Annotated in this window: 89 protein-coding genes (2 of these 89 cut by a window edge); 55 read left to right on the plus strand and 34 right to left on the minus strand. The window is 62.9% G+C overall.

Annotation, left to right across the window (positions count from 1 at the left end; genetic code table 11):
• The 3 genes from M5B42_RS16350 to M5B42_RS16360 all read left to right on the plus strand — a co-directional run.
• Positions 1 to 21,389, plus strand: partial view of a non-ribosomal peptide synthase/polyketide synthase gene (locus M5B42_RS16350; RefSeq protein ID WP_248746420.1) — the 3' portion only. 9,613 nt of this gene lie to the left of the window's left edge; the window shows 21,389 of its 31,002 coding nt (coding positions 9,614-31,002); the start codon falls outside the window, past its left edge; the stop codon is at positions 21,387 to 21,389.
• 64 nt (positions 21,390 to 21,453) lie between these two features.
• A complete protein-coding gene (gene macA / locus M5B42_RS16355) occupies positions 21,454 to 22,611 on the plus strand; it encodes a macrolide transporter subunit MacA (protein WP_103498129.1) in 1,158 nt (385 codons plus the stop codon).
• Positions 22,612 to 22,613: 2 nt separating this feature from the next.
• A complete protein-coding gene (locus M5B42_RS16360; protein WP_248746421.1) occupies positions 22,614 to 24,575 on the plus strand; it encodes a MacB family efflux pump subunit in 1,962 nt (653 codons plus the stop codon).
• Positions 24,576 to 24,693: 118 nt separating this feature from the next.
• Here M5B42_RS16360 and M5B42_RS16365 read toward each other — a convergent pair whose 3' ends face one another.
• Positions 24,694 to 26,028: a diaminobutyrate--2-oxoglutarate transaminase family protein gene (locus M5B42_RS16365; protein WP_103498127.1), complete on the minus strand. Its 1,335-nt coding sequence runs from the start codon at positions 26,026 to 26,028 to the stop codon at positions 24,694 to 24,696.
• A gap of 277 nt (positions 26,029 to 26,305) precedes the next feature.
• On the opposite strand from M5B42_RS16365, the gene M5B42_RS16370 reads away from it, so the two are divergent.
• From M5B42_RS16370 to M5B42_RS16380, 3 genes are read left to right on the plus strand one after another with little or no spacing between them, the layout of a single operon-like run.
• Positions 26,306 to 27,736 carry an efflux transporter outer membrane subunit gene (locus tag M5B42_RS16370; RefSeq protein WP_248746422.1) on the plus strand — a complete coding sequence of 477 codons (1,431 nt, stop codon included), beginning with the start codon at positions 26,306 to 26,308 and terminating at the stop codon, positions 27,734 to 27,736.
• A complete protein-coding gene (locus M5B42_RS16375; RefSeq protein ID WP_177100500.1) occupies positions 27,733 to 28,836 on the plus strand; it encodes an efflux RND transporter periplasmic adaptor subunit in 1,104 nt (367 codons plus the stop codon). The genes M5B42_RS16370 and M5B42_RS16375 overlap by 4 nt, the downstream gene beginning before the upstream one ends.
• Entirely contained in the window at positions 28,833 to 31,865 is a 3,033-nt protein-coding gene (locus M5B42_RS16380) for an efflux RND transporter permease subunit (RefSeq protein ID WP_248746423.1), read from the plus strand. The genes M5B42_RS16375 and M5B42_RS16380 overlap by 4 nt, the downstream gene beginning before the upstream one ends.
• A gap of 47 nt (positions 31,866 to 31,912) precedes the next feature.
• Here M5B42_RS16380 and M5B42_RS16385 read toward each other — a convergent pair whose 3' ends face one another.
• Together M5B42_RS16385 and M5B42_RS16390 are read right to left on the minus strand one after the other, a co-directional pair.
• A complete protein-coding gene (locus tag M5B42_RS16385) occupies positions 31,913 to 32,737 on the minus strand; it encodes a helix-turn-helix transcriptional regulator (RefSeq protein WP_248746424.1) in 825 nt (274 codons plus the stop codon).
• A 72-nt stretch (positions 32,738 to 32,809) separates the two neighbouring features.
• Positions 32,810 to 33,571 (minus strand): acyl-homoserine-lactone synthase, encoded by a 762-nt coding sequence (locus M5B42_RS16390; protein ID WP_248746425.1) that lies wholly within the window; start codon positions 33,569 to 33,571, stop codon positions 32,810 to 32,812.
• Positions 33,572 to 33,946: 375 nt separating this feature from the next.
• On the opposite strand from M5B42_RS16390, the gene M5B42_RS16395 reads away from it, so the two are divergent.
• Positions 33,947 to 34,546, plus strand: coding sequence for a threonine transporter RhtB (locus M5B42_RS16395; protein ID WP_103498121.1), 600 nt, complete (start codon positions 33,947 to 33,949; stop codon positions 34,544 to 34,546).
• 75 nt (positions 34,547 to 34,621) lie between these two features.
• Here M5B42_RS16395 and M5B42_RS16400 read toward each other — a convergent pair whose 3' ends face one another.
• Complete coding sequence (locus tag M5B42_RS16400; protein ID WP_177100490.1) at positions 34,622 to 35,353, minus strand: LuxR family transcriptional regulator; 732 nt, start codon at positions 35,351 to 35,353, stop codon at positions 34,622 to 34,624.
• A 387-nt stretch (positions 35,354 to 35,740) separates the two neighbouring features.
• On the opposite strand from M5B42_RS16400, the gene M5B42_RS16405 reads away from it, so the two are divergent.
• The 9 genes from M5B42_RS16405 to M5B42_RS16445 all read left to right on the plus strand — a co-directional run bounded on the left by M5B42_RS16405 (position 35,741) and on the right by M5B42_RS16445 (position 43,520).
• Positions 35,741 to 36,508 carry a hypothetical protein gene (locus tag M5B42_RS16405; protein ID WP_177100488.1) on the plus strand — a complete coding sequence of 256 codons (768 nt, stop codon included), beginning with the start codon at positions 35,741 to 35,743 and terminating at the stop codon, positions 36,506 to 36,508.
• A gap of 28 nt (positions 36,509 to 36,536) precedes the next feature.
• The gene (locus tag M5B42_RS16410) at positions 36,537 to 36,986 is read left to right on the plus strand and encodes a hypothetical protein (protein WP_177100486.1); all 450 of its coding nucleotides are present in this window, start codon (positions 36,537 to 36,539) and stop codon (positions 36,984 to 36,986) included.
• Positions 36,987 to 37,117: 131 nt separating this feature from the next.
• Positions 37,118 to 37,783 carry a response regulator gene (locus tag M5B42_RS16415; RefSeq protein WP_177100484.1) on the plus strand — a complete coding sequence of 222 codons (666 nt, stop codon included), beginning with the start codon at positions 37,118 to 37,120 and terminating at the stop codon, positions 37,781 to 37,783.
• Entirely contained in the window at positions 37,759 to 39,117 is a 1,359-nt protein-coding gene (locus tag M5B42_RS16420) for an ATP-binding protein (protein ID WP_248746426.1), read from the plus strand. The genes M5B42_RS16415 and M5B42_RS16420 overlap by 25 nt, the downstream gene beginning before the upstream one ends.
• A 172-nt stretch (positions 39,118 to 39,289) precedes the next feature.
• Positions 39,290 to 40,327 carry an isopenicillin N synthase family oxygenase gene (locus M5B42_RS16425; protein ID WP_177100468.1) on the plus strand — a complete coding sequence of 346 codons (1,038 nt, stop codon included), beginning with the start codon at positions 39,290 to 39,292 and terminating at the stop codon, positions 40,325 to 40,327.
• A gap of 29 nt (positions 40,328 to 40,356) precedes the next feature.
• Entirely contained in the window at positions 40,357 to 41,172 is an 816-nt protein-coding gene (locus M5B42_RS16430; protein WP_248746427.1) for a MetQ/NlpA family ABC transporter substrate-binding protein, read from the plus strand.
• Entirely contained in the window at positions 41,169 to 41,987 is an 819-nt protein-coding gene (locus M5B42_RS16435) for an ATP-binding cassette domain-containing protein (protein ID WP_248746428.1), read from the plus strand. Before M5B42_RS16430 ends, M5B42_RS16435 begins: the two co-directional genes overlap by 4 nt.
• Positions 41,984 to 42,655, plus strand: coding sequence for a methionine ABC transporter permease (locus M5B42_RS16440; protein ID WP_248746429.1), 672 nt, complete (start codon positions 41,984 to 41,986; stop codon positions 42,653 to 42,655). Before M5B42_RS16435 ends, M5B42_RS16440 begins: the two co-directional genes overlap by 4 nt.
• 358 nt (positions 42,656 to 43,013) lie before the next feature.
• Positions 43,014 to 43,520, plus strand: coding sequence for a hypothetical protein (locus tag M5B42_RS16445; RefSeq protein ID WP_248746430.1), 507 nt, complete (start codon positions 43,014 to 43,016; stop codon positions 43,518 to 43,520).
• Between the two features lie 68 nt (positions 43,521 to 43,588).
• Here M5B42_RS16445 and M5B42_RS16450 read toward each other — a convergent pair whose 3' ends face one another.
• The 3 genes from M5B42_RS16450 to M5B42_RS16460 form a co-directional block, all read right to left on the minus strand.
• Positions 43,589 to 44,170 carry an XRE family transcriptional regulator gene (locus M5B42_RS16450; protein ID WP_248746553.1) on the minus strand — a complete coding sequence of 194 codons (582 nt, stop codon included), beginning with the start codon at positions 44,168 to 44,170 and terminating at the stop codon, positions 43,589 to 43,591.
• A 62-nt stretch (positions 44,171 to 44,232) separates the two neighbouring features.
• Positions 44,233 to 44,394, minus strand: coding sequence for a hypothetical protein (locus tag M5B42_RS16455; protein WP_248746431.1), 162 nt, complete (start codon positions 44,392 to 44,394; stop codon positions 44,233 to 44,235).
• A 170-nt stretch (positions 44,395 to 44,564) separates the two neighbouring features.
• Complete coding sequence (locus M5B42_RS16460; RefSeq protein ID WP_248746432.1) at positions 44,565 to 45,308, minus strand: GntR family transcriptional regulator; 744 nt, start codon at positions 45,306 to 45,308, stop codon at positions 44,565 to 44,567.
• A gap of 141 nt (positions 45,309 to 45,449) precedes the next feature.
• Here M5B42_RS16460 and M5B42_RS16465 point away from each other — a divergent pair, with 141 nt between their 5' ends.
• The 5 genes from M5B42_RS16465 (at position 45,450) to M5B42_RS16485 (ending at position 51,203) form a co-directional block, all read left to right on the plus strand.
• On the plus strand, positions 45,450 to 46,298 hold the full coding sequence (locus M5B42_RS16465; RefSeq protein ID WP_152738656.1) for an ABC transporter ATP-binding protein: 849 nt from the start codon (positions 45,450 to 45,452) through the stop codon (positions 46,296 to 46,298).
• Entirely contained in the window at positions 46,295 to 47,296 is a 1,002-nt protein-coding gene (locus tag M5B42_RS16470) for an ABC transporter substrate-binding protein (protein WP_152738659.1), read from the plus strand. The genes M5B42_RS16465 and M5B42_RS16470 overlap by 4 nt, the downstream gene beginning before the upstream one ends.
• Positions 47,297 to 47,304: 8 nt before the next feature.
• Positions 47,305 to 48,054 (plus strand): ABC transporter permease, encoded by a 750-nt coding sequence (locus tag M5B42_RS16475; RefSeq protein WP_103498108.1) that lies wholly within the window; start codon positions 47,305 to 47,307, stop codon positions 48,052 to 48,054.
• Between the two features lie 49 nt (positions 48,055 to 48,103).
• Positions 48,104 to 50,473: a hypothetical protein gene (locus M5B42_RS16480; protein ID WP_248746433.1), complete on the plus strand. Its 2,370-nt coding sequence runs from the start codon at positions 48,104 to 48,106 to the stop codon at positions 50,471 to 50,473.
• A 400-nt stretch (positions 50,474 to 50,873) separates the two neighbouring features.
• Positions 50,874 to 51,203 (plus strand): DHCW motif cupin fold protein, encoded by a 330-nt coding sequence (locus tag M5B42_RS16485; RefSeq protein WP_177100461.1) that lies wholly within the window; start codon positions 50,874 to 50,876, stop codon positions 51,201 to 51,203.
• 154 nt (positions 51,204 to 51,357) lie between these two features.
• Here M5B42_RS16485 and dapF read toward each other — a convergent pair whose 3' ends face one another.
• The 4 genes from dapF to M5B42_RS16505 form a co-directional block, all read right to left on the minus strand.
• Positions 51,358 to 52,173: a diaminopimelate epimerase gene (gene dapF / locus M5B42_RS16490; RefSeq protein ID WP_248746434.1), complete on the minus strand. Its 816-nt coding sequence runs from the start codon at positions 52,171 to 52,173 to the stop codon at positions 51,358 to 51,360.
• 20 nt (positions 52,174 to 52,193) lie between these two features.
• On the minus strand, positions 52,194 to 52,643 hold the full coding sequence (locus tag M5B42_RS16495) for a hypothetical protein (RefSeq protein WP_152738669.1): 450 nt from the start codon (positions 52,641 to 52,643) through the stop codon (positions 52,194 to 52,196).
• 210 nt (positions 52,644 to 52,853) lie between these two features.
• On the minus strand, positions 52,854 to 53,921 hold the full coding sequence (locus tag M5B42_RS16500; RefSeq protein ID WP_177100459.1) for an NAD(P)-dependent alcohol dehydrogenase: 1,068 nt from the start codon (positions 53,919 to 53,921) through the stop codon (positions 52,854 to 52,856).
• 134 nt (positions 53,922 to 54,055) lie between these two features.
• On the minus strand, positions 54,056 to 54,721 hold the full coding sequence (locus tag M5B42_RS16505; RefSeq protein WP_152738675.1) for an O-methyltransferase: 666 nt from the start codon (positions 54,719 to 54,721) through the stop codon (positions 54,056 to 54,058).
• Positions 54,722 to 54,802: 81 nt separating this feature from the next.
• Between M5B42_RS16505 and M5B42_RS16510 the strand changes: the two genes are divergently transcribed.
• Positions 54,803 to 55,435: a TetR family transcriptional regulator gene (locus M5B42_RS16510; protein ID WP_248746435.1), complete on the plus strand. Its 633-nt coding sequence runs from the start codon at positions 54,803 to 54,805 to the stop codon at positions 55,433 to 55,435.
• Between the two features lie 14 nt (positions 55,436 to 55,449).
• Here M5B42_RS16510 and M5B42_RS16515 read toward each other — a convergent pair whose 3' ends face one another.
• Positions 55,450 to 56,982 carry an MFS transporter gene (locus M5B42_RS16515; RefSeq protein ID WP_248746436.1) on the minus strand — a complete coding sequence of 511 codons (1,533 nt, stop codon included), beginning with the start codon at positions 56,980 to 56,982 and terminating at the stop codon, positions 55,450 to 55,452.
• 180 nt (positions 56,983 to 57,162) lie between these two features.
• Here M5B42_RS16515 and M5B42_RS16520 point away from each other — a divergent pair, with 180 nt between their 5' ends.
• Complete coding sequence (locus tag M5B42_RS16520) at positions 57,163 to 58,140, plus strand: LysR family transcriptional regulator (protein ID WP_177100451.1); 978 nt, start codon at positions 57,163 to 57,165, stop codon at positions 58,138 to 58,140.
• A 9-nt stretch (positions 58,141 to 58,149) separates the two neighbouring features.
• Here M5B42_RS16520 and M5B42_RS16525 read toward each other — a convergent pair whose 3' ends face one another.
• Positions 58,150 to 58,563, minus strand: a complete 414-nt coding sequence (locus tag M5B42_RS16525; protein ID WP_248746437.1) for a MarR family transcriptional regulator — start codon at positions 58,561 to 58,563, stop codon at positions 58,150 to 58,152.
• 350 nt (positions 58,564 to 58,913) lie between these two features.
• Between M5B42_RS16525 and M5B42_RS16530 the strand changes: the two genes are divergently transcribed.
• The 5 genes from M5B42_RS16530 to M5B42_RS16550 all read left to right on the plus strand — a co-directional run bounded on the left by M5B42_RS16530 (position 58,914) and on the right by M5B42_RS16550 (position 65,973).
• Positions 58,914 to 62,102: an efflux RND transporter permease subunit gene (locus M5B42_RS16530; protein ID WP_248746438.1), complete on the plus strand. Its 3,189-nt coding sequence runs from the start codon at positions 58,914 to 58,916 to the stop codon at positions 62,100 to 62,102.
• 1 nt (position 62,103) lies between these two features.
• Positions 62,104 to 63,276 carry an efflux RND transporter periplasmic adaptor subunit gene (locus M5B42_RS16535; protein ID WP_248746439.1) on the plus strand — a complete coding sequence of 391 codons (1,173 nt, stop codon included), beginning with the start codon at positions 62,104 to 62,106 and terminating at the stop codon, positions 63,274 to 63,276.
• Positions 63,269 to 64,756: an efflux transporter outer membrane subunit gene (locus M5B42_RS16540; RefSeq protein WP_248746440.1), complete on the plus strand. Its 1,488-nt coding sequence runs from the start codon at positions 63,269 to 63,271 to the stop codon at positions 64,754 to 64,756. Before M5B42_RS16535 ends, M5B42_RS16540 begins: the two co-directional genes overlap by 8 nt.
• Before the next feature lie 20 nt (positions 64,757 to 64,776).
• Entirely contained in the window at positions 64,777 to 65,655 is an 879-nt protein-coding gene (gene yghU, locus M5B42_RS16545; RefSeq protein ID WP_152738693.1) for a glutathione-dependent disulfide-bond oxidoreductase, read from the plus strand.
• Between the two features lie 132 nt (positions 65,656 to 65,787).
• Positions 65,788 to 65,973: a ribbon-helix-helix protein, CopG family gene (locus M5B42_RS16550; protein WP_103496126.1), complete on the plus strand. Its 186-nt coding sequence runs from the start codon at positions 65,788 to 65,790 to the stop codon at positions 65,971 to 65,973.
• Positions 65,974 to 66,003: 30 nt separating this feature from the next.
• On the opposite strand, the gene M5B42_RS16555 is transcribed toward M5B42_RS16550, so the two are convergent.
• From M5B42_RS16555 to M5B42_RS16565, 3 genes are all read right to left on the minus strand, one after another.
• Complete coding sequence (locus tag M5B42_RS16555; protein WP_248746441.1) at positions 66,004 to 67,650, minus strand: SulP family inorganic anion transporter; 1,647 nt, start codon at positions 67,648 to 67,650, stop codon at positions 66,004 to 66,006.
• A gap of 116 nt (positions 67,651 to 67,766) precedes the next feature.
• A complete protein-coding gene (locus M5B42_RS16560; RefSeq protein WP_248746442.1) occupies positions 67,767 to 68,033 on the minus strand; it encodes a hypothetical protein in 267 nt (88 codons plus the stop codon).
• Between the two features lie 5 nt (positions 68,034 to 68,038).
• Positions 68,039 to 68,836, minus strand: a complete 798-nt coding sequence (locus M5B42_RS16565) for a thioredoxin family protein (RefSeq protein WP_248746443.1) — start codon at positions 68,834 to 68,836, stop codon at positions 68,039 to 68,041.
• A 122-nt stretch (positions 68,837 to 68,958) separates the two neighbouring features.
• Here M5B42_RS16565 and M5B42_RS16570 point away from each other — a divergent pair, with 122 nt between their 5' ends.
• From M5B42_RS16570 to M5B42_RS16580, 3 genes are all read left to right on the plus strand, one after another.
• Entirely contained in the window at positions 68,959 to 70,179 is a 1,221-nt protein-coding gene (locus M5B42_RS16570; RefSeq protein ID WP_248746444.1) for a helix-turn-helix domain-containing protein, read from the plus strand.
• 9 nt (positions 70,180 to 70,188) lie between these two features.
• Positions 70,189 to 70,821 (plus strand): PQQ-binding-like beta-propeller repeat protein, encoded by a 633-nt coding sequence (locus M5B42_RS16575; protein ID WP_248746445.1) that lies wholly within the window; start codon positions 70,189 to 70,191, stop codon positions 70,819 to 70,821.
• Between the two features lie 258 nt (positions 70,822 to 71,079).
• Positions 71,080 to 72,276 carry an MFS transporter gene (locus M5B42_RS16580; protein ID WP_248746446.1) on the plus strand — a complete coding sequence of 399 codons (1,197 nt, stop codon included), beginning with the start codon at positions 71,080 to 71,082 and terminating at the stop codon, positions 72,274 to 72,276.
• A 4-nt stretch (positions 72,277 to 72,280) separates the two neighbouring features.
• Here the strand turns inward: M5B42_RS16580 and M5B42_RS16585 are convergent, their stop codons facing one another.
• Positions 72,281 to 73,048, minus strand: a complete 768-nt coding sequence (locus tag M5B42_RS16585) for a DeoR/GlpR family DNA-binding transcription regulator (protein ID WP_248746447.1) — start codon at positions 73,046 to 73,048, stop codon at positions 72,281 to 72,283.
• A 262-nt stretch (positions 73,049 to 73,310) separates the two neighbouring features.
• Here M5B42_RS16585 and M5B42_RS16590 point away from each other — a divergent pair, with 262 nt between their 5' ends.
• The 4 genes from M5B42_RS16590 (at position 73,311) to M5B42_RS16605 (ending at position 78,552) form a co-directional block, all read left to right on the plus strand.
• A complete protein-coding gene (locus M5B42_RS16590) occupies positions 73,311 to 74,591 on the plus strand; it encodes an HAD family hydrolase (RefSeq protein ID WP_248746448.1) in 1,281 nt (426 codons plus the stop codon).
• A gap of 243 nt (positions 74,592 to 74,834) precedes the next feature.
• On the plus strand, positions 74,835 to 75,548 hold the full coding sequence (locus tag M5B42_RS16595; RefSeq protein WP_248746449.1) for a hypothetical protein: 714 nt from the start codon (positions 74,835 to 74,837) through the stop codon (positions 75,546 to 75,548).
• A 92-nt stretch (positions 75,549 to 75,640) separates the two neighbouring features.
• Entirely contained in the window at positions 75,641 to 77,263 is a 1,623-nt protein-coding gene (locus M5B42_RS16600) for a methyl-accepting chemotaxis protein (RefSeq protein WP_248746450.1), read from the plus strand.
• Positions 77,264 to 77,316: 53 nt separating this feature from the next.
• On the plus strand, positions 77,317 to 78,552 hold the full coding sequence (locus tag M5B42_RS16605; protein ID WP_248746451.1) for an HD-GYP domain-containing protein: 1,236 nt from the start codon (positions 77,317 to 77,319) through the stop codon (positions 78,550 to 78,552).
• Between the two features lie 3 nt (positions 78,553 to 78,555).
• Here the strand turns inward: M5B42_RS16605 and M5B42_RS16610 are convergent, their stop codons facing one another.
• Entirely contained in the window at positions 78,556 to 79,452 is an 897-nt protein-coding gene (locus M5B42_RS16610; RefSeq protein ID WP_152738726.1) for a LysR family transcriptional regulator, read from the minus strand.
• Between the two features lie 204 nt (positions 79,453 to 79,656).
• Here M5B42_RS16610 and M5B42_RS16615 point away from each other — a divergent pair, with 204 nt between their 5' ends.
• A complete protein-coding gene (locus M5B42_RS16615; RefSeq protein ID WP_248746452.1) occupies positions 79,657 to 79,863 on the plus strand; it encodes a co-regulatory protein PtrA N-terminal domain-containing protein in 207 nt (68 codons plus the stop codon).
• A gap of 180 nt (positions 79,864 to 80,043) precedes the next feature.
• Here the strand turns inward: M5B42_RS16615 and tal are convergent, their stop codons facing one another.
• Together tal and M5B42_RS16625 are read right to left on the minus strand one after the other, a co-directional pair.
• Positions 80,044 to 80,964: a transaldolase gene (gene tal, locus M5B42_RS16620; RefSeq protein ID WP_103496114.1), complete on the minus strand. Its 921-nt coding sequence runs from the start codon at positions 80,962 to 80,964 to the stop codon at positions 80,044 to 80,046.
• Positions 80,965 to 81,096: 132 nt separating this feature from the next.
• Positions 81,097 to 81,990, minus strand: coding sequence for a LysR family transcriptional regulator (locus tag M5B42_RS16625; RefSeq protein WP_248746453.1), 894 nt, complete (start codon positions 81,988 to 81,990; stop codon positions 81,097 to 81,099).
• A gap of 147 nt (positions 81,991 to 82,137) precedes the next feature.
• On the opposite strand from M5B42_RS16625, the gene M5B42_RS16630 reads away from it, so the two are divergent.
• From M5B42_RS16630 to dctM, 8 genes are all read left to right on the plus strand, one after another.
• Positions 82,138 to 82,965: a MaoC family dehydratase N-terminal domain-containing protein gene (locus M5B42_RS16630; RefSeq protein ID WP_248746454.1), complete on the plus strand. Its 828-nt coding sequence runs from the start codon at positions 82,138 to 82,140 to the stop codon at positions 82,963 to 82,965.
• 21 nt (positions 82,966 to 82,986) lie between these two features.
• On the plus strand, positions 82,987 to 84,150 hold the full coding sequence (locus tag M5B42_RS16635; protein ID WP_248746455.1) for an acyl-CoA dehydrogenase family protein: 1,164 nt from the start codon (positions 82,987 to 82,989) through the stop codon (positions 84,148 to 84,150).
• Between the two features lie 10 nt (positions 84,151 to 84,160).
• Positions 84,161 to 85,510 carry an MmgE/PrpD family protein gene (locus tag M5B42_RS16640; RefSeq protein WP_248746456.1) on the plus strand — a complete coding sequence of 450 codons (1,350 nt, stop codon included), beginning with the start codon at positions 84,161 to 84,163 and terminating at the stop codon, positions 85,508 to 85,510.
• A complete protein-coding gene (locus M5B42_RS16645; protein WP_103499833.1) occupies positions 85,510 to 86,724 on the plus strand; it encodes a CaiB/BaiF CoA-transferase family protein in 1,215 nt (404 codons plus the stop codon). The genes M5B42_RS16640 and M5B42_RS16645 overlap by 1 nt, the downstream gene beginning before the upstream one ends.
• 187 nt (positions 86,725 to 86,911) lie before the next feature.
• Positions 86,912 to 87,724: a CoA ester lyase gene (locus tag M5B42_RS16650; RefSeq protein WP_248746457.1), complete on the plus strand. Its 813-nt coding sequence runs from the start codon at positions 86,912 to 86,914 to the stop codon at positions 87,722 to 87,724.
• Between the two features lie 193 nt (positions 87,725 to 87,917).
• The gene (locus M5B42_RS16655; protein ID WP_248746458.1) at positions 87,918 to 88,904 is read left to right on the plus strand and encodes a TRAP transporter substrate-binding protein; all 987 of its coding nucleotides are present in this window, start codon (positions 87,918 to 87,920) and stop codon (positions 88,902 to 88,904) included.
• Positions 88,905 to 88,936: 32 nt separating this feature from the next.
• The gene (locus M5B42_RS16660; RefSeq protein WP_103499830.1) at positions 88,937 to 89,575 is read left to right on the plus strand and encodes a TRAP transporter small permease; all 639 of its coding nucleotides are present in this window, start codon (positions 88,937 to 88,939) and stop codon (positions 89,573 to 89,575) included.
• The gene (dctM, locus tag M5B42_RS16665) at positions 89,575 to 90,858 is read left to right on the plus strand and encodes a C4-dicarboxylate TRAP transporter large permease protein DctM (RefSeq protein WP_100941087.1); all 1,284 of its coding nucleotides are present in this window, start codon (positions 89,575 to 89,577) and stop codon (positions 90,856 to 90,858) included. The genes M5B42_RS16660 and dctM overlap by 1 nt, the downstream gene beginning before the upstream one ends.
• Before the next feature lie 349 nt (positions 90,859 to 91,207).
• On the opposite strand, the gene M5B42_RS16670 is transcribed toward dctM, so the two are convergent.
• Complete coding sequence (locus M5B42_RS16670) at positions 91,208 to 91,534, minus strand: hypothetical protein (RefSeq protein ID WP_152738744.1); 327 nt, start codon at positions 91,532 to 91,534, stop codon at positions 91,208 to 91,210.
• Between the two features lie 153 nt (positions 91,535 to 91,687).
• On the opposite strand from M5B42_RS16670, the gene M5B42_RS16675 reads away from it, so the two are divergent.
• From M5B42_RS16675 to M5B42_RS16685, 3 genes are read left to right on the plus strand one after another with little or no spacing between them, the layout of a single operon-like run.
• A complete protein-coding gene (locus M5B42_RS16675; protein ID WP_248746459.1) occupies positions 91,688 to 92,413 on the plus strand; it encodes a TonB-dependent outer membrane receptor in 726 nt (241 codons plus the stop codon).
• A 5-nt stretch (positions 92,414 to 92,418) separates the two neighbouring features.
• The gene (locus tag M5B42_RS16680) at positions 92,419 to 92,967 is read left to right on the plus strand and encodes a sigma-70 family RNA polymerase sigma factor (protein WP_100941089.1); all 549 of its coding nucleotides are present in this window, start codon (positions 92,419 to 92,421) and stop codon (positions 92,965 to 92,967) included.
• A 49-nt stretch (positions 92,968 to 93,016) separates the two neighbouring features.
• Entirely contained in the window at positions 93,017 to 93,952 is a 936-nt protein-coding gene (locus M5B42_RS16685; RefSeq protein ID WP_248746460.1) for a FecR domain-containing protein, read from the plus strand.
• Between the two features lie 179 nt (positions 93,953 to 94,131).
• Here M5B42_RS16685 and M5B42_RS16690 read toward each other — a convergent pair whose 3' ends face one another.
• Positions 94,132 to 94,743: a prepilin-type N-terminal cleavage/methylation domain-containing protein gene (locus M5B42_RS16690; RefSeq protein WP_248746461.1), complete on the minus strand. Its 612-nt coding sequence runs from the start codon at positions 94,741 to 94,743 to the stop codon at positions 94,132 to 94,134.
• Positions 94,740 to 95,192 (minus strand): GspH/FimT family pseudopilin, encoded by a 453-nt coding sequence (locus M5B42_RS16695; protein WP_103497942.1) that lies wholly within the window; start codon positions 95,190 to 95,192, stop codon positions 94,740 to 94,742. The genes M5B42_RS16690 and M5B42_RS16695 overlap by 4 nt, the downstream gene beginning before the upstream one ends.
• A 234-nt stretch (positions 95,193 to 95,426) precedes the next feature.
• Here M5B42_RS16695 and M5B42_RS16700 point away from each other — a divergent pair, with 234 nt between their 5' ends.
• Complete coding sequence (locus M5B42_RS16700) at positions 95,427 to 95,858, plus strand: general secretion pathway protein GspC (protein ID WP_248746462.1); 432 nt, start codon at positions 95,427 to 95,429, stop codon at positions 95,856 to 95,858.
• On the opposite strand, the gene gspI is transcribed toward M5B42_RS16700, so the two are convergent.
• From gspI to hutH, 10 genes are all read right to left on the minus strand, one after another.
• Positions 95,818 to 96,234, minus strand: a complete 417-nt coding sequence (gspI, locus tag M5B42_RS16705; protein ID WP_248746463.1) for a type II secretion system minor pseudopilin GspI — start codon at positions 96,232 to 96,234, stop codon at positions 95,818 to 95,820. The genes M5B42_RS16700 and gspI overlap by 41 nt on opposite strands.
• A gap of 129 nt (positions 96,235 to 96,363) precedes the next feature.
• Positions 96,364 to 97,101, minus strand: a complete 738-nt coding sequence (hutC, locus tag M5B42_RS16710; protein ID WP_100941096.1) for a histidine utilization repressor — start codon at positions 97,099 to 97,101, stop codon at positions 96,364 to 96,366.
• 3 nt (positions 97,102 to 97,104) lie between these two features.
• Positions 97,105 to 98,238, minus strand: coding sequence for a histidinol-phosphate transaminase (gene hisC / locus M5B42_RS16715; RefSeq protein WP_248746464.1), 1,134 nt, complete (start codon positions 98,236 to 98,238; stop codon positions 97,105 to 97,107).
• The gene (locus tag M5B42_RS16720; RefSeq protein WP_103497938.1) at positions 98,235 to 99,074 is read right to left on the minus strand and encodes an amino acid ABC transporter ATP-binding protein; all 840 of its coding nucleotides are present in this window, start codon (positions 99,072 to 99,074) and stop codon (positions 98,235 to 98,237) included. The genes hisC and M5B42_RS16720 overlap by 4 nt, the downstream gene beginning before the upstream one ends.
• Before the next feature lie 50 nt (positions 99,075 to 99,124).
• Positions 99,125 to 99,796, minus strand: a complete 672-nt coding sequence (locus M5B42_RS16725) for an amino acid ABC transporter permease (protein ID WP_103497937.1) — start codon at positions 99,794 to 99,796, stop codon at positions 99,125 to 99,127.
• Entirely contained in the window at positions 99,793 to 100,452 is a 660-nt protein-coding gene (locus M5B42_RS16730) for an amino acid ABC transporter permease (RefSeq protein ID WP_248746465.1), read from the minus strand. The genes M5B42_RS16725 and M5B42_RS16730 overlap by 4 nt, the downstream gene beginning before the upstream one ends.
• A gap of 73 nt (positions 100,453 to 100,525) precedes the next feature.
• Positions 100,526 to 101,362, minus strand: coding sequence for a transporter substrate-binding domain-containing protein (locus tag M5B42_RS16735; protein ID WP_177098910.1), 837 nt, complete (start codon positions 101,360 to 101,362; stop codon positions 100,526 to 100,528).
• 101 nt (positions 101,363 to 101,463) lie between these two features.
• Positions 101,464 to 102,840 (minus strand): FAD-binding oxidoreductase, encoded by a 1,377-nt coding sequence (locus M5B42_RS16740; RefSeq protein ID WP_248746466.1) that lies wholly within the window; start codon positions 102,838 to 102,840, stop codon positions 101,464 to 101,466.
• Positions 102,837 to 104,042, minus strand: a complete 1,206-nt coding sequence (locus tag M5B42_RS16745; RefSeq protein WP_248746467.1) for an alpha-hydroxy acid oxidase — start codon at positions 104,040 to 104,042, stop codon at positions 102,837 to 102,839. The genes M5B42_RS16740 and M5B42_RS16745 overlap by 4 nt, the downstream gene beginning before the upstream one ends.
• Before the next feature lie 58 nt (positions 104,043 to 104,100).
• The gene (gene hutH / locus M5B42_RS16750; protein WP_248746468.1) at positions 104,101 to 105,630 is read right to left on the minus strand and encodes a histidine ammonia-lyase; all 1,530 of its coding nucleotides are present in this window, start codon (positions 105,628 to 105,630) and stop codon (positions 104,101 to 104,103) included.
• A gap of 521 nt (positions 105,631 to 106,151) precedes the next feature.
• On the opposite strand from hutH, the gene gspG reads away from it, so the two are divergent.
• From gspG to gspF, 7 genes are read left to right on the plus strand one after another with little or no spacing between them, the layout of a single operon-like run.
• Entirely contained in the window at positions 106,152 to 106,598 is a 447-nt protein-coding gene (gspG, locus tag M5B42_RS16755; protein WP_103497932.1) for a type II secretion system major pseudopilin GspG, read from the plus strand.
• Positions 106,599 to 106,606: 8 nt separating this feature from the next.
• Positions 106,607 to 107,590, plus strand: a complete 984-nt coding sequence (gene gspK / locus M5B42_RS16760) for a type II secretion system minor pseudopilin GspK (protein ID WP_248746469.1) — start codon at positions 106,607 to 106,609, stop codon at positions 107,588 to 107,590.
• Positions 107,587 to 108,744: a type II secretion system protein GspL gene (gene gspL / locus M5B42_RS16765; RefSeq protein ID WP_248746470.1), complete on the plus strand. Its 1,158-nt coding sequence runs from the start codon at positions 107,587 to 107,589 to the stop codon at positions 108,742 to 108,744. Before gspK ends, gspL begins: the two co-directional genes overlap by 4 nt.
• Positions 108,737 to 109,279: a type II secretion system protein GspM gene (gene gspM, locus M5B42_RS16770; protein ID WP_248746471.1), complete on the plus strand. Its 543-nt coding sequence runs from the start codon at positions 108,737 to 108,739 to the stop codon at positions 109,277 to 109,279. Before gspL ends, gspM begins: the two co-directional genes overlap by 8 nt.
• Entirely contained in the window at positions 109,276 to 111,681 is a 2,406-nt protein-coding gene (gene gspD, locus M5B42_RS16775) for a type II secretion system secretin GspD (protein ID WP_248746472.1), read from the plus strand. The genes gspM and gspD overlap by 4 nt, the downstream gene beginning before the upstream one ends.
• Positions 111,678 to 113,096, plus strand: coding sequence for a type II secretion system ATPase GspE (gene gspE, locus M5B42_RS16780; RefSeq protein WP_248746473.1), 1,419 nt, complete (start codon positions 111,678 to 111,680; stop codon positions 113,094 to 113,096). Before gspD ends, gspE begins: the two co-directional genes overlap by 4 nt.
• Positions 113,096 to 114,307, plus strand: coding sequence for a type II secretion system inner membrane protein GspF (gene gspF, locus M5B42_RS16785; protein WP_103499064.1), 1,212 nt, complete (start codon positions 113,096 to 113,098; stop codon positions 114,305 to 114,307). Before gspE ends, gspF begins: the two co-directional genes overlap by 1 nt.
• A 144-nt stretch (positions 114,308 to 114,451) precedes the next feature.
• On the opposite strand, the gene M5B42_RS16790 is transcribed toward gspF, so the two are convergent.
• Positions 114,452 to 115,343, minus strand: the end of a protein-coding gene (locus M5B42_RS16790) for an efflux RND transporter permease subunit (protein WP_248746474.1). It continues 2,201 nt past the right edge of the window; the window shows 892 of its 3,093 coding nt (coding positions 2,202-3,093); its start codon lies beyond the right edge, outside the window; it ends in the stop codon at positions 114,452 to 114,454.

The raw sequence follows: 115,343 nt of genomic DNA on the forward strand, positions 1-115,343 counted from the left end.
CGCTGACCGCCAACGGCAAGATCGACCGTCGGGCACTGCCGGCGCCGGATCTGACGGCCCTGGTCAGCCGTGGCTACGAAGCGCCCCAGGGCGATATCGAAATCACCCTGGCGCGGCTCTGGGCCGATGTGCTCAAGGTCGAGCGCGTCGGTCGGCATGACCATTTCTTCGAGCTCGGCGGCCACTCGCTGCTGGCGGTCAACCTGATCGGGCGCATGCGCCAGGTCGGCCTGGCGGCGGATGTCCGCGTGCTGTTCGGCCAACCGACCCTGGCCTCCCTGGCGGCGTCGGTGGGCGCGGTCAGCGACCTGGCGGTTCCGGCCAACGGGATTGCCGCGGACTGCCGGCGCATCACCCCCGACATGCTGCCGCTGATCAGCCTGGACCAGGCCACCCTCGACCGCGTCGTGGCCACGGTGCCCGGTGGTGCGGCGAACGTGCAGGATATCTACCCGCTGGCACCGTTGCAGGAAGGCATTCTCTACCACCACCTGAGCGCCGAGCAGGGCGACCCCTATGTGCTGCAATCGCAGTTCGCCTTTGACAGCCGCGCCCGCCTGAACGATTTCGCCCAGGCGCTGCAAGCGGTTATCGACCGGCATGACATCCTGCGCACCTCCATGCACTGGGAAAGCCTCGACGAGCCGTTGCAGGTGGTCTGGCGCCATGCCGAGTTGAGCATCGAGGAGGTCCATCTGGATCCCCGTGTCGGCGATATCGCCGAGCAGTTGCAGGGGCTTTTCGACCCACGCCAGGTACGCCTGGATGTCCGCCAGGCACCGATGCTGCGCCTGGTCTTCGCCCTGGATACGGCCAACCAGCGCTGGCTGGCGACCTTGCTGTTCCATCATATGGTCCTCGACCACACCGCGCTGGACCAGGTGAAGCAGGAAATGCAGGCCTGGCTGCTGGGCCAGACCGATCAACTGGGCGTCTCCGTGCCCTATCGCAACTATGTCGCCCAGGCTCGCCTGGGGGTCAGCGAGCAGGCCCACGAGGCGTTCTTCAAGGACATGCTCGGCGATATCGACGAGCCGACACTGCCGTTCGGCCTGCAGGATGTGCAGGGCGATGGCCATGCCATCGAACAGGCCCACCTGGCCCTGGACGCCGGTTTGAGCCAGCGCCTGCGGGTCCAGGCCCGTCAGTTCGGGGTCAGTGCCGCGAGCCTGGTGCACCTGGCGTTTGCCCAGGTCCTGGGTCGGGTCAGCGGGCGTGAGCAGGTGGTGTTCGGTACCGTGCTGTTCGGCCGGATGCAGGCCGGCGAGGGCTCCGAACGGGCCCTGGGGATGTTTATCAATACCTTGCCGCTGCGGGTTGACCTGGGTGAGCGGGAAGTCCGTGACGGGGTCAAGGCGACCCATGCGCGGCTGACCGCCTTGCTCGGGCATGAGCACGCCTCCCTGGCTTTGGCCCAGCGTTGCAGCGGCGTGGTTGCACCGGCCCCGTTGTTCAGCGCATTGCTCAACTATCGCCACAGCAGCACGGGGGTGACCGAGCAAGGCCAGAGCGCCTGGCAAGGCATGCAGGCCCTGGCGGGCGAAGAACGGACCAACTATCCGTTGACCGTCAACGTCGATGATCTGGGCGACGGCTTCTACTTCACCACGCTGGTGGCCGCGACCATTGGCGCGCAACGTGTTTGCGGTTACTTGCAGACGGCCTTGGACGGGTTGGTCCAGGCCCTGGAACAGGCGCCACAGACGCCGTTGCACGCAGTGTCGATATTGCCGCCGGCCGAGCGTGAGCAGTTGCTCGAAGACTGGAATCAGTCCGGCCAGGACTATGCCGCCGAGGCATTGATTCATCGGCAGTTCGAAGCCCGTGCCGAAGAACGGCCGGAGGCCGTGGCGCTGGTGTACCAGGATGAAAGCCTGAGCTACGGCGAACTCAACGCCCGCGCCAACCAGGTTGCCCATCGCCTGCTGGCCCTGGGCGTGCGGCCGAATGATCGGGTGGCGATCTGCGTCGAACGTGGCCCGGCGATGATTATCGGCTTGCTCGGGATCCTCAAGTCCGGCGCCGGTTATGTCCCGCTGGACCCGGCCTATCCCCGCGAACGCCTGGCCTACACCCTTGGCGACAGCGCCCCGGTGGCGTTGCTTAGCCAACACTCGGTGCAGGAAGCCTTGTCGACGGTACAGGTGCCCGTTATCAATCTCGACGATGCGGATCTGCAGGACGAATCCGTGCGCAATCCGCAGGTGCCAGGGCTGACGGCCGCGCATCTGGCCTATGTGATCTACACCTCCGGTTCCACGGGCCTGCCCAAGGGCGTGATGGTTGAACATCGCAACGTTGCGCGGCTGTTCTCGGCCACCGAAGAGTGGTTCGGCTTCAATGAGCAGGATGTCTGGGCACTGTTCCACTCGTTCGCCTTCGACTTCTCGGTCTGGGAAATCTGGGGCGCGCTGCTGCATGGCGGCCGTTTGCTGATCGTGCCGCAACTGGTCAGCCGTTCGCCTGAAGATTGCTACGCGCTACTGTGCAGCGCTGGAGTCACGGTACTCAACCAGACCCCGAGCGCCTTCCGCCAACTGATCGCTGCCCAGGGTGAAAACGGCCGGCCACACTCGTTGCGCCAGGTGATTTTCGGCGGCGAGGGGCTGGATACGGCACTGCTCAAGCCCTGGTACGCCCGGGACCTGAACGCCGCTACACAGCTGGTGAACATGTACGGCATCACCGAAACCACGGTGCACGTGACCTATTACCCGTTGCAGGCCGAAGACGCCCAGCGCCTGGGCGCCAGCCCGATCGGCAAGCGCATTCCCGACTTGCAGCTGTATGTCCTCGATGACCGTCGCGAGCCAGTACCGGTGGGCGTGGTCGGCGAGCTGTATGTCGGTGGTGCCGGGGTTGCCCGGGGCTACCTGAACCGTGCCGAACTGAGTGCCGAGCGTTTCCTCGACAACCCGTTCAGCCGCGAGGTGAATGCGCGCATGTACCGCACCGGCGACCTGGGTCGCTGGCTGGCCGACGGCAGCCTGGAATACCTCGGTCGTAACGACGAGCAGGTGAAGATTCGCGGTTTCCGCATCGAACTGGGCGAGATCGAAGCGCAGCTTGGTGCCTGCGAGGGCGTGCGGGATGCGCTGGTGCTGGTGCGCGAAGACGAACCCGGCGACAAACGCCTGGTGGCTTATGTCATCGGCGCTGCGGGGGTTGAGCTGGACGCCGCGCAACTGCGCGAGCAACTGCGCCAGTCCCTGGCCGAATACATGCTGCCAAGCGCCTTTGTCAGCCTGGAAAGCTTCCCGCTGACCGCCAACGGCAAACTCGACCGCAAGGCCCTGCCGGCCCCGGATCGCTCGGCGGTGGCCAGCCGTGGCTACGAGGCCCCTGAAGGTGACACCGAGATCGCCATTGCGCGGATCTGGCAGGAGCTGTTGCAACTGGATCAGGTCGGTCGCCATGACCACTTCTTCGAACTGGGCGGCCACTCGCTGCTGGCGGTGAAACTGATCGAGCGCATGCGCCAGGTCAACCTCAGTGCCGATGTCCGTGTGCTGTTCGGCCAGCCGACCCTGTCCGCCCTGGCGGCCGCGGTGGGTGGCAAGCACGAGGTCGAAGTCCCGGCCAACCTCATCCCCGAAGGTTGTGAACACATCACCCCGGACATGCTGCCGCTGGTGTCCCTGAGCCAGGACGATATCGACCGCGTGGTCGCCGGCGTGCCCGGTGGCCTGGCCAATGTGCAGGATATCTACGCCCTGGCGCCGTTGCAGGAGGGGATTCTGTATCACCACCTGGCCGCGGCCCAAGGTGACCCGTACCTGCAATATGCGATGTTCGCCTTCGACAGTCTCGAACGTCTGCACAGTTTCGCCCGGGCCCTGCAAGGCGTGGTGGCGCGACACGATATCCTGCGGACCTCGGTATTCTGGGAAAGCCTCGATGCGCCGGTGCAAGTGGTCTGGCGCGAAGCGACCCTGGGTCTTGAACAGCTTGAGCTGGACCCGGCGAACGGTGAAGTGGTCGAACAACTGCGTGAACGCCTCGATCCACGCCATGCCCGCCTGGATATTCGCCAGGCGCCGATGATGCGCATCGGTTATGCCCAGGACCCGGCGAATAACCGCTGGGTCGGCATGCTGCTGTTCCATCACCTGGTGGACGACGCCACCTCGCTGCGCATTCTCTGCGGCGAAATCGAGGCGCATATGCTCGACCGCCAGGCCGAGCTGCCGCCGTCCGTGCCGTATCGCAACTACGTGGCCCAGGCCTGGCTGGGTGTCAGCCGCGAGGAACACGAAGCCTTCTTCCGCGACATGCTCGGCGATATCGAGGAACCGACGCTGCCGTTCGGCCTGCAGGATGTGCAGGGTGACGGTCATGCGATCGAGGAAGTGCGGCAACGTGTGGACGACGACCTGAGCCGTCGCCTGCGCTTGCAGGCCCGTCAGCTCGGGGTCAGTGCCGCGAGCCTCTATCACCTGGCCTGGGGTCGTGTACTGGGCGTGGTGTCGGACAAGGACGATGTGGTCTTCGGCACCGTCTTGCTCGGTCGCCTGCAAGGCGGCGCCGGGGCCGATCGGGCCCTGGGCATGTTCATCAATACCTTGCCGCTGCGGGTGGCCCTGGGAGAGCAGGGCGTGCGCAGTGGTCTGAAGGCCACCCATACCCGACTCAGCGGGCTGCTGGTCCATGAACACGCGTCGCTGGTACTGGCGCAACGCTGCAGCGGCGTGTCCGCTTCGACGCCGCTGTTCAGTTCATTGCTCAACTATCGGCAGATCGGCGATACCAACGTGACCGACCAGGCGTTGGCCGCCTGGGAAGGTATCCAGGCGCTGGACGGCGAAGAACGCACCAACTACCCGCTGACCTTGTCGGTGGACGATCTGGGTGAAGGTTTCAACCTGACCGTCATGGCCGAAGGGCAGATCGGTGCCGAGCGGGTCTGCGGTTATATGCACTGCGCCCTGGAAAACCTGGTGCAGGCCCTGGAACAGGCGCCGGACACGGCCCTGGGCGCGATCAATATCCTGCCGCCGGGCGAACGCCAGCAATTGCTGGAAAGCTGGAACACTCCTCATGCGCTGTACGCCGATGACGCCTTGATCCACCGCACCTTCGAAGCCTGGGTGGTGGCGCAACCGGAAGCCGTGGCCCTGCAGTATGAAGGGCGCACACTGACCTACGCTGAACTGAACGCCCGCGCCAACCAGGTCGCCCATCATTTGCTGACCCTGGGCGTGCGTCCGGATGACCGGGTGGCGATCTGTGTCGAACGCGGCCTGGAGATGATTGTCGGGCTGTTGGGTATCCTCAAGGCGGGTGCCGGCTACGTGCCGATCGACCCGGCCTATCCGGCCGAGCGTATCGCCTACCAGTTGCAGGACAGTGCTCCCGTGGCGGTATTGGCCGATGCCGCCGGCCTGGCCCTGCTGGGCACCTTCGACGGCCCACGGGTCGATCTGCGCAGCCCGGCGCTGCAGGCCCAGTCGAGCAGCAATCCACGGGTGAGCGGGCTCAGCCCGCATCACCTGGCCTATGTGATCTACACCTCCGGTTCCACCGGCCTGCCCAAGGGCGTGATGGTCGAGCACCGCAACGTCGCGCGCTTGTTCTCGGCGACCCAGAGCTGGTTCGAGTTCAGTGAGCAGGATGTCTGGGCCTTGTTCCACTCGTTCGCCTTCGACTTCTCGGTCTGGGAAATCTGGGGCGCGCTGCTGCACGGCGGGCGTTTGCTGGTGGTGCCACAACTGGTCAGCCGTTCACCAGAAGACTGCTACGCACTGCTGTGCAACGCCGGGGTAACGGTGCTCAACCAGACCCCGAGCGCCTTCCGCCAGTTGCTCAACGCCCAGGGCGAGAGCGATCTGCGCCATTCCCTGCGCCAGGTGATTTTCGGTGGCGAAGCCCTGGAAACCGGGATGCTCAAGCCGTGGTACGCCCGGGTTGCCAACGCCGGCACGCAATTGGTGAACATGTACGGCATCACCGAAACCACGGTGCATGTGACTTACTGCCCATTGGCGGCGGCGGATGCGCAGCGGGCGGGCGTCAGCCCTATCGGCGTACGGATTCCCGATTTGCAATTGTATGTGCTCGACAGCCGTCGCGAGCCGGTGCCGGTAGGCGTGGTCGGCGAGCTGTATGTCGGCGGTGCCGGGGTGGCCCGGGGGTATCTGAACCGTGCCGAACTGACCGCCGAGCGTTTCCTGGCGAACCCGTTCAGCAAGGAGCCCCTGGCGCGCTTGTACAAGACCGGCGACCTGGGTCGCTGGATGGCCGATGGCAGCCTCGATTACCTGGGCCGCAATGACGACCAGGTGAAGATCCGTGGTTTCCGTATCGAACTGGGTGAAATCGAAGCGGCGCTGGCTGCTTGCGAAGGCGTCCGCGAGGCGGTGGTGCTGGCCCGTGAAGACGAGCCGGGGGATAAACGCCTGGTGGCCTATGTGATCGCCGCGCCGGGCCAGGAGGTGGTTGCCGCCGAGTTGCGTGGGCAGCTGTTGCTGTCCCTGGCGGACTATATGGTGCCAAGTGCCTTCGTAGCCCTGGAAGCCTTCCCGCTGACCACCAACGGCAAGCTGAATCGCAAGGCCTTGCCGGCACCGGATGCGCAAGCCCTGGTGCGCCGTGACTACGCGGCGCCTGAAGGTGCAGTGGAAATCGCCATCGCGCAGATCTGGCAATCCTTGCTGCAACTGGAGCAGGTCGGTCGCCATGACCACTTCTTTGAACTGGGCGGGCATTCGCTGCTGGCGGTGAAACTGATCGAGCGCATGCGCCAGGTCGGCCTGGCCGCCGATGTGCGGGTGCTGTTCAGCCAGCCGACCCTGGCGGCCCTGGCCGCGGCGGTGGGCGGGCATCAGGAGGTGCGGATACCGGACAACCTGATTGCCCCTGGCTGTGAGCGTATTACCCCGGACATGCTGCCCCTGGCCGATCTGGATCAGGCGGCCATCGACCGCATCGTCGCCAGCGTTCCGGGCGGTGTGGCCAATGTGCAGGATATCTACGCCCTGGCGCCGTTGCAGGAAGGGATTCTTTATCACCACCTGGCAGCCCATGAGGGTGACCCCTATGTCCTGCAGGTGCTGTTCGCCTTCGACAATCGCGAGCGCCTGGGTGGTTTCGCCGAGGCCTTGCAGAGCGTGGTCGATCGCCATGACATCCTGCGTACCAGCGTGGTCTGGGAGGGATTGGACCAGCCGGTGCAGGTGGTCTGGCGCACCGCGCAACTGGGTGTGGAAGAGGTGGCGGTCGATCCGGCGGCGGGTGACGTACTGGAACAACTGCACGAGCGTTTCGACCCGCGCCATTACCGTCTGGACATTGGCCAGGCGCCGCTGATGCGCATCGCCTACGCACCGGACATGGCCAACCAGCGTTGGGTCGGGATGTTGTTGTTCCATCACATGGCCCTGGACCATACCGCGCTGGAAGTGGTGGTGCAGGAAATGCAGGCCAGCCTGCAAGGCCTGGGCGGGCAATTGCCGGCGCCGGTGCCGTACCGCAACCATGTGGCCCAGGCCCGCCTGGGCGTCAGCCAACAGGAACATGAAGGGTTTTTTCGCGAGATGCTCGGCGATATCGACGAGCCGACGCTGCCTTATGGCATCCAGGATGTACAAGGCGACGGCAGTGGTGTCGACGAAATCCGCCAGGTGCTTGACAGCGGTTTGAGCCAGCGCCTGCGCAGCAGCGCGCGGCAACTGGGGGTCAGTGCCGCGAGCCTGGTGCACCTGGCCTGGGCCCAGGTGGTGGGCCGGGTCTCGGGTCGTGAGGAAGTGGTCTTCGGCACCGTGCTGATGGGCCGCATGCAAGGCGGCGAGGGCACCGACCGGGCCCTGGGGATGTTTATCAATACCCTGCCGCTGCGCCTGAGCGTCGGCGCCCAGGGTGCATTGGCCGGAGTCAAGGCGACCCACGGGCGGCTGTCGACCCTGCTCGGCCACGAGCATGCCTCGTTGTCCCTGGCCCAGCGTTGCAGTGGCGTGCCGAGTTCGTTGCCGCTGTTCAGCACGCTGCTGAACTACCGTCACAGTGCCAGCGGTATGGCTTCGTCCGAAGCGCTGTCGGCCTGGCAGGGTATCCAGACCCTGAGCATGGAAGAGCGCACCAACTATCCGTTGTGCCTGAACGTCGATGACCTGGGCGATGACTTCATGCTCACCACCCAGGCCGTCGGGCAGATCGGTGCCGCGCGGGTCGGCGGTTATATGCAGGCGGCCCTGGCCAGTCTGGTGGAAGCACTGGAACACAAGCCGCAGGCGGCATTGAACAGCCTGTCGATCCTCCCGGACGATGAGCGTGAGCTGTTGCTGGTGGGCTTCAACGATACTGCGCTGGATTATCCGCAGGCGCAGACCGTGCATGGGTTGTTCGAGGAGCAGGTGGCGCGTACGCCGGATGCTTTGGCGGTGGTGCATGGCGGGAAGCGCCTGAGCTATCGCGAGCTTAACGAACAGGCCAACCGTTTGGCCCATGCGTTGCGCAAGCAGGGTGTGCAGCCGGATTCGCGGGTCGGGATCTGCGTTGAACGTGGGGTCGAGATGGTCGTCGGCTTGCTGGCGATCCTCAAGGCGGGTGGCGGTTATGTACCGCTGGACCCGGCTTATCCGGCGGAACGGATTGCCTATATGTTGCAGGACAGTGCCCCGGCGGCGGTGCTGGCCCACTCGGCTACCCATGAGCTGTTGGCGGGTATTTCGGTGCCGGTCATCAATCTCGACCAGGGCACCTGGCAGGACGAATCCGTCCGGAATCCGCAGGTGCCGGGGCTGACTTCGGCGCACCTGGCTTACCTGATCTACACCTCGGGTTCGACCGGCCTGCCTAAAGGCGTGATGATCGAACATCGCAACACCGTGAACTTCCTGACCTGGGCTCACGTCGCTTTTGACGGCTCGGCGCTGAACAAGACCTTGTTCGCCACTTCGCTGAACTTCGACCTGGCGGTCTACGAATGCTTTGCGCCCCTGACTTCGGGCGGTAGCATCGAGGTGGTGAAAAACGTCCTGGAACTGCAACAGGGCGAACACGACATTGGCCTGATCAACACCGTGCCATCGGCCCTCAAGGCCTTGTTGGAAGTCGGTGGCGTGCCGGAATCAGTGCACACGATCAACGTCGCCGGCGAAGCCCTCAAGCGCAGCCTGGTGGAAACCCTGTTCCAACAGACCGGCGTCCAACGCCTGTGCAACCTCTACGGTCCCTCGGAAACCACCACCTACTCAAGCTGGGTAGCGATGAATCGCGAAGACGGCTTCGCCCCGCATATCGGCAAACCGGTGGGCAACACCCAGTTCTACCTGCTGGATGAGCATCAGCAACCGGTCCCGCTGGGTGTTCCGGGCGAGATCTATATCGGTGGTGCCGGCGTGGCCCGGGGTTACCTGAACCGCGACGACCTGACTGCCGAGCGTTTCCTCCTGGACCCGTTCAGTCAGGCCCCGGCGGCACGGATGTACCGCACCGGCGACCTCGGTCGTTACCTGGCGGATGGCAATATCGAATACCTGGGCCGTAACGACGACCAGGTGAAGATCCGTGGTTTCCGTATCGAGCTGGGCGAGATCGACGCCCGTCTGGCCAAACACCCGGCCGTCCATGAAGCCGTGGTCATGGCCCGTGAAGACGTGCCGGGCGACAAGCGCCTGGTGGCCTATTACACCCTGGCCGCCGAGCACACTTCGGTGGATATCGACAGTCTGCGCCTGCACCTGCAGGAGCAGTTGCCGGAGTACATGGTCCCGGCGGCCTACGTGCAGCTCGAAGCACTGCCACTGACCCCGAATGGCAAGCTGGACCGCAAGGCCCTGCCGGCGCCGGATCTGCAAGCGGTGATCAGCCGTGGCTACGAAGCCCCCGAAGGCGATATCGAAATCGCCCTGGCGCAACTCTGGCAAGAACTGCTGGGCCTGCCCCAGGTCGGCCGGCATGACCAGTTCTTTGAACTGGGTGGCCACTCATTGCTGGCGATGCGTCTGATTTCGCAGGTCCGCCAGCGACTGGGGGTTGAGGTGGGCCTGGCGCAACTCTTTGCCCATCCCGAACTGATGGCCCTGGCCCAGGTGATCGCCCAGGCCGGGCGCAGCACGCTGCCGGAGATCGTGCCGGTGGCGCGTGACCAGGCCTGGCCGTTGTCCTTTGCCCAGCAGCGTCTGTGGTTCCTCGCGCAGATGGAAGGCGCCAGCGCGGCCTACCATATGCCCGCCGGCCTCAGTCTGCGTGGCACCCTTGACCGCGTGGCCCTGCAACGGGCGCTGGAGCGCATCGTCGCGCGCCACGAAGGCTTGCGCACCACCTTTATCCTGGGCGATGACGAACAACCGTTGCAACGGATCGCCTCGGCGGATGCCGGCTTCAGCCTGCAGTTGCACGATTTGCAGGGGCTGGCGGCGGCCGAGGAGAAACTCCAGGTCCTGGCCAGCGAGGAGGCCGTGCAAGCCTTCGATCTGGAACAGGGGCCGTTGATTCGTGGCCGTCTGATCCGTATGGCCGAGGACCACCATGTCCTGTTGCTGACCATGCACCATATCGTCTCCGATGGCTGGTCGATTGCCGTACTGACCCGTGAACTGGCCGCGTTGTACGAAGCGTTCAGCCAGGGCCGGGACGACCCATTGGCGCCGTTGGCACTGCATTACCTCGACTACGCCGTCTGGCAGCGTCGCTGGCTCAGTGGCGAGCTGTTGCAAAAGCAGTGCGGTTATTGGCAGCAAGCCCTGGCAGAGGCCCCTGCGTTGTTGATGTTGCCTACCGATCGGGTACGTCCGGCACAGCAGGACTATGCCGGTGCCGCGCTGCCGGTGGCCTTCGACGAAAACCTGACCCGTGGCCTAAAGGCCCTCGGCCAGCGTCACGGCACCACCTTGTACATGACCGTCATGAGCGCCTGGGCGGCGCTGTTGGGCCGTCTGGCCGGGCAGGACGATGTGGTGATCGGTTCGCCGGTGGCCAACCGCATGCGCAGTGAAGTCGAAGGGCTGATCGGCCTGTTCGTCAATACCCTGGCGATCCGTGTCGACCTCGGCGAGCAGCCGACGACCGAGTCCCTGTTGGCGCGGGTCAAGACCGCTACCCTCGGCGCCCAGGCGCATCAGGACTTGCCGTTCGAACAAGTGGTGGAAGTGATCAAACCGGTGCGCAGCCTGTCCCATAGCCCGGTTTTCCAGGCGATGCTGACCTGGCAGGACATGGGCGGCGGCGACTTCGCCCTCGGTGATCTGCAACTCGAAGGCCTGGGCGCGAGCCATACCCTGGCCAAGTTCGATATCTCGCTGGACCTGGGCGAGGCCCAAGGCCGTCTGCTCGGTTCGCTGGAATACGCCACGGCGCTGTTCGACGAAGGCACCATGGTTCGTTACCTCGGCTACTTCCAGCGCCTGCTGGAAGCCATGGTTGCCGACGACAGCCAGGTGCTGGAACGCGTGCCGTTGCTCGATGCCAGCGAACGTGAGCATTTGCTGCTGGGCCTCAATGCGACCGAAGTACCTTATCCGCAGGACAGCACGATTCATCAGCTGTTTGAAGATCAGGTCCGGGCGCAACCCGAGGCCATCGCGGTGGCGTTCCAGGCGCAGCGCCTGAGCTATGGCGAACTGAACCGCCAGGCCAACCGACTGGCTCATCATCTGATCGGCCTGGGCATTGGCCCGGACGATCGGGTGGCGATCTGTGTCGAGCGCGGTGTGGAGATGATGGTCGGCTTGTTGGGTGTGCTCAAAGCGGGTGCGGCCTATGTACCGCTGGATCCGGCTTATCCGGCCGAGCGCCTGGCCTATATGATCGAGGACAGTACGCCGTCGGCCTTGCTGACCCAGCATGCATTGCAGAGCCATTTACCCGTACTGGCCGTGCCGCTGGTGCTGCTCGACGACGATCAGCGCCAGGGCTTCAGCGAGCGTGACGACAACCCCGTGGTGCCAGCCCTTGGCTCGCGCAACCTGGCTTACGTGATCTACACCTCCGGTTCCACCGGCAATCCGAAAGGGGTGATGATCGAACACCGTGGCCTGGTCAACTACAGCGTCGACGCCGCCCGCCTGTTCGGCCTGACTGCGACAGACACCGTGCTGCAACAGAACACCCTGAACTTCGACCTGTCGGTGGAGGAAATCTTCCCGGCACTGCTGGCCGGGGCCACCCTGGCGCCAAGCCGCGAGATCTTCGGCAGCGAGGGCTCGGAGAATCACGGTATTCGCCCGACCTTCCTGCATATGACCGCCGCTCACTGGCACACCCTGGCCGCCGAATGGCACAGCCAGCCGCAAGTTGCCGCGCAACGTCTGGAAGGCGTGCGCTTGATCAACGTCACCGGCGACGCCCTGTCGGCACAAAAGCTCAAGCTCTGGGATGAAGTCCGCCCGGCACATACCCGCTTGATCAATACCTACGGTCCGACCGAGGCAACGGTGTCCTGCACCGCCGCTTATGTCACCCACGATGCGGTGGCCGGTAGCGAAGGCAGTGGCAACGCGACCATCGGCAAGCCGATGGCCAACACCCGTATCTATCTGCTCGATGCCCATCAGCAACCGGTACCCTACGGCGTGGCCGGTGAAATCTTTATCGGTGGCGACGGTGTGGCCCGGGGTTACCTGAACCTCGAACAGGTCAACGCCGAGCGATTCCTCGTTGATCCGTTCAGCACCAGCCCTGATGCCCGGATGTACAAAACGGGCGACTTGGCCCGCTATATGGCCGACGGTCGTATCGAGTACCTGGGCCGCAATGACTTCCAGGTCAAGGTCCGTGGTTTCCGGATCGAACTGGGGGAAATCGAGGCACGCCTCGGTGGTTGCACCGGGGTCAAGGAAGCGGCGGTGATTGCTCGCGAAGACCGTCCGGGAGAAAAACGCCTGGTGGCCTATGTAGTCGCCAAGCCTGAAGCGAACCTGGATGTTGCCGGTTTGCGTGCGGAACTGGCACCGCAGCTTGCCGAGTACATGCTGCCAAGTGCCTTCGTGATCCTCGACGCCTTGCCGTTGACACCGAACCGCAAGCTCGACCGCAAGGCCTTGCCGGCCCCAGCGGACGATGCCTTTGCCAGCCGCGAGCATGTCGCCCCGCAAGGCGCCACCGAGACGGCCCTGGCGCAGATCTGGCAGAGCCTGCTGAATCTGCAACAGGTGGGGCGTCACGACCACTTCTTCGACCTCGGTGGGCACTCGCTGCTGGCCATGCGCTTGATTTCCCAGGTGCGCCAGCGCCTGGGCGTCGAGCTGAGCCTGGCGGATATCTTCGCCCAGCCGGAACTGGCGGCATTGGCCCAAGTGCTGGCGCAAGCCGCCGGCAGCAGCCAGCCGCCGATCGTGCCGGTATCCCGTGACCAGGCCTTGCCATTGTCGTTTGCCCAGCAGCGCCTGTGGTTCCTGGCGCAACTGGATGGCGGTAGTTCGGCTTACCACATTCCAGCCGGGCTGCGTTTGCGTGGTGCCCTGGATCGTATCGCCCTCAAACGGGCGCTGGATCGTATCGTTGCCCGTCACGAATCACTGCGTACCACCTTTGTGCAACTGCAGGGGCATGACGCGGAACAACGTATCGCCCCGGCCGACATCGGCTTCAACCTGCAATTGCACGTACTGGCTGGCCAGGCAGAGGCGGAAGAAGAGCTGCTGTCCATCGCCGCCGAAGAGGCTCGCGAGAGCTTCGACCTGCTGCGTGGACCGCTGGTGCGCGGGCGTCTGGTGCGCATGGCCGATGATGACCATGTGCTGCTGGTAACCTTGCACCACATCATCTCCGACGGCTGGTCCGCCGGGGTGCTGACCCGCGAACTGGGCGTGCTCTACGAAGCCTTCCGCCAGGGGGCGGAGGATCCGTTGCCGGCCTTGCCGGTGCAGTACGCCGACTATGCGGTTTGGCAGCGCAACTGGCTGAGCGGTGAAGTGCTGCAACAGCAAGGACAATACTGGCAACAGGCCCTGACCGGTGCCCCGGTCCTGCTGGCACTGCCAAGCGACCGGCCGCGTCCGGCGCAGCAGGACTACAGCGGGCATCTGTTGGGCCTGGCCCTCGATGCCGACTTGACCCGTGGTCTCAAGGCGTTGAGCCAGCGGCAGGGCACCACCTTGTTTATGACGGTCATGGCGGCCTGGGCTGCGGTGTTGAGCCGCCTGTCCGGCCAGGATGATGTGGTGATCGGTACGCCGGCGGCCAACCGTCTGCGCGCCGAGGTGGAGGACCTGATCGGGTTCTTCGTCAACACCCTGGCGGTACGGGTCGAGGTCTCGGCGGCGCTGAGCGTCGAAACCTTGCTGCAACAGGTCAAGCGCCAGACCCTGGCCGCCCAGGCCAACCAGGACTTGCCGTTCGAGCAGGTGGTGGAAGTGGTTCGTCCGCAGCGCAGTCTGTCCCACAGCCCGATTTTCCAGGCGATGTTGTCCTGGCAGAACACCGAGGACGTCGATCTGGCGCTCGGCGATATGACCCTGCAAGGCGTCGGGGTGACCAGTCGCACGGCCAAGTTTGACGTGCTGCTGGATATGACCGAGGTGGGCGACCGTCTGTTCGGCACTTTGGAATACGCTACGGCGTTGTTCGACGAGTCGACCATGCAGCGTTGCCTGGGTTACCTGGAAGCCATGTTGCGTGGGATGGCGGCCGATGAACGGGCGCTGGTTGCAGAGATTCCGTTGCTGGATCAGGAACAGCGTGGGCAGTTGTTGGAAGGCTTCAATGCCACCGCTGTCGATTATCCGCAGGATCTGACCTTGCATGGCCTGTTCGAAGCTCGGGTTGCCACTTGTGGTGATGCAGTAGCGGTTGTGGACGAGAAGGGCAGCCTGACTTATGACGCACTCAACCGTCAGGCCAACCGTATCGCCCATCGTCTGATCGGCCTGGGCATCGGCCCGGATGATCGGGTGGCGATCTGTGTCGATCGTAGCCTGGAAATGGTCGCGGGGCTGATGGGCATTCTCAAGGCCGGCGCCGCTTATGTGCCGCTGGACCCGGATTACCCGATTGATCGTCTGACTTACATGCTGGAGAACTGTGCTCCGGCGGTGGTCCTCAGCCAAGAGGCTTTGCGTGCGGTACTTCCAGCCAGCAACGTACCGGTACTGTTGCTCGATCCTGAGCATGCCGAGCGTGACGGTTTCCTCGCACAACCAGATAGCAACCCGTTGCGCGCTGAAGTCCGTCCCGAGCATCTGGCTTACGTGATCTACACCTCCGGCTCGACCGGCCAGCCGAAAGGCGTGATGAACGAACACCGTGGCGTGGTCAACCGCTTGCTGTGGATGCAGGACGAATACGGCCTGAATGCTTCGGACAGCGTGTTGCAGAAGACGCCATTCAGCTTCGACGTGTCGGTCTGGGAATTCTTCTGGCCACTGTTCAACGGCGCACGGCTGGTGATGGCGCGTCCGGGTGGTCATCGTGACCCGGGCTATCTGCGCGGAGTGATTCGCGAGCAGAAGATCACCACCTTGCACTTCGTGCCGTCGATGCTGGATCTGTTCCTCGCCCATGGCGAGGCCGGGGACAGTGGCCTGCTGCGGGTAATGTGCAGCGGTGAAGCCTTGCCGGGCCATCTGGTGCGGCGCTTCAAGCAGCAGTTGCCGGAAGTCGGCCTGTTCAACCTCTACGGTCCAACCGAAGCGGCGGTAGACGTGACGGCTTGGGATTGTGCCGGTCCTTTGGACGAAACCCCGGACAACACGCCTATTGGCAAACCGGTGGCGAATACGAAGATCTACCTGCTGGACGCCAGTCGTCAGCCAGTACCGCTGGGTGTGGCAGGCGAGTTGTATATCGGTGGTGTGCAGGTGGCTCGCGGTTACCTGAACCGCCCCGAACTGAGCGCCGAGCGGTTCCTCGACGATCCGTTCACCACTGGGCGTATGTACCGCACCGGCGACCTGGGTCGCTATCTGCCGGACGGCACGGTGGAATACCTGGGTCGTAACGACGACCAGGTGAAGCTCCGTGGTTTCCGGATCGAACTGGGCGAAATCGAAGCGCGCCTGGCCGCTTATCCTGGGGTCAAGGAAAGCGTAGTCCTGGCTCGGGAGGACAACCCGGGCGAAAAACGCCTCGTGGCCTACGTCACCGCGCAGCAGCCTGAAATCGTGCTGGAGATCGGAAGCCTGCGCGCTCATCTGCAAGGCGCATTGCCGGAGTACATGGTCCCAGCCGCCTACGTGCAGCTCGATGCACTACCACTGACGCCTAACGGCAAGCTGAATCGCAAGGCGTTGCCGGCGCCAGATGGTGGCGCATTGATCAGCCGTGAATACGAGGCTCCACAAGGGGAAGCCGAAACCGTACTGGCGCAACTCTGGGCGGAGCTGCTCAAGGTCGAGCGCGTAGGGCGGCACGACAACTTCTTCGAACTCGGCGGTCACTCGCTCTTGGCCGTGACGTTGATCGAACGCATGCGCCAGGTCGGCCTGAGCGCCGATGTACGGGTGTTGTTCGGCCAGCCGAGCTTGTCGGCACTGGCGGCAGCGGTGGGCGGCAGCACGGAAATCGTGGTGCCGGCCAACCTGATCGTTGAAGGCTGCACGCATATCACTCCGGATCTGCTGCCATTGGTCAATCTGACCCAGGTGCAGATCGACCGGGTAGTGGCGAGCGTACCGGGTGGCGCGGCGAATATTCAGGACATCTACCCGCTGGCACCGTTGCAGGAGGGGATTCTCTATCACCACCTGGCGGCGGAGCAGGGCGATCCCTATGTGCAGCAGGCGCTGTTCTACCTGGAAGACCGCGCGCGGCTGTTGGCGTTTATCGACGCCTTCGAGGGTGTGATCGGTCGCCACGATATCCTGCGCACCGCCGTGTTGTGGGAAGGCCTGGACGAGCCCTTGCAAGTGGTGCTGCGTCGGGCACCGATGGTGCTGGAAGAAATGACCTTTGCGCCTGAGGCCGGTGAGATCGCCAGCCAACTGCGTGGGCATTTCGATCCGCTGCACTACCGGCTCGATGTGCGTCAGGCGCCGTTGCTGCGCCTGGCCTGCGCCTACGACGCCGCTCAGCAGCGTTGGGTCGCCTTGCTGCTGTTCCACCACATGGCACTCGACCACACCGCGCTGGACGTGGTGCGCCACGAGATGCAGGCCTATCTGCTGGGGCAGCAGGCGCAACTGGGGGCGGCGGTGCCGTATCGCAACTACGTGGCCCAGGCCCGTCTGGGTGTCAGCCAGGCGGCTCACGAAGCCTTCTTCCGCGACATGCTCGGCGATGTCGACGAGTCGACCCTGCCGTTCGGCCTGGCCGATGTGCAGGGTGACGGCAGCGCCATCGAGCAGGCCCACCTGATGGTCGACGAAACCTTGAGCCTGCGCTTGCGTCAATGTGCACGCCAGCTCGGCGTCAGCGCCGCCAGCTTGCATCACCAGGCCTGGGCCCAGGTGGTCGGCGGCCTCAGCGGTCGCGAGGACGTGGTGTTCGGCACCGTGCTGATGGGCCGGATGCAAGGCGGCGAGGGCGCGGATCGGGCGTTGGGGATGTTTATCAACACCTTGCCTTTGCGCATCGAGGTCGGTGCACAGGGTGCCCGGACCGGTGTCCGGGCGACCCATGCCCGCCTGAGTGCCTTGCTCGGTCACGAGCACGCTTCCCTGGCCCTGGCCCAGCGTTGCAGCGGCGTCGCCGCTCCGGCACCGCTGTTCAGTGCCTTGCTCAACTATCGGCACAGTGGCGGGCAGCTCGACAACCAAGCCCAGGCGGCGTGGAACGGGATCGAGAGCCTGGGTGGCGATGAGTGGACCAACTACCCGCTGTCCCTGAGTATCGATGACCTCGGCGAAGCCTTTGTGCTGACCGCGCAAGTGGTGGCCGAAATCGGTGCCCAGCGCATCTGCGGCTACATGCATGCGGCGCTGGACAACCTGGTGGAAGCGCTGGAACGCACGCCGGAAATGCCGTTGCACGATCTGTCGATCCTGCCGCTGGCGGAACGTCGGCAGTTGCTGCTCGACTTCAACCGGACCGAACGTGCCTATCCCCACGGCCAGTTGATCCATCAGCTGTTCGAGGCCCATGCGGCGGCACGGCCACAGGCAACCGCGGCTCGTCAGGGTGAGTTGACTGTGAGCTACGGTGAACTTGATACCCGCGCCAATGCCTTGGCCCACAGCCTGCGCGAGCAGGGCGTGGTGCCGGGTACCCGGGTGGCGATCCTGCTGGATCGTTCGATTGACTTGCTGGCGAGCCTGTTGGCGACCCTCAAGTGCGGCGCCGCTTACCTGGCGCTGGATCGCCTGGCCCCCGAGGAGCGCGTACGCTTCATGCTCGAGGACAGCGAGGCAACGGTGCTGCTGACCCGCAGCGACCTGTCGGCCCCCGAAGGCACGCCACGCCTGAACCTGGATACCCTGGAGTCGCTGACCCTGGCGGTCAACCAGGCGCCACCGGCACTTGAGGGCAACACGGCGGGAGACACCCCGGCCTGCATCATCTACACCTCCGGTTCCACCGGTCAGCCCAAGGGTGTGATCGTCAGTCACAACGGCCTGGCGCGTCTGGTCCAGGACAATGGCTACTACGATTTCTCTCCCGAGGATCGCGTGGCCTTCTCCTCCAACCCGGCGTTCGACGCCAGCAGTCCGGAAATCTGGGGTGCCTTGCTCAATGGCGGGCAGTCGGTGATTGTCGAACATCAGGTGCTGCTTGAACCGACGGCCTTTGCCCAGTTGCTGCAGCGCAGCGAAGTGACGGTGTTGATCACTTCCACGGCCTTGTTCAACCTGTATGCCGGGTTGATCCCCGAAGCCCTGGCGGGACTGCGCATGGTCATGTGCGGTGGCGAGCGGGCTGATCCGGCGTCGTTCCAGCGGGTGCGCGAGCACTCGTCCACGGTCCGCCTGTTCAACGGTTACGGTCCGACCGAAGCCACCACCTGCGCCAGCCGTTACGAGGTGTTCGACATACTGCCTGGCACCCTCGGCCTGCCGATCGGTCAGCCCAACGCCAACGTGCGTATCTATGTGCTCAATGCCCGGCGCGAGCCGGTGCCGGTGGGTGTGGTCGGCGAGATGTATATCGGCGGTGCCGGGGTCGCGCTGGGTTACCTGAATCGCCCGGAAATGACCGCCGAACGCTTCAGCGACGACCTGTTCGCCGAGCATCTCGGTGGCCGGCTCTATCGCACCGGTGACCTGGCGCGCTGGCTGCCGGACGGCAACCTCGAGTACCTGGCGCGCAACGATGGTCAGGTGAAGATCCGTGGTTTCCGCGTGGAACTGGGGGAAGTCGAGACCTGCCTGCATCACTGTGCCGGTGTGCGCAACGCCGTGGTGGTGGCGCGCGAGGACAGCCCGGGCGACAAGTACCTGGTGGCTTATTACACCGTGCAAGCCGACGGCGAAGTCCCGGAGTCCGAAGCTCTGCGTGCGCAACTGGCCGCCGACTTGCCGGAATATATGGTCCCGGGTGTCTGCATTCGCCTGGATGCCTTGCCCCTGACACTCAACGGCAAGGTCGATGTGCGGGCACTGCCGGCACCGGAGGCGGAGCAGTTCGCCACCCACGCCTTCGAGGCGCCGCACGGCGATCTGGAACATCGTCTGGCGCAGGTCTGGGCCGAGGTGCTCGACCTGGAGCGGATCGAGCGGCATGACAGTTTCTTCGCCCTGGGCGGTCATTCGCTGCTGGCGGTGCGCCTGGTCAGCCAACTGACGCTGGCCGGGTTGCCGGTGTCGCTGGCCGAGCTGTTCCAGCACGCCAGTGTCGCGGCGCTGGCCGGGTTGCTGGAAAGTCGCACAGGTGAAGTGCGTTCGAATGAGCAACTGGTGCCGGTACGCACCACCGGTAGCCAACGGCCGTTGTTCCTGGTTCACGAGTTCACCGGCCTGGACCTGTACTTCCCGACCCTGGGTCAGCATATCGACAGCGATATCCCGGTCTACGGCCTGCCTGGCGTGGCCCTCGGGCAGACGCAGTTGCAGACCATGGAATGCCTGGCGACCCGTCTGTTGCAGCTGATGCGCACGGTCCAGCCGCAAGGGCCTTATCGCCTGGCCGGCTGGTCGTTCGGCGGGGTGTTGGCCTATGAGATGGCCATCCAGCTGGTTGGCCTCGACGAGGAAGTGGAATTCCTCGGCCTGATCGACACCTATCTGCCACGCCTGGTGGATCAGGGCCGGGCCCGCTGGAATCCGGATAATGCGCACCAACAGCATCTGCTGGAGCACTGCGAACGGTTCTGGACGGGCCACGACGAGGGGGCGGCTGTCCTGGCCCGGCTCGAAGGGCTGCGTTCAGAACTTCAGTCCTTCGATTTCGAAGGCCTGCTGCAACGCTGCCGCGAACAGGGCGTGCTGCCGCCGGAGCTCGATGTCTACGGGACCCAGGATCTTTGGCAGTACCTGGATCGCGAAGTCGCCCACGGTCATGCCCAAGCTCACTACACGGTGTACGCCAACAGCGTGCCGGTGCATCTGTTTACCGCCAGCGAGTGGGCCCATGACGCACCGGCCCACAGCGGCTACCTGGGTTGGGACGAGGTGCTGCCGCTGAGCCAGTTGCACAGCATCAAGGTGCCGGGTGATCACCAGAGCCTGATGCAGGCGCCGCATATCGAAGGTCTGGCGCAGGCGATCAACACGGCGCTGGCCGGTCTGGCCGGTCGTCCGTCGCCGACCCGCGGTGTTCACCAACCGTTGCTGACGATCCAGGGCGGGAGCCGCGATCACACGCCGGTGTTCTGCGTGCCGGGGGCCGGCGACAGTGTCACGGGCTTTATCGGCCTGACCGATGCGTTTGGTCCGCACTGGCCGATCCATGGCCTGCAACCGCGCGGGCTGGATGGTCGCACGGTGCCCTACAGCCTGGTGGAGACGGCCGCCGAGGCTTATCTGCTGGCCATCGACAGCGTGCATCCGACCGGGCCGGTGCATCTGCTCGGTCACTCCTTCGGTGGCTGGGTGGTCTTCGAAATGGCCCAGCGCCTGACGGCGCGGGGTCGCGAGGTGGCTTCGCTGACCTTGATCGACAGCGAGTCGCCGGGGGGCAACGGTGTGGTGGGTAAACCTTATACGGCGATGGGCGTGCTGGAGCGCCTGATCGAGACCATGCAACTGGCCGCGGGCAAGTCGATGGAGGTCGATCAGGCCGCCTTCGCGGCGCAGGACGATGCCGGCCAGATGCGCTTGCTGCATGCCGGGATGGTGCGGGCCGGGTTGTTGCCGCAGCGTTCGGCGCCGGACTCGATGCGTGGGCCGGCACGGGCTTTCGGCACGGCCTTGCGTACCCGTTATCAACCGTCGTCGATCTACACCGGGCCGGTTCGCCTGGTGCTGGCCGACGACCCGGTGCTGGACGCGGCGGGCAACCAGCGCGAGCAGCAGTCGATGGTCGCCGGCTGGCGCCGTTGTGCACCGGATCTCACCGTCTGGCGTGGGCCGGGCAACCATTTCACCATCCTCAAGGCGCCGCATGTGCAACATCTGGCGAGCTGGTGGCGAACCCATCAATAACACAGTCTCTTCAAGCCCGGCGGCGGGGCCGCCGGGTCAACCCTCAACACATTCGTGGCTTTCTATGAAAAAGTTGAAGTTTCGCAAAGTGGTAATCGTGGTAGTGCTGCTGGTTCTGGCGGCGATTATTTTCTACAGCGTGCAGGCCCCGGCAAAACCGCCGGAGTACCTGACCGCCAAGGTCGAACGCACGGATATCGAGAACTCCGTGCTGGCCAGCGGGGTACTGCAAGGTATCAAGCAGGTCGATGTCGGTGCGCAGGTCTCGGGCCAGCTCAAGTCGCTGAAGGTCAAGCTCGGCGACAAGGTCACCCAGGGCCAGTGGCTGGCGGAAATCGATCCGGTGGTGCTGCAGAACGCCCTGCGCCAGACGCAGGTCAATGAAGAGAACCTGATCGCGCAGAAACAGGCGGCGGCCTCGCAACTCAAGGATGCCAAGGCGACCTACGAGCGCTACAAGCTGCTGCGTGAGGACGACGCGATTTCCAAGCAGGACTTCGAGACCGCGCAATCGAACTTCGAGGTCAAGGGCGCCAACCTGCTGTCGCTGGAAGCGCAGGTCAGGGACGCACGGATCCAGGTCGAGACCGCCCGGATCAATCTGGGCTACACCCGCATCGTCGCGCCGATCAACGGTGATGTGGTGGGCATCGTGACCCAGGAAGGCCAGACCGTGATCGCCAGCCAGCTGACGCCGGTGATCCTCAAGCTCGCTGACCTGGACACCATGACCATCAAGGCCCAGGTCTCCGAGGCCGACGTGATTCATATCGTCCCGGGCCAGGAGGTGTATTTCACTATCCTCGGTGACGCCGACAAGCGTTATTACGCCAAGTTGCGCGGCACTGAGCCGGCGCCGCAGAACTTCCTCGATGCCCAGGCCACCGGCGCCAGCAAGCAGAACACCGCGGTCTTCTACAACGCCTTGTTCGATGTGCCGAACCCGGATCATCGCCTGCGCATTTCCATGACCGCCCAGGTGCATATCGTCCGTGACCAGGCCAAGACCGTATTGACGGTGCCGGTGGCGGCACTGGGTGACAAGAACCAGGACGGCACCTTCCCGGTACGGGTGGTGGATGATCAGGGCCAGGCGCAGATCCGCAATGTGCAGACCGGCATCAACAACAATGTGCGGGTCGAGATCAAGAGCGGCCTGGCCGAGGGTGACAAAGTCGTGATCGGCGAGCCGTCGGCAACACCTGTGGTAGCGGGAGCCTGACCATGAGCCGACCCCTGCTGGAACTCAAGGGCATTACCCGCCGTTTCGTCGCCGGTGAGAAGGATTTCATCGCGCTCAATGACATCAACCTGACGATCAATGCCGGCGAGCTGGTGGCGATTACCGGCGCCTCGGGCTCCGGCAAGTCGACCCTGATGAACGTGCTCGGTTGCCTGGATCACGCCAACAGCGGCAGCTACAAGGTCGACGGGCGTGAAACCAGCACCCTCAGTGACGATGAGCTGGCGGAGTTGCGCCGGGATCACTTCGGCTTCATTTTCCAGCGCTATCACCTGTTGCCGCACCTGGGGGCGACCCACAACGTCGAAATGCCGGCGGTCTATGCCGGCACCGGTGAGACCAAGCGCTACAGCCGCGCCCAGGAACTGCTGGTGCGCCTGGGTCTGGCGGGGCACCTGGAACATCGGCCGAGCCAGTTGTCGGGCGGTCAGCAACAGCGGGTCAGTATCGCCCGGGCGTTGATGAACGGCGGCGAAATCATCCTCGCCGACGAACCCACCGGGGCCCTGGACAGCGTCAGCGGCAAGGAGGTGATGAAGATCCTGCTGGAGCTCAACAGCGCCGGGCACACGGTGATCCTGGTGACCCACGATGAAAAGGTCGCGGCCCATGCCGAGCGCATCATCGAGATGCGTGACGGCGAGATCATCGCCGACCGGGTCAACGCCAATCGCCCGGTGGTCAACGAGAAAGCCAGCGAGCGCCTGCCGGCCAAGCCCAAGCAGGGCAACCGGCTGATGGCCAGTCTGGCGCTGTTCCAGGAGGCCTTCGTGATGGCCTGGGTGGCGCTGATCTCGCACCGTATGCGGACCTTGCTGACCATGCTCGGGATCATTATCGGCATCACTTCGGTGGTGTCGATCGTGGCCATTGGCGAAGGGGCCAAGCGCTATGTGCTCAAGGACATCCAGGCCATCGGCAGCAACACCATCGAGATCTTTCCCGGTAGCGACTTCGGCGACAACAAGGCGGGGTCCATCGAGACCCTGGCACTGTCCGATGTCGCGGCCTTGAGCGGCTTGTACTATATCGACAGTGCCTCGCCGAATATCGGGCGCAACCTGTTGGTGCGCTACCGCAACCTCGATGTGACGGCGACGGTCAGTGGGGTCAGCCTGAGTTACTTCCAGGTGCGCGGCACCAAGATAGGCTCGGGGGTGTCGTTCACCAAGGACGACGCCAGGCGCCAGGCGCAGGTGGTGGTGATCGACTACAACACCCGTATCCGCCTGTTCGGCCCGACGGTGGACCCGCTGGGCCAGGTGATCCTGGTGGATAACCTGCCGTGTACGGTGATTGGCGTGACCGAGGACAAGAAGAACATCTTCAACACCAGCAAGAACCTGAATATCTGGATGCCCTACGAAACCGCGGCGGGTCGGGTGCTGGGCCAGAGCTTCCTGGACAGCATCACGGTGCGGATGAAGGATGGCCAGCCGAGCAAGGTGGTCGAGGACAACGTCAGCAAGCTGATGGAGAAACGCCACGGGACCAAGGACTTCTTCACCTACAACCTCGACAGCGTGATGCAGACGGTACAGAAGACCAGCCAGTCGCTGGCCTTGCTGTTGTCGTTGATCGCGGTGATCTCGCTGGCGGTGGGGGGCATCGGGGTGATGAATATCATGCTGGTATCGGTGACCGAACGGACCCGTGAGATTGGCATTCGCATGGCCGTGGGGGCACGTCAGTCGGATATCCGCCAGCAGTTCCTGGTGGAGGCGGTGATGGTCTGCCTGATCGGCGGGGTGATCGGCATCAGCCTGTCGTTTGGCATCGGCTATGTGTTTTCCCTGCTGGTCAAGGAATGGCAGATGGTGTTCTCGGTGAGCTCGATTGTCACTGCGTTCATCTGTTCGACGCTGATCGGTATCGTCTTTGGCTTCGTGCCGGCACGCAATGCCGCGCGGCTTGATCCGATCGAGGCGTTGGCGCGGGATTAAGAAGAAGGGCCCGTCGTTTGTACGACGGGCCCTTTTTGATCTCTCGGGGTGACGCTGATCGTGTGGGAGCGGTGCCTGCCCGCGAAGCTTTCAGCGTCGCGGGCAAGCACCGATGGGCTCAGCCTACCGCGCTGACGCTGGTAACCCGTGCCGCGCTGCTGCTCTTGAGAGCCTGTTCGAAGCGATCGAGGACCTGGCCCACTTCCGACTCGGTAATGTTCAGGGGGGGCAGGAAGCGCAGGACTGCGCTATGGCGTCCGCCGGTCTCGATCATCATGCCGTTGTCGAAGCACTCCAGCTTGATCGCCCGCGCCCGTGCGCCATCACCCAGCCCTGGACGCGAGCCGGTGCCCGGCTTGACGATTTCCACCCCGAGCATCAGGCCACGGCCGCGCACATCGCCGATAAAGGGGAAGTGCCGGGCAATATCCTCCAACCCGCTTTGCAACTGCTCGCCGCGCCGCGCGGCATTGCCCACCAGGTCGTGCTCCCTGATGTAGCGCATGGTCGTCGCCCCGGCGACCATGGCCACCTGGTTGCCACGGAAGGTCCCGGCGTGCATGCCCGGGCCCCAGGTGTCCAGGTGCTCGGCATAGACGATCACCGACATCGGGTAGCCGCCACCGATGGCCTTGGACAGCACCAGGATATCCGGCGTGATCCCGGAATGTTCGATGGCGAACAGGCTGCCAGTACGCCCCAGTCCGGTCTGCACTTCGTCGATGATCAGCAGGATGCCCTGCTCGCGGGTGATCTCGCGCAGGGCCCGCAGCCACTCGGCCGAGGCCGCGATGCAGCCACCTTCGCCCTGGACCACTTCGACCACCACCGCCGCGGGCTTCGACACACCGCTTTCCGGGTCACAGAGCACGGTGCGGATGTAGTCGATGGAGAGACGGTCGGTGTGTTCGCCATCGGTGCCGAACGGGCAGCGGAAGCGGTAGGGGAACGGCAGGAAGTGGGTGCCCTGGGCTATCAGGCCCGCCTTGGGATTGAGGTTGCCCATGGCCGACAGTGCCCCGGCGGTCATGCCGTGGTAGCCGCCATGGAAGGCCATCAGTGGGGAGCGTTGAGTGTAATGGCGGGCCAGCTTGATCGCCGCTTCGACCGCGTCCGAGCCGCTGGGGCCGCAGAAGAGGATCTTGCTGTGGTCACGCAGGCCGGCCGGCAGGGTCGCGAACAGCTCCTGGACGAAGGCGTGCTTGGCCGGGGTGGCCAGGTCCAGGGCCTGCTGCAGGTGATCGCTGTTGAGGAACTCGATCACCGCATCACGCACCACCGGTGGGTTGTGACCCAACGCGAGGGTGCCGGCATTCGACAGGCAGTCGAGGTACTCCTGACCGTTGGCATCCTTGACCCGCATGCCCCTGCCGCTGACAAACAGGCGTTGGAACGTCGCTGCATAGGTGCGCGCGTTCGACTCCAGTTTCTTGAGATTACTTAACTCTTCCATAGTCGATCACTCATTGGCACAGGTGCGAATTCATTGGCGGCTCATTTCGAGCTGAGCCCGATTCTGTAAGAGCCCTGCGGTGATCGCCACTTTATTGCGTCCGGGATGTCCCCGTTTTCCACGCCAGACAGGCCGTGGCTGCTGGGGTTAAATGCGTGCCACGAAAGGACTTTATGGCGCGGGAAGAAAACACCGCGCCGGCCCTCGTAGCCGTCTGCGCCATCACCCGTTTTCCTATTTCCCAGGACGCCTGTGCCTAGGTGTCTTCGAGAGCGTTATGCCTATCGCCAAACCTGCCGCCCACCGCCTGCTGTCGATGTTGTTCGCGACGCTGTTGGGCGGTTGTACCTTGGGGCCGGATTACCACTTGCCGGCAGTGGCTGTGGCCCGCCAGTGGCATGCGCCGTTGCCCCATGGGGCAACGGTGGTGGGGTTGCGCGATTGGTGGCAGCAGTTCAATGACCCGGCGCTGGCGACCCTGCTGCAACTGGCCGAGGCGGACAGCCCTTCCCTTGATCGGGCCCTGGCGCGTATCGCCGAGGCCCGCGCAACCCTGGCCGGCAGCATCGCCGACGCCCAGCCGCAGCTCAACGGCGGGCTGACCAAGGCCCGGGCCGGCCTGCGCCAGAGCGGGTTGAAGCAGCGCGGCACCACCTCCGGTGCCACCCTTGATGCGGCCTGGGAACTGGACCTGTTCGGCAAGCTGCGGCGCACCGACGAAGCCTCGCGCAACTTGCTTGAGGCCCGTGTCGATGACTGGCATGACGCCCGGGTGTCGCTGGCCGCCGAGGTCGGTGATGACTTCGTGCAATACCGCGGCTGCCAGATGCTGGTGAACGCTTACCGCGACCAGGCGCAATCCCAGGACCAGACCGCACGCCTGACCCGGCTGTCGTTCCAGGCCGGCTTCACCTCCGCCGCCGACGCCGCGCTGACCGATGCCAGCGCCGCCGCCAGCAGCGCGACCCTGACCAATCAGCAAAGCGAGTGTGATGTGTTGCTCAAGAGCCTGGTGGCCCTGACCGGCGGCGCCGAAGAACAGGTGCGCGAAGTGCTCGCCCAGACGCCGGCGCGGCTGCCCGAGCCGGCGTTGCTGGACGTGCGGGAAATTCCCGCCAACCTGTTGCGCCAGCGCCCGGACCTGGCCTCCAGCGAACGCGAGCTGGCCGCGGCGAATGCACAGATCGGCGCTGCCCAGGCCGACCGACTACCGAGCCTGAGCCTGGTCGGCTCGTTTGCCGTGGGCAACACCAGCGGCGCCTACAGCCGGAACTGGAGCCTCGGCCCGCAACTCAGCGTGCCCCTGTTCGATGGTGGCAAGCGCCGGGCTGCGGTGGACTCGGCCCGGGCCGGGTACGGCGCGGCCCTGGCGACCTATCGACAGACCCTGCGCACGGCGGTCATGGAGGTCGAGCAATCGCTGGTACGCCTGGATGCCACGCGGCATTCGGAAGTCGATGCGCAGCGCGCCACCGACGGTTACCAGGAATATTTCCAGGCCATCGATCGTAACTGGCACGCCGGCAACGCCAGCCTGCTGGATCGTGAGTTGGCCCGTCGTTCGGCGTTGTCGGCGCAGATCGAGCTGATCACCTTGCAGCAGAATCAGGTGCGCTACTGGATCGCGCTGTACAAGGCCCTGGGCGGTGGCTGGCAGGATAATCGCGCGGGACTTGCCGGCGCCGCACCGACGCGAGGCGGGGCATGAAGTCGAGCCTGGGTTATGGGCTGCTGGCGGTTGCCGCCCTGGCACTTTCGGGGTGGCTGCTGTTTGGTCGCGCCGCCTCGGCACCGGCTGCCGCGGTCGTGCCGGCCACCAGCCTGAGTGTCGAGACGGTTCAGCCGCGCCGCGAAGACTGGCCGCAGGAGTTGCTGGCCAGCGGTGCGCTCGCGCCCTGGCAGGAAGCCGTGATCAGTGCCGAAACCGGCAGCCTGCGCATCGCCAGCTTGAACGCCGATATCGGTGACCGGGTGAAGCAGGGCCAGGTGCTCGCGACCTTGGCCGATGACAGCGTGCTGGCCGAGGAAAACAAGCAGAAAGCCGCGGTCGCCCAGGCCGTTGCGCAGTTGCAGGAGGCCCGTTCCAATGCGCGGCGTGCGGCATTGGTCGGGCAGAGCGGGGCCTTGTCGGAGCAGCAACTGGAAGAATATCGGGTCAAGGTGCAGACCGCCGAGGCCAATCTGGCGGCGGCGAACGCCGACCTGCGCACCACCCGCATCAAGCTGACACAGACCCGCATCGTCGCGGTGGACGACGGGATCATCTCCGCCCGCAAGGCCTTGCTCGGCGACGTGGTGGCGGCTGGCGCCGAACTGTTCCGGATGATTCGTGATGGCCGTATTGAATGGCAGGCTGAACTGGACGCGCAACAGTTGTCGGGAGTGCGGGCCGGCCAGCCCGCCCGCGTGACGCTGCCAGGTGGCACGCAGGTCGAAGGGCGGGTGCGGCTGGTCTCGCCGGTACTCGACAGCAAGACCAGCCGGGCGCTGGTCTATGTGTCCTTGCCGAGGGGCTCCATGGCGCGGGCCGGCATGTACGCCAGCGGCCGTATCGAACTGCCGACCCGTGCGGCGCTGACCGTTCCGGACACCGCCGTGGTCCTGCGCGATGGGCGTTCCTACGTGTTTGTGCTGGGCCAGGACATGCATGTCAACCAACAGGGCGTAGAGGTCGGGCGCCGTCGCGGGCAGGCGCTGGAGATCGTCGGCGGCCTGGCGGAACAGGCGCGGATCGTGCGCAGTGGCGGCGCATTCCTCAGTGACGGGGCGAGTGTGACCCTGGTCGGCAGCGAGGCCCTGGCCCGATGAATATTTCCGCGTTGTCGATTCGTTACCCGGTCCCGGCGGTCATGCTGTTCGTGCTGCTTACCCTGTTCGGTGTGTTCGGCCTGGAACGCCTCGGCATCCAGGACTTCCCGGACACCGATCTGCCCACAGTCGTCATCAGTGCCTCGCTGGAAGGCGCGGCGCCCGAGCAGCTGGAAACCGAGGTGGCACGCAAGATCGAGGACAAACTGACCTCGCTACGGCTGTTGCAACATGTCACCACGCTGATTGCCGACGGCAGCGTGAGCATCAACGTGACCTTTGCCATCGACAAGGACGGCAACGAAGCCCTCAATGAGGTGCGCAATGCGGTGGACAGCGCCACGCCGGAGTTGCCGGCGAACCTCGATACGCCGTCGGTATCGCGCCTGACCACCAATACCTCGGCGCTGCTGACCTATGTCATCGGCGCACCGCGGATGGACGAAGAGGCCTTGTCGTGGTTTGTCGACAATGAACTGAGCAAGCAACTGCTGGCGGTACGCGGGGTGGCCAAGATCGTCCGGGTCGGTGGCGTGGACCGCGAAGTCCAGGTCGACCTCGACCCGGCGATGATGGCCGGCCTGGGCCTGAGCGTGAACGACGTGGCCGGCCGCCTGCGGGCCATGCAGAAAGACAATTCCGGCGGCCAGGGTGACCTCGGCAGCGGCCAGCAGGCCTTGCGCATCCTCGGCGCTATCGACGATCCGGCGGCGCTCGGGGCCATCCGCATTCCCATCAGTGACGGGCGCATGCTCGCCTTGCAGCAGTTGGCCACGGTGCGTGATACCCATGCCGAGCGCAGTACCCGGGCTTATCGCGACGGCCAGCCGCTGATCGGCTTCCAGGTGATCCGCTCCCTGGGCTTTTCCGACGTCGGGGTGACCGCCGATGTCCGCCAGGCGATGAGCCGGTTTGCCGGGCAACACGAGGATATTCACGTCGAAGAGGCGAGTAACACTATTGCACCGGTGCTGGACAACTATCGCGGTTCCATGGCGCTGTTGTACGAGGGCATGTTGCTGGCCGTCCTGGTGGTCTGGTGGTTTCTGCGGGACTGGCGGGCCACCATTGTCGTTGCCACGGCACTGCCGCTGTCGATCATCCCGACCTTCGGCGTGATGTATTTCGCTGGCTTCACCCTCAACACCATTTCCCTGTTGGCCCTGGCCCTGGTGATCGGCATCCTGGTGGACGATGCCATCGTCGAGGTGGAGAACATCGCGCGGCACCTGCGTATGGGCAAAAGTCCACGGCAGGCGGCGATCGAGGCTTCCGACGAAATCGGCCTGGCGGTGCTGGCAACCACCGTGACCCTGGTGGCGGTGTTCCTGCCCACGGCCTTTATGGGCGGGATTTCCGGCAAGCTGTTCCGGCAGTTCGGCGTGACCGCCAGCACGGCGTTGATCTTTTCCCTGTTGGTGGCGCGCTTGTTGACGCCGATGATGGCGGCGTATGTGCTCAAGGCCGGGCCGCATGTCGAGCATGACAGCCGCTTGATGACTCGTTACCTGGGCTGGATCCACGCCAGCCTGACCCGGCGCAAGACCACCATGGCCCTGGTCGGCGTGCTGTTGCTCGGCTCCCTGGCGCTGATTCCGCTGCTGCCCACCAGCTTTCTGCCGGCCCAGGACAATGCCCGCAGCACCATCAGCCTGGAATTGCCGCCGGGCAGCAGCCTGGCGCAGACGGCGGCGATCACCCTGCAGGCCGATGCGCGCCTGCGCGCCATCGCCGAAGTGGCCCATGTTTTCGCCGCAGTGGGCAGTGGCGATATTGCCGGCGGTGGTAATCGCAAGTCGGTCCTGACCGTCGACCTGCTACCGCGCAACCAGCGCGAGCTCAAACAGTCGGCGGTCGAAGCGAAGATGCGCGACGCCCTGCGGGGGTTGCCCGGGGTGCGGGTCAATGTCGGCGGCGACAGCAGTGGCGAACGCCTGCAAATCGTCCTGGCCAGCGATGACGGCGACTTGCTCGAGCGTACCGCCGCGGCCCTTGAGCCGCAGTTGCGGCAACTCAAGGGCATCGGCAACGTGACGTCGAGCACGGCGGTGCAGCGCCCGGAAATCCAGATGCGTCCGGATTTTGTCCGCGCAGCCGAACAAGGTATCAGTAGCCAGGACATTGCCGACACCTTGCGCATGGCCACCTACGGCGATTTTTCATCGTCCCTTGGCAAGCTCAATCTGTCCCAGCGCCAGGTGGATATCCGGGTGCGCATGCAACCGCAGGTGCGCAGTGACCTGGAGACCATCGCCCAGTTACGGGTCAAGGGCCGTGACGGCCAGGTCGCGCTGGCTTCCCTGGGGCAGATCAGCATGGGCAGCGGCCCGGCGCAGATCGATCGGCTCGATCGCCTGCGCAATATCACCCTGTCCATTGAACTCAATGGGCGCAATCTGGGCGAGGTGATGGAGCAGGCCAGGCAGTTGCCGGTGATGCAGCACCTGCCGGCCCAAGTGAAACTGGTGGAGCAGGGCGAGTTGCAGTTGATGAGCGAGTTGTTCGGCAACTTCAGCCTGGCCATGGCCGTCGGCGTGTTCTGTGTCTATTCGGTGCTGGTGCTGCTGTTCCATGACTTCATGCAGCCGCTGACCATCCTCTCGGCCTTGCCCCTGTCGTTGGGCGGAGCCTTGTTGGCGCTGTTGATCGGTGGGATGAGCTTTTCCCTGGCCTCGGTCATCGGCTTGCTGATGCTGATGGGGATCGTGACCAAGAACTCTATTCTATTGGTGGAGTACGCGATCATGGCCCGTCGTGACCAGGGCATGAGCCGCTATGAGGCGTTGATCGATGCCTGCCACAAACGGGCGCAGCCGATTCTGATGACCACCATCGCAATGGGCGCGGGCATGCTGCCGACGGCGCTGGGATGGGGAGGGGAGTCGAGTTTCCGCCAGCCGATGGCGGTGGTGGTGATCGGCGGCCTGTTGGCCTCGACGGTGCTCAGCCTGTTGGTGGTGCCGGTGATCTTTACGTATGTCGATGATGGGCTTGAAGGGGTCAAGCGGTTCTTTCGCACACCTCGATAGATGCAACAGGCTGCTATCGAGGTGTTTTCACGAATGAGAGCAAAACGTCAGAGGGCGTTTTGCAGGGCGAGGGTGTTTTCCAGGCCCGTCCTGGCGTCCGCCGAATGCATCCAGCGGATCAGCGAACGACGACCGCCGATGCCCATCTTGATGGAGGCACGCTTGAGATAGCTTTCCACTGTATTGACCCGTAGCGCCAGCTGGTCGGCCAGTTCCGGTGCCGTACGCCCGGCCAGCAGGCCGACGCAGACTTCGGTTTCCCGTGAGGACAGATTCAACCCGGACATCTCCAGGCGTTCGATAAAGCGCTGACGCAAGGCATCCATGCCGCCGTTTTCCAGCTCCTGGGTGATCGAGAGGGCTTCCTGACGGACCGGTGTCGGCAACAGGGCTTCGATATGCTCGCCTATCATGGGCAGCAACAGGCAGGAGAAATCCTGGAGGAGCGCGCGTTCCTGCGTGGAAAATCCCAGGGACGGATTGGATCGATAGACCGACAGCGCGTAGCAGCGATTTTTCGTGCGGCATATCAGGTGCAGGTGGTTGGGGGAAGCGTGCTGCGTGGACGCTCGCTGGCAGCAGGCCAGCTCGGTTTGAGGTGCCGGCCAGGTGTCGTCATCTGGCTGGGCGGGCTGCTTGACCGACGAGGCATTCATCAGGGTGTCGGTGCAGATCGGGCTGATGCCCACGCCACCGATACTCGAGGTGATCGACTGTGCGGCATTCGCGGTGTCGATCCGCAGCTCGGTGATGTGCGTGGCGTCGACGGGCAGTTGGGCAGCAATCAGGTCATGCAGCACGCGCGGAAAATTACGGTTGCCGGTGCTGGCAATCACTTTGCCGACTGACGGGAAAAGTCTTTGCAAGTTCATCCGTTCTCCATTTTTTTATTCTGGGCACATCGGCAAGCGCCGCCCACGGTCCATGAGGATTATTGGTACGTATTAGTTTATTTGGGTCATATAACGAGTTGCGTTGCTTAAATGAGTCGCGCCGTAATCGACGGCAGGCAATGCAATCAACGGCGGCTGATCGCCTGTCAGGCACTGCATATGATTTATCTTGAGCATATTGTCATAGATTCTGGGCGCACACTCCAAGGTGCCATAGATGACTTTCTCGCCCTTGCTGCCTTGTGCCACATTGTGTCGATGGAGGGCCCAGCCAGAGCGCCTTAGAATTTTTTCCATCATGGCATCTACAATAACCTCATAAGTGCTGACCTCTTGGCTACGGGCAAACTGTAACATTGCCATGAACAGTGCGGCGGTACGAAAATCAACTTTGGTCTTGCTGAAGTCGTTGCTCGATGTGTCGGTGCTCAACAGTGCAAAGCGGGTGGCCTCCCAGCAGTCAAACGGGTCGGGCCTGGACAGATCGTCACTGAGCATGAAGCTCAAGGCGCCACACATCAGGGTCGGTTTACAGGAGGGGCGAAGTCTGACACAACCGGTCACCAGTGGCCCTTTGTGGGAGTAAATATAGATCGCATCATCATTGTCGTATTCATCGAATTCATAATCGCTGCCGGAGTAGCTTTCAATATCCCATTTCCGGCGATCGATAAAAGCGGCTTTGCGGATACTGAGTATTTGCTCTAATGCCTGGGTCGGCAGTTCGCTGTAGCTGGCGATAGCGATATGCACGTCGGAGAAAATGTACGAGTGCTCGGAGAAAATGTACGAGTGAGGGAAATAGCCGATCATAAGTACGTCGCGGATAGGGAGGAGGTGCTTATTTATAGTGATCCTGTATAAGCGCGGCAACTGTACTTAAGTGCAGGTGGCTGGCGAGGGCAAAGTACTGTTTAATTGTCGTCGTGAGACTTTCGCTGACCCGGCTGTTTATCGGTGTTTGGCAGGTTGTACGATAACTGTGATGGGTGGGGGGATTATAAGAATGTGGTCCCCGTCGCTGTGACAATGCTCACGAGTTGGCCTTCTATTTGAAGAGTCTGGACGCGAATTCATCAAGCTGCAACAAAGGCAAGGGTGTTTTTGCTGTTAATGAGAAAACGGATTTTCCACTCTGGAAAATAAGTCGACTGGAAAATAAATCTATTTTGGATTTTCGGGGGGGTCATGTATTACATTGCAATTGCAATGCTCACGGTATTGCTGGTGCCAGGGCCGACCAATTCGCTGCTGCTGCAGTCTGGGGTCAGTCGCGGTCTGGGCGGTTATTCGCTGAAGTTGATTCTTGCCGAATGGATGGCCTACCTGATCCAGATTTCCGCCTGGGGTATATCCATCGATGCGCTGACCGCCAATTACGGCTGGGTGGTGGTGGCGACGAAGATCCTCGCGGTGGTTTTCCTGTTCTACATTTCGCTGAAGCTGTGGTTTTCGGTGCATCTGGATACGTCAGGCAAGCCCGCTGCCATCTCGGTTTCGGCGCTGTTCCTGGCGACACTGACCAATCCGAAAGGGCTGTTTTTTGCTTCGTTCGTTGCCCCCGCCGGAACCTTCATGCACCTGGAAAGTTATCTTTCATTCATGGCGATCTTCTCCCTGGTTATTCTTCCCGTGGGGATTGTTTGGGTGGGACTGGGAACGGTCTTTGGGCGCAATCTGCCATCGATAATATCTGGTAATCGGGTCAATAGATTTGTTTCATTGGTCATTGGTTTGTTTGCCAGTATGGCGTTGTATAACTTGGCCTCGAAAGTAATATTGGCGTGATGAGAACACGTGAGTCGGCCCCGCAAGTGCGAGACCTGTGCGGCGATGAAGGGGGGGCGACTCGAGCATGGACAGTTAAAAAATATTGTGCCGAATGGCCTTGACCATGGCCTGCTTGACATTGGTACAGCCCATTTTTTCGGTGATTTTCTTGGCGTAGAATTTCACCGTCCTTTCAGTGATATTCATGATCAGGCCGATTTCCTGGTAATTCTTGCCGAGGGCCAGCCAGTGGAGGAATTCAATTTCCCTGGGACTCAGCGAGAGGAGCTCTTCCTGGCTCACCTCAATCGGTCGATATTGATGGGCAATGGTCCCGATGGCCTTGATCAGGAACATGTTCGACTGGACGATACGATCAAAGTCAGGGTCGCCCTCAACACAGGGCAGGTGCAGGGAACCAAAGGCGCTGCCAGGTTCATGAAGGGGAATGCTGAAGCCTTGATCAATGCCATAGCGCGCGGATTGTTCGAAGACTTTGCTGGGCGCATGAGTGCAATCGTTTACCGTCGTCCAGAAGAACGGCCGCGAAGTGATGGCCGCGTTGGCCATCACCGGGTCGGACTTGTAGAGCGCCTGCTTGCGGTAGGTCTCAACCCATTCGGCGGGGTAGCTGCTATGGATCGAGATATCACCGTTATCAACTAAGTGCGAATCGAGGTAGACATAGGCGAATCGTGTTATTTCCAGTTTATAGAATACCCAGGTCAAGACATCTACATAGGTTTTTGTGCTGGCCCCAGGGATGTTGTTCTCAACTTCTCTAACCAAGTCAAACGTATGTTTGATTGTGCGGAGTTTAGGCATGACAAGCGGGCTCCGGTTGGCTGGATGTGCTCTGTTATATGGATCCAAATGGGGGATGTCTGACTTATAGCATCGCCCGAAAACCATTTCAATATGTGTCAAATAGAAAACATAATTTGACGCAAGGGTGATTAAATCACTTATTTTTGACGCTTCGTGCTTTCGTCGGCTCGGCCAAGTGGTCAAGTTTTCTCGATGATTAAGGGCGTATTAAGAGTTTCGGGATAATCGCAGGGGGATGTAATGGGATCAGAGCGCCGCTCTCTTCATTCCTCCCTCAGGCCTGACGGAACCGCTCGATAGCGCCGCCCCCTCAGTCTCAGCTAAGTTTACCTGGGTAGTCTCCTCCCTGCGCCGATTGTGGCGCCGTTAAGGAGACGCCCGCAGATGAAAGCGCTGACCACAGCCGACTGGCTGAACAAGGTTCCGGAAGTGACACTGTCCTTCTGGGTGATCAAGATCATGTCCACCACCGTGGGCGAAACCGCGGCCGATTTCCTCGCTGTCGACGCCGGCCTGGGGCAGGGCCTGACCAGCATCGGCATGGCCGTACTGCTGGCCATCGCCTTGTTCGGCCAGTTGCGAACCCGTGCCTACACCCCTTGGATCTATTGGCTCAGCGTGGTGCTGGTGAGTGTGGTCGGGACGCAGATCACCGACCTGCTCACGGACAAGCTGGGCATCAGCCTGTATGTCAGCACGGCGATCTTCTCGGTGTTGCTGGCGATCAATTTCGGCATCTGGTATGCCCGCGAACGCAACCTTTCGATCAATGAAATCGTCACGCCGCGCCGGGAGTGGTTCTACTGGACGACAGTGCTCTGCACCTTTGCCCTCGGTACGGCGGCGGGCGACCTGGCCACCGAGGCCCTGGGGCTTGGCTTCACCCTCGGTTCGCTGATTTTCGCCGGGTTGATCGCCTTGACCCTGATCGCCTGGCGCCTGGGCGGCAACGCCGTGCTGACTTTCTGGATCGCCTACATCCTGACCCGTCCGTTCGGTGCGTCCCTGGGCGACCTGCTGACCCAGGCCAAGACCTACGGCGGCCTGGGCATGGGCGCCGCCTGGACCAGCGCGATCTTCCTCAGCGTCATCCTGATCCTGGTGGTCGTCGCGCAGTTCAGCGTCGGCAGCCGCAAGCTCGTCACTCGATAACCCATTCAAATACACCCAAGGAATTGTCATGTTCAACGTTCAAACCGTTATGCGCAAAGCCGCTGTTCTTTCCGTGATTGCCGTCCTCGGCCTGGCCGCCGGCTGCTCCAAACCCACTGACGCGGCCAAGGTTGCCGCGGCACCGGGCACGGCCAGCGCACCTGTGGCAGCAAGCCAGGCACCGGCCTCGAAACTCGGCGACCTGTCGGCCTTCCAGAACATTGCCGTCGATGTCGCCGCCCTGGTCGAGAAGAACGATCTGGCGGGCGCCAAGACGCGGATCAAGGACCTGGAGCTGGCCTGGGACTCCGCCGAAGCCGGCCTCAAGCCGCGTGCCGCGAGCGATTGGCACGTGCTCGACAAGGCCATCGACAACTCGCTGGATGCCCTGCGTGCCGGCAGCCCGAAACAGGCCGACTGCAAGGCGACGATGGATGAGTTGCTGAAAACCTTCAACGCCATGCAAGGTAAAAAATGATCTTGAGTCACCCGGTTCGAATTTTGTTGGCCGGATAAATCGCTTCGTGCACGGGTGAACAGGTGCTTCAATGCAGGCTCGGCAATCATCACGCAGGATGAGCGCCGAGTCTTTTTTTAGCGGAGAGGGATATGCGGGTATTACTGGTCGAAGACGATCCCATGATCGGTGAGGCGATCCAGGGCGCATTGATGGATGCCAGTTACGCCGCCGACTGGGTCAACAACGGCACGACCGCCCTCACGGCGCTGGACACCCAGCACTATGACCTGGTGCTGCTCGATCTCGGCTTGCCGGGCAAGGACGGGCTCGAAGTGCTGGGTTGTATTCGCGCTCGCGGTAACGGCGTGCCGCTGTTGATCATCACCGCCCGCGACAGCCTCGATGATCGCCTGGAGGGCCTGGATGGCGGTGCCGACGACTATCTGCTCAAACCTTTCGACATGGCTGAATTGCTCGCGCGCATGCGCGCCGTCCTGCGCCGCAAGGGTGGTACCGCGCTGTCGCAACTGAGCAACGGCGTGGTCTCCCTCGACCTGATCTCGAAACAAGCCAGTACCGTGGCAATCCCCGAGGTCCAGCTCTCCAGTCGCGAGTTTGCCTTGTTGCAGGCCCTGCTGATCCGACCGGGGGCGATTCTCTCGCGCAGCGATCTGGAAGACCGGATCTATGGTTGGGGCAACGAGGTGGAAAGCAACGCGGTGGAGTTTCTGATCCACGGCTTGCGACGCAAGCTGGGCAGCCACGTGATCAAGAACGTCAGGGGCATGGGATGGATGGTTTCAAAAAACGCCTGAGTGAGTCGGTCCAGCTCAGGCTGTCGATCTCGCTGTCGCTGGCGATTCTGATCGTCGCCCTGCTGGCCGGGGTCTTTGCCTTTGTCTCGGCTTTCGACGAGGCCCTCGAAATGCAGGACAACACCCTGCATCAGGTGGCCGTGCTGTTCGAACGCCAGCAGATGACGCTGACCTATCCGCGGCCGGAGGGCGTGGTTGCCGGCGACGATGAAGAATCCCGGGTGACCGTGCAGTATCTGGGCGATGACAAGCGAGCCCCGGCCAATGTCGAGACCGGTGGACCGCTGCCGCTACCGGCGGCCCTGGCCGATGGCCTGTCGACGCTGACGGTTGCTGGCGAACCGTTCCGGGTGCTGGTCAGGACCTTGGGCAACGGTCAGCGCATCGCGGTGGCCCAGGAAACCGGTATCCGTGACAGGGATGCCCGTGAAAGTGCCTGGCGCGGCCTGTTGCCGTTTCTGATCCTGTTTCCCGTGCTGCTGTTGGTGGTGGCTGACCTGTTGCGCAAGTTGTTCCGGCCTATCACGGTGCTGGCGGCGGAGATCGATCGGCGTGGCGAGCAGGAGCTCCACGCGATTGACGAAAAGCATGTTCCGGCTGAAGTCCGGCCCTTTGTGCTGGCGATCAATCGCCTGCTCGGCCGGGTCGCCCAGTCGATGGAAAGCCAGCACCGCTTTGTTGCTGACGCCGCCCACGAATTGCGTTCGCCGCTGACTGCACTGTCCCTGCAAGCCGAGCGGCTGGCTGCCAGCGAGATGTCGGGTCTGGCCCGGCAGCGCCTGTTTGTCTTGCGGCGGGGCATCGAGCGGGGCAAGAGCCTGATCGAGCAACTGTTGGCGCTGGCCACCGCCCAGGCGAATGCGATGCCGTCCAGCGCGCCGGTCTCGGTGCACTCGGTCTATCGTCGGGTACTGGAGGACTTATTGCCGCTGGCCGAACTCAAGCAGATCGATATCGGTGTCGAAGGGGCAGAGGACGTGCACCTGGCGCTCAGCGAGATCGACCTGCTGGCGCTGGTCAGGAATCTGGTGGACAACGCCATTCGTTATACGCCCGCCGGTGGCCGGGTCGACCTGTGGGTCAGCCGGGAGCAGGGTGGAGTGCTATTGCAGGTCAAGGACAACGGCCCCGGTATCAGCGTTGAAGAGCGCGAGCGGGTGTTCGATCCCTTCTATCGCAGCCTGGGCAGCCAGGCAGTCGGCTCCGGGCTGGGGCTGTCCATTGTCAAGGCCATTGCCGAGCGTACCGGAGCGCGTATCCGCCTGGCGTACTGCGATGAGGTGGCGCAGCGAGGGTTGTGGGTTTCGTTGTGGTGGCCGCTGGCGACAGCCTAAGCTAATGCAAAAAAGATATTTATTGATGGTTTTTAAGATCGTATAGCTTTAACCCAGTGCTGATCAATCGCTGGGTTCCTTGTCTTTCCCCTGCCTTGAGCAGCTGTTTATCGGCGTGTCAGTTCGACTGATTGCGGGATGAATACCTTTTCAAATCACAGGGGAGTGAACCATGCCGAACTCGCTGGACATCACCGCGCTGCCTTTGCTGGACCTGTCCTTGCTCGAGGGCAGTTGCGAGCAGCGTCAGGGCTTTCTCGATGCACTGCGCCATGCCGCGCGGGACGTGGGCTTCTTTTACCTGACCGGACATGGCATCGACAGCGCGCTGTTGCAGCAGGTCCAGGTCCACGCCCGAGAGCTCTTCGCCTTGCCCGAGGCAGCGAAAAACGCGGTCGGCATGATCCATTCGCCACACTTTCGCGGGTACAACCGCGCGGCTTCGGAGATCACCCGGGGCCAGCCGGACCTGCGCGAACAGTTCGATGTCGGTGCCGAGCGTGAAGCCCTGGCGCTGGATGAAAACACCCCCCGTTGGGCACGCCTGCAAGGCCCGAACCTGTGGCCTGTCGAGTTGCCGCGACTCAAGCCGTTGCTGCTGGAATGGCAGCAGGCGATGACCGCCATGTCGCTGCGCCTGCTGCGGGCTTTCGCCCAGGCCCTGTCATTGCACGAACAGGCTTTCGACCCGCTGTATGGCGACAGGCCCAATGAACATATCAAGCTGATCCGCTACCCCGGCCGCGCACCAGGCGAAAGCCGCCAGGGCGTGGGTGCCCACAAGGATTCCGGCTTCCTCAGTTTCCTCTTGCAGGACCAGCAGGCGGGTCTGCAAGTGGAGGTCGAGGAGGGCCGCTGGATTGATGCGTTGCCCCGGGACAATACCCTGGTGGTGAATATCGGCGAATTGCTCGAACTGGCCACCAACGGTTATCTGCGGGCCACGGTACACCGGGTGCAGTCTCCGCCGTTGGGCAGCGAGCGCCTGTCGATTGCCTTTTTCCTCGGCGCGCAACTGGACGCGGTGGTGCCGCTGTATCCCTTGCCGACGGCGCTGTTGCGCGAAGCGCGGGGGCCGGCCAGCGATCCAGCCAATCCACTGTTACGCGATGTCGGCTGGAACTACCTCAAGGGCCGCCTGCGTTCCCACCCCGATGTTGCCCAACGCTTCTACGCCGATGCACTGCTCCCCAAGGCGCTGAGCGCCTGACCTCCATCATTTGATCAAGGACTATCAGCATGTTGAAAAAAACTGGATTGACCCTGGCGGTCTGGGCGGGCCTGTTCTCTTCGTTCGGCGCCCTGGCGGCCGAGCCGCTGCGGGTGGCGGCGGACCCGGTGCCCCACGCACAGATCCTCGCGTATGTGCAGAAAATCGACCCGCAGTTGAACCTCAAGATCATCGAGATTCCCAGCGGTGTGAACTCCAATGAGCTGCTGGCCCATGGCGATGTCGACGCCAACTACTTCCAGCACCTGCCGTACCTCAAGTCCCAGGAGCAGGCCCTCGGGCAGAAGTTCGTGGTGGCGGCGACCGTGCATATCGAGCCGCTGGGGATCTATTCGCACCGGCACAAAAGTTTTGACCAGGTACCGCAAAAAGGTACCGTCGCGCTGCCCAACAATGTCACCAACCTCAGCCGCGCGCTGTACCTGCTGCAAGACAATGGCCTGATCAAGCTCAAGCCCGGCTTCAATGATCCGGCCATTGACCAGGCAACGCCCAAGGACATTGCCGAGAACCCGAAACAGTTGAAGATCCTCGAGATCGAGTCGCCGCAGTTGCCCCGCGCCCTGGATGATGTCGACCTGGCGGTGATCAACGGCAACTACGCGCTGGAGGCCGGACTGTCCCCGGCCAAGGATGCCCTGGGCCTGGAAAAGGCGGCGAACAATCCCTACGCGAATATCCTGGTGACCACTCCGAAACTGCAGGATGACCCTCGGATCAGACAGCTGGCCAAGGACCTCAACTCAGCCCGGGTGGCGAAGTTCATCACCGACACTTACTCGGGCTCTGTGATTCCGGTGACGGTCGCGGACCGCCAGCCATGATCAGCGTCGAGCAGTTGAGCAAAAACTACGGCGAAGGACAGGCGCCGGTCCTCGACCAGGTGTCCCTGAGCATTCCGGACGGTGCGATCTACGGGATTGTCGGGCGTAGCGGTGCCGGCAAGTCGACCTTGCTGCGTTGTCTCAATCTGCTCGAGCGTCCCAGCAGTGGACGCGTGGTGATCGACGGCCAGGACCTGACGCTGCTGTCCGACCAGGCATTGCGCCAACAGCGCCAGCGCATCGGCATGATCTTCCAGGGATTCAACCTGCTGCATTCGCGCAATGTCTTCGACAATATCGCCGTGCCGCTGGAGATCGCCGGTCTCCCCAAGGCCGCTCGCCAGGCGCGGGTGCGCGAGCTGCTGGATCTGGTCGGCCTGGGGGGCAAGGCCGAGGCATTTCCTTCGCAACTGTCCGGCGGGCAGAAACAGCGGGTAGGCATCGCCCGGGCCCTGGCTGCGCGGCCGGCCTATCTGCTCTCGGATGAAGCCACCAGCGCCCTCGACCCGGAAACCACGGCATCGATTCTTGAGCTGTTGCGCGATATCAATCGCCGGTTGGGGCTGACCATTGTGCTGATCACCCATGAGCTGGACGTGATCAAGTCGATCTGCGATCACGCGGCTGTGCTGGATCAGGGGCGGCTGCTGGAGTCCGGGCCGCTGGAAAGATTACCGGCCGAGCGGGATTCGTCTCTCGATCGCTCCTTGCTGTCGAGCTACAACCTGCCGTTCAAGAGGGCCATCCCAGCGCTGAAACTGGCCAAGGTGGTGGGTTTTCTCAAGCAGCGCGGGGGCAGGGCTGAGCCGTCATGAATCGAACCGTCGACTGGAACGAGATTTTCCAACTGCTGCTCAATGCCACGGGCGAAACGCTTTATATGGTGCTGTTGGCGGGATTGTTCACCTTGCTGATCGGCTTGCCGCTCGGCGTCCTGCTGTTTGTCAGTCGCCGCCGTGGCCTGTACCCCATGCCCCGCTTGAACAGCAGCCTCAGCGCGCTGGTCAACCTCGGCCGCTCGCTGCCGTTCGTGGTGATGTTGATCGCCTTGATTCCACTGACCCGGCTGATTGTCGGCACCACCCTGGGCAGCACCGCCGCCGTGGTGCCGATTACCATCGGTGCCTTTCCGTTTTTTGCCCGTATCGTCGAGAACGCCATGGATGACGTCGACAAGGGACGGATCGAAGCGATCCTGTCCATGGGCGGTGACATTCGCCATGTGATTTTCAAAGTACTGTTGCCCGAAGCCCTGCCGGCCTTGCTGGCGGGGATCACCCTGATGCTGGTGATGCTGATCGGCTTTTCATCCATGGCCGGGGTCATCGGCGGTGGCGGTTTGGGGGATCTGGCGATTCGTTATGGTTATCAGCGCTTCAACAACCAGGTGATGGTCGCCACGGTGATCGTGCTGGTGATTCTGGTGCAGGGCGTGCAAAGCCTGGGTGACCGGTTGGTACGTTCCCTGGCGCATCGGCGGTGAGCGGCGGGGACCTGCTTATATCTATAAAAGACCAAAAAACATTGTCGATTGTGGCTTTGAAATAAGGTTGGGTAAGCGAGTAAAACTGGTGACTGTTTAGAATGATTATTTCCTTGAGTTATTTGATTAGAGAATTTTTACATATCCATCGCATTTGAATCGACGCTATGGATTTGTATTTGTCTGCTCTTGTACTTGAATGGATGTCATAGCAGACGCCAGCCTGCAAATGGCGTCCTAACGCCTGTCCGGGCATCCGCTTCGGCTGTTGGATCGGCGTCTTGCCGTCCATTGGGTTTTCTTTAGAATCCGCCCCATCAGCGTTACCCAACTATCGAATCATTCAGGGAGTTTCACCATGATGAACGCCATGCAGATGCAAATGCCGATGAACACCATGCCGATGATGCCGGCCATGGGGATGCCAATGATGATGGCAACCATGACCTGCGAAATGATGGACGACGGCATGCTGTGCAAAATGATGCCGGCTGCGGGCATGGACATGGCGATGTTCAAGAACAGTGCTGAAATGATGCAGATGATGATGAACTGCGGCATGCCGATGATGATGCACTGCGGCAACATGAGCATGATGTGCATGTCCCAGGCGGCCATGGCCATGCCGATGATGAACATGATGATGCCAATGCCGATGATGGGCATGCCGATGCCGTCGATGAAGTGCGTGATGGAATGCACCCTGATGGGCGACTGCATGATGTGCAAAATCATGCCGATGCCCGGTATGAACATGGACATGATGAAGAACTGCTGCACCCTGATGATGAAGATGATGAACGATTGCAGCATGCCGATGATGATGAGCTGCAACGGCATGCCCATGATGTGCTGCACCTGCTGATCGATTGAATCAGTAAAAAAGCCCGGCTGGAGTGATCCTCGCCGGGCTTTTTCGCGGCTGTCGGTTATTCAGTCCAGGCGTTCTGGGTGGGTCACCACCAAGTAGGCCACGGCCTCGCTGTCGGCGGGGTTGCGATAACGGTGCGGCTGGTCGGCGTAGAACAGGATCGAGTCGCCGGTGGAAAGCAGGTAGCGTTCGTCGTTGACGCTGATCTCCAGCACGCCCTGGGACACCACCAGGTTTTCCTGGACGCCGGGGCCGTGGCCCTCGGATATATCCTCACCCAGCGGGCTCAGGCGCAACTCGTAGAACTCCGATTGGCGGGCCACGTCGAAAGGGAAGAGGGCGCGGCTGACAAATGCCCCATTGGCACTGACCAGGCGTTTGCTCTTGTTCGCGGAGAGTACGGCAACGCCTTCAAAGGCGCGGTGTTCGAGAAAGGCCGCGACCGAGACCTTCAGGCCCTTGGCGATTTTGCACAACACCTTGATCGACGGCACGCTGCGCCCGGACTCGATCTGCGCCAGCATCGCGCGGCTCACGCCGCATTGGCGGGCGAGGGCGTCGAGGGACAGGTGATGTTTGCCGCGCAGGCGCTGCAGATTCTGCGCGACCCGTTCGCCGATCGGATCTTCTTCAAGGGTTTGCAGGTTGTTCAGGTCCAGCACCGGTTCGTCGGCGCTGGCCAGAAACCGTGTCGGGTCCGGTGCATTCACGCGTGACGGGTCTCGCTGGCGCGGGCCAGTTGCACCCATTGGAAGGCCTGCTGGCCGGCATTGTGTGCATACACTTCCCACAGCGCCCGGGCCAGCTTTTGCGCCTGCTTGCGTTTGCGGTACTGGGTGAGGTCGATAACGCTATCAGTCGGCTTCATAAGGGCTCTCCATTGTCGCGATGACTGGACGGGATGAGCTGAGAGTACGTCCAACGCTTAATAACAATAAATACTGATTGTTTATTTGTTAATTCTTTTTAGGTATTAGCGAGTTTGATCCGCCGAAGTCGCTCGCCAGGCCTTGCATCTGGCCTGGACGTCGTCTGGTTTCAAGGGCTGGGGCTGGACTTGAATACACCGCTGAGGACAAACGCATAGCGCTCCGGACGGATAAAAAAGGTGGTCCGGTCACAGCAGCGGCCATCGGCAAAATACGAGGTGCGCTCCATCACCAGCAGCGCCGCGCCACGTTTGACATTCAGGGTATTGGCCAGGTGCTTGTCGGCTTCCTGGGCGCGAATCGCCATGTCGGCGCGGGTGACCGGGGCGCCGGTGATCGATTCCAGGATCGAGTAGATCGGACGGTTCTCGACCGCGCTCCAGAGCACGTCCGCCAGTTCGGCCGGCAGATGGCTGCGACCCAGGGCGATGGGTTCGTCGTCGACAAAGTGCAGGCGCTCCAGCAGCAGGCACTGGTCGGTCTCTGCAAACAGGGCGTGCAGCGCCTCGGGCACCGGCTGCAACTGATGATCGAGAACCCGCATGCTCGGCTTGAGGCCTAGCAACAACAGTGCTTCATGAAAACTGCGCAGGGCATCGAGACCATGGCGGACCTGCTTGGCCGCGACGAAGGTGCCTTTGCCTTGCTTGCGTTCCACCACGCCGTCGTCGCTGAGCTTGCCCACGGCCAGGCGGATGGTCACGCGGCTCACCGCAAAGCGCTGGCCCAACTCGGCCTCCGAGGGCAGCTTGCCGCTGGGTTCGTAGGCGCCGCGCTGAATTTCCTCCAGCAACTGATGGGCGATCTGTTCGTAGAGCGAGGTGGTGCTGTCACGAAGAATGGGCGTAGACACTGCGGGGTTCCGTGATCTGAGAAGCCTGGCGCCCGGCGGAGCCTTCACTTCTAAGGTTATAAAAATCGGTTATTGGGATGGCTTGTATTAATACGTATTATGTCAGGTATTCCCATTGTAGACGACCTGACGACACTTGCCATGCCAGAAAACCTCCTTCGTGCGCCGCAGCCAGCCGATGCATTGAGCGTCGAGCAGATCAGCTTCAGCTACCCCAATGGTCATCGGGTGTTTTCCTCCTTCAGTCTCAGTGCCGCCCCCGGTGAGTTTGTCGCAATTCTCGGGCCGTCCGGCTGTGGCAAGACCACCTTGCTGAACCTGTTGTCGGGGTTTGTCCGACCGCAGGCGGGGCAGATCCGTTTGAACCAGGCCACGGTGAGTCCGGAGCGTTCGGAGTTGGGTTATGTGTTTCAGTCGCCGCAGTTGTTTCCCTGGCTGACAGCCCTGGAAAATGTCCGTTTCGGCTTGCGCATGGCCGCTGACAGCAGCGAGTCGCAGCAGCGCGAACAGGCCATGCAGTACCTGCGCCTGGTCGGCTTGGAGCAGGCCGCGCAACGTTTGCCCCATCAGCTTTCCGGCGGGATGCAGCAACGGGTCTCGCTGGCTCGTACCCTGGCGCTGGAGCCGGAGGTCTTGCTGATGGATGAGCCGTTCGCCGCACTGGATGCCATCAGCCGTAACCACATGAATGAAGAAACCCTGCGCATCTGGGCCGAACTGGGCCAGACCGTATTGTTCATTACCCACGATATCGACGAAGCGGTGTTCCTGGCGGACCGGGTCATCGTCCTCAATATTGCCCCGGGCGGTATTCACAGCGAACTGAAGATCCAGCTGCCACGGCCACGCTCCAATCTGAAAACCCGCCGCCTGCCGGCTTTCCTCGATTACCGCAATGAACTGATGGAGCGTATTTCCCAGGTCATGGCGCTGTCCGAGGCCCGTGTTTCCTCTCCCTCTCCCTGCCTTGAACTCGAGTCGATCCAATGATCAAACGTACGCTGCTTGCCCTTTCATTGTCGGTTGCCGCCATGGCCGGCAGTTCATTGGCCGTCGCCGGGGAAGCCAAGCCGCTGCGGGTGGGTTATGTCTTCGCCATGGCCAACGCCCCGGCATTGATCGCGGACAAGGAGGGGTACTACCGTGACGAAGGCCTGAACGTGGATCTCCGGGCGCTGGGTGATGGTCCGGTGATCCAGCAGGCGCTGGCGGCCGGTGAGCTGGACGTGGCCTATGTCGGTACGCCACCGGTGTACCAGTGGTTTTCCCGAGGCTTGCAGAGCCGGATCCTGGCCAAGGTCAATTACGGCCAGGCGGCGGTGATCGTCGACAGCAAAAGCCCGATCAACGCCCTGGCCGAGCTCAAGGGTAAAAAACTTGCCGGGGTGAAGAAGGGCAGCGGCATGGACGTGCTGCTGCGCGGCTATGTGCTCAAGGAAAAAGCCGGGCTCAACCCTGACCATGATCTCGATATTATCGACATGCCCCCCGGCAATATGAACGCGGCCCTGGAGCGTGGCATCGTCGATGCGGCGTTCTCCTGGGAACCCTTTGTCAGCCAATCCTTGCTGCGGGGTTCGAGCCGGGTCCTGTTCGATGTCAACCAGGCTTTGCCCCAGTACCCCTGGTACGTGGTGATCGCGCTGCCGAAAACCTTGCAGGAGCGCCCGGACGATGTGGTCAAACTACTGCGCGCGCATCGCAAGGCCATTGCCTTTCTCAACGAACATCCTGACGAGTCGAACCGGATCATCGCCGAGGCATTCAAGCTTGAAGCGGTACAAGGGCCGGACGGCAAGACCATCGCCCCGGAAACCATCGTTGCCCAGGCCCGTACCCGGCTGGGGTGGTCGGCGGACCTGGAGGCCACGGACATCCAGTTTATCCAGCGCCTGATGAACTACTCCCATGACCTGGGTTTTATCGACACCACGCTCAAGACCGAGCAGATCGTCGACACCTCCTACCTGGAAAAAGCTTCGCGCTGAGTCTGCCCATGTCCTTGCCAAAACCGAATTGGGGATGGGCCTCGCTGCCGTTCCTGCTGTTGATCTGGGTGGCCCTGGCCAGTCGTTTTCCCACCTACATTTTGCCGCAACCCTGGGACGTCGCCCGCGAGGCCCTGCGTTGGCTGGGCGACGGCTCGCTCTGGCAGCACCTGCAAGCCAGTGTCCTGGAAGAGCTCGGCGGGTTCTGCGCGGCGGTGATTGTCGCCGTACTGCTGGGGGCGGCGGGTGGGTTGTCTTCGCGCTTCCGTGACTTTATCGCACCACTCAACAGCCTGTTCATGGCCATCCCGCCGATCGCCTGGGCGCCGCTGATCATGATCATCTTCGGCCTGGGTTATGTGTCCATCGTGCTGGTGATCTTTATCGCCGCGGTGTTCCCCATGGCGGTGACGATCCAGGAGGGCGTGCAGGGCATTCGCGGCGGGGAAGTCCGCGCGGCCCGCACGCTGGGGGCCAGCCCCTGGCAGTTGCTGGCCCATGTCTACCTGCCGGCCTCGCTGCCGTTTGTCACGGCGGCCCTGCGCATCGGCTTCAGCCAGGGTTGGCGGGCGCTGGTGGCGGCGGAAATGATCGGCGCCTCCCGGGGCATCGGCTGGATGGTCTCCACCGGTGGCCAGATCGGCAACAGCAGCCAGGTGCTGCTGGGCATTGTCCTGATCGGGCTGACCGCCTGGCTGATGGAGAGTTTTGTGTTCCGGCGCATCGAGCGTCATTACCAGCAATGGCGCGAGCAATAAGTCGCCGGTGCCCCTTTCAAACCTTCGCTGAACCCATACGAGGTGTCATGTGAGTAACCAGTTCGATCCCCGCGAAGCCGGGCACTACATTGCCCCGCAAGGCCTGTATGAACGCAACAAGCAACGCCCGTTCCTGGGGGCGATCAGCTGTGATCGGCAGACCCTGGTGGCCGGCCAATGGGACGAGATCACCCTGGTCTACGAGGTCGGTGGCAGCGGCTTGGCGGACGGTGCCTGGTTGAAGCTGGCGTTCAAGTTCTACTCCGACTGGGCGTTGTTCCAGACCTCGAACCCGGCCGGTCCCAACTACGTCAGTGCCGAATATCAGGCCGGTGAATTGGTGCCGGGGCAGAGCCAGGCCACGGTGCAGCACCTCAAGGTGCGTTTCGACCAGAAGGGCCATGAGCGGCCGTTCCAGAAAGCCGTGATCATCGATATCGTCGACGGCTACCTCAATCCTGGCGACCGTATCGTCATCCGCCTTGGTGACCGACGCCAGGGCGGCGCGGGTACGCGGGTACAGAGTTTCGTCGAGAAGGACTTCCGTTTCCGCTTGTTTATCGACCCGCTGGGCAGCTCGAAGTTTGCCGAAGTGCCGGGTGATCCGTTGCTGGATATCGTCCCGGGACCGGCGCAAAGCGTGCAACTGATCGTGCCGCGGCTGGTCAGCGCGGGTGAAGCGTTCGACGTGCTGCTGCGGGTCGACGATACCTGGGGCAATACCTGTCGCCAGCTGCCACTGGAAGGGCTATTGACCCTGACCGGTCCTGAAGGCGAACAGCGGCAACAGCCGTTCCGCCTGGCGGCCGAAGGTTGGGCGATTGCCCGGCTTGAGGGGTTGAAGTTCGGCGCGGTGGGCGAGTGGCGTTTGTCAGCGGAGGTGCAGGGGGCGTTTGTGCGCGGGGCCCGGGCCTTTGTGACGGTCGACCCGGCGGGTACGGCATTGCGTCCGCTCTATGCGGACCTGCATGTGCATTCCGACGACACCGTGGGCACCAATGACACCTTGTACAACCTCAGTTATGGCCGTGACGTCGCCGGGCTCGATGTGCTCGGTTATACCGCCAACGACTTCAATATCACCGAGCAGCGCTGGGACCAGGCGGTCAAGTTGATCCACGAGCTCAATGAGCCGGGTCGCTTTGTCTGCTATCCCGGGACCGAATGGTGCGGCAATTCCTGCGCCGGCGGTGACCGCAATGTGGTGTTCCTGCACGGTCGAAAGCCGGAGTTTCCTTTCGACAACCAGGGGCGATTGGTTCGTTCCTTCGAATGGAACGAGTTTACTGCCGGGACCATCAAGCCCGGCGCCTGGCCGGTGGACGAGCTGTATGCCGCCTATGCCAAGGACCCCGAAGGCCATCTGATGATGCCGCACGTGGGTGGGCGTCGTTGCAACCTGGATTGGCATCATCCGGAACTGGAACGTCTGATTGAAGTGGGCTCGGCGTGGGGGCAGTTCCATTGGGTCTACGCCGAAGCCTTGCAACGTGGATATCGGGTGGGGGCTGCCGCCAACAGCGATGAACACCAGGGCCGTTGCGGCGGCGGTGTGCCGGCCACGGCGGTGTTCGGTTCCCGTGGCGGGCTGACCGGGGTGGTCGCCGACAGTTTTGACCGTGACAGCGTCGGCAAGGCATTGCGTGCCCGTCGGACCTTTGCCACCACCGGCGAGCGCTCGTTCGCCAGCCTGCGCCAGGGTGCGCACTTTATGGGTGAGGTGTTCACTGCACGGGCGGATGCGAGCCTGGATTATCGCTTGCTGGGGGAGGCGGGTTGGGATCAGGTCGAGTTGTTCGACGGCGAGCAGCGGGTCTGGTCGCGCAACCTGCATGAGGAACTGGGTTTCTCGGGGCACGGCATTCGCCTGCGGTTGGGTGGTGCACGGATCAAGGACCGTTATCGCGGTGCCTACTGGACGGGTGAGATCCAGGTCACTGGCGCGGTGATCAAGGGCTTCCGCGCATTGGGGCTCGACCATCCCGAGCAGACCGTATGGCGCAAGGATGCGACGACACTGGCGTTTCGCACCGATACCAATGGCGATACCGACAGCATCGAGATCGACCTGTCGCAACTGGTGGGGGCGACCCTGCAGATTCGCAGCCGTATCGACAATTACATCAAGGTCGGCGACCCGTCCGAACCGCAACCTTATGTGCATGCTCCGACGGTGCTGATGGAATTGTCCGGTGAGCAACTGCTGGCCCAGGGGCAGGTGATCGAGGAACTGCCGGGGGCGGAGTTGAAGGTGTCCCTGGAGCGGACAACCGACGCGTTGTTGCCGCGAGAGGTGCAAGGGCGGATCGAGCTGGCGGCGTTGCGGTTGGAGGCGGGGCGTGAGCATCCGTTGTTTATCTGTGCGCGGCAGCGGGATCAGTCGAGGGTCTGGACTTCGGCGTTGTTTTTGACGGTGTAGGCCGGCCAGGAAGCGCAGGGCGCCAACCGTCCAGGGCTGGCGCCTTGGGTTGAAATAGGCTATCTGTTTGGGCATCGCGAGGATGTTGGACTCAGGAGCGGATGATGGCCAATACACCGGATAACGATGAAGCCCTGGAGGTCCAGCGGATGTGCGAGGTTGCGCAGTTGTACTTGAAGAGAACCCTGACACCCCGAGAGGTTGAAGAGATCGTCGCTTTTGTGGCGGCTAAAAGGGCGCGGACGGAAAGTCGCCAGAAGGGATGATGAATGAGCCTTTACAGGTCTCGTGTTTCGTCAGTATTCGAGGCGTGTATGCCGCCGATCCTGTTCATCTGTATCTATCTGGCGCCTTGGTGGTTTGGTACGGTTTGCGGCTCTTCTCGGCAAGGAACTGCTCCATGGACCTGACTGCTATCCCCTTCGGCACGACTGATTGGTCGACTATCGAGCCCGTCGCCCATCCGGGCCAGACAGGCACCGCCTATTGGCGGACTTGTCAGTTTGGTGCTACCCGTGTGCGGATGGTCGAGTACAGTCCCGGATACCTGGCCGACCACTGGTGCTGGAGAGGACATATCCTGCTGTGCCTGGAGGGTGAGTTGGACACGGAGCTGGAAGATGGCCGTCGGTTTACACTGGCTGCGGGGATGAGCTATCAGGTCGGCAACAATAACGAGGGGCATCGTTCATCCACTACCAACGGGGCCAAGTTGTTTATTGTGGACTGAGCACGTCGTCTAATATGGCTGCGGTTATTTCCTTAAGAAATTGCATGGCCTGGAACTGGGGGAGCTTGACCGTCCGTTGAAATGGCTTTCAAAAAACGCTCAAGACAGTTGCTCCCACAGGTATTGTGTTTGCCCCTATGATCAGTAGAGGGACCTAGGTCTGCAGAAAATGGCTCGCAATGGTTCCGGAGCAAGTCGGTTCAACCGACCCGGTCAGGACAACGCCACCGACGCCATCCCATTTCACTTGCACCGTTCCACCGTCGCACTCCACCTCGACGGTATCGTCCAGAAGGCCACGACGAATCCCGCCCACGACCGCCCCGCAACAGCAGGAACCCGAGCCCAGGGCGATACCGCCGCCACGTTCCCAGATGCGTAAACGGATATGGCCACGGTCGATGACCTGGACGAAATGCACATTGGTCTTCTTGGGGAACAGCGCATCGGTTTCGACCGTGGGGCCAAAAGCCGCCACGTCGACCGCTGCCAGATCCTCGACAAAGAAGGTGCAGTGCGGATTGCCCATGCTGCAAGCCGTGGGGCTTCCGGGCAGCGGCAAGCGGTTGGTGTCGACCTCTTCGGCAAGCGGGATCGACTGCCAATCGAGCGAAGGTTTGCCCATGTCCACCGACACCCGCTGATCCGACTCACGGACACAGGTCAGCAAGCCGCGGTCGGTCCTGAGCAGAACCGAAGTGCTATTCGCCTCACGCATCAACATATCCGCCACGCCACGGGTTGCACTGCCGCAGGTTTCCAGCCTGGAACCATCCGGGTTCCAGAACAGCAAGCGTGCCGCCGCCTCTTCGCAGTCGAGTACCACGGCCAACTGATTGAAACCGATGCCTCGATTCCGATCACCGAGGCGACGAGCCACCTCGGGAGTGATCGGATCGACTTTGCCGCGCAGGTCGACAATAACGAAATCGTCGCCGTGGGCATGCATCTTTACGAAGTTCAGCGTCATACGGGGCCTGTTTTTCCGCCTTATTTTATCTTGGGCATATCCAGTATGGATCTGATAAAGGCGTCGTCGGCATTGACCAGGAGTTCAGACACGTACCACTGGCCTTGCACCTGCCTGAAACCGATATGAATACCGATTAATTGCCCGTCATCGCGTTCGATCAGATAGGCTCTGTTTTCAAACACTTCACCTTTGGTCTCTTTGGGGGTCAAGTGTATTTTGTATATTTCATGTTTCCCGAGCCAGGCGGAAAGTGTGTTCTGGCTTTTGGAGATGAGATCCTTCTCCTTGGTTTGCCACTTGTCAAAGTGTCCGGAAAAAGCCTTGCTCCAGCAATCCGAGGCCAACTTGTTTTCAATGCACTGACTGTATTGGTTCTCGAACTCGTCTTTGTAGGCAATGGCGTCGTTGGCGTAGGCGGAACTTGCAGTTGCCAGGAGGGACAGGCAAAAAACAGCTTTCTTGAACATTCTGATCTCATCTTGAATTTAGGGATTTGCCTTTCGGTTCAACCCTGTCTTGCTTAGCCACCGGCATTCGCTTTCGCTCTTGCAGCCACCGATGGATCACGCGTCGTGGTCCTACAGTACCTCACCAGGTTCAGGAGTGGATAGTCGGCTTCGGAAGCCGGCGATGACAGCGCGCCCGGCGCTGTCATCGCGGTGCCGGGGGGAAGGGCTTCAGGCCGCGTTGGCTTCTTTCTTCAGGCTCTTGATGTCAATCACGAAACGGTATTTGACGTCGCCCTTGAGCATGCGGCCATAGGCTTCGTTGATGTCCTGGATATCGATCATCTCGATATCCGAGACCAGCCCGTGCCTGGCGCAGAAGTCCAGCATGTCCTGGGTTTCCTGGATGCCGCCGATCAGGGAACCGGCGAGGCTGCGGCGCTTGAAGATCAGGTTGAACACCGAAGGCGAAGGGTGCGGACTGTCGGGGGCGCCGACCAGGGTCATGGTGCCGTCGCGCCTGAGCAGGGCGAGGAAGGCGTCCAGGTCGTGGGGCGCGGCCACGGTGTTGAGGATGAAGTCCAGGGTGTTGGCGAACGCGGCCATTTCATCCGGGTTCTTCGACACCACGACTTCATCGGCGCCCAGGCGCAGGCCGTCTTCGCGCTTGTTCGGCGAGGTGGTGAACAGCACCACATGCGCGCCCATGGCATGGGCGATTTTCACCGCCATATGCCCCAGGCCGCCGAGACCGACCACCCCGACTTTTTTGCCAGGACCGACTTTCCAATGGTGCAGCGGCGAATAGGTGGTGATGCCGGCACACAGCAGCGGCGCGACGGCTGCCAGATTGGCTTCACCGTGGGAAATGCGCAGGACGAACTTTTCCTTGACGACGATATTGTCCGAATAACCGCCATAGGTGTTTTCACCGCCGAACACCGGGCCGTTGTAGGTGCCGGTGAAGCCGCTCTCGCAATATTGCTCTTCACCTTCGACGCAGGATGCACAGTGCTGGCAGCTGTCGACCATGCAGCCGACACCGGCCAGGTCGCCGACCTTGAATTTGCTGACATTGGCACCGATCGCGGTAACCCGGCCGACAATTTCATGCCCCGGTACCGACGGGTACAAGGTGTTGTGCCATTCATTGCGCGCGGTGTGCAGGTCGGAGTGGCAGACGCCGCAGTAGAGGATCTCGATCTGCACATCGTCGGCGCCGGGAGCGCGACGTTCGAAGGTGAAAGGCTTGAGTGAATCCTTGGGATTTTGGGCCGCGTAGCTATACGTCTTGGTCATGGCGTCGTCACCTTGGGTTTCATGGGGCAGGAAATAACTTGACCAGCATAGCCACTGAATCGTTCAGGCGGATGACGATCCTGAGACAGGGAGACAAGCCGGTCTATCCGTTTCCGCAAGCCCCCCCGGTTGGCTCAGCCCTGCCACATGGACAGTTCGACGTCTTCGGCGAACGGCGTGGACAGGTAACCCTCGGCAGGATTGCGCACCCGTGCCAGGTACTCGGGGCTATGGTCGGCATTGTCGGCGATGATAAGCGCGCCAGGCCGCAGGCGGCTCTGCAGCAGGCCGAGGATCTCGGGGTAGAGCGCCTTGGCACCGTCGAGCAGGACCAGGTCGATGCTTTCCGGAAGGTCGACACTGAGGGTTTGCAAGGCATCGCCCTCGCGGATATCCACCAGGTCGAGCAGCCCTCCGAGCGCCAGGTTGTTCCGTGCCCGTAGCACCTTGGATGGCTCGAATTCGCTGGTGATCAAGCGGCCGCCGCCATTGTCCCGCAGGGCGGCGGCGAGGTGCAGGGTCGAGAGGCCGAACGAGGTGCCGAATTCGACAATGGTCCGCGCCGTGCAACTGCGCGCCAGCATATACAGGAGTGTCCCGGTCTCTCGCGAGACCGCCAGGGGAAAATCCTTCAGGCGGGTATAGAACTCGAGGTAGTCGGTCTTGCTGCGCATCAGGCGCACGCGCTCTTCTTCCGAGATATTGCCGGCGGCGGCGACGAGGGTTGGCCAGGTTTCATCGGCCTCGGCGAACAGGCGGTCGAGCAGGGGCGCGAGGGGGGCTTGGGTCAGGGTTTTCATGGGATTTTCCAAGTGGGGTCGGTGAGGGTTTATAATGCGAATAAACCTTCATGTTTTCTATTCGCATTGCGAGCCTTGCCCATGACCGATCGCCCAAGTACGCGGATTTCCTCACGTAAACAGCCCAAGCAGGCTCGATCCAATGATCTGGTCGATTCGATTCTGCAAGCGGCTATTCAGGTTTTGGCGAAGGAGGGCATGCGCCGCTTTACCACTACGCGGGTGGCTGAGCGGGCCGGGGTCAGTGTCGGTTCGGTGTATCAATACTTCCCGAACAAAGCCGCGATCCTCTTCCGCCTGCAAAGCGATGAGTGGCGCGAGACCAGCGAGATGCTGCGCGGCATCCTTGAAGACACCCGTAATCCGCCGCTGGAACGGTTGCGTCTGCTGGTTCACGTCTTTATCCGCTCCGAATGCGATGAGGCCGAGGTGCGCGTGGCACTGGATGACGCTGCGCCGTTTTATCGCGATGCACCCGAGGCGCAGGAGGTAAGGGCGGCGGGCAAACAGGCTGTCGAAGTGTTCATGCGCGAGGTGCTGCCCGAAGCCTCGGAGGCGACCCGGGCCGTGGCCGGCGATCTGATCAAGGTGACGCTCAGTTCGGTGGGCAAGCAGTTTTCGGAAAGCCCACGGACCCCGGCGCAGATCGAAACCTATGCGGATGCCATGGCCGAAATGTTTTGCGCCTACCTGCGAGGCCTCGGACACTGTTGATAGCCCTCGTCGGATCAGGCCGCCTGATCCAGCACCTGGTCATCCCGTTCGGTATCGCTGTCATTCTCGACCGAGCTCCGGTCGAGAAACAGAAACACCACGGCGGCCGTCAGCACGGTGATAGCCGTCAGTACCCACAGCAAGGTGCTGAACGCGGCACTGTAGCCCTCGGCCAATGCCGCGCGTCCGGCGGCGGGCAGCAATTGCATGGCGCCGGCAAGATCGCCGGTGGCCAGATGCTGTGCGGCGCCGACGATATCGGGTGTCACCGTACCGCCGAGGTGGCTGGCGGTGAAGGCCGACAGCAGCGCCATGACGACGGCAATGGCCACACCTTCACCGGCCACCCGGGTGGTGCTGAAAATACCGGTGGCCATGCCGGCGCGCTCCTTGGGTACCACGCTGACCGCCATGCCATCCATCAAGCCCCAGGGCAGGCTGATGCCGACACCGATGACGAACATGGGCCAGGCCAGCGCGGTGGTACTGCTGCCCACCGGTACATGGCCCAGCCAGAACAGCCCGGCGGCACACACCAGCAAGCCACTGCCGCACAAGGTCGAGGGCGACAGCCAGCGAGTCAGGTAGCCTGCGACAATCGGCAATACCAACAGTGGCGCCGACAACGCGACCAGCAACCAGCCGGCCGCGACCTCGCTCATGCCTTCGATGCCGACGAAACGGATTGGCAGCAGGATCAGCAGCACCACAAAGGAATAGGCCGGTGCGGCCGCCAGCAACTGCACGCCGACGAAGCGCGGGAAGCGGAACAGCGTCAGGTCGAGCATCGGCTGGGCGACCCGCTGTTCGATGATGACGAAGGCGGCGAAGGACAGCAGCGCGACGGCGAACAACCCAAGCACCAGCGGATCGGCCCAACCGCTTTCCGGCGCCTTGAGGATGGCAAAGGTGAAGATCCCCAGCGCCCAGGTGAAGGTGATTGCACCGGGCCAATCGATACCGGCCGCCTCGGGGTTGCGCGACTCGTTCATATAGCGCGTGGCCAGGATCAGTGAAATCGCCGCCAGCACGGTGATCAGCAGGAAGATCACCTGCCAGCCGAACGCCTCGATCATCACGCCGGCGGCCACGGGGCCGAAGGCCAGGCCGATACCGAAGCTGGTTCCGACGAAACTGAACGCCCGGATGCGTCCCGGGCCTTCGAAGACTTGGGCCAGGGCGGCCATGCCACTGGAGAAGGCGGCCGCGGCGGCCAGTCCCTGGGCTGCGCGCAGGACGTCGAACAGCGTCAGGCTCGAGGCGAAGGGCAAGGCCGCGGCGAGCAGGGCAAAAGCGCTGACGCCGCCGATAAAGACTTTCTTGCGGCCATAGTTGTCCGCCAGCGCGCCGGCCAGCATCAGGCAACTGCCGAAGGTCAGCATAAAGGCGTTGGTGACCCAGTTCAGTTCCATCGGCGAGCCGCCGAAGGTGCGGCCGATGGCGGGCAGGGCCACGGCCGCCGCGGTGAAGTTGAAGGGCATGGTGATGGCCGTGATGCACACGGCCAGCAGTATCAGCCTCTGTTGAAGCAAGAGTGGAATGGGCATCTTGAGAGATCCTTGTAGCGGGCAGGTGTATCTGCCCTGGGCAAGCGAGACGACGGCCGCGATTTGCTGGTTTGTCCGGGCTGTCGGAACATGCAAGGATTTTAAAGAGCGGGTAATCTGGCAAAAAGCGGTAAAAATTCCGCCCATATCGGAATAAAAGGATCGAATAGGAGGCGGCAGGTGGATCGACTGAGTGGCTTGATGGCCTTTATCCGCACGGCCGAACTGGGCAGTTTCGTCGCGGCGGGCAGGGCGTTGGGGCTGTCGGCTTCGGCCGTCGGCAAGGGCGTGACCCGGCTTGAACAGCAGTTGGGCGTGCGGCTGTTTCAACGCTCGACCCGCAGCCTCAGTCTGACCGACGAGGGCCGGGTGTTCCAGGAGCGTTGCCGGCGCATCCTCGATGACCTCGACGACGCCCAGGCGACCTTGTCGCAGTCCACGGAAATCCCCCGTGGGCGCTTGCGCATCAGCATGCCGGCGGCCAGCTATCATCTGTTCCAGTCGGTACTGACGGCGTTCATGGCGCTATATCCTGATATCGAACTGGACCTCGACTTCAGCGACAAACTGGTGGATGTGATCGAGGAAGGCGTGGACATCGCCATTCGCAGCGGCGAACTGCCGGACTCGCGGCTGATGAGCCGACCGTTGCCGGGCGTGCAACCAGTGCTGTGCGCTGCGCCGGCTTATCTGGAACGCCATGGCACGCCGCAGACCCCGGCTGAATTGGACGATCACCTGGCGGTGCGTTTTCGCTATTTCAAGAATGGCAAGCTGCTGGACTTTCCGTTATTGCGCGAGGAGGGCGCGCGGGAGCCACGGACCCGCACGGTGATGATCAGCAACAATATGGAAATGGTGCTTGCGGCACTGCTCAAGGGCTTTGGTCTGGGCGTCATTCCGGATTTCCTCGCCCGCGAGGCCCTGGCCGACGGCTCGCTGCGCTGCCTGCTGCATGGCTATCTGATCCCTCCGGACAGCATGAGCATTGTCTGGCCTTCGAGCCGTCAGCTGTCGCGCAAGATTCGCGTGTTCGTGGATTTCATGTGCGAGCGGCTGGAGCAGGAGGCGGTGCAACTGCGCGCGACCCTCGCGCAGGAGTGTCTCTATGCCCGCAGGAGCGAGAGTCCGCTGGCTCGCGATGGAGCTGAGCGCTGATCCCGTACCTCAGTCGTTGCCGAGCAATGAGCGGGCGAAGTCATCCGAGGCTATAAAATCCAGGGTCTTGCGCAGTTGAAGGGATTCCTCTGCACCGAATGCCTGCTCGAAACGGCACGACATCCGCTGGGAGATCTGCCGGGCTTCTTCGTATTTGCGCTGGCCTTCCTCGGTCAGCAGCACGCGCCGGCTGCGCCGGTCGAGCTCGTCCACCTGCAACACCACCAACCCGTCGCGCACCAGCGGCTTGAGGGTATGGCCGAGTGCAGAAAGGTCCATCACCAGGGACTGGGCCAAGTCACGCATTTTCGGCCGGTCGGCGCGGGCGATATGCGACAGCAGGGAATACTGGGTAGCTTTCAGGCCGCAGGCTGCGAACGCTTCGTCATAGATTTGTCCCAGGCGCCGGGACGCACGGCGCACAGCACCGTTCGCGCAACTGCTGGTCTGGGGGCTGTCAAGACTGGGTGGCGCACATTTCAAGGACTGATCACTCTCTAATGCAAAGGTCGAGCCAGTAATTATGCCTGTGACCGCCTCGAGAACAAGGTTTTTTCAGGTCATGGCCGAAAACGGCCTGTCTGACAAGAAATATACTTGCGTATGCCTCTAAGATCTATATCGTGGCATATACCTCTTTATGACCTGGATGTCAGGGCAATTTGCCCGGGTGGAAAAGGCGACAGGGCAGAAGCAGGGCGCTACGGCCAGCGTCCCTCTCGCCTGCATCACGTACCTTCTTCCGTGTTCAATCCCCTGTCTGGATCACACCTATGCTGAGCCTTGTGCGCATTGCATTACGGCGCCCCTACACCTTCCTGGTGTTGGCTATCTTCATCCTGATCGTCGGGCCGCTGGCCGCCTGGCGTACGCCGACCGATATCTTTCCGGAAATCCGCATCCCCGTGATTGCCGTGATCTGGCAGTACACCGGGCTGCCACCGGATCAGATGGCCGGCCGTATCACCTCGCCCTTCGAGCGGGTCCTGACCACCACGGTCAACGACATCCGCCATATCGAGGCGCAGTCGCTGAACGGTTTCGGCATCGTCAAGGTGTACTTCCAGCCGGGGGTCAATATCAGCACCGCGAACGCGCAACTGACCTCGGTGTCCCAGGCGATCCTGCGCAACCTGCCACCCGGTACCGTGCCGCCCTTGATTCTCAATTACAGCGCCTCGACGGTCCCTATCGTGCAATTGGCGTTATCGGGTAACGGGCTCAGCGAACAGAAGCTCGGCGACCTGGGGCTCAATACCGTACGCCTGTTGCTCACTTCGGTGGCCGGTGCGGCCGTGCCTTATCCGTTCGGCGGCAAGACCCGCCAGGTGCAGATCGACCTCGATTCAGCGCGGATGCAGGCCCGCGGGCTTTCGGCCCAGGACGTCGCCACCGCCCTGGCGACGCAGAACGTGATCACCCCGGTGGGCACGCAAAAGATCGGCAGCTACGAATATATGCTGCAACTGAACAACGCGCCTTCGGACTTCCGCGACCTGGAAAACCTGCCGATCAAGACCGCAGACGGTACCACGGTATTGATTCGTGACGTGGCGACGGTGCGCGACGGCAACCCGCCGCAGACCAATATCGTCCACGTCAACGGCAACCGCTCGGTGTTGATCCCGGTGCTCAAGACCGGTTCGGCCTCGACCCTGGGGGTGATCGCCGGGATCAAGGACAAGCTGGCCGAGTCCAAGGCGGCCTTGCCGCCGAACCTGAATATCGACCTGATCGGCGACCAGTCGCTGTTCGTCCGTGCGGCGATCAGCGGTGTAGCTCGCGAAGGGATCATTGCCGCGGCACTGACCAGCCTGATGATCCTGCTGTTCCTCGGCAGCTGGCGTTCGACGGTGATTATCGCCGTGTCGATTCCGCTGGCGATCCTGTCCTCGATTGCCACCCTGTCGATGCTCGGCGAGACCCTCAACATCATGACCTTGGGCGGGCTCGCGCTGGCGGTGGGGATCCTGGTGGACGATGCCACGGTGACCATCGAGAACATCAACTGGCACCTGGAGCACGGCAAGCCGGTGGAGACGGCGATACTCGATGGCGCCGCGCAGATCGTCACGCCGGCGTTTGTCTCGCTACTGTGTATCTGTATCGTGTTCGTACCGATGTTCTTCCTCGACGGGGTTGCGCGTTTCCTGTTCGTGCCGATGGCCGAAGCGGTGATCTTCGCCATGATCGCCTCGTTCATTCTCTCGCGGACCCTGGTTCCGACCCTCGCCAACTACCTGCTCAAACCCCATGTACATGGGAATGACGGGAAGCCCCATGTAGCGCCGTCGAACAATCCGCTGGTGAAGTTCCAGCGCGGCTTCGAGGCGGCTTTCGAGACCTTTCGCGGGTATTACCACGGGGCCCTGGAAGGTGCCTTGCAGCATCGGCGTACGGTCGTGGTGGCGATGCTGGCCTTTGTCGTTGCCTCGTTCGCCCTGGTGCCGTTCCTGGGGCGCAACTTTTTCCCCGAGGTCGACTCCGGGCAGATCCTGCTGCACGTGCGCGCTCCGGTGGGCACACGGGTGGAGAGCACCGCGCAGCTGATTGCCGAGATCGAGAAGTCGGTCCGCACGATAATCGAGCCCGAGCAACTGGCCGCGCTGGTGGACAATATCGGCTTGCCCATCAGCGGTATCAACACCGCCTACAACAACACCGGGACCGTGGGCTCCCAGGACAGCGATATCCAGATCAGCCTGAAAGAGGGACATCGGCCAACCGCCGAGTACATAAAGGAACTGCGCGAGACCCTGCCCCGTGAGTTCCCCAATGCGGTGTTCTCGTTCCCGGCCTCGGACATTGTCGGGCAGATCCTCAACTTCGGCTCTTCGGCGCCGATCGACCTGCAGATCAGCGGTAACAACCTGGCGGCCAACTTCACCTACGCCAGCAGCCTGCTGCGTGATATCCGCCGGGTCCCCGGCGTGGTGGATGCGCGTCTTCAACAGTCGCAGCAACTGCCGACCTTCAAGATCGATGTCGACCGGACCCGGGCGCAACTGGTCGGCCTGACCGAGCGTGACGTCACCAACAGCCTGGTGGTCAACCTCGCCGGTTCCAGCCAGGTGGCGCCGACGTTCTGGCTCAACACGGCCAACGGCGTGTCCTACCCGATCGTCCTGCAGACACCACAATACAGCCTCGACAGCCTGGCAGCCCTGCACAACCTGCCGCTGACCGGTAATGCCAGCGCCGCCGCGGACCAGACCCTCGGCGCCCTGGCGTCGATCGAGCGCAGCCATAGCAATTCGGTGGTGACCCAGTCAGATATCCAGTCGGTGGTGGAGATCCTGACCTCGATCCAGGGCCGTGACCTGGGCGGGGTGTCCGCGGATATCCAGAAGATCATCGCGGCCCATGCCAGCGACATCCCCACCGGTTCGAAAGTACAGTTGCAGGGCCAGGTGCAGACCATGAACTCGGCCTTCAACGGCCTGCTGTTCGGCTTGCTCGGCGCGGTGGTGCTGATCTATCTGCTGATCGTGGTCAACTTCCAGTCCTGGAGCGATCCGTTCGTGATCATCACTGCCTTGCCGGCGGCCCTGGCCGGGATTGTCTGGATGCTCTTCGTGACCCACACGCCGTTGTCGGTGCCGGCCCTGACGGGGGCGATCATGTGCATGGGCGTGGCCACCGCCAACGCCATCCTGGTGGTGAGTTTCTGCCGCGAACGCCTGGCCGAACACGGCGATCCGCTCAAGGCCGCCCTGGAAGCCGGTTTTACCCGTCTGCGCCCGGTGCTGATGACGGCCATCGCGATGATTATCGGCATGGCGCCGATGGCCCTGGGCCTGGGGGAGGGCGGTGAGCAGAACGCACCGCTGGGCCGCGCCGTGATCGGCGGCCTGGGCTTTGCCACCATCGCCACGCTGTTCCTGGTTCCACTGATTTTCAGTCTTGTCCATGGGCGCGATGCGCGCGCCGCATCACCTGCCATTGCTGCTCAAGGGGTCTGACATGTCCACCGATACCACCGTACCCAATCCGCCCCCTCGCGCACGCTCACGCCGTGGTTTGATCGCTCTTGTGTTGGGACTGGCGTTGCTGGTCGCCGTCGTGGTGCTGGGCATCAGCGTGCGGGCCAACGAGTCGCGGGAGCTGAAAACCTGGACCAACGCCCAGGCGCTGCCCAGCGTCAACCTGATCACCCCGGGCGTCCAGCCCCAGGGGCCGGTCCTCAATCTGCCCGGGCGGATGGAGGCGTATTCGCGGGCCTCGATCTTTGCCCGGGTCAACGGTTACCTCAAGTCCTGGAAAGTCGATATCGGGGCCCACGTCAAGGCCGGGCAACTGCTCGCCGAGATCGATACCCCCGAACTCGACCAGCAACTGCTGCAGGCCCGTGCCAACCTGGCCTCGGCCCAGGCCAATGCCACGCTGGCGCAGACCACGGCCAAGCGCTGGCAGGCGATGCTGGCGTCCGATTCGGTGTCGCGCCAGGATGTCGATGAGCGCACCGGCGACCTGGCGGCGAAACTGGCCAACGTCAAATCGGCCCAGGCCAGTGTCGAGCAGTTGGTCGCGACCAAGGGCTTCCAGCGCCTGACGGCACCCTTCGACGGCGTGGTCACCGCGCGCTCCACCGATGTCGGCGCCCTGATCAGCGCCGGTGGCAGCGCCGGGCGGGAGTTGTTTGCCGTTTCGGATGTCAGCCGCCTGCGGGTCTATGTGCAAGTGCCGCAGACCTTCTCGCCGCAGATCCGCATCGGCACCACGGCCCGGCTCACGGTGCCCGAGTACCGCAAGGAGTCGTTCAACGCCCGGGTGATCGCCACCGCCGACGCGGTGACGGCGGCTTCCGGCAGCACCCTGGTGCAACTGCTGGTGGACAACCCCGGCGGTCGCCTGTTGCCGGGTGGCTACACCAGCGTGCAGTTCGACCTGCCGGTCCAGGCCGATGTGCTGCGCCTGCCGGCCAGTGCCCTGGTGTTCGATGAGCACGGCATGCGGGTCGCGACCCTCGACAAGAACGATCATGTGCTGTTCAAGACCATCAGCATCGCCCGCGACTTCGGCGATACGGTGGAAATCGGCAGCGGCCTGGACGCCGGCGACCGGGTGATCGACACGCCGCCCGATGGCCTGGGCGACAACGATGCGGTGCGGGTGGAGGCCAAGCCCCATGGCTAAGCGCAGCCTGCTGTGGCCATCGGGCCTGTACCTGATCGCCAGCCTTGGCCTGGGCGCCTGCTCGCTGGCGCCGGAGCTGAAAGTGCCGAAGACCCCGGAGCCCGGGCAGTTCCATACCCAGGGCCCGTGGACGCTGGCCACGCCCGACGATCAGGCCAGCCGGGAAGGCTGGTGGCGGATCTACAAGGACCCGCAACTGGATGCGATGCAGCAGCAGTTGCTGGTCAACAACCCGGACCTGAGTGCTGCCTTGGCGCATTATGTCCAGGCCAGGGCATTCGTCGACCAGACCCGCTCCGGGTTGTTTCCCAAGGTCGAGGCGATCGGCAATGGCCAGCGTATACGCCAGTCGGATACGCGCCCGTTGCGCTCGGCCACGTCGCCGAATGTCTACGACTCGGCAACGCTGGGTATCGAGGTCGACTATGAAGTCGACCTCTGGGGCCGCGTGCGCGACACGGTCGCGGCCGGTGTCAGCGAAGCCCAGGCGTCACAGGCCGACCTGGCCTCGGTACGCTTGAGTCTGCAGGCCCAGTTGACGGACAACTACATCCACCTGCGCGGCCTCGACTGGCAGAACCAGTTGCTGAGCGAAACCCGCGATGCCTATACCAAGGCGTTGAGCCTGACCGAGGGGCTGCACGGTGGTGGGATCGTCTCCGGCCTGGATGTGGCGCGGGCCCGTACCCAGTTGTCGTCGGTCAAGTCGCAGTTGAGCCAGAACCGGGTCCAGCGGGCGCTGATCGAGCATGCAATTGCCGCGATGCTGGGGGAGTCGGCGTCGACCTATGCCATTGCCTCGAACACCGCGCCGATTGCCTTGCCCACTGTGCCCACGGGCCTGCCTTCGACGCTGTTGCAACGGCGTCCTGACATCGCCGCGGCCGAACGTCGGATCGCCGCGGCCAACGCCCGTATCGGCGTGGCCAAGGCCGCCTGGTTCCCGGCGATTACCCTGAGCGCCCAAGGGGGCTATCAGAGTGACGAGTTCGCCAACCTGCTGACGGCCCCGAACCTGTTCTGGGCGATTGGCCCTTCGCTGGTGGCGACCCTGTTCGACGGTGGTGCGCGCCAGGCCCAGGTGGATATCGCCAAGGCCGCCACCGATGAAGCGGCGGCCAAGTACCGCAGCGTGGTGCTCGGTGCCTTCGAGCAGGTCGAAAACAACCTTTCGACCATCGCCGGGCTCGACAACGCCCTGGTCGACCAGCGTGACGCCGCCGCGGCCGCACAGTATTCCGAAGACCTGTCCCTGGCCCGCTACCGTCAGGGCGCCGTGGCTTACCTGGATGTGGTGACGGCGCAGGTCGCCTCGCTGGAAGCGCGGCGTTCGGTGCTGGAACTGCAGACCCAGCAGTTGAGCGCCAATGTCGGCCTGGTCAAGGCGCTGGGCGGTGGTTGGAACATCACGCAGTTGAACGGCAAGCCCGAGGTTGCAGTCAATCAGGCTGCAGCAGGCAGCACCACGGCACCCCATTGAACCCAAGGAGTCTATCGAGCATGACGAACCCATCGGAGTATCTGCCACCCAAGGTCTGGACCTGGCACACCGAGAATGGCGGGAAATTCGCCAATATCAACCGGCCGATTGCCGGTGCGACCCACGACCAGGACCTGCCGGTCGGACGTCACCCGCTGCAGTTGTATTCCCTGGCCACGCCCAATGGCCAGAAGGTCACCATCCTGCTCGAAGAGCTGCTGGCCCTCGGTCACTCAGGGGCGGAATACGATGCCTGGTTGATCCATATTGGTGAAGGCCAGCAGTTCGGCAGTGGTTTTGTCAGGGTGAATCCGAACTCGAAGATTCCGGCGCTGATGGATTACAGCGGTGCAAAACCGATCCGCATCTTCGAGTCGGGGGCCATCTTGCAGTACCTCGCCGAGAAGTTCGGCGCGTTCTTCCCGACCGATCCCGCGGCCCGGGCCGAATGCCTGTCCTGGCTGTTCTGGCAGATGGGCAGCGCGCCGTACCTGGGCGGTGGTTTTGGGCATTTCTATGCTTATGCGCCGACCAAGATCGAATATGCGATCGACCGTTTTGCCATGGAAACCAAGCGTCAGCTCGATGTGCTCGACCGGCAACTGGCGGTCAGCGAATACATCGCGGGCAGCGAGTACAGCATCGCCGACATGGCGATCTGGCCCTGGTACGGTGGTCTGGTGAAAGGTCGGCTCTACGAGGCGGCGGAATTTCTTTCGGTGCAGGATTACCGGCATGTCCAGCGTTGGGCCGATGCTATCGACGCACGGCCCGCCGTGCAGCGTGGGCGCATGGTCAACCGGGTGTCCGGGGAGCTCTCCGGGCAGTTGCGCGAGCGCCACGATGCCAGCGATTTCGCTACCCGCACCCAGGACAAGCTGGCTGTTGCGAGCGAGTAACCCTGTCGATAGCGGCGTCTAAGCAAGATGATGAGGTGGCGTGCGCTGGCCGCCCGGGTGAGGACGTGACAAGCTGGAGCGTGCTTATTATAATTTGATTATCATAAGCCGCTTCAGAGTGTCGGTATCTCCATGGAAAGCAAGACTGCACGCTTGACCGTACTCATTGACCCGGTCAAGAAAAAGGCCCTTGAGGAGCTTTGCGCTGCCCAGGACCTGACGCCGTCCCAGGTGGTCCGCCAGCTGATTCGCGACTACCTGGAAACCCACGGTGTTTCCTATTCGACCCAGAGCAAGACCGCCGGCAAGGTGCAATGACACGGCCGTTCGACGCCGGGCAGACAGCCTTTACTGCCCGGGTTCACGGGTTGCGGTCAGTGCCGAATTGAAGTCGGCATGATAGTGCCCAGGCCCCAGCGCCTGGAGTATCCCGGCCTTGCGCAGCTTGCCGAGGACTTTCTCGTTGGCTTCGCACAACTTCACGACAATGTCTCGGCCATGTAGCTGCTCGATGACTTCGAGCAGGGTCTGCAAGCCCGTGATGTCCATGAAGGGCACGTGATTCAGGCGAATGATCAGGGTCCCGGGATCGGTGTGGGTCTGTGCCAGCACCCGTTCGAAGGTCTCCGCCGCCCCGAAGAACAGCGGCCCCTCGATGCCATACACCAGGACATTGGGCGGTAACTCGACCTGGCCGTTGAGGCGCAGCTCGACCTCCAGGTCCTTGCCGACCATTTTCTGCACTTCCACCGAAGACGCCATTCGCCGCATGAATTGCAGCATGGCGAGAATGACGCCGATATTCACGGCGATGGTCAGGTCGCTGAAGACCGTCAGCAGGAAGGTGATCAGCAATATCGCGATATCGGCCCGTGGCGCCCGCTGGAGCATGCGCTTGAAGTGCTTCAGCTCGCTCATGTTGTAGGCCACGACAAACAGAATGGCCGCGAGGGCACACAGCGGGATATTCGAAGCCAATGGCGCCAGGAAGGAAATCAGCAACACCAGGGTCAGCGCATGGGCCAGGCCGGCGAGGGGGCTGTTGCCGCCGTTGCGGATATTGGTCGCCGTTCGGGCGATGGCGCCGGTCGCGGCAAAGCCGCCGAACAAGGGGCTGAACAGGTTGGCGATGCCCTGGCCGATCAATTCCTGGTTGGAGTCATGCCGGGTGCCGGCCATGCCGTCGGCGACCACCGCCGAGAGTAACGACTCGATGGCGCCCAGCATGGCGATGGCAAACGCCGGGCCGATCAATTCGATGATTCGCGGCAGGGTCACTTCCGGCAGGCTCAAGGTCGGCAACCCCTGGGGGATCCCGCCGAAGGCGCTGCCGATCGTGGCCACCCCGGGAAACTGGAAAAACGACTGCATGACGGTGGCGACCACCATCGCGACCAATGGCCCGGGCACGCGTTTCATACCGGGGAGCCTGGGCGTGAGCAATACCAGCAGCAGGCTCAGGCATGCCAGCAGGGTTGTCGCCGGGTGAAGCTGCGGCAGTGCTTGAAGCAGGTGCCAGAGCTGTTCATGAAAATGACCGGCGGCGACTTTCGGCAGGCCGAAGAAGTCTTTCCATTGTCCGACCCAGATAATCACGCCGATACCGGCGGTGAAGCCTACGATCACCGGGTCGGGGATGAACTTGATAATGGCGCCGAGCCGGGTGATCCCGAGCAGCAGCAGGATCGCCCCGGCCATGAACGTCGCTATCTGCAGGCCGTCAATGCCGTAGCGGGCGCTGATACTGGCCAGGATCACGATAAAGGCACCGGTGGGGCCGGCGATCTGTACCCGGCTGCCACCAAACAAGGACACCAGCAGGCCGCCGACAATGGCGGTGTAGATGCCTTGTTCGGGCTTGACCCCCGAGGCGATGGCAAAGGCCATGGACAGCGGTAGCGCGACGATTCCCACGATGACCCCCGCGACCAGATTACGCGGCCAGTGCTTGCGCCCCAGCAATCCGGATTTCCACGCTTCTCGTATCGCGATCATGACGCTTGCTCCACGGGGGTCATGTGCATAACATTAACATATGATGATAATAGAACAGCAATAGGATTCTGTAGTCCCCGTCGATGCCGGAATCCTTGCTGTCCGCCGTCGTGGAATCAACGGGAGCGTCCGGAAAGCAGCCGTAGCCAGGGCGGTAGATGCAAGGCGCTCATGATCAGGTACATCGTCACCATGCCGTCGAGGGCAAAGGTTCCCTGCATCGACGAGCAGGCCATCTGCGTGCCCGGGCTGAGGGCCGTGAGCAGTGCCATGCCGGCGAAGGTTGGGGCCGCGGCCAGGCACATCCAGTCGGCAATGCTCAGCGCATTGCCGGCTGGCGCTCCGTTCGATCGATCTTCATTTGTTCGACTGGACAAGAGCATGCTGCTTACTCCTGATCGTATTCGTCGTGGCGGCGCCACCAGATACCCTGTTCATTGCGGCCCTTGGGCGCGCGGTCGAGCCACTGGTACATGCCCCAGACACCGTCCAGCCCGCGGGCATAGCTGGAGTAGGTGTGGTAGATCTCGCCCTCTTCAAGCACGAAGGCGCTGAGACCGGGTCGTTCGCGAATGAAGGTGGCTATGTCGGTGCCGGTGGCGGCGGCGGTCCGGGCAATCGGACTTTCACTACCTTGCAGTTGCCACTCCTTGACGGTCTGGCCTCTCTGTGGCCCCGCCAGAGGCGCCTCGCGCAGGTAGTTGTAGACGATGCCGCCTTCGCGCTGCTGCTCCTCGCTGAACCAGACATTGAAGTCACTGTTGAAATCGCTGCCGAACGAGCTGGCCCAGTCGAAGCTCCAGCCCATGCGCTGCTTGAACGCCTGCAGCTTGGCCAGCGGTGCCCGCGAGATGGCGGTAAAGGCGACGTCATGGTGTTCGAGATGGACAACGATGCCATTGAAACCATCGGCGATCGACGAGCAGGATGGGCAGCCGGCGCTGTAGTCAGGCCCGAACATGAAGTGATAGACAAGGAGCTGCGAACGGCCCTTGAACAGCTCCAGCAGTGAGACGTTGCCCGCCGGGGTGTCGAAGCGGTAGGCCTTGTCGATCCGTACCCAGGGCAGTGCCTGGCGTCGCCGGGCCAGGGCGTCGCCGCGCCGGGTCAGTTCTTTTTCATCGGCCAGCAGGTCGAGTCGCGCCGCCAGCCATTCTTCGCGTGTGCCAATCTTCTGTGTGCTCATCATGGTTCTCCATTTGCCAGTGCTCGTCGTACCATCGGTTGTGCGAGCGGTTACGGGGTGGTCGTTAACAGACTAGGACGGGCCTGGCAGATGGCGGGAGTGACAAGTTTGACGGGATGCCCATGGACGCGATGATCACGGCGGCGGCGCGGCTGCTTGCCAGCGGGGATGTCCTCGGCGCCTTGAAGCGGGTGGCCCTGCGCGACGACGGGCCCGGGCTTGCGCTGCGCGGCATTGCCATGGCGCAGTTGGGTGATCTGGTGCGTGCCAGGGCGCTGCTCAAGCTGGCAGTCCGTGCCTTCGGGCCGCAAGAGGCGGTGGCGAGGGCGCGCTGCATTGTCGCCGAAGCCGAGATTGCACTGGTCTCCCGTGACCTGGCCTGGCCGGTCAAGGCACTCGCCGACGCGCGGGCGGTTCTCGAGGGGTATGGCGATCGCTTGAATGCCGCGCATGCGCGTCATCTCGAAGCCCGGCGCCTGCTGTTGACCGGTCATCTTGGCCAGGCCGAACGTCTGCTGGACGCGCTTGAGCCGAGATTGCTGGCGCCACCCTTGAGGGCCGCTTACGAGTTGGCCTGCGCCGGGATCGCCATCCGGCGCCTGCACACGGCGGCGGCACGCGCTGCGTTGCAGCGGGCGGAAAATGCCGCCCATGAGGCGGGTATCGGCGTATTGGCGGCTGAAGTCGAAAGCGCCTCGCAGGTCCTGAAGATACCTGCGGCACGTCTGATCACGGGGGGTGAGGCGCGTTTGCTGCTGTTGGAAGAAGTCGAGCAACTGTTTGCCTCCGCGGCGTTGGTGGTGGATGCCTGCCGCTACGCTGTGGTTGAAGGTCACACCCAGGTATCGCTGACGACGCGACCGGTCCTGTTCGCGTTGCTCCGTGCCCTCGCCGAGAGCTGGCCGGGTGCGGTCTCGCGGCAGGCGCTCATCGCCCGGGCATTTCGCGGCAAGGAAGCCGATGAATCACACCGGGTCCGGCTGCGGGTCGAAATAGGACGGTTGCGGGGTGAGATTCGCGGGTTCGCGCAGGTGAGGGCGACCGGCGAGGGCTTTGTGCTTATGCCGCGACAGGCCCATGAGGTGGTTATCCTGGCGCCGCCTGTCGAGGAGCGGCACGGTTCGCTGCTCGCCCTTTTGGCCGATGGTGAAGCGTGGTCGAGTTCGGCCCTGGCGATTGCGTTGGGGAGCAGCCCGCGCACGGTGCAGCGGGCGCTCGAAGCCCTGGTGACGACAGGCAAGGTGCAGGCTTTCGGTCGTGGGCCGGCCTGCCGCTGGACGCTCCCGTCCGTGCCGGGGTTCCCGTCAACGTTGTTACTCCCGGGGCCGCTGGGCAGCGACTAGACTGAGGTCATGAAAAACTCTCAAGCTGAAATTCTTCGTGAATACGGGCCTTTTCCAGGGGCCGACTCGGTTGCGGGCGTGACCTATGACGGCCAGCACGTCTGGTTTGCCTCGGGTGACAGGCTCAATGCCCTTGATCCGGAAACCGGGGCGGTGGTGCGCTCGATCGATGTCGCCGCGCAGGCCGGCACCGCTTTTGATGGCCGATACCTGTTCCAGATTGCCGAGGGGCGCATCCGCAAGATCGATCCGAAGACCGGCGAGGTGCTTTCGAGCATACCGGCCCCCGGCGATGGTGGTGACTCCGGGTTGGCATGGGCCGAGGGAACGCTCTGGGTCGGGCAGCATCGGGGGCGTCGGATTCATCAGGTCGATCCCGAAACCGGGGCGGTTCTGCGCATTATCGAATCGAAGCGTTTCGTCACGGGGGTGACCTGGGTTGATGGCGAGCTTTGGCACGGTACCTGGGAAGACGACAAGAGCGATGTTCGGCGGGTGAATCCGCAGACGGGCGCGCTGCTGGAGCGGATCGATATGCCGGCTGGCATGGGGGTGTCGGGGCTTGAGTCCGATGGCCAGGATCGGTTTTTTTGTGGTGGCGGAAACAGCGGCAAGCTCCGGGCGGTTCGTCGGCCCAGATAAGCCGCAGGACCTGCGGCGCTTATCCGGACGCCATCGCCGGCAAGCCGGCTCCCACAAGTCCGTGCATCACCGCAAACTATCATGGCTACCACCGATCCCCTGTAGGAGCTGGCTTGCCAGCGATGAGGCCCTTGAAGTTTGCGGTGCTTGTCCGGGTACCATCGCGTACAAGTTTTTCTATCTTTACTCCGCTATTTCCCTAGCTAACGCTCAGCCAGGCAGTGCTAAAAGCACACTGAAACAGGCCTGGAAAAAACCATGACTTCCTTTTCACCCAGTCGTCCCACCTCCGGGTTTGGCGCCTTCTGCGCGGCCAGCTTCCTGCTTTCGGTCGCCTACGGCTCGACCTTCCTGCTGGCCTTGCTGGTCAAGTCTTTCGGTGGCAACGAGCACGATGCCGGGCAGGTCATTGCCACGGCAATGTTCAGTACCCTGGTCGCGGTCATCGGCTCGGGACATATGATGAATCGCTGGGGGGCGGCGCGCTGCGTCGCCTTGGCTGCCATGTGCCTGGCCTGTGCTTCGCTCGGATTTGCCCTGGTTCAAGGGCTGGGTGTCGCGCTGCAGCTTTGCGGCCTGCTGCTGGGACTGGGCTGGGGAATTTTCTACACGCTGGGACCGATCATGGTGGCGGCAATGATCGAACCCGCGCGGCGTACCCACTGTTTTGCCCTGCTCTCGGGCAGCATGTTGACCGGTATCGGCAGCGGTCCCATCACTGGCAAGCTCGCCGGCTACTTCGGTTTGCCGATCCAGACGGCGTTCTTCTGCGCGACCACCACCGCGATACTCGGTGGCCTGTATTTCTGGCATCTGGGTGGTCGCGACGAGGAGGGCAGCGATCAACGGCAGGCGATCAAGATCAGCGCTACGTCAGCCGTTCAGGTGCTGCGTTCCAGGTCCGTGTTCTCGATCCTGATGGTCGGGCTGGGCGGTGCGATCTTCGGTGGCCTGGGCAGCTTTCAAACCAGCTATGCCGCCAGCCTCGGACTCGACTATTCGCTGTTTTTCCTCTGCTTCATGGGGGCTGCCATCGCCTGTCGGCTGCTGATTGCCGGTTGGGTGGTCAAGCGCAATCCGTTTGCTGCGTCCAGCGTATTGACCACGCTGATGCTGCTGGCGGTACTCGGTTTTGGCCAATGGGTACACGACAGCCTGAGCTACGGCGCCATGGCGGCTTTGCTGGGCATCGGCTACGGACTGAACTACTCGGTGATCAACGGGCTGGCGGCCAATGAAGCGCCGTCGGGGCTGACTGCGCAGGCGCTGTTGCTGTTCAGCCTGGCCTATTTCCTCGGGGTTTTTGGTTTCCCTTTCGTGGCCGGCAAGCTGATCGCCGATGGCGGCGTGCACGGCATGCTGTTCAGCACCGGGCTGATTGCCGCACTGGTGTGGATCATCAGCACCGGCCGCTGGTTGGGCAGCCTGGCGCTTTCAAACGTGCGCGAAACCTAGGCCCTCAGGCCAGGATGATGTCCTTGAACCGGGCCTTGAGTGCCTCGAACGCCACTTCTTCGCTGGCCCGCTGATTGGTCACCAGCACATCGATGCGTTCCGGCGGGCAGAAGCTGATACGGCTTTGTACGCCGAGCTTGCTGTAGTCGGCAAGGATCACCACCCGTTCGGCGTGCTCGGCCATGGCCCGGGCCACCTCGCTTTCGCGGTGATCGTAGTTGCTGGCGCCGTGCTGGGCGTCCAGGCCCACCGGCGAGAGCAGCGCGAGGTCGGCGCGATAGCGACCGATTTCCGCCACCGTGGTTGCGCCCACCGTGGCCGGTGAACGGTCACCGAGGGAACCGCCGAGGATGATCACTTCGTTATGCAGGCTGCCCGGTGCGCTGCCGCGCAGGTGCAGCGCGACGTTGAACGCGTTGGTAATCACCGTCAGCCCACCCAGCTTGGCCAGTTCCTGGGCGAGAATTTCAGTGGTGGTGCCGGCGTCGATAAAGATCGTCTGCCCATGGCTGAGCAAACCCACCGCGGCCCGGGCCAGGTCACGCTTGAACTTGACGTTGATATGCGCGCGCTCGGCTATCGGCGCCTCGTCCTCGACCATGATCGCACCACCGTGGATGCGTTTCAGCTCGCCCAGGGCTTCCAGCGCCACCAGATCACGCCGCACTGTTTCGCGGGAAACATTCAGTTCCGTGACGATGCGGTCGGTGGTCACGCGCTGCAAGGTTGCCAGCAGTGCACGAATCCGCTGGTAACGCTCTTCTTGCCACATACCTCATGTCCTTGCTGTTGGGATCAGTATCCGAGCACGCATTGTGGGAGACGGGACAGCGCTGTCAAGTCGGCGGTCCATCACCACCGGTGAGAAAGTGTCGATGTGCCATAAATGTGTAATATTGTGGCATTGTTGTATTTATGTGTATTTGGCGTTAGCCTCATTGCCGGGCGGCCGGTTCCCCTGCGCCCTTGCCTTGAAACACGCACTCGCCGTCGCCTCCGTTTGCGACCATTCTTCTAATTCCAGGAGTTATGCCATGCAGCGTCGCCAGTTTCTGAACACCCTTGCCGCCGTTTCCGTTGTCAGTCCCTTGTTGTTGAGCGGCCGCCTTGCCGAGGCCGCGACGACCAAGGCCGTGCCCAGCGAGTTGGACCCGGCGCGCTGGTCGCCGTTGAACCAGAAGCGCCTGCAGGCGGTGATTGACCAGCATGGCGTGAAGAGTGCGTCCTATCACCCGGACAAGCGTCCGTATGCGGTGTTCGACTGGGACAACACCTGCATCATGAACGACTGCGAAGAGGCGCTGCTGGTCTACCAGATGAACAACTTGCAGTACAAACTCAGCCCCGACGAGTTTGCCGCCGTGCTGCGCCAGGACGTACCCAACGGTCCGTTCATGAAGGATTACCTCACGGTCGACGGCAAGCCGGTGAACATGGAAGACATCGCCGCCGACGTCGAAGCCGACTACCGCTGGCTGCACGCCAACTACAAGGGCCTGGCCGGCAGCAAGAGCCTGGAAGAAATCCACGCCACCGACCAGTTCAAGGACTTTTTCACCAAGCTCTACTTCATGTATGACGCGATCTGCGACAGCTATCCGGTGGAGATCGGCTACAAATGGATCATCTACTTCTACAAGAACATGAGCACCGCCGAGTTGCAGGCGATGGCCGAGGCGTCCAATAACCACGACCTGGGTGATGGCCTGCGCAAGGTCAAGTACGAGAGCCCGAGCAGCCTGCCGGGCAAGGCCGGGGTGGTCGCCGATACGCACTTCCACGGTATCCGTATCCACGAGGAAATCCGTGGTTTGATGCACACGCTGCGGGCCAACGGCATCGACGTCTATGTCAGCACCGCGTCCATCGACGATGTGGTCCGGGTGTTCGCCGGCAACCCCAACTACGGCTACGGCGTACCGCCGGAAAACGTGATCGGCCTGCGCCTGTCCATGACCGACGGCAAGTACGACAGCCGCTACCTGCCGGACTGGCACTTCAACTACGGCCCGGGCAAGACCATCGGCATCAAGAATATCCTGGTGGCGAAGAAGGGTTATGGCCCGGTGCTGGTGGCCGGTGACAGCGACGGCGATGCCTGGATGCTGCGTGACTTCAAGGACACCGCCGTGGGCGTGATCGTCAACCGCATGAAAAAGGGCGAGATCGGTGCCGACAGCCAGAAGGCCGCCGAGCAGTTGGGCAAGGCCGATGCGCGGTTCATCCTGCAGGGCCGCGACGAGCAGACCGGCCTGATGATCCCGGACGAGAAATCGATCAAGTACGGCAAGACCGAGCGCAAGCTGCTGGCCTGAGTCCGTCGGCTCGCGGGTGGCGCAAGGTCGCCCGCGAGTCGCGCGGTTATCTGGGTTGTTGATCCGGGCGCCGTCCAGGGTCGCAAGTCAGTTGTTGCGCACTCTTCAACATTCCGTTCAACGTGCACTATCCCTCTACGACTTTTCCTCGATTGACCGTTGTTACAGTGATTTCTCGAACGCAAGTGATGTGACTTGCCGTGAGGTCATCAACCGGTTTTTCTATTTATCGAGAGTCGTTTTATGAATACCGACGCCCCCGTCAGCAACACCGCGCTTATCCTGCTTGAGGGCAGGAACGATATCCCCAACGTCAGCGACCTGGCCACTCATAAAGTACCCGGCCCCGATCTTGTTACGGTAGTGACCCTGCGCGATCTGACTCACCCCGATCAACCGGTGACGCTGGATACGAGCCGGCAAAAGGGCGTTCTGTTCAGTGTCAAATACGCGTTGTGCCAAAGACAGGCCAGGGGCCGTTATGAACTGTTCAGCCGAGTGTATTTCGGCGACACGCTTACCCATGAGGGACACCACCCGGTGACACTGGGTGATCAGGATCAAAGGGGTATCGTCATTCGCGTGGATCCCAGGACCAGTCCGCCTCCCGCGGCGGTTACCCGGCTGGTGGTTCTTGAGGGCACTGGCGATTGGACAACCCGGGAAGCTCGTGATCCAGATCGGGTGACGGTGGTCAAACTGATGGATGTCACTGATCCCGCACAGCCGATCATTATGGACATGAGTCGAAAAACAGGAAGTCAGTTCGAAATAAAATACGCCCACTGTCAAGTTCGGCCAGGGCATGTCTATCAATTGTCAGGTGAGACTTACCAGAAAGATCAGATCACTCATGTCGGAAGTATGGGGATTAACCTGGATGGCAATGGGCACAAAGGCCTGTCCATAGAGTTTCGTAAACTTGTTGATCGGGACCTGATGCCGCGCGAGCGCTGAGACCGATCTTTTGCGGGGGACGTACTACACTGGTGCAGTGATGGCGTCCGCCGCATTTGAACGCTCAAGCAGCCTGGCCTCGGAGTAGTTTCATGAAAACAAGGAACATCAGGTTGACTTCCAGATCCCTGCTCGGTTTCGGGCTGATCTGTCTGCTGCTGATCAGCCTCGGGCTGACCTCGCTGTACCGTATGAAAGAAATCCACGATGCCTCCCTGGAGTTGCAAGCGAACTGGTTGCCGAGTGTGCGCCAGGCCAGCCGCGTTCAAGATGCCGGGCAGCTCTACCGGCTCGATGCCCGCCGTTTTGTCATGGATGAAGACCGCCAAAGCAAAACTTCCCTGGACAAACTGCAGGCGCTGAAAATTGCCCTGAGCCAGGAAACCGAAAAATACGCTTCGCGGGTTTCCAGTCCCGAGGAAAAACAACTTTATGACCAGGTGGTCGTGAATGTGCGCAATTATCAGGATCTGATCGATCGATTGGTGAGCATGAGTTCGAGCGCGTCCTTCGAGACCATGACCCACTTCATTCGTGACACCACCAGTGACGCGGCGAAAAAGTTGCAGACTTCGATTCAAGCGCTGATCCAGCTCAACGAGGAGGGGGCCGAGCGCTCGGGGCAGGTGGCGAATGCCAGCTATGACAGCGCATTCCTGCTGACGCTGATATTCATTGTCCTGGCCCTGGTGGTCACCTGCGTCGTGGCGCTGCTGTTTACCCGCAGCATCGCGCAGCCGATCAATGCCTTGCGCCTGTCGATGCAGAAGATCGCCGACGGCGACCTGAAGAGCAAGGTGGAGATCAGCGGACGGGATGAAATCACCGACTTGCAGACCGTCGCCGCCGCCATGCGTTCGAGTCTGAAGAACACCATCGAACATATCTCCGACTCATCCCGGCAACTGGCTTCCGCGGCGGAGCAGATGAGCGCGATTACCCACGAGTCGACGGCGGGTATTCAGCAGCAGAGCATCGAAACCGATCAGGCGGCCACTGCCGTCAACCAGATGACCGCGGCCGTGGAAGAAGTGGCCAGGAATGCCGTTTCGGCCTCAGAGTCGACCCAGGCTTCGGAGCGCTCGGCGCGGGTCGTCCAGGACCGTGTGGGCGAGACCATCGACTCCATCGAGCGCTTGAGCAGCCGCGTCGAACAGACCAAGAGCGATATAGAAGGCCTGGCCGGGCAAGCCCTGCACATTGCCAAGGTGCTTGACGTGATCGGCTCCATCGCCGAACAGACCAACCTGCTGGCGTTGAACGCCGCCATCGAGGCCGCACGGGCCGGCGAGCAGGGCCGTGGCTTTGCGGTAGTGGCGGATGAGGTGCGCGCGCTGGCCCATCGGACCCAGCAGTCGACCCAGGAAATCGAGCAGATGGTCAAGGGCATCCAGGTCGACTCGAAGAAGGCCGTGGAATCGATGAACCACAGCAGCGAAGAAACCCGGGTGACCCGCTCGCTGGCCCATGAGACGGGCCTGGCAATCGAGGAAGTGACCTTGTCGATTTCCCATATCAATGACAAGAACCTGCTGATCGCCACGGCGTCCGAGCAACAGGCGCAGGTGGCCAGGTCGGTCGATCGCAACCTGGTGAGCATTCGCGATCTGTCCATCCAGAGTTCGTCGGCCGCCAGCCAGACGTCGATTGCCAGCAGCGAACTGTCCAAACTGGCCGGGGGCCTGAATCACCTGATTGCGCGGTTTTCACTGTAGCCAGGCCCCTGGGGGGAGGCGCTTGAGTGTGACAAGAAACCAGGATGCCCATCATGCTAAGACAGATACAGGTGAGCGAGCTTCGTGTCGGCATGTATGTGCAATCCTTCTGTGGCTCCTGGATGGACCACCCGTTCTGGCGCAGTCACTTTCTGCTGGATGATGAAGCTGATCTGCAAAAGATTCGTGCTTCCGGCCTCGCCGCGCTCTGGATAGATACCGACAAGGGTCTGGATGTCGAGGTCGAGGAACCCGCTGCGCCGGAGCTCGAGGCACTGGCGATTCCGGCGCAGGAGCGGCCACGCAATCGCCCACGGATTGCCATGAGCGACGAAGTGATCCATGCGCTGAATCTGTGCGCCCGGACCAAGGCCGCGGTACTGAGCCTGTTCGGCGACCTGCGCATGGGCCGGGCGGTTCATCCCGAGCAGATTTCCCACCTGATCGCGGAAATCTCCGATTCATTGATGCGCCATCCCGACGCCTTGATCAGCCTGGCCCGGCTCAAGACCAGCGATGAATACACCTATATGCATTCGGTGGCGGTGTGCGCGCTGATGATGAGCCTGGCCTACCGCCTGAACCTGCCCGAGGGCCTGGTGAAAGAGGCTGGCATGGCGGGCATCCTGCACGAAGTGGGCAAGATGATGGTGCCTGCCGAGTTGCTCGGTAAAACCTCGCCACTCACCGAGGCCGAGTTCGATATCCTGCGCCACCATCCGGAGATCGGCGCGAAGATGATTCTCGACACCCACCATTTCAGCTCGAGGGTGGTGGATGTCTGCCTGCATCATCACGAGCGAATCGATGGCAGCGGCTATCCGCACAAGCTCTGCGGCACGCAGATCAGCCTGTTTTCGCGGATGGCCGCGGTGTGTGACAGCTACGACTCGGTGACCTCCGAGCGACATGGCAAGCCGGCCTGGACGGCGGCCGAGGCCATTCGAAAAATGGCCGATTGGAAAGGCCAGTTCGATGAGCAGATCTTCCATGCCTTCGTCCGCTGCATCGGCATCTATCCGGTGGGTGCCCTGGTGCTGCTGCACAGCGGTCGCCTGGGGATCGTCATCGAGCAACACGAGCATTCATTGCTGACGCCCCGGGTGAAGGTGTTCTACTCCGCGAAGCTGCGAATGCCCATTGCCCAGAGTGTTATCGATCTTGCCGTTGTCAGCGAACATGACTCGATTGTCAGTCTGGAGTCGGTCAAGAAGTGGGGATTCAAGCACCTGGACGAACTGTGGTCGGGTATTTCCATCGGCAAGCAATCGATCTTCAGTACCGCCTAGGGGTCAGGCGGCGACTTCCACCGCCAGTGCCTTGACCAGGAATTCGATAAACGCCCGGGTCTTCTGCGGCACCCGGCGCGCCGAGGGATAGACCGCATTGATGCTGATCGCCGGAGCTTGCCATTCGCACAGCACCGGCACCAGGGTACCGGCGGCCAGGGCGTCCTCGACGATAAAGTCCGGCAGCAGGGCGATGCCCATGCCGGCTTGTGCCGCCTGGGCCAGCAGGTCGCCATTGTTGGCATGCAGGGGGCCGGTGACATTGACCCGCTGGGTTTCCTTGCCATTGCTCAGTTGCAGGCTGACACCGCTTTGCAGATAGCCGTAGTTCAGGCATTGGTGGGCCGTCAGGTCCTTGGGTGTTTGCGGTGTGCCTGCTCGGGCCAGATAGGCCGGCGAGGCCACCATGATGCGCGGCGCGGGGGCGAGCAAACGGGCGACCAGGGACGAGTCAGGCAGGCTGGCGATGCGGATGGTGACATCGAAGCCGCCGCGCACCGGGTCGACTTGCTGGTCGCTGAGCACCAGTTGCAGTTCCACGTTCGGGTGCTGTTGGTGAAACAGCGGAATCAGCGGCCCCAACCGCCGCAGGCCGAAGGACATGGGCGCGTTGACCCGCAGTACGCCGCGTAGCTCGCCGACGCCGTCGCGGGCCCGTTGTTCGGTTTCATCCAGGGATGCCAGCAGCTCGCGAGCCGCCTCGTAGTATTCCGCGCCGGCTTCGGTCAGGTGCAGGCTGCGGGTGGTGCGTTGCAGCAGTTGCACGCCAATGGCCTCTTCCAGCGCCTGGATCTGCTTGCTGACTTTCGAGCGCGGCACATCCATGGCCCGGGCCGCGGCGGCAAAGCCATTGGCGCCGACGGTGGCGACGAAGGCGCGCATGCAGTCGATACGATCCATATTGTCTCTTTTCCAGAATCAATGCTTTGCCGATTCTAGGGCGTTGACTTGAGCTTATCCAGCTCCGGGGATGGCGCGTCTCGAATTGATGTTCCTGTAAAAAATTTCATCCTGCGGGGAACAGGCTGAAATGCACCGATCAATAGGATGAGCCCAAGTCAGCAGGAACTGTGCTGACGAACTCAAACTATTGGAGAGTGACTGATGAAATCCCTTAAAGCGTTGTTGATCGTAACCCTGATGACCGCCTCCGTCGCGGCTATGGCCGAAGGCAGTGATGGCGGTGATAAAGTCATGGCCCGTATGGACGCGGCCCGCGATACGTCCATGGCCTATTACCAGCAGGCTGAAAAGGCCCAGGCCGTGGCGGCCGGCAAGCAGGCGTCCGATAGCGTCGAACGCACCAACTGACGGTGCGGGTCGAGCAGCCCAGCGGTTCGCCCCACAGGCGTTTGACGCCTGGTGAGGCGGGCCGGGTCAGGAAAGAAAAGGCATCAAGCGAGTCGCTGACTAGCCGTGTGGCAGGAGGACTCGAAAAGAGTGTTGCCCCGGGCAGAGGAGTAACCGACTGCCCGGGTTGTCATTGGCGTATCAGTGAGCCAGCAAGGCTTCGAGCTTTTCCTGGTCACGGGCGAACTGACGAATACCCTCGGCCAGTTTCTCGGTGGCCATGGCGTCTTCGTTGGAGGCCCAGCGGAACTGCGCTTCGTTCAGGTTCAAGCGTGGTTCACCGGCGGCCCCCGGCACCAGTCGACGTTCCAGCTGGCCTTCGTCCTGGCCCAGCTTTTCCAGCAGGTCGGGGCTGATGGTCAGGCGGTCGCAACCGGCCAGTTGTTCGATCTGGTTGAGGTTGCGGAAGCTGGCACCCATGACCACGGTCTTGTAGTCGTTGGACTTGTAGTAGTTGTAGATACGGGTGACCGACTGCACGCCCGGATCGTCGGCACCGCTGTACTCGTTGCCGGTGGACTTCTTGTACCAGTCGTAGATTCGGCCCACGAACGGCGAGATCAGGAACACCCCGGCATCGGCGCAGGCCGCGGCCTGGGCGAAGGAGAACAGCAGGGTCAGGTTGGTCTGGATACCCTCTTTTTCCAGCTTTTCGGCGGCGCGGATGCCTTCCCAGGTCGAAGCCAGCTTGATCAGTACGCGGTCACGGCCTACGCCGACCTTGTCGTACAGCTCGACCAACTGGTGGGCCTTGCTCAGCAGGGCGCTTTCATCGAAGGACAGGCGTGCGTCGACTTCGGTGGAAATCCGCCCTGGAATCACTTTGAGAATGCCACTGCCCACGGACACCGCGAAATGGTCACAGGCCAGGCCCACATCGCCCTTGGCGTGGGACACGGCGGCCTTGAGCAGGTCGGCGTAGCCTGGCAGCGCGGCAGCCTTGAGCAGCAGCGAAGGGTTGGTGGTGGCGTCGACCGGCTTCAGGCGGGTAATGGCGTCGAGGTCGCCGGTGTCCGCGACCACGGTGGTGAATTGCTTGAGTTGTGCAAGCTTCGAAGTCATGAGCGTCTCTGTCGGGAAGGGCGTGGATCCATGCACTGATTGAGTGCGGCTGCGGTGAAAAGTTCGGTCAGTCGAATGTCATCAAGAATGCCGCCGAAGCAGGGGTTTGTGCAACCCAAACTGTCGGGCGGTTCAGGTTGGCGTACCGGGCATCAGCGTGGCGATCAAGGCGCGGATGGTCCCGGGCAGGGCTTCGAGTTCGCGCACCAGGATGCTGCGCTCGCGAATCGCCCAGGGCTCGTCCAGCGCCACGGTCACCAGTTCCATGGTCCGGCTGTGCCGCACGGCGGCGGACTCGGGAATGATGCCGATGCCCACGCCGGCCTCGACCATCCGGCAGATGGCCTCGAAGCTGGAAACCTGGATACGCAACGACAGGGTCTTGCCGAGCCGTTCGACATGCTCGCGCAGAAAGCTTAGCAAGGTGCTGCCTTCATGCAGGCCGATATGCTGGAACGCCAGGGTCTGGCCGAGGGTCACCGACGGCTGCGCCGCCAATGGATGGTCCACCGGCATGATCAGCACCAGGCGGTCGGTGCTGAAGTGCATCACCTGCAGGCCGCTGGCTTCCACGGGACCGGCGATGATGCCCATGTCGGTGGTGCCGTCGAGTACGCCACGAACGATATCCCGCGACAGCCGTTCCTGCAGGTCCACCGTGACCCCGGGACGCTGGGAGAGAAAACCGGCCAGCACCTCCGGGAGAAACTCGGTCACCGCCGTGGTGTTGGCAAAGATACGGATATGCCCGGCCGAATCGCCGCCGTAGCTGGTGAACTCGCTCTTCAGATAGTCGACCTGACGCATGATCAGCCGCGCATGTTGCAGCAAGCGCTGGCCGGCCGGGGTGACTTCCACGCCACGGCTGTCGCGGTACAGCAGGCGGGTGTCGAGTTGCGCTTCCAGGGCCTTGATCCGCGCGCTGGCGGCAGCCGGGGAGAGGAAGGCGCGCCGGGCGCCCTGGGTCAGGCTCGGCGATTCGGCGATATGAATGAAGAGGCGTAGATCCGCCAGGTCGAAATGCATGGGGCGACTCCGGTCAGGGGCTGCGTGCAGGTAGGACGTTGGCGTTCAGCATAACTGAACGCCGGCTTATAGAAATGCAAATTCTCGGAACGGGCTGCACCTTGCATCATCGGTTCATGACAACAACCGGCAAGGGGAAAACCTTCCATGAGTGCAACGGATCTGAGTGCCTGGCTAGGACGGACCGAAGAAGCCCACGACCAATTGAGCCGCAACCTGCTCAAGCGTATTGCCGCGACCTTCGGCGAACCGGCTCCGGCCCATGGCGAGGCGTTGCCGCCGCTGTGGCAATGGTGTTTCTTCCAGGAACCGCTGGCCGAGAGCCTGTTGGGCGGCGACGGTCACCCGGCCCGTGGCGGCTTCCTGCCGCCGGCGGACAATCGCAACCGTATGTGGGCCGGCGGGCGCCTGGAGTTCTTCGAGCACCTGCGTGCCGGTCACGATGCCACCCGGCTGTCGACCATCAGCCATATCGAGGAAAAACAGGGGCGTAGCGGTGCCTTGCTGTTTGTCACCGTGCGGCATGAATACTCCCAGGACGGCCGGCTGGCGATTCGCGAAGAACAGGACATCGTCTACCGCGAGCCCACCCCCCCGAAGCAGAGCAGCGGCGAAGCCCTGATCGAGGGCGGCTGGCGCGAAGCCGTGGAGCCGACGCCGACCCTGCTGTTTCGCTACAGCGCCGTGACCTTCAACGGCCACCGCATCCACTACGACTACCCCTATGTCACCGGCACCGAAGGCTATTCCGGCCTGGTGGTGCACGGTCCGATGATCGCCACCCTGAACCTGCGGGCGTTCTGCCGGGCCAATCCCCAGGCAACCCCGCGGCGTTTTTCCTATCGCGGCGTGCGCCCTTTGATCGCACCAGAACCCTTCGAGGTCGGCGGACGAATCCTCAGTCCCGGGGTCGCCCAGCTCTGGGCCGGCAACGCCGCCGGCCTGGCCCAGCAGGCTGAAGTGCACTTCGACTAACAATAAAAAGGCCGTCACCCGATGAATCCGAATAACAACGAAGAACTCAATGCCATTCGCGAAGGCGTGCGCGCCTTGTGCGCTGAATTCGATGCCGCCTACTGGCGCAAGATAGATGAAGAGAAGGGTTTTCCCGAGGCTTTCGTCAAAGCCCTGACCGACGCCGGCTGGCTGTCGGCAATGATTCCCGAAGAGTACGGCGGCTCCGGCCTGGGCTTGGCCGAAGCCTCGGTGATCCTTGAAGAAGTGAACCGCTGCGGCGGCAACTCCGGCACGGTGCACGGCCAGATGTACAACATGTTCACCTTGTTGCGCCACGGCAGCGAGGCGCAGAAAAGTTTCTACCTGCCGAAGCTGGCCAGTGGCGAGTTGCGCCTGCAATCGATGGGCGTCACCGAGCCCACCACCGGCACCGACACCACCAAGATCAAGACCACCGCGGTCAAGCGCGGCGACAAGTACGTGATCAATGGGCAGAAGGTCTGGATCTCGCGGGTCCAGCATTCCGACCTGATGATCCTGCTGGCCCGGACCACGCCCCTGGCCGAGGTGCAGAAGAAATCCGAGGGCATGTCGATCTTCCTGGTGGACCTGCGCGAGGCCATCGGCAACGGCCTGACCGTGCAGCCCATCGCCAATATGGTCAACCACGAGACCAACGAGCTGTTCTTCGACAACCTGGAAATCCCCGCTGACAGCCTGATCGGCGAGGAAGGCAAGGGCTTTCGCTACATCCTCGACGGCCTGAATGCCGAGCGCACGCTGATCGCCGCCGAGTGCATCGGCGACGGCCGCTGGTTTATCGAAAAGGCCAGTGCCTATGCCCGCGACCGGGTGGTGTTCGGCCGCCCCATCGGGCAGAACCAGGGCGTGCAGTTCCCGATTGCCGAAGCCCATATCGAGATCGAGGCCGCCGACCTGATGCGCTGGCGCGCCTGCGAGGAATACGACAGCGGCGAGAACGCCGGGGCCAGCGCCAATATGGCCAAGTACCTGGCGGCCAAGGCGTCCTGGGAAGCGGCCAATGCCTGCCTGCAGACCCATGGCGGTTTCGGTTTCGCCTGTGAATACGACGTCGAGCGCAAGTTCCGTGAGACCCGCCTGTACCAGGTGGCGCCGATCTCCACCAACCTGATCCTGTCCTACGTGGCCGAGCATCTGCTCGAACTGCCACGCAGCTTCTGAGGCGCCGCGCATGAGCCATACCCAAGCCCTCTGCGAATTCCTCGCCGGCCTGCGTTACGAACAGGTACCGCAAGCGGTGTTCGAGCGTACCGAAGATCTGTTCCTCGATTGGCTGGCCTCGGCCCTGGCCAGCCAGGGTGCCCATCCGATTCCGTTGTTCGAGGCCTATGCCCGCAAGATGGGCCCGGCAAGCGGCCCGGCGCGGATCCTGGTCAATGGCCAGGGCAGTTCGGCGTACTTCGCCGCCCTGGTGAACGCCGCGTCCTCCCATCTGGTGGAGCAGGACGATCTGCACAACAGTTCCGTGCTGCACCCGGCCACGGTGGTGTTCCCGGCGGCCCTGGCGGCGGCCCAGGATCTCGGCAAGTCCGGCCGCGAGCTGTTGCTGGCCTCGCTGGCCGGCTATGAGGCGGGCATTCGTATCGGCGAGTTCCTCGGGCGTTCGCACTATCGGATCTTCCACACCACGGCCACCGTCGGCACCCTGGCGGCGGCCGTGGCGGTGGGCAAGCTGATGGACTTTGACCCGGCGCAGTTCAGCCATCTGCTGGGCAGCGCCGGCACCCAGGCCGCCGGGCTCTGGGAGTTCCTGCGGGATGCCGCCGATTCCAAGCAGTTGCACACCGCCAAGGCTGCGGCGGACGGCCTATTGGCCGCCTACCTGACGGCGGATGGCCTGACCGGGGCGCGCAATATTCTCGAAGGTGACCAGGGGCTGGCCGCCGGGATGTCCAGCGATGCCGATCCGGCGAAGTTGTCCGATCGCCTGGGCAGCCGCTGGGCGCTGGTGGAAACCTCGTTCAAGTTCCACGCGTCCTGTCGCCACACCCATCCGGCCGCTGATGCGTTGCTGGAGCTGATGTGGCAGGAAGGCTTGAGTCATGAACAGATTCGGCATGTGGAAACCCGTGTGCATCAGGGGGCCATCGATGTGTTGGGACGGGTCAAGGTGCCGCGGAGCGTGCATCAGGCCAAGTTCTCCATGGGCACCGTGCTGGGCCTGATCGCCGTGCATGGCAAGGCCGGGCTGCCAGAGTTCCACCAACTGTCCTTGACCGATCCGGCCGTATCGGCGTTTCGCGAGAAGGTCAGCATGACCTTGGACCCGGAAGTCGATGGCGCCTATCCCCAGCGCTGGCTGGGCCGGGTGGTGGTCACCACGGTTGACGGGCGCACCCTGTACGGCGCCATCGACGAGCCCAAGGGCGATCCTGGCAACAGCCTGTCGCGGGCCGAGCTGGAAGACAAATTCCGCCGTCTGCTGCAGTTCTCCGGGGCGCGTTCGGCCGAGCAGGCCGAAGGTTTGATCCGCCAGGTCTGGGACCTGCGTAACACCACTGACTTGAAGGAGCTGCGCTGATGAATACGGCAGCAGGCAATACCCCGGCACCGCGCCCTTTGGACGGCATCACGGTGATCAGCCTCGAACACGCCATTGCCGCGCCGTTCTGTACGCGGCAACTGGCGGATCTGGGCGCACGGGTGGTGAAGATCGAGCGCCCCGGCAGCGGCGACTTTGCCCGTGGTTATGACGAACGTGTTCGCGGCCTGGCCTCGCACTTCGTCTGGACCAACCGTTCCAAGGAAAGCCTGACCCTGGACCTCAAGCAGGAGCAGGCCGGCGATATTCTCGAAAATCTGCTGGGGCAGGCCGATGTACTGGTGCAGAACCTCGCGCCGGGGGCTGCCGCGCGAATGGGTTTGTCCTTCGAGGCGCTGCATGAACGCTTTCCACGGCTGATCGTCTGCGATATCTCCGGTTATGGCGAAGGCGGTCCTTATGAGAAGAAAAAGGCCTACGACCTTTTGATCCAGAGCGAGGGTGGCTTTCTTTCGGTGACCGGTGGGCCGGGTGAGGAAGAGCTGGCGAAGGCCGGCTGCTCCATCGCCGATATCTCCGCCGGGATGTACGCCTACAGCGGCATTCTCTCTGCGTTGCTGCTGCGGGAGAAAACCGGGGAGGGCAGCCGCATCGACGTCAGCATGCTGGAAAGCCTGGTGGAGTGGATGGGCTACCCGATGTATTACGCCTTCGACGGTGCGCCGCCGCCGCCACGGGCCGGTGCGGCGCACTCGACCATTTATCCCTACGGGCCGTTTCCGGCGGGCGACGGCGGCACCGTGATGCTCGGGTTGCAGAACGAGCGTGAGTGGGCGGCGTTCTGCGACAGGGTGCTGCTGACCCCCGAGCTGGCGGTGGACGAGCGCTTTTCGGCCAACTTCAAGCGTTCGGCCAACCGTGAGGTGTTGCGCCAGATCATCGTCGACAGCTTTGCCCGGCTCAGCACCGAGCAGGTGATTGCCCGGTTGGAAGAGGCGCAGATCGCCAATGCCCGGGTCAACGACATGCAGGGTGTGTGGGACCACCCGCAGCTCAAGGCCCGGGATGGCTGGCGCGAGGTCGGGAGTCCGGCGGGGAAACTCCCGGCGTTGCTGCCGCCGGCGCGCAATGCGGCGTTTGAGCCGCGTATGGAGGCGGTGCCGGGGTTGGGCGAGCACACCGGGGCGATCCTCAGTGAGTTGGGCTTTTCCGCCGAGGCGGTGGAGCGGCTGCGGGTGGATGGGGTGGTTTGAAAAGAATGGGCTGCTCTCAAGGGCCCCTTCGCGGGCAAGCCCTGCTCCTACAGTTTGGCGTCGTACACAAATATGGGGAACGACAGAGGACTGTAGGAGCAGGGCTTGTCGGAACGCCGCACCGCCGCGAAGAACGATAACGCGGTCCCCCCAGACAGGCCGCGCAACCAAAAACAAGGAACACAACATGTCTTCATCCATAGCCCGCTCCGCGCTCTTCGTGCCCGGCAGCCGTCCCGAGCGTTTCGCCAAGGCCCTGGCCAGCGGCGCCGATGCCGTGATCGTCGATTTCGAAGATGCCGTCGAAGAACCGCTCAAACGAATCGCCCGTGACCACCTCGGCCAATTCCTTACCGCCAATCCCCAGGCCCGGGTCCTGGTCCGCATCAACGCCCCGGACCACACCGAACACAGCGCCGACCTGGCGTTCTGCAAGCAACACCCTGGCGTCAGCGGCGTGCTGCTGCCCAAGGTTGAGAACGCCGCCCAGGTCGGCGCCGTGGCGGCGACCGGCAAACCCGTCTGGCCGATCATCGAAAGTGCCCGCGGTTTGTTGAGCCTGGCTGAAATCGCCAGCGCCCCCGGCGTCGAGCGCTTGTCCTTCGGCGGCCTGGACCTGGCCCTTGACCTCAACCTGAGCAGCGGCTCGGACGCCGCGCAGTTCGCCCTCGACCAGGCACGCCTGGCGGTGATCGTGCATTCACGGGCCGCCGGCCTGGTCGCCCCACTGGACGGCGTACACCCGGCCATCGACGACCCCGAGGGCCTGCTCCGCTCAATCCGCCATGCCTATGAAATGGGCTTTGCCGGTGCGTTGTGCATTCACCCCCGGCAGGTGCCGGTGATCCACGCGGCCCTGGCGCCGAGCGCCGAAGACCTGGCCTGGGCCCGCCGCGTGGTGGACGCCGGCAGTGACGGCGCCGGAGCCTATCAGGTCGACGGGCAGATGGTCGACGCCCCGGTCTTGTTGCGGGCCCGCCGCTTGTTGGCGCTGGTGTAGGCCATCACCGCAGGCTCGACAGGCCGATCCTTGGCCGCTGATCGGAGACCGCGTCGTACTCAGCCTTCGGCAATGAACCCAGAGTTTACGGAGCGTTCACCTGAGCCGAACGCAGGTACTCAGAATTCGAAATTCTCTATACGCATGGCTTTAGGCAACCTGCCTACAACACAACAATAAGAAGGTGACTTACATGTTCAAGTTGACCCGGGCGCTGTTCTGCGCCGCCACCTTGCTCACCGTGGGCCTCGCGCAGGCGGCCGAGCCCATCGTGATCAAGTTCGCCCACGTCGTCGCGGAAAACACACCCAAGGGGCAGGGCGCGCTGCTGTTCAAGAAGCTCGCCGAAGAACGCCTGCCGGGCCGGGTCAAGGTCGAGGTCTATCCCAACTCGTCGCTGTTCGGTGACGGCAAGGAAATGGAAGCCCTGCTGCTGGGTGACGTGCAGATGCTGGCACCGTCCCTGGCCAAGTTCGAGCAGTACACCAAGCAGATCCAGATCTACGACCTGCCGTTCCTGTTCAACGACATGGCCGCCGTCGACCGCTTCCAGGCGGCCCAGGGCAAGGCGCTGCTGACTGCGATGCAGGGCAAGGGCATTCTCGGCCTGGCTTATTGGCACAACGGCCTGAAGCAGATTTCCGCGAACAAGGCGCTGCACGTACCGGGCGATGCCCGTGGCCTGAAGTTCCGCGTCCAGGCTTCCAGTGTGCTGGAGGAGCAGTTCAAGGCGATCCGCGCCAATCCACGCAAGATGAGCTTCGCCGAGGTCTACCAGGGTTTGCAGACCGGCACCGTCAACGGCACCGAGAACACCTGGTCGAACTATGAAAGCCAGAAGGTCAACGAGGTGCAGAAGTACTTCACCGAGTCCAACCATGGCCTGATCGACTACATGGTGATCACCAACAGCAAGTTCTGGGACGGCCTGCCGCCGGATATCCGCGGCGAGTTGGAAAAGATCATGGCCGAGGTCACCGTCGAGGTGAACAAGCAGGCCGAAGCGCTGAACCAGAGCGCCAAGCAGAAGATCATCGACGCCAAGACCAGCGAAATCATCGAGCTGAGCCCCCAAGAGCGCGGGCAATGGCGTGAGGCGATGAAGCCGGTGTGGAAGAAGTTCGAGGGTGAGATCGGTGCCGACCTGATCGATGCGGCGGACAAGTCCAACCAGCCCTGATACCTCCTTTTCCCTCTCGCGGAGTCCTGTCCATGCAAACGCAACCCTTGCGGCGCATCTGGGAACATTTCGAGGAAGGCTTTATCGCTTTCCTGCTGGCGGCCATGACGCTGGTGACCTTTGTCTATGTGATGGCCAACAACATCTACACGCTGTTCTTCAACCTGGCCGATCGCTGGGCCTGGAGCCGCGCCTTCTTCAACAGCCTGGGCGACGCCACCATGACCGTGGCCCAGGACATGACCTGGAGCGTGGCCCTGACCAAGGCCATGTTCGGCTGGCTGATCTTCTTCGGTATCTCCTACGGTGTGCGCACCGCCGGCCACCTCGGGGTCGACGCCCTGGTCAAGCTGACCCCGCGTCCGGTGCAACGCTACCTGGCGCTGCTCGCCTGCGCCTGCTGCCTGGCCTACGCCGGGCTGTTCATGGTGGCCAGCTACAAGTGGCTGAGCGCGGTGCTCGCCGCCGGGATCGGTGCCGAAGACCTCGATCAGTATGGGATCAAGGTCGGCTATATCGTGGTGATCGTGCCGGTGGGTTTTGCCCTGGTGCTGATCCGCTACCTGGAAATCTTCTACCGCATTTTCACCCGTCGCCAGGCCGGTCTGGGCCTGGCCGATGAAGCCGGCGAAGCGAGCAAGCTGGCGAGTGAACACAAGGAGCAGCACTGATGGCCGTTCTCTGTCTGTTTCTGCTGTTGTTCACCTTCATGTTCCTCGGCGTGCCCATTGCGATTTCCCTGGGACTGTCCGGCGCGGTGTCGATCCTGATCTTCAGCCAGGATTCCCTCAGTTCCCTGGCGATCAAGCTATTCGAGACTTCGGACGCCTACACCTTCCTGGCGATTCCGTTCTTCCTGTTGTCCGGTGCGTTCATGACCACCGGCGGCGTGGCCAAGCGCTTGATCGATTTCGCCAACGCCTGTGTCGGGCATATTCGTGGGGGCCTGGCGATTGCCGCCGTGCTGGCCTGCATGTTGTTCGCCGCCTTGTCCGGTTCCTCGCCGGCGACGGTGGCGGCGGTGGGTTCCATCGCGGTGGCGGGGATGGTCCGTTCGGGTTATCCGAAGGAGTTCGGTGCCGGGATCATCTGCAACGCCGGGACCCTGGGCATCCTGATTCCGCCGTCGATCGTCATGGTGGTGTACTCGGCGGCCACGGAAACCTCGGTGGGCAAGCTGTTTATGGCCGGGGTGATTCCCGGGCTGCTGCTGGGCCTGATGCTGATGGTGGCGATCTATATCGTTGCGCGGATCAAGAAATTACCGGCGCAGCCACGGGCGACCTTCCGCGAGTGGTTGACGGCGGCGCGCCGTGCCTTCTGGGGGTTGCTGTTGCTGGTGATCATCCTGGGCGGGATCTACAGCGGCCTGTTCACCCCGACCGAAGCGGCGGCGGTGGCGGCGGTGTATTCGGCGTTTGTCGCCTTGTTCATCTACAAGGACATGAAGATCCGCGATTGCCCCAAGGTGCTGATGGAGTCGGGCCGGTTGGCGATCATGCTGATGTTCATCATCGCCAACGCCATTCTGTTCGCCCATGTGCTGACCACCGAGCAGATCCCGCAGCAGATCACCAACTGGGTGGTGTCCGAAGGGCTGACGCCGATCGGCTTCCTGATGATGGTCAACGTGGTGCTGTTGGTTGCCGGTAGTTTTATGGAGCCGTCGGCCATTGTGCTGATCCTGGCGCCGATCTTTTTCCCGATTGCGGTGAAGCTGGGGATTGACCCGATTCACCTGGGTATCGTCATGGTGGTGAATATGGAAATCGGCCTGGTGCACCCGCCGGTGGGGTTGAACCTGTTCGTGACCTCGGCGGTAACCGGGCTCACCCTGGGACAGACTATCCGTGCGGCGTTGCCGTGGTTGATGATCCTGTTGGCGTTCCTGATCCTGGTGACCTACGTGCCGATGATCTCGCTGACGCTGCCGCACTGGTTGGGCATGCCTTGATGCTCTGGAAGAGCAAGGCCAGCCCACGAAGCTTTTGGCGATCTTGAGGGCCTCTTCGCTGGCAAGCCAGGCTCCTACAGGTCTGTGTCGTACACAAAATCTGTGGCCGACAACGCACTGTAGGAGCAGGGCTTGCCCGCGAAGCTTTTGGCGATATTGAGGGCCCCTTCGCTGGCAAGCCAGGCTCCTACAGGTCTGTGTCGTACACAAAATCTGTGGCCGACAACGTACTGTAGGAGCAGGGCTTGCCCGCGAAGCTTTTGGCAATCTTGAGGGCCTCTTCGCTGGCAAGCCAGGCTCCTACAAGGACCGCGCCTGGCTTCGAATTTCCTTCAAGGGCAGCCAGGGGTCACTGGCCCGCTGGTGGCCGCTGCGGCATCACCGAGGTGCCGAAGGTATTGCCCATGCGTACGCTGGTGGCGGCCGGCGTTGCCAGGCCCAGTTTGTTGGGGGCTTTTTTGCTGATGTCGGGGTTCAGTGCTTCCTGGTTCTTCTGCCGCGCCTGGGTCTGCTCCGGGTCGCTCATCTGCTGGCTCAGGCAGTTGTAGTCCGGGGCCTTGTAGCCGCCGACACTGACGTCGATGCAACCGACCGGTTGCGCGGTCGGCTCAGCGGCCAGCGCCGAGCCCGATAGCGCGAGCAACAACAGCGCGGTAAGGGTTGATGAGTATTTCATTGACGCCTCCTGGCGACCCTGGAAGAAGGGTTTCTCTGGTCCTTCAGTCTAGATCAAAGCCGTTCGCCACCAGGTGATGGTTTTTTTGCAGTGAACGTAACATCAGGTTCATAAACAGCCCTCAGGATGACGATTTTCAGGAACACGTCAGCTGTGCAGGGACTTCGATCCGTGGCGGTGCGTCTGTCGTTCTTTCGCTATCCCTTGGCGAGCCTGATCCTGGCCGGCTGGCTGCTGGGCGGGATTTGTTCGTGCCTGGCTGCGGAACCGGTACAGCTTGATCCCGAGGCGCGCCTGGACCTGGACATTGCCGCCCAGGAGCTGGCTGGTGCACTGGATACCTTCAGTCGCCTGACCGGCATGGCGGTGCTGGTGGACCGCGACCTGACCCGCGCACGCCGATCCTTTGCCGTGCAGGGTCGCTATCGGGCCAGCGAAGCCCTGAGCCTGTTGCTCACCGGCACTGGCCTGATGGCGCGTTACGCCCGGGCCGATGCCTTTACCCTGCAAGTGGCGCAAGTCAACGAGCGGCCGACGGGCAAGGGGAGCGAGGGTTCGGCGGCGAGAGCCATGGCAAGCAGTTATGCCCAGGCGATCCAGGTGGCGATCGAGCAGGCCTTGTGTGCGTTGCCGCTGACCCGGCCGGGGACTTACCGGGCGGTGTTGCAGGTGTGGATCGGGCGTGCCGGTGATGTCCAGTACAGCCGCCTGGTCAGTTCCACCGGAGATATTCAGCGCGACGGGGCGCTGGTGGCACGGTTGAGTGGTGTGCGTGTCAGGCGGCCCGCGCCAACGTCGCTGCATCAACCGATAACCCTTCTAATAACGCCGAACTCAGCAGGAAGCAGCATGGAATGCACAGAGCGGGAAGGAGCCTGATAAGTATGAAGAATATCGGGCAGAGTCCTATGGTCCGGTTGTTCCTGACCTCCTATGACGACTTCAAGGCGCGCTTGCGCCGACGCCTGGGTTCCGAGGATCTGGCCAACGACGTCCTGCACGAAACCTATCTGCGGGTCGACCGCATGGAAGCGCCGCTCAACCTCACCCAGCCCAACGCCTATCTGTACCGCATGGCGCTGAATATCGCCGCCGATCGCCGCCAGGCCGACGCGCGCTTGTTGACGGGCGAGGAAATCGAGGAACTGTTGCAGGTCAGCGACGAATCCCAGGACCCGGAGCGGGTCGTGGGTGGGCAGAAGGAGATCCAGTTGCTGCTCAGCGCCCTGTATGAGCTGCCGCCACGGCGACGGCGGATCTTTATCGCGGCGCGTCTGGAAGAAGCGCCGCACCTGGAGATTTCCCAACGTTTCGGGATTTCCACGCGCATGGTCGAAAAGGAATTGAAGGCCGCCCTGGGGCATTGCGCGGCACGCCTTGAAAGAAAAGTGATTCAGCGGTTCGGTCCCGGTGCGGGAAAACCGTCTAGGTAATAGACCAGCAAAATTTTCTTGAGTACCTGCGCGCTTGAACACGACTTCCATGACTGATTCCCGGGCCGGCGAGACCGCTCGATTGCATAGCGAAGCCCAGGATTGGCTGATCCTCCTGACCTCGGGGCGGGCCACCGCCGGCGATGCCCGGGCCTTGCGCCAGTGGTGCGCGCAGAGCCCGGAACACGCCCAGGCGTTCGAACGCAGCAAGTCGATGTGGCACTCCCTCAAGCCGGCCGCCTTGCAATTGCAGCATCCGCCCCGTGCCCGGCAGTTTGGCCGAAGGGCTTTTCTCGGCGCTGCCATTGCGGCGTCGGCGGCTTTTTTCCTGGTGCGCGAAACGATACCCGGCGGTTTTTCCGGGCTGGGTGCCGATTACGTCACCGAAGTCGGCGAGCAGCGGCGCATCGACCTGAGCGACGATATCCGCCTGGAGCTCAACACCCAGACCCGGATCAATCGTCTGGCGGCGGTCGGCGGCGGTGCGCGGATCGAACTGGTCAGCGGTGAAGTGGAAGTGGTGACGCGCTCGCGTGAGTCGATCAGCGTCCAGGCCGGTCCGGGCTGGTTACGTGCCGATCAGGTGCGTTTCAACGTGCGTCATATTGACCAGAGCGTTTGTGTGACCTGTATCGAAGGTCTGCTGACGGTACAGGTGCAGGGCCGCAGCTTTCGTCTGGAGAGTGGCCGACAGTTGACCTATGACGCCCGGCATACCGGCGAGCCGCAAACGGTGGACGCCGCGAACGTGATCGCCTGGCGTAACAAGATGCTGGTGTTCAATGATGCGACCCTGGCCTCGATGATCGACGAGATCAACCGCTATCGCCCGGGCATGCTGGTGTTGCTCAATGCCGAGTTGGGCAAACGCAAGGTCCAGGCGCGTTTCAGTCTCGATCAGTTGGCGGGGGTGGCGTTGTTGATCCGCGATGCCTACGGAGCCAAGTGCACCGAGTTGCCGGGTGGTGTGGTGTTGCTTAGCTAAGCGCAATGCTGCGGTTCACGTAGGCACTGTGGGCCGGCTTGCCAGAGCTGGCGTCCTTGAGGCTGCCAAAAGCTTCGCTGGCAAGCCAGGCTCCTACAGATCCATGGTGTCCGCAAGACGTGTATCCGACGCCAAACTGTAGGAGCAGGGCTTGCCCGCGAAGAGGCCCTCGAGTCTTGCTACTCCAGCGGCCCTAGCACCTGGCGATAACGCTCCGGCCCCTGGGGTGTGTCGCGCACCAGGGTGATTTCCAGGCCCTGGGGATTATCCTGATGACTACCGCCCAGGTTGCGCCAGCCCTTGCCCGGTTGCCAGACCCGCAAGTCCATTTCCCGCACCTGAGCCAGTACCGCGACACCCTCCTTGGCCGCCGGCAACGGGAATTGCGTGCGCGCCGGTCCAGCAGCGCGATACAGAGTGCCGCCCTGCAACCACCAGCGCACCCGTTGCAGAGCGCCGTCCTGCTGCGGCGCGGCGCGGATCAGCTCCAGGCGAAAGCCCTTGCCCTCGGCGCTGCGTACGCTCAGGGCCACGGGGGCGGGCGGGGCTTCGTGTTCGGTATCCACCACCACCGGTTCCACCAGTTCAATGCCGGCGCGCAGCGCCACATCACGCTCCAACTGCCCCAACGCCGCCAGCAGTTCGCGGGTCTGTCCGGCGCTGGCCTTGAGGTGTTCGTCGGCGCGGTTGACGCTGTCCAGCCCGCGCCAGGCGATCACGCTGACAATCGCCATCAGCATGATCGCGACCATCACTTCGATCAGGGTAAAGCCTTGCTGGCGCCTGTTCATTGCACCTTCACCTCGCCGGTGGCGCTACGCAGCACGCTGATACTGTGCTGGCCGTCGGAGAGCGACAGGCGCAACGGCACGCCGATCCACTCGGCGGTCAACAGCAGGCTTTTGCCCGGGTCGATACGCACCTGCATCGGTGTGCTCAGCCAGGCACGGGGGCGCAGTTGCGGGTCCTGGGCGAACTGCTCGACGCCGCCCTGGTCGTCGCCGCGGCTGAAGCGATAACCCTTGCTGTCGCTCAGCCAGCGAATCGGCCGGCCATCGGCCCGGACCTCGGCCTGGGCTACCTGCAGGGCCTGGGCCAGTGTCTCGGCGTCCTTGCGCAGCAGGTGCAACGGGTCCGGCTTGATGCTCAGGCCAATGGCCGCACTGGCGATACCGATGATGACCAGCACCACCATCAGTTCGATCAGGGTGAAACCGGCTTGGGGGCGCACGACATCCATTCGACAAGGGCTCCTTGAGGGTTGATACAGGCTGCGCCGCGAAGATGATGAGCATGTGAAATAAAAACGTGAGAATTGACAGGTAGTCTGATGGGAGCGCGTTTCTGTGGGAGCCGGCTTGCTGGCGATAGCGGTGTATCAGGCAACGGCGATGTCGACCATCGGATCGCATCGCCAGCAAGCCGGCTCCTGCAAGGTGGCGTGTTCGGATCACTGTCGAAAAGGACCTCAAGCATGCAATGGCCTCAACGTTTCTCCCCACCACAGATCGTCCAGGCCCTGGCCCTGCTTGCCGCCCTGGCCGGTGCGCTGACCTGGTCCAGCCTGTTGTTGAAGCCTGCGCCGTCACTGTTGCCCGAAGGCTTGCCGCAAACCGCCGGCACCCGCAGCGACAATCCCGCCCTGCAATGGTTTTCCAACCAGCCGGCGGTGCTCGATATCAAGGTCTCCGGAGTCATGGCCGGGGTGCACGGAGCGGTGGCGATCCTCAGCCTCAACGATGGTCCGCCACGCAGCTTCCTCGCCGGTGAGCTCCTGAGCCAGGGCGTGCGCCTGCTGGCCATCGAGCCCGAGGGCATTGTTGTCGACCGCGGCACGGAAAAACTCCACCTGAACGTGACCCGCCTCAGTGCTGCGCCGTTCCTGCCGAAGCTGACACGCCCTTGAGTGCCGGCTGGGCCGGGCTCAGCACGGTTTCCAACTGGGCCAGCGGTGGCGCCTCGCGGCTGCGATCGAGGACCAGGATATCGACTTTGAACAGACCGGCGCCGAATGCGCCGATCATCTGGTCGCAGCGCAGCATCAGCCGGCCTTGATCGCATTCGAAGGATTTGCGCCCGACGGGCAGGCGTCCTTCCAGGCGCAATTCCGCCAGACGGCTCTGGGCTGCCAGCAAGGCGATGGATTTGTCCCGCAACAGCCCGTTGCTCTGGGTCATCACCCCGGCCATGCGCACGGCGGCGGACAGCGCGACGGCGATGATCGTCAGGGCCACCAGCACTTCGATCAGGGTGAAACCACCTTGGTGGTGTGGACGGGGCATCAAGTCGACTCGAGAGGGGAACCCAGGCTCAAGACTAGGGGGCTTGTTTGACCGCCTGCTGACCAAAGCTCCCGAGCTTTTCGCAACGGCTTGCCGTTGATTCGCCTTCAGCCGATGACAGGTCTTCCCTTAACTGTCCCTGTGGGCGCCACTCACTGGCAGGCGGCTGCCGAGGCGATACCGCGACGAGGGATGGGTCAGGCGAACGTAGGTGACAATCTTGTTCTGGCTCCAGGTCCGCCGTACCAGGATCAGGCACGGTTCCAGGGCGTCGATCTGCATATGCCGGCTTTCGTCGCTGCTGGGGTGACCGGCCTCGACAATATGCTCCATCTCGTCGGGACGAATGACCTGCAACAGGTAGCGCGCCGGTTGCAGCTGTTCACCGAACTCCTGTTGCAGAAAGTCCGGCACCAACTCGGGATTGACATAGCGATCCTCGAACTGCACCGGCACGCCTTCTTCGCTGTGCACGCAGATCAGGTGAAACACCGACGAGCCGGTAGGCAGCGCCAGCGCGGCGGCCACCGGCATCGAGGCCGCCTCGCGGCCCAGGTGCAGGACCCGGCAGGAATAGCTGTGCCCGCGGGCGATGATTTCATCTGCGATATTGGTGATGCGCAGCAGGTTCGATTGCGGCTTGCTTTCGGCGACAAAGGTGCCGACGCCGGAGATGCGCAACAGATGACCTTCTTCCGTCAGCTCGCGCAAGGCCCGGTTGACGGTCATGCGCGAAATGCCCAGTTCCTGCACCAGGCGGTTTTCCGAGGGGATCAAGTCGCCAGGCTTCCATTCGCCGCTGCGCAGCTTGTCTTGCACAAAGTCCTTCGCGCGCCGATAGAGGGCTTGCGGTGCATTTTTGATCATGGGTCAGTCCGCATCTTTTTGAGCGGCAAGAACACTTGCCAGGGCTTTGAGAAAAAGGTCGTTATCCTCACAGCTACCGATGGAGACACGCAAGTACTCTGTGTAGCCGTCTTCACGCCAGGGTTTGACGATAATGCCCTTGCCCAGCAAGGCCTGGTTGATGGTTTCAGCGGGATAGGGCGTGCTGAAGAAGAGGAAGTTGGCCAGCGACGGCGCGGTGTCCAGCCCCATGTTCTGCAAGGCAATCACCATATGCCGGCGCTCATGGGCGACGTGGGCGAGGGTGGCCTGCAGGTGCTCCTCGTCGGCCAGGGCGGCAATCGCCGCGGCCTGGGCAACGCGATTGATATTGAATGGCGTGCGCAGGCGGTCGATCAGGTCGGCCAGCATCGGGTCGCTGACGATGCCGTAGCCGATCCGCAAGCCGGCCAGGGAATACGCCTTGGAGAAGGTCCGCAGTAGGATAAAGGGCTTGCCGCTGGCCTGGATCAGACCGAGGCAATCGGGATAACCCTCTTCGAATTGCGCGTACTCGTAATAAGCCTCGTCGAACACCAGCAGGCACTGGGCCGGCAGTGCCGCCAACAGGCGTTGCAGCTCGTCGGCATCGAGGGTGCAGCCGACCGGGTTGGAAGGGCAGGAAAACATCAGAAGACGGGTTTTCGGGGTCAGCGCCTGAATCATTGCCGGCACGTCGAAACGGCCTTCATCGGTCATCGGCACGCCCGTTACCCGGGCCCCGGCGGCGATGGGGTAGATAAAGTGCAGGCCGAACGAGGGCACCACGGTGACCACTTCATCGCCATGGTCGAGGAACACCCGGCTGATGATGCTCAGCAAGTCTTCGGAGCCGTTGCCGAACACCAGCTGATTGCCCGGTACGCCGAGCTTGGCGCTGAGGGCCGCGCGCAGTTCCAGGCAGCCGGCATCCGGGTACAGTGCAATGCTGGAACAGGCCAGGGTCATGGCGGCGGCGACCGCCGGTGCCGGCCCCAGGGGATTTTCGTTGCTACCCAGCTTGGCCACCCGGGTCAGCCCGAAACGTTTGCGCACCGCTTCGGTGCCAAGGCCGGCATTGTAGCTGGCCAGATCACGCACCTGGGGGCGGGCGAGGAGTTGCAGTTCAGCAGCGTTCATACCGGGGAAGCCTCTTTGTTGTCTTGCCAGAACGCATTGCGATCCAGATAGTTCTGCAGGAATTGCTGCAGACGGGGGTGTTCGGTGTTGTGGAAGATTTGCTGCGGGGTGCCCTGGGCCACCACCTGGCCCTGGTCGAGGAACACCACCGAATCGGCGACCTGGGCGGCGAAACCCATCTCATGGGTGACCACCACCATGGTCATGCCTTCCTTGGCCAGGGTCTTCATGACCTGCAGGACTTCGCCCACCAGCTCCGGGTCGAGGGCCGAAGTCGGTTCGTCGAACAGCATGATGTGCGGCTCCATGGCCAGCGCCCGGGCAATCGCCACGCGCTGCTGCTGACCGCCGGAGAGCTGGATCGGATAGACATCGGCCTTGTGCGCCAGGCCGACTTTGTCGAGCATCGCCAGGGCGCGTTTACGGGCTTCGGCGGCCGGCAGCTTGCGCACCCGCAGCAGGGCTTCACTGACATTGCCCAACGCGGTCATGTGCGGCCACAGGTTGAACTGCTGGAAGACCATGCCGATATTGCGCCGGACCTGATTGATCTGGGCTTGTGCCGCGCGTTTGCGGCCCTTGCCGTTGTCCGGCACATAGCCGAGCAACTGGCCTTCGATATGGATCTCGCCTTCGTCGTACTCTTCGAGAAAGGCCATGCTCCGTAGCAGGGTGCTTTTGCCCGAGCCGGAAGGGCCGATCAGGCACACCACTTCGGAATGCCGGACCTGCAGGTCGATCCCCTTGAGCACACGCAGGGCGCCGAAGCTCTTGCCGACATTGTGCAGGCGCACCATGGGTTGCGAGTCGCCGGGGAGTTGTTCGGAGGTCTTCATGGGGTCACCTTGTTTCGGGACAATGGGTGGCAGAGGGCGTTGTTGGATAGTCATTGCGGCTGCCTGCTCATAAAGCGGCCGACCCGGGTCTCCAGGACCATGCCCAGGCGTGAACAGAACTCCACCAGCAGCAGATAGCCGATACACAGCACCAGCAGGGTTTCGACGAAGGCGAAGGTTTGCGAGCCGATACCGGTCATGACCATGGTCAGCTCCGGGATGGTGATGATCGACAGCACCGCGGTTTCCTTGCACAGGATGGTCACCAGGTTGACCAGCGCCGGCAGGATGATCACCAGCATCTGCGGCAACTGGATGCGCAGGATGCATTGCCAGCGGGTGATGCCCAGGCAGTCGGCCGCCTCCAGTTGGCCACGGGCCACCGACTCGAAACCGGTGCGGAAGATCTCCGCGAAGTACACGCTGCCATAGATGCCCAGCCCGAGGATCCCGGCGGGAACAGGGTCCAGGCTGAGGCCGAAGGACGGCCCGCCGTAATAGACCAGGAACAGCTGGACCAGGAATGGCGTGCTGCGAATCACCTCGATAAACGCCCGTAGCGGTGCACGAATCAGGTTGTTGCCGAACAATTGGGCCACGGCAATCAGCAAGCCGAGGAACAACCCCAGGACCACCCCGGCGGACCAGGTGCCGAGGGTGACCGTGAAGCCCTGGGCGATATCGTCGAGGTGCTCGGTAATGACCCGGTAGTCGAAGATCATGTCTGTTGCTCCTTCATGCGTCGTTCCAAAAGGCCGCCGCAGAACGCCAGTGGGATATTGATCAGGCAATAGAAGCCGGCCAGCATCAGGTAGTCCTGGACGAACAGGTAATCGCTGGCCGCCAGGTTCTGCGCGGTACGGGTCAGGTCGGCGAGACCGACCACCGACACCAGCGAGGACGCCTTGATCAGCAGGATCATTTCATTGACCAGGGCCGGCAGGGTCAGGCGCACGGCTTGCGGTACACGGATGCGGATCAGCATCTGCCGGGTACTCAGGCCCAGCAGCCCGGCCGCTTCCAGCTGACCACCGGGGATGGCGAGAAAGCCGCCCCGGAGGATTTCAGCGATATAAGCCCCGGCGCACAACGACAGGCTGATGATCGCGGCCGTCAGCGGCGACACATTGGGCAGCCCGACCCGTGGCAGGAAGTAATAGACAAAGAGCAATTGCACCAGCAGCGGAATGCCCCGGAACACGAAGATGTAGCCGCCCCCCAGGCGCCTGAGCAACGGCAGCGGCGACAGGCGCAGGCTGGCGATCAGGATGCCGATGAAAAAGCCGATCACCAGGGCCGCGGTGGAGACCTCGAGGGTCACCAGCAGGCTGGTCAGCAGCAACGGCAGGTTCTGCAAAAATAAAGGCCAATCGAACATTGCAGTGACTCCAACTCAGCTGATCGCCGGCCAGGCTTGGCCGGCGATCAGGTCCTCCAATGGGCAGGCGGATTTACCAGGTTGGGGTGAAGTCGGCTTGCGGCACATTCATCTCGGCACCCAGCCACTTTTTCTGCAAGGCCGCCAGGCGCCCGTCCGCATGCATTTTCAGCAGGGCGGCATCGAGTGCGGCGATCAGGCTGTTGGCGTCGTCATCCTTGCGTCCCAGGTAGGCGAAGTAGGAGGTTTTGCCGAACGGTGGCTGGACCACTTTGAAGGCATTGCTGCGCTGGGCGGCGACATAGGAGATGTTCGGCAGCGAGTTGGCGACGGCGACGATGCGCTTGGCCGCCAGGTCCGCGTAGGCCTGGTTGTTGTCGACGTATTCACGGATGGTGACCTTCTGCGGCAGCGTCGCGGCGAAGGTCTTCAGTTCCTCGAGTTGCGCCGAGCCTTTGCCCGCGCCCACGGCCTTGCCGGCGATGTCTTGCGGCTTGGTGATGCTGTTGTCGTTGGCGCCAATCATCAAGGCCACGGTGGCTTCGGCGATCGGCAGCATGAAGTGATAACGCTCTTTACGGGCCTGGGTGACGATGATCGGGCCGGCGACCACGTCGAATTTCTTCGCTTCAAGCCCCGGCAATACGCTGGGCCACGGCAGGTCGAGGAATTTCACCTTGACCCCGAGTTCCTTGCCCAACTGCTCGAACAGCTCGGAGTTGAGGCCTTTCTGCTTGCCGTTGTCGGTGAAATCGAAAGGCGCAAATTGCAGCTCGGTACCTACCACCAGTTCACCGGCTTTCTTGACGTCCGCCAGTTGATCAGCATGTGCCGCCAGGGAAGCGACGCTCAGGGTGAGCGCCAGGCACAGGCCGTTGAATCGTTTACTGAATAGAGAATCGAGTTGCATGGTGTCACTCCTTCAGGGGATGCAGCGAGGTTGAGTGTGTGTTCCTGCGGTGATTCAGCTTGGTAACAGCAGTTAACGTGCCATTGCGGTATATACAGCCCTCAGGCGAGAATCTTGCCCGGGTTGAGAATGCCGTTGGGGTCGAAGCAGTCCTTGAGTTGGCGCATCACGGCGAGGGCCTCGGGGCCGACCGAGTGATGGAGAAACTCGCGCTTGAGCAGTCCGATGCCATGTTCGGCGGACACCGAGCCGCCGAGTTCGCCGACCGCGCTGTAGACCAGCTCCTCGATGGCCAGGATCGGCGCGGGTTGGGGCAGGGACGCGCAGTCCAGGGTCAGGTGCAGGTTGCTGTCACCGATGTGGCCGAAGTACACACTGTGGTTGCCCGGCCAGCGCTGTTCCAGGCGTGCGCGGCAACGCTCGACGAAGTCGCCGATCAGGCCGATGGGCAGGCTGACGTCGAAATTCAATGGGGTCATGCGGATAGGAAACTCACCGGTGGCTTCGCGGATCTTCCAGAGTCCCCGGGCCTGGGCCTGGGAGCTGGCGAGAACCGCATCAAGGACCTCACCGGCGGCGAACGCCTCTTCCAGTGAGGTTTCCAGCTGCTCCTGGGAACCGGCGGACTCCAGCAGCACATACAACGGGTGCTCGAGTGACATTGGTGCCGTGGCGTTTTCCAGCCAGCTCACGCCGAGGCGGAAGAAGTCCTGCCACATCAGCTCATAGGCCTGCGGCGTGCCGACACTGCGCTGGATCCGCCGCAGCAGGCTGACCGCGCTGGAGTAGTCGGGCAGGGCGCAGAGCAGGGTGCTGGTCTGGCCGGGTTGCGGGGCGAGCTTCAGGACCGCGCGGGTAATCACGCCCAAGGTGCCTTCGCTGCCGATAAAGCACTGTTTCAGGTCATAACCACAGTTGTTCTTGATCATCTTGTTGCGCAGATCGAGCACCCGGCCATCGGCCAGGACCACTTCCAGTCCGAGTACCAGGTCGCGGGTCATGCCGTAGCGGATCACCGCATTGCCACCGGCATTGGTGGCGATATTGCCGCCGATCTGGCATGAGCCGCGAGCGCCGAGGTCCAGGGGGAAGACAAAACCGGCGTTGAGCGCCGCCTGCTGGATTTCCTCCAGCGTGGTGCCGGCCAGGACGCTGATGGTGGCAGCGGCCGGGTCGATCTCTTCAATGCCGCGCAGGCGCTCCAGGGACAGGGCGATATCGTCGGCCCTGGGTACAGCGCCGCCCGCCAGCCCGGTCATGCCGCCCTGGGGAACCACCGATTGTCCGGCACCATTGCAGATCCGCAAGGCACTCGCCACGTCCGCCGTGGTTCGTGGCAACAGCAGCGCGGCGGGACAGGTCGGGGCATGGCCGGTCCAGTCGCTGTAGTGACGCTGACTGATATCGGCGCCGGTGACGACGGCGTCATTGCCCAAGGCCCGGCGCAGCAATTCGAGGGTGTGTGGTAAATCGCTCATCGGCTCAACTCACGGTCGGAAAGGGTAGGGGGCGTCGTCACCAGGGCGCGACGATCAAGCTGGTTCAGGTTCGCAGTGCCCAGCAAGGACAGGGCCAGGCGCAGCTCTTGCGCCAGCAGATCGAGGGCGTGGCCGGCGCCGGCCTGTCCGCCGACGGCGACTCCATACAGGGTAGATCGCCCCAGCAACACCGCGTCGGCCCCCAGTGCACAGGCTTTGAGAATGTCGCTGCCGCGGCGGATACCGCTGTCGAGCAGCAGCGCGAGCTTGCCCTTGGCCACGGCGGCAATCGCCGGCAGGCAGTCGAGGCTGGCGGGAACCCCGTCGAGTTGACGGCCGCCATGGTTGCTGACCACCAACCCGTCGAGTCCCAACGTCACGGCTTTTTCGGCATCCGCCGGGTGCAGCACGCCCTTGAGCAGCAGCCGATGGGGCCAGCGCTCGCGTAACCGGGCCAGTGCGTCCCAGTCGAGACCGGTGTCCATCTGGCTGCCGATAAAGTGCGCGGCGCCTTCGATGGTGCGTTGTCCGGGCGGCAGGTAGCGCTCGATATTGCCCAGGATCGGCAGGCCCCGTGGCCATAGCGCCTGGGCTATCCAGCGGGGATGACAGAGCACGTCGAGCTTGTTGCGCAGGCTCAGTTGCCGGGGCCGGACGAAGTTGCGCCGGTCCCATTCGCGGTTGCCCAGCAGCACGGCATCGCTGGTCAGCAGCAGAGTCTTGCAGCCGACCGCGTCGGCCCGTTGCAGCAGGTCCGCGCCAACGGCGGGGTCACGCAGGCAATAGAGCTGGAACCAGAGATTGACCTCGGGCACCGCCGTGACCAATTGTTCCAGGGAACTGGTGGACACGGTACTCAAGGTAAAAGGCAGGCCGCGCTCGGTGGCGGCGCGGGCCAAATGAATATCGGCATCGCGGTAAAGCATCGCGTTGTAGCCGGTGGGGCCGATGGCCATGGGCAGCGGCAGCTCTCGCCCGAACAGCGAGCGCTGGGTTTGCGTCACCGAGCAGGGCATCAGGGTGCGCGGTAACAGCGCTATATCAGCAAACGCCTGGCGATTGCGGCGTAGCGTCAGCTCTTCCTCCGCTCCGCCTTCCAGGTATTCCCAGGCGAAATGCGGCAGGCGTTGCCGGGCCATGACGGCCAGTTCGGCAATGCTCTGTGCCCGGTGAAAATCCGGCCCTGAATAGTAGCGACGCATGGCGATCCCTATGGCGTGAAGAAAGTGGCGCAGCAGGGCTGCGCCAACCCGGTGTTAATCAGGCATACAGACGTGCGGCGGGCAACCAGCTCTCGAAGGCGGCGGACTCGACCCAGTTCCTGGCCGCCGCGATATCGGGCGCGAAGTAACGGTCTTCTTCGTAGTGCGCGACCTCGCGGCGAATCATCGCCAGGACTTCAGCGAGTTTTTCCGAGGTCTTGAGCGGGGCATGCAGGTCGACGCCCTGGGCGGCACCGAGCAGTTCGATGGCCACCACGGCGCTGCTGTTGCCGGCCATATCCAGCAAGCGGCGAGCCGCAAAGGTCGCCATCGACACATGGTCTTCCTGGTTGGCCGAGGTCGGCAGGCTGTCCACCGAGGCCGGGTGGGCCAGGGTCTTGTTCTCCGAGGCGAGGGCCGCGGCGGTGACCTGGGCGATCATGAACCCCGAGTTCAGGCCGCCTTCGCGGACCAGAAAGGCCGGCAGACCGGAGAGCGCCGGGTCGACCAGTTGCGCGATCCGTCGTTCGGACAGGGCACCGATTTCGGAGATCGCCAGGGCCAGCACATCAGCGGCCATCGCCACCGGTTCGGCGTGGAAGTTGCCACCCGAGAGCACGTCGCCGTCGGCGCTGAACACCAATGGGTTATCCGAAACCGCGTTGGATTCACGCAGGAACACCCCGGCGGCGAAGCGCAGATGGTCCAGGCAAGCGCCCATGACCTGCGGCTGGCAGCGCAGCGAGTAGGGATCCTGGACCCGGGCGCAATCGATATGGGATTGACGGATCTCGCTGTTCGCCAGCAGTTCACGATAGAACTGGGCCACGTCGATTTGTCCGGGCTGACCGCGTACCGCCTGGATGCGCGGGTCGAAGGGCACGTCCGAGCCTTTCAAGGCTTCCACGCAGAGGCTGCCGGCCACCACGGCGGCGCTGAACAGTTTCTCGGCGGCAAACAGCCCGCGCAACGCCAGTGCGGTGGAGACCTGGGTGCCGTTGATCAGCGCCAGGCCTTCCTTCGGCCCCAGCACCATGGGTTCCAGGCCGGCAATCGCCAGGCCTTCGACGGCATCCATTTCCCGCCCTTCATGGCGCACGCGACCGACGCCGATCAGCACGGCGGACATATGGGCCAGCGGTGCCAGGTCGCCCGAGGCGCCCACCGAGCCCTGGGACGGGATGCACGGATAGACCTTGGCGTGATAGAGCTTGACCAGCGCTTCGATCACTTCCCAGCGGATCCCGGAAAAACCACGGGCCAGCGAGCCGACCTTCAATGCCATGATCAGGCCGACGCTGGCATCATCGAGCAGCGGCCCGGTGCCGGTGCAGTGGGAGAGCAGCAGGTTGCGTTGCAGCTTGGCCAGCGACTCGGTGGCAATCGAGGTCCTGGCCAGCAGGCCGAAGCCGGTGTTGATGCCGTACACGGTGCGCTGGTTGGCGATGATCTCGTTCACCGTGCGGGTGCTGGCGTCGACGTTTTCGCGAGCGGCGGGGTCCAGCTCGATCGCGCATTGCTTCTGATAGATGACGCGCAGTTGATCCAGGGTGAGTTGACCGGGCTTGAGCTGCAGAGGTGCGGGCATGGCAGTGTCCTAAGGCGGAGGGTGGGTGGAATAGGTGGCTATATGTTCCTGTATATACAGGATGAGCAATATGCGGGCCAGAACTGCTATTCCGCCCAGAGAGTGGCGTTTCAGACCCGATTCCCGTCGCTTGCGAAAAAATGACAGTGGCTGTTGAATCTTGAATGTGTAACCAAAAGCCGCACCAAAACCGCGCCTCCCGCACACTGTTGGGGCGAATTGAAACCAATGGTAGTAGGGTTTTTCGCGAAACAAGGCTTGCGGGCAACGGATGGTCGCTTTGGCCTGCAAGGTGTCGCGGGGAGATAAAGGCGGGGAAGCAATGATGAAAATTCATGCTGTATATACAGGTTGTGGCGATTTCACTCGCCAAACGACTGGCCGGGCTTCGCGAGACTGAACGCTGGCGGTAGAAACGCGCAACGGGGTGGCAGGTATTTCCTCCCGAGGATTTTCAATACCGGTGACATATCTTCTTGCAACAATCCGCGGCGAATCGAATCAAGCCAAGGAATGTCGAGATGGATATCGCGCACATCAGTTCCCGCTCGCGGATCGGCGCCCAGAAAGGGTTCACGCTGATCGAGATCATGGTCGTGGTGGTCATTCTCGGGATCCTCGCGGCCATTGTGGTGCCCAAGGTTCTCGACCGCCCCGACCAGGCCCGGGTCACCGCCGCCCGGCAGGACATCGGCAGCCTGATGCAGGCCCTCAAGCTCTATCGCCTCGACCACGGCACCTACCCGAACCAGAACCAGGGCCTGAAGGTCCTGGCCGAGCGCCCGGCGAATGCCAAGGACAGCACCTGGCGCTCCTATCTCGAACGCCTGCCCAACGATCCGTGGGGGCGTCCTTACCAGTACCTCAACCCCGGGGCCAACGGTGAAGTCGATGTGTTCTCCCTGGGCGCCGACGGCAAGCCGGGCGGCGAAGGCACCGATGCTGATATCGGCTCCTGGCAGTTGTAGTCCGGGCCATGACCAATCCTTCGCTGACAGCCGCCGGGCAACGCGGCATGGCGATTATCAGCGCCTTGCTGATTGCCGCCGTGGTCGCGGTGATCGCCGGCGGCATGCTCGCGCGCCAGACTGTCTTCACCCGTAGCCTCGAAGCCGAGCAGTCGCGGGTCCAGGGCGCCTGGCTATTGCGCGGCGGCCTGGAGCTGAGTCGGCAATTGCTCTGGGATGCCCGCCAGCACGATCCCTTGACCCGTCTTGACCAGGCCTGGGCCCAGCCGCTGTCCGCCGCCGGCCTGAGCGAGCGCGGCGGGCACTTCAGCGGGCGCCTGGAAGACGAGCAGGGCAAGTTCAACCTGCGCAATCTGGTCCGCGACAGCCGGGTCGATCCCGATCAGGTGCGGGCTTTCCAGCAGTTGTGCGAGTCGATCGGCGTCAAGCCTGCCGTGGGCCAGCGGATTGTCCAGCGGGTGACCGCCGCTTACGCGTTGCTGCCGGATAACGCGCCCGTCGCGCCGCCGGTCAAGGGCAGCTTTGACAGCGGTCGGTTGACCTCTCCGGGAACCGCGCTCAAGCCGCTGCCGGCGACCCGGCCGATGTTGCACAGCCTGGATGACCTCGGCGCCCTGGCGGGTGTGGACGACGCGGTGCTGGCGCTGCTGGCACCCCATGTGACAATCCTGCCGGCCAACACCTGGGTCAACGGCAATACCGCCAGCGCCGAAGTCCTGGCTTCCCAGGTGCCGGGGCTGTCGTTGTCGCGTGCGCGCAATCTGGTGTCTGAGCGTGATGCCGGACGCTGGTTTATCAACCGGGGCGATTTCGTCAATCGCCTGCGGATGCCCGAGCTGGTGGTCAGCGATATCAAGGTCGGCATCACTAGCGACTGGTTCCGCCTCAATGCCCGTTCACGCAGCGACAGCCGCCGGGTCAGCCTGGCGGTGCTGTTATATCGCCAGGAATTGCAGATGCCCCAGGTGATCTGGTCGCGGGTGGGCGTATGACTGCCCTGCGCCTGGCCTTGCCGCCGTTGGAGACGCTGACCCTGGACAGCCCGCTGGAGTTTGCCTGGCTGGATCGCCAGGGCAAGCTGACCGACCAGGGCCGCGGCAGCCTGGCGCAGTTGGGGCAGGTGCACAAAGGCGTCGCCGTAGAGTGTTACCTGCATCCGCGCGACAGTCTGCTGGCCAGTCTCGAATTACCCAACCTGCCGCCGGCCAGGATCCAGGCGGCGGTGGGCTGTGCGGCCCAGGCGCTGATCCTTGGCGGTTGCGAGTCGATGCATATCGTCCACAGCCCGCGGGATGCCGAAGGGCAGGTGCAGGTCGCCTGGTTGCAACGGGCGCTGCTGGAGCACTTGGGCGCTGTGCTGCGTCAGTCCGGGCTCAAGTTGCGTGGCCTGTACCCGGCGGCCTACTGCTTGCCGGTGGACGCGACCCAAGCGCCGGTGGTGGCGGTGCGCGACGAGCATCTGCTGATGCGCCGCAGCCAGGACCAGGCCCAGGTTCATCCGGCCGTCGACGCGGCTCTGACGGAGCTGCTCAATAGCGGTGGCGTGGTGCATTGGGTGGGTGCTGGGGCACCGGACAACGCCTTGGTCCAGAGCCATCCCGAAGACCGGGCCTGGTCTGGCAAGGCGCCGGGTTGGGGATTGCACGGTGCGGTCCAGCCGACGGCCGGCAACGCCGGTGGTTGGGGACGCGCGGTCGCCTGCATGGTGCTCGCGGTGGCGGTCTGGGCCGTGGGTCTCAACCTCTATGCCGCTCGCCAGGTGGAGCAAGGCCAGCAACTCAAGGCCTGGATGACCCAGCGGGTCAAGCAGGCATTCCCGGCCTTGCCGATGATTCTCAATCCACTGCAACAGGCCCGTCAGCAACTGGCCTCGCGCGAGAACGGCGCGCCCGGTGACAGCGGTTTTACCCGATTGGTCCAGCAGGCCGGCAGTGCCATGCCCTTTATGGTCGGCAGCCTGCAAACCCTGGTTTTCGAACATGGCGAACTGCACTTGAGCCCGCTGCCGGGCACGCCGGGCGGCGGTCGCGACAAGGCCTGGCAACTCAGCCTGACCCAGGCCGGGGTGGAAGCGACGGCGGTTGCCGATGGTTGGGTCCTGAAAACCACCGGCCCACAACCGCTGGCGGAGAACGACAGTGAATAAGGCCGTTATCAACCGCTATCGAAACCGCTGGCGCCAGCTTTCGAGCCAGGCCCGACTGTATTGGCAAAGCCTGGCCCCGCGCGAGCGACAGTTGGTGCTGGGTATGGCGGTCGGCGTCTCGGGCCTGCTGGTGTGGTTCGTGCTGATCCAGCCACCGTTGCAGAAGATCGACTTCTGGCGCCTGGAAGCGCCCAGGTTGCGGACCCAGGCGCAGACCCTCGACGGCCTGCTGCACGGGCTTGCCGGCCCGAATGCCGGCAATGTCGAGGCCGGATTGCGCAGCAGCCTGGACGCTGGAGGGCTGGCCGGACATTACCAATTGCAAGGTGTCGGCAGCGGCTGGCTACTGACCTTCGACGATGCCCCGGCGGATGGCCTGGTGGGCTGGCTGCTGGGCACCCCCCCTTTATTCACCCTGGAAGTGGTCGAGGCCCGCTTGCAACGCAAAGGCACGACCGAACCCGATGACACGGCAGGCAAACTGTCCGGAACCGTTCGCATGGATCAGGCGCTTGGCGCTAAGGAAGCTTCATGAAGTGGTCAGGTTCTTTATCGGCCTTGCGTTGTCGGCAGGCCGCGGCGCCCTGGTTGTTGATGGCTTTGAGTGCCTGCAGCAATAGCCCACCGGAGTCGCAGCCACCCTTGCTGGTGGAAAGCGAGTTGGGCCGGCCCCTGGCCTCGACGGTCAAGAATGGCGATGCCGTGGCCGATCGGCAGCGGCTCCAGGCCCAGGTGGAACAGCAACATCGCCAGCCCCGTGCGCCGATCAGTCCCGCAGCGGGCCGGGGCGCGGCCAAGGGCAGTCCGGCGCCCAGCCCCTTGGGCAACCAGCCGGTGCAGTTGAATTTCGTCGACGCCGATATCCAGGCGGTGGTCCGTGCCTTGTCGCGTTCCACCGGGCAACAGTTCCTGGTGGACCCACGGGTCAAGGGTAACCTGACCCTGGTTTCCGAAGGCGAAGTACCGGCCCATCAGGCCTATGACATGCTGCTGGCGGCCTTGCGCATGCAGGGTTTCAGCGTGGTGGATGTCGGCGGGGTCAGCCAGGTGGTGCCGGAAGCCGATGCCAAGCTGCTCGGTGGGCCGATCTACAGCGCCGACCGTCCGGCCCAGGGCGGCATGCTGACCCGGACCTTCCGCCTGCAATACGAAAACGCGGTGAACCTGATCCCGGTGCTGCGCCCCATCGTCTCGCCGAACAATCCGATCAACGCCTACCCGGGCAATAACACCGTGGTGATCACCGATTACGCGCAGAACCTGGATCGGGTCGCCACGCTGATCGCCAGTATCGACACTCCCAGTGCCATCAACACCGATGTGGTGACGATCCAGAACGGCATTGCCAGCGATATCGCCAGCATGGTCTCCGAATTGCTGGACAGCCCCGGCAATGATCCGACCCAGAAGATCATTGTGCTCGGCGACCCGCGTTCCAATTCGATCATCATTCGCTCCGGCAGCCCGGAGCGCACGCAACTTGCACGGGAATTGATCTACAAACTGGACAATGCCCAGAGCAACCCGAGCAACCTGCACGTGGTGTACCTGCGCAATGCCCAGGCCGGCAAGTTGGCCCAGGCCCTGCGCGGGCTGCTCACCGGGGAAAGCGACAGCGGTGATGGCAAGGGCGACCCGACCCGGGCCATGCTCAGTAATGGCGGGATGAACAGCAACAGCGGCAGCCAGAACGGCCAGGCCGGCACGCAGAGCAGCAGCGGCACCACAAGCAGTGGCACCGGCACCACGGGCGGTTCGTCCTACGGGCAGGGCGCGCGCGCCGGGGGCTCGCAGGCGGGCGGTGCAAATCAGGGCTCGGACCAGAGCGTGGCCTTCTCGGCAGGCGGGGTGACCATCCAGGCCGATGCCACCACCAATACCTTGCTGATCAGCGCGCCGGACCCGCTGTATCGCAATCTGCGGGAAGTCATCGACCAACTGGACCAGCGCCGCGCCCAGGTGGTGATCGAAAGCCTGATCGTCGAAGTCAGCGAAGACGATGCCAATGAGTTCGGCGTGCAATGGCAAGCCGGCAACCTGGCCGGCAATGGGGTGATCGGTGGGGTCAACCTGGGCGGCACCAATCTGGTCAGCACCGCGAAGAACAGTATTGATGTACTGCCCCAGGGGCTGAGCCTCGGCTTGGTCAAGGGATCGGTGAATATCCCCGGCGTGGGGCAGGTCATGGACCTCAAGGTGCTGGCCCGGGCCTTGAAATCCAAGGGCGGTTCCAACGTGCTGTCGACGCCGAACCTGCTGACCCTGGACAACGAAGTGGCGAGCATCTTCGTCGGCCAGACCATTCCCTTTGTCAGCGGCCAGTACGTTACCAACGCCAGCAGCTCTGGCAGCAATCCGTTCCAGACCATCCAGCGCGAGGAGGTCGGTCTCAAGCTCAATGTGCGGCCGCAGATTTCCGAAGGCGGCACGGTCAAGCTGGATATCTACCAGGAAGTCAGTACGGTGGACGACCGGGCTTCGGCGGCGGCCGCCGGCACGGTGACCAACAAGCGTGCGATCGACACCAGCATCCTGCTGGATGACGGCCAGATCATGGTTCTCGGTGGCCTGTTGCAGGACGGTTATACCCAGACCAATGACGGCGTGCCCTTTCTGTCGAGTATTCCCGGGATCGGTGCGCTGTTTCGCCATGAGCGGCGCGAGACCAACAAGACCAACCTGATGGTGTTCCTGAGGCCCTATATCATTCGCGACGGTGCGGCGGGACGCAGCATCACCCTGAACCGTTATGACTTTATTCGCCGGGCCCAGGGCAGCCTGCAACCGGATCGCAGTTGGGCCATGCCGGATATGCAGGCCCCGCAGTTGCCGAATGCGGCCCAGGCGATCCCGGGTTCCGCGCCGTCGGCCCCGCAAACGCCACGGGCGGCGATTCGCGCGGTGCCGTTGTCGGTCAACGAGCGTGCCCAGCCATGAGTGCGCTGCCTTACGCCTGGGCCAAGGCGCAGCGGGTGTTGCTGCGCGACGGTGAGGATGGGGCGGTATTGACCGCCTGTCCCTCGACCCCGGGCTGGGCCATCAGCGAAGTCCGCCGACAGTTCGGTCCGGCCCGCCTGGAACAGGTCCGCGACGAGGAGCTGGACGGCCTGCTCGCCAGCGCCTATGCCGATACCGGCAGTGCGGCGGCGGTGGTCGGGGCGGCAGAAAACGAGGTGGACCTCGACCGGCTGATGCAGGACATCCCGGAAATCACCGACCTGCTCGACACTCAGGACGGCGCCCCGGTGATCCGCATGATCAACGCCTTGCTGACCCAGGCCGCGCGGGACGAGGCCAGCGATATCCATATCGAACCCTTCGAGACCCATTCGGTGGTGCGCTACCGGGTCGACGGCACCCTGCGCGATGTGGTCTCGCCGCGCAAGGCGCTACATGGCGCGCTGGTGTCGCGGATCAAGATCATGGCGCAGCTGGATATCGCCGAGAAACGCCTGCCCCAGGACGGTCGCATCGCCTTGCGCGTGGCTGGTCGCCCTATCGATATCCGCGTTTCCACCGTGCCCACCGGCCATGGCGAACGGGTGGTGATGCGCCTGCTGGACAAGCAGGCCGGGCGTCTGCAACTGGAAACCCTGGGCATGGACCCCGATTTGCTGTCCCGGCTCGACCATCTGATCCGTCAACCCCACGGCATCGTGCTGGTCACCGGGCCCACCGGCAGCGGCAAGACCACCAGCCTCTACGCCGCCCTGGCGCGGCTCGACGCCAGTACCAGCAATATCCTCACCGTCGAAGACCCGGTGGAATACGACCTGCCGGGCATCAGCCAGATCCAGGTGAATGCCAAGATCGACATGACTTTCGCCCTGGCCTTGCGGGCGATCCTGCGCCAGGACCCGGACATCATCATGATCGGCGAGATCCGCGACCTGGAAACCGCGCAGATTGCCGTGCAGGCTTCGCTCACCGGGCACCTGGTGCTGGCGACCCTGCACACCAATGACGCGGTATCGGCGGTCAACCGCCTGATCGACATGGGCGTGGAACCGTTTCTGCTGGCTTCGTCGATGCTCGGCGTGCTCGCCCAGCGCCTGGTCCGGCGCCTGTGCCAGCACTGTCGCCAGGAAGACCCGGCCGCGCCCGGCACCTGGCGTCCGTTGGGCTGCAGCGTGTGCAATCACACTGGCTATAGCGGCCGCACCGGTATTCACGAGCTGTTCTGTATTGACGACGATATCCGCAGCCTGATCCACCAGGGTGCCGGCGAGCAGGCCCTGCGCCTGGCCGCCCGTGCCGCCGGGATGTTGAGCATGCGCGAGGACGGCGAGCGCTGGGTACGCAGCGGCGCCACCGCGCCGGAAGAAATCCTTCGCGTGACACGGGACGCCTGATGAATCGGTATCGCTTCGAAGCCGCCGACGCCCTGGGCAAGATCGAAACCGGCCATCTGGAAGCCGACAGCCAGGGCGCTGCCATGGGCCTGCTGCGCAGTCGCGGGTTGACCGCCTTGCTGGTCCAGGCCGACGGCGTCCAGGGCGGTGGCAGCGCCAGCGGGATGTTCAGCGCCAAACTGTCGGACAACGACCTGGCCTGGGCCACCCGGCAACTGGCGAGCCTGCTGGGCGCCAGCCTGCCGCTGGAAGCCGCGTTGAGCGCGACGGTGGAGCAGGCCGAGCGCAAGCACATTGCCCAGACCCTGAGCGCGGTGCGCGCCGATGTGCGCGGCGGCATGCGCCTGGCCGAAGCCCTGGCCAAGCGACCACGGGACTTTCCCGATATCTACCGGGCGCTGATCGCGGCGGGCGAGGAGTCCGGCGACCTGGCCCAGGTGATGGAGCGGTTGGCGGATTACATCGAGGAACGCAACAACCTGCGGGGCAAGATTCTCACCGCGTTCATCTATCCGGGAGTGGTGGGATTGGTGTCGGTGGCCATTGTGATTTTCCTGCTCAGTTATGTGGTGCCCCAGGTGGTCAGCGCTTTTTCCCAGGCGCGCCAGGATCTGCCGGGGCTGACGGTGGCGATGCTCAATGCCAGTGACTTTATCCGCGCCTGGGGCTGGTTGTGTTTTGGTGTCCTGGTGGGCGGTTTGTGGGGCTGGCGCTTGTATTTGCGCAATCCGGCGGCGCGGCTGGGCTGGCACAGTCGGATCTTGCGCCTGCCGCTGATCGGCCGCTTTGTGCTGGGACTGAACACCGCGCGATTTGCCTCGACCCTGGCGATTCTCGGCGGTGCCGGGGTGCCGTTGTTGCGGGCCCTGGAGGCGGCGCGGCAGACGGTGTCCAATGATCGTTTGAGCCTGAGTGTGACCGAGGCCACGGCGCGGGTCCGTGAAGGGGTGAACCTGGCGGCGGCGTTGAAGGTGGAGAAGGTGTTTCCGCCGGTGCTGATCCATCTGATCGCCAGCGGGGAGAAGACCGGGTCATTGCCGCCGATGCTGGAGCGGGCGGCGCAGACCCTGTCGCGGGATATCGAGCGGCGGGCCATGGGCATGACCGCGCTGCTCGAACCGCTGATGATCGTGGTGATGGGGGCGGTGGTGCTGCTGATCGTGATGGCGGTGTTGCTGCCGATCATCGAAATCAATCAGTTGGTGCAATAGCTGGGGGAGGTGGGTTGGCTGGGCGGGCCTTTTCGCGGGCAAGCCCTGCTCCTACAGTACGGCGTCGTACACCGATTTTGTACACGACACGAAACTGTAGGAGCAGGGCTTGCCCGCGAAGGGGCCCTTGAGGTCACCCTATAATCATGCCCCCTTGCGCCTGGCCAGCTTCATCACCACCACAAAAAACACCGGCACAAACATCACCGCCAGCGTCGCCGTGATCATCCCGCCGATCACCCCGGTGCCGATGGCCTGCTGGCTCGCCGAGCTGGCGCCAGTGGCAATCGCCAGCGGCACCACGCCGAGGATAAACGCCAGGGACGTCATGATGATCGGGCGCAAGCGCAGGCGCGCTGCCTGCACCGTTGCGTCCAACAGATCATGGCCCTCGTCGTAGAGACTCTTGGCGAACTCGATAATCAAAATCGCGTTCTTTGCCGACAGACCGATGATAGTGATCAAGCCGACCTTGAAGAACACATCGTTGGGCATCCCGCGCAAGGTCACCGCCAGCACCGCGCCAAGCACCCCCAGGGGCACTACCAGCAGCACCGAAGTCGGGATCGACCAGCTTTCATACAGCGCCGCGAGACAGAGGAACACCACCAGCAGCGACAGCCCCAGCAGCGTGGTTGCCTGGGAACCGGACAAACGTTCCTGCAACGACAGGCCGGTCCATTCCAGGCCCAACCCCGTCGGCAACTGCGTTACCAGCCGTTCCATCTCCGCCATCGCCTGCCCGGTGCTGTGCCCGGCCTTGGGCTCGCCGGAAATGGCAATTGCCGGATAACCGTTGTAGCGGGTCAGTTGCGCCGGGCCCTGGGTCCACTGCGCCCGGACAAAGGCCGACAACGGCACCATTTTTCCGTTGCTGTTGCGCACATTGATTTTCAGCAGATCGGCCACCTGGCTGCGTTGGTCGCCTTCGGCCTGGATCACCACCCGTTGCATGCGCCCCTGGTTCGGGAAGTCGTTGACATAGCTCGAGTCCAGGGCGGTGGAGAGCAGGGCGCCGATATCGGCAAAGGACACC

It is taken from the genome of Pseudomonas sp. MWU12-2037 (assembly GCF_023242345.1).
GTDB lineage: Bacteria > Pseudomonadota > Gammaproteobacteria > Pseudomonadales > Pseudomonadaceae > Aquipseudomonas > Aquipseudomonas gingeri_D.

Coding starts and splice junctions, on each gene's coding strand:
- macA (WP_103498129.1), top strand. CDS start 21,454: ATGAAAAAGTTGAAGTTTCGCAAAGTGGTAATCGTGGTAGTGCTGCTG.
- M5B42_RS16360 (WP_248746421.1), top strand. CDS start 22,614: ATGAGCCGACCCCTGCTGGAACTCAAGGGCATTACCCGCCGTTTCGTC.
- M5B42_RS16365 (WP_103498127.1), bottom strand. CDS start 26,028: ATGGAAGAGTTAAGTAATCTCAAGAAACTGGAGTCGAACGCGCGCACC.
- M5B42_RS16370 (WP_248746422.1), top strand. CDS start 26,306: ATGCCTATCGCCAAACCTGCCGCCCACCGCCTGCTGTCGATGTTGTTC.
- M5B42_RS16375 (WP_177100500.1), top strand. CDS start 27,733: ATGAAGTCGAGCCTGGGTTATGGGCTGCTGGCGGTTGCCGCCCTGGCA.
- M5B42_RS16380 (WP_248746423.1), top strand. CDS start 28,833: ATGAATATTTCCGCGTTGTCGATTCGTTACCCGGTCCCGGCGGTCATG.
- M5B42_RS16385 (WP_248746424.1), bottom strand. CDS start 32,737: ATGAACTTGCAAAGACTTTTCCCGTCAGTCGGCAAAGTGATTGCCAGC.
- M5B42_RS16390 (WP_248746425.1), bottom strand. CDS start 33,571: ATGATCGGCTATTTCCCTCACTCGTACATTTTCTCCGAGCACTCGTAC.
- M5B42_RS16395 (WP_103498121.1), top strand. CDS start 33,947: ATGTATTACATTGCAATTGCAATGCTCACGGTATTGCTGGTGCCAGGG.
- M5B42_RS16400 (WP_177100490.1), bottom strand. CDS start 35,353: ATGCCTAAACTCCGCACAATCAAACATACGTTTGACTTGGTTAGAGAA.
- M5B42_RS16405 (WP_177100488.1), top strand. CDS start 35,741: ATGAAAGCGCTGACCACAGCCGACTGGCTGAACAAGGTTCCGGAAGTG.
- M5B42_RS16410 (WP_177100486.1), top strand. CDS start 36,537: ATGTTCAACGTTCAAACCGTTATGCGCAAAGCCGCTGTTCTTTCCGTG.
- M5B42_RS16415 (WP_177100484.1), top strand. CDS start 37,118: ATGCGGGTATTACTGGTCGAAGACGATCCCATGATCGGTGAGGCGATC.
- M5B42_RS16420 (WP_248746426.1), top strand. CDS start 37,759: ATGGATGGTTTCAAAAAACGCCTGAGTGAGTCGGTCCAGCTCAGGCTG.
- M5B42_RS16425 (WP_177100468.1), top strand. CDS start 39,290: ATGCCGAACTCGCTGGACATCACCGCGCTGCCTTTGCTGGACCTGTCC.
- M5B42_RS16430 (WP_248746427.1), top strand. CDS start 40,357: ATGTTGAAAAAAACTGGATTGACCCTGGCGGTCTGGGCGGGCCTGTTC.
- M5B42_RS16435 (WP_248746428.1), top strand. CDS start 41,169: ATGATCAGCGTCGAGCAGTTGAGCAAAAACTACGGCGAAGGACAGGCG.
- M5B42_RS16440 (WP_248746429.1), top strand. CDS start 41,984: ATGAATCGAACCGTCGACTGGAACGAGATTTTCCAACTGCTGCTCAAT.
- M5B42_RS16445 (WP_248746430.1), top strand. CDS start 43,014: ATGATGAACGCCATGCAGATGCAAATGCCGATGAACACCATGCCGATG.
- M5B42_RS16455 (WP_248746431.1), bottom strand. CDS start 44,394: ATGAAGCCGACTGATAGCGTTATCGACCTCACCCAGTACCGCAAACGC.
- M5B42_RS16465 (WP_152738656.1), top strand. CDS start 45,450: ATGCCAGAAAACCTCCTTCGTGCGCCGCAGCCAGCCGATGCATTGAGC.
- M5B42_RS16470 (WP_152738659.1), top strand. CDS start 46,295: ATGATCAAACGTACGCTGCTTGCCCTTTCATTGTCGGTTGCCGCCATG.
- M5B42_RS16475 (WP_103498108.1), top strand. CDS start 47,305: ATGTCCTTGCCAAAACCGAATTGGGGATGGGCCTCGCTGCCGTTCCTG.
- M5B42_RS16485 (WP_177100461.1), top strand. CDS start 50,874: ATGGACCTGACTGCTATCCCCTTCGGCACGACTGATTGGTCGACTATC.
- dapF (WP_248746434.1), bottom strand. CDS start 52,173: ATGACGCTGAACTTCGTAAAGATGCATGCCCACGGCGACGATTTCGTT.
- M5B42_RS16495 (WP_152738669.1), bottom strand. CDS start 52,643: ATGTTCAAGAAAGCTGTTTTTTGCCTGTCCCTCCTGGCAACTGCAAGT.
- M5B42_RS16500 (WP_177100459.1), bottom strand. CDS start 53,921: ATGACCAAGACGTATAGCTACGCGGCCCAAAATCCCAAGGATTCACTC.
- M5B42_RS16505 (WP_152738675.1), bottom strand. CDS start 54,721: ATGAAAACCCTGACCCAAGCCCCCCTCGCGCCCCTGCTCGACCGCCTG.
- M5B42_RS16510 (WP_248746435.1), top strand. CDS start 54,803: ATGACCGATCGCCCAAGTACGCGGATTTCCTCACGTAAACAGCCCAAG.
- M5B42_RS16515 (WP_248746436.1), bottom strand. CDS start 56,982: ATGCCCATTCCACTCTTGCTTCAACAGAGGCTGATACTGCTGGCCGTG.
- M5B42_RS16530 (WP_248746438.1), top strand. CDS start 58,914: ATGCTGAGCCTTGTGCGCATTGCATTACGGCGCCCCTACACCTTCCTG.
- M5B42_RS16535 (WP_248746439.1), top strand. CDS start 62,104: ATGTCCACCGATACCACCGTACCCAATCCGCCCCCTCGCGCACGCTCA.
- M5B42_RS16540 (WP_248746440.1), top strand. CDS start 63,269: ATGGCTAAGCGCAGCCTGCTGTGGCCATCGGGCCTGTACCTGATCGCC.
- yghU (WP_152738693.1), top strand. CDS start 64,777: ATGACGAACCCATCGGAGTATCTGCCACCCAAGGTCTGGACCTGGCAC.
- M5B42_RS16550 (WP_103496126.1), top strand. CDS start 65,788: ATGGAAAGCAAGACTGCACGCTTGACCGTACTCATTGACCCGGTCAAG.
- M5B42_RS16555 (WP_248746441.1), bottom strand. CDS start 67,650: ATGATCGCGATACGAGAAGCGTGGAAATCCGGATTGCTGGGGCGCAAG.
- M5B42_RS16560 (WP_248746442.1), bottom strand. CDS start 68,033: ATGCTCTTGTCCAGTCGAACAAATGAAGATCGATCGAACGGAGCGCCA.
- M5B42_RS16565 (WP_248746443.1), bottom strand. CDS start 68,836: ATGAGCACACAGAAGATTGGCACACGCGAAGAATGGCTGGCGGCGCGA.
- M5B42_RS16570 (WP_248746444.1), top strand. CDS start 68,959: ATGGACGCGATGATCACGGCGGCGGCGCGGCTGCTTGCCAGCGGGGAT.
- M5B42_RS16575 (WP_248746445.1), top strand. CDS start 70,189: ATGAAAAACTCTCAAGCTGAAATTCTTCGTGAATACGGGCCTTTTCCA.
- M5B42_RS16580 (WP_248746446.1), top strand. CDS start 71,080: ATGACTTCCTTTTCACCCAGTCGTCCCACCTCCGGGTTTGGCGCCTTC.
- M5B42_RS16585 (WP_248746447.1), bottom strand. CDS start 73,048: ATGTGGCAAGAAGAGCGTTACCAGCGGATTCGTGCACTGCTGGCAACC.
- M5B42_RS16590 (WP_248746448.1), top strand. CDS start 73,311: ATGCAGCGTCGCCAGTTTCTGAACACCCTTGCCGCCGTTTCCGTTGTC.
- M5B42_RS16595 (WP_248746449.1), top strand. CDS start 74,835: ATGAATACCGACGCCCCCGTCAGCAACACCGCGCTTATCCTGCTTGAG.
- M5B42_RS16600 (WP_248746450.1), top strand. CDS start 75,641: ATGAAAACAAGGAACATCAGGTTGACTTCCAGATCCCTGCTCGGTTTC.
- M5B42_RS16605 (WP_248746451.1), top strand. CDS start 77,317: ATGCTAAGACAGATACAGGTGAGCGAGCTTCGTGTCGGCATGTATGTG.
- M5B42_RS16610 (WP_152738726.1), bottom strand. CDS start 79,452: ATGGATCGTATCGACTGCATGCGCGCCTTCGTCGCCACCGTCGGCGCC.
- M5B42_RS16615 (WP_248746452.1), top strand. CDS start 79,657: ATGAAATCCCTTAAAGCGTTGTTGATCGTAACCCTGATGACCGCCTCC.
- tal (WP_103496114.1), bottom strand. CDS start 80,964: ATGACTTCGAAGCTTGCACAACTCAAGCAATTCACCACCGTGGTCGCG.
- M5B42_RS16625 (WP_248746453.1), bottom strand. CDS start 81,990: ATGCATTTCGACCTGGCGGATCTACGCCTCTTCATTCATATCGCCGAA.
- M5B42_RS16630 (WP_248746454.1), top strand. CDS start 82,138: ATGAGTGCAACGGATCTGAGTGCCTGGCTAGGACGGACCGAAGAAGCC.
- M5B42_RS16635 (WP_248746455.1), top strand. CDS start 82,987: ATGAATCCGAATAACAACGAAGAACTCAATGCCATTCGCGAAGGCGTG.
- M5B42_RS16640 (WP_248746456.1), top strand. CDS start 84,161: ATGAGCCATACCCAAGCCCTCTGCGAATTCCTCGCCGGCCTGCGTTAC.
- M5B42_RS16645 (WP_103499833.1), top strand. CDS start 85,510: ATGAATACGGCAGCAGGCAATACCCCGGCACCGCGCCCTTTGGACGGC.
- M5B42_RS16650 (WP_248746457.1), top strand. CDS start 86,912: ATGTCTTCATCCATAGCCCGCTCCGCGCTCTTCGTGCCCGGCAGCCGT.
- M5B42_RS16655 (WP_248746458.1), top strand. CDS start 87,918: ATGTTCAAGTTGACCCGGGCGCTGTTCTGCGCCGCCACCTTGCTCACC.
- M5B42_RS16660 (WP_103499830.1), top strand. CDS start 88,937: ATGCAAACGCAACCCTTGCGGCGCATCTGGGAACATTTCGAGGAAGGC.
- dctM (WP_100941087.1), top strand. CDS start 89,575: ATGGCCGTTCTCTGTCTGTTTCTGCTGTTGTTCACCTTCATGTTCCTC.
- M5B42_RS16670 (WP_152738744.1), bottom strand. CDS start 91,534: ATGAAATACTCATCAACCCTTACCGCGCTGTTGTTGCTCGCGCTATCG.
- M5B42_RS16680 (WP_100941089.1), top strand. CDS start 92,419: ATGAAGAATATCGGGCAGAGTCCTATGGTCCGGTTGTTCCTGACCTCC.
- M5B42_RS16685 (WP_248746460.1), top strand. CDS start 93,017: ATGACTGATTCCCGGGCCGGCGAGACCGCTCGATTGCATAGCGAAGCC.
- M5B42_RS16690 (WP_248746461.1), bottom strand. CDS start 94,743: ATGAACAGGCGCCAGCAAGGCTTTACCCTGATCGAAGTGATGGTCGCG.
- M5B42_RS16695 (WP_103497942.1), bottom strand. CDS start 95,192: ATGGATGTCGTGCGCCCCCAAGCCGGTTTCACCCTGATCGAACTGATG.
- M5B42_RS16700 (WP_248746462.1), top strand. CDS start 95,427: ATGCAATGGCCTCAACGTTTCTCCCCACCACAGATCGTCCAGGCCCTG.
- gspI (WP_248746463.1), bottom strand. CDS start 96,234: ATGCCCCGTCCACACCACCAAGGTGGTTTCACCCTGATCGAAGTGCTG.
- hutC (WP_100941096.1), bottom strand. CDS start 97,101: ATGATCAAAAATGCACCGCAAGCCCTCTATCGGCGCGCGAAGGACTTT.
- hisC (WP_248746464.1), bottom strand. CDS start 98,238: ATGAACGCTGCTGAACTGCAACTCCTCGCCCGCCCCCAGGTGCGTGAT.
- M5B42_RS16720 (WP_103497938.1), bottom strand. CDS start 99,074: ATGAAGACCTCCGAACAACTCCCCGGCGACTCGCAACCCATGGTGCGC.
- M5B42_RS16725 (WP_103497937.1), bottom strand. CDS start 99,796: ATGATCTTCGACTACCGGGTCATTACCGAGCACCTCGACGATATCGCC.
- M5B42_RS16730 (WP_248746465.1), bottom strand. CDS start 100,452: ATGTTCGATTGGCCTTTATTTTTGCAGAACCTGCCGTTGCTGCTGACC.
- M5B42_RS16735 (WP_177098910.1), bottom strand. CDS start 101,362: ATGCAACTCGATTCTCTATTCAGTAAACGATTCAACGGCCTGTGCCTG.
- M5B42_RS16740 (WP_248746466.1), bottom strand. CDS start 102,840: ATGAGCGATTTACCACACACCCTCGAATTGCTGCGCCGGGCCTTGGGC.
- M5B42_RS16745 (WP_248746467.1), bottom strand. CDS start 104,042: ATGCGTCGCTACTATTCAGGGCCGGATTTTCACCGGGCACAGAGCATT.
- hutH (WP_248746468.1), bottom strand. CDS start 105,630: ATGCCCGCACCTCTGCAGCTCAAGCCCGGTCAACTCACCCTGGATCAA.
- gspG (WP_103497932.1), top strand. CDS start 106,152: ATGGATATCGCGCACATCAGTTCCCGCTCGCGGATCGGCGCCCAGAAA.
- gspK (WP_248746469.1), top strand. CDS start 106,607: ATGACCAATCCTTCGCTGACAGCCGCCGGGCAACGCGGCATGGCGATT.
- gspL (WP_248746470.1), top strand. CDS start 107,587: ATGACTGCCCTGCGCCTGGCCTTGCCGCCGTTGGAGACGCTGACCCTG.
- gspD (WP_248746472.1), top strand. CDS start 109,276: ATGAAGTGGTCAGGTTCTTTATCGGCCTTGCGTTGTCGGCAGGCCGCG.
- gspE (WP_248746473.1), top strand. CDS start 111,678: ATGAGTGCGCTGCCTTACGCCTGGGCCAAGGCGCAGCGGGTGTTGCTG.
- gspF (WP_103499064.1), top strand. CDS start 113,096: ATGAATCGGTATCGCTTCGAAGCCGCCGACGCCCTGGGCAAGATCGAA.